Below are 115,343 nucleotides of genomic sequence, written 5' to 3' on the forward strand. Positions count from 1 at the left end.
CGGAGATGCCCACTAGTTCCGTGACCGCAGTGTGAGGACCGCCCCGGCCACCACGACGAGTCCCGCCGCGCCCAGCGCCAGCCACGTGCTGTAGCGCTCGAGCACCGAGCCGCCGACGATCGCCGTCTCCGGCGTGCCCGCCCCGCCGAGGCCGCCGGCCAGGTGTTCGGTCGCATGATCGGTCGAGTCCTGCGGCCCGGCCTCGAGCACGCCCACAGGGTCCGAGTCGCCCGCCGCGTACCCCGCGTCCAGCAACGCGGCCGCCTGCTGCCACGGCGGGCTGGGCACACGCGTGCCGTCGAGCAGCACCACCGCGAGCCGCCGACCGTCCCGCTCGGCCGCCCCGATGAACGTGTGCCGGGCATCGTCGGTGAAACCGGTCTTGCCGCCGATCGCGCCCGGGTAGTTGTGGAGCAGCAGGTTGTCGTTGCCCAGCACGAAGCCGGGGTTGATCAGGACCCCGTCCGCGCCCATCGTCGGGCCGGTGTGCTCCGGTACCGCCGCCGGATCCGGTGGTTCGGTGCCCGGACCAGCGGGGTATCCGGGGAAGCCCGTGGACGGGGTGGCGACGATCTCCGCGAACGCCGGGCGGGCCATCGCGTCCCGGAAGATCAGCGACATGTCGTAGGCCGTGGACATCATGCCCGGGCCGTCGAGGCCGTTCACGGTGGCGACATGCGTACTGCGGGCCCCGAGCGCGACGGCGTGCGCGTTCATCGCGGCGCACGTCTCCTCGATGCCCCCCAGCTGCCGCGCCAGGACCACCGCGGCGTCGTTGCCGGAGGCCATGAGCAGGCCGCGGAGGAGCCGTCCCACGGAGTACTCGCCGCCCGGCCCGATGCCCACGAGGCTGCCCTCGGCCCCCTCGAGGTCCGCGTCGGTGACCTCCACGACCCGGTCGACGTCGAGCGAGTCCAGCGCGACGGAGGCGAGCAGTGTCTTGATCACGCTCGCGGGGCGGTATCGGCCGTGCGGGTCCTTGGCCGCCACGATCTGGCCGGTGTCCAGGTCGGAGACCAGCCACGCGCTGGCGGTGACGTCGCGTGGCACCTCGAATCCGTCGGGCGCCACGACCTCGCAGCCGGCGAGCCCGTCACCGCCCGGAGGGGTGTCGGGCACCGGGGGAGGGGTCGGGGACGTCTGCCCGGGGAGCGGGACCTCGGACTCGTCGACGGGAGCGGGCGGTGTGGTGCGGTACGGGCACCCGGTGATGTCGCGCGGGGTGTCGAAGTACGACGGCGACGTGGTCGACGGCAGCACGGCGGCCGGCGGCGGCTCCGTCAGCGGAACGGCGGGGGCCGGCTCCACGGCTGTCACGGGTGCCGCTGCCGCGAGCGGTGCCAGTGCGACGAGGGCTGCGGTCACGAGGCCGGCGGCTCGCTGGACGGGCCGTCGTCGGGTGCTGGTCACGGAGGTCGAGTCTACGTCCGGTCGACGTCGCCTCGGGTCGGACCCGCTGGCCTGGGTCTGACCCGCGCTCGCCCCGCAGCCGCTCCCCGGGGTGGCGTCTCGCACCCGCTCCGGGGCATGCGAGACGCCATCTCGGCGTGCGGCTGTGGCCCGGGCGTGCGGCTGTGGCCCCGGGCGTGCGGCTGGGGTCGCAGCGGGCAGGCGCGTGTGCGGATGCCGGGGGCGGCGGGGAGGGTCGGGGCCACGAGGGAAGGAAACGGCGGAGGGGCCGCACTCTCCGTCTGTGGAGAATGCGGCCCCGGCCGGTGCTGCGAGGCGACGTCGGAACGACGCGCGCCGGCGTGGTGGCTACCCGGTGATCAGCGCGCGAACAGCAGCGCGCGCTTGACCTCCGTGATCGCCTTGGTCACCTGGATTCCACGCGGGCACGCGTCGGTGCAGTTGAAGGTGGTGCGGCAACGCCACACCCCCTCGGCGTCGTTGAGGATCTCCAGCCGATCGGCGGCGCCCTCGTCACGCGAGTCGAAGATGAACCGGTGCGCGTTGACGATCGCCGCCGGCCCGAAGTACGACCCGTCGGCCCAGAACACCGGGCAGGAACTCGTGCAGCAGGCGCAGAGGATGCACTTGGTGGTGTCGTCGAAGCGGGCCCGGTCCGTCTGCGACTGGATGCGCTCGGCGGTCGGCTGGTTGCCGGAGGTGATGAGGTAGGGCATCACGTCGCGGTACGACTTGAAGAACGGCTCCATGTCGACGTACAGGTCCTTCTCCACCGGCAGCCCGCGCAGTGGGGCGATGGTGATGGTGACGGGCTTGCCGTCCTTCGGGAGCATGTCCTTCATCAGAACCTTGCACGCCAGGCGGTTCACACCGTTGACCTGCATGGCGTCCGAGCCGCAGACGCCGTGCGCGCACGATCGACGGAACGCCAGCGATCCGTCGATGTAGTTCTTGACGTACGTCAGCAGGTTGAGCAGACGGTCGGACGGCAGCGCCGGGACCTCGTACTCCTTCCAGCCGGCCGAGTCCGGATCCTCCGGGTTGAACCGGGCGATCTTCAGCGTGACCATGGTCGAGCCGGGCGGCACGGGACGGTTGGCGCCGGGGTCCTTGCCGTCGTTGGCCTTGGTGGTGTCGACTGCGGTGCTCATCAGTACTTACGCTCCATCGGCTCGTAGCGGGTCTGCACAACCGGCTTCCAATCCAGCCGGATGTCGGAGAGCAGGTCGAGACCGCCCTCCTTGAACGCCATCGTGTGTTTCATGTACGTGGCGTCGTCGCGGTCCGGGAAGTCCTCGCGGGAGTGACCGCCGCGGGACTCCTTGCGGTTGAGGGCACAGACGACCGTGACCTCCGCCAGCTCCAGCAGGAAGCCCAGTTCGACGGCCTCCAGGAGCTCGGTGTTGAAGCGCTTGCCCTTGTCCGAGACGGTGACGTCGGCGTAGCGGGCCTTGAGGGCGCGGAGCTCGTCACGGGCCTCGGTGAGCGACTGCTCGGTGCGGAAGACCGACGCCTTGTCGTCCATCATGGCCTGCATCTCGCTGCGGATGTCCGCGGCGTTCTCGCTGCCGTGCGGGGCGAGCATGCGCTCCATCCAGTCACGGACCATCTGCTCGGGCTCGGCGGGCAGCTCGACGAAGTCATGGCCCGCGGCGTACTCGGCGGCGGCGATGCCGGCGCGGCGGCCGAACACGTTGATGTCCAGCAGCGAGTTGGTGCCCAGACGGTTGGAGCCGTGGACGGACACGCAGGCGCACTCGCCCGCGGCGTAGAGGCCGGGGACGACGTCCTCGGAGTTGCGCAGCACCTCGCCCTGCACGTTGGTCGGGATACCGCCCATGACGTAGTGGCAGGTGGGGAAGACCGGCACGAGCTCGGTCACCGGGTCCACACCGAGGTAGGTGCGCGAGAACTCGGTGATGTCGGGCAGCTTCTCCTCCAGCACGTCGGCGCCGAGGTGGGTCACGTCGATGTAGACGTAGTCCTTCTCGGGGCCGGCGCCGCGGCCCTCGCGGACCTCCAGGACCATCGAGCGGGCGACGATGTCACGCGGGGCGAGGTCCTTGATGGTGGGGGCGTAGCGCTCCATGAAGCGCTCACCGTCCGCGTTGCGCAGGATGCCGCCCTCACCGCGGACGGCCTCGGAGATGAGGATGCCCAGGCCGGCGAGGCCGGTCGGGTGGAACTGGTGGAACTCCATGTCCTCCAGCGGAAGGCCCTTGCGGAAGACCACGGCCATGCCGTCACCGGTGAGGGTGTGGGCGTTGGACGTGGTCTTGTACATGCGGCCCGAGCCGCCCGTGGCGAAGACCGTGGCCTTGGAGTGGAAGACGTGCAGGTCGCCGGAGGCGAGCTCGTAGGCGACGCAGCCGGTGGCGACGGGGCCCTCGGGGGTCTCGGTGAGGCACAGGTCCAGGACGTAGAACTCGTTGAAGAACTCGACGTTGTGCTTGACGCAGTTCTGGTAGAGCGTCTGCAGGATCATGTGACCGGTGCGGTCGGCCGCGTAGCAGGCGCGACGTACGGGAGCCTTGCCGTGGTCACGGGTGTGGCCGCCGAAGCGCCGCTGGTCGATCTTGCCCTCGGGCGTGCGGTTGAACGGCAGGCCCATGTTCTCCAGGTCGATGACGGCGGTGATGGCCTCCTTGGCCATGATCTCCGCGGCGTCCTGGTCGACGAGGTAGTCGCCACCCTTGACCGTGTCGAACGTGTGCCACTCCCAGTTGTCCTCCTCGACGTTCGCGAGGGCGGCGCACATGCCGCCCTGGGCGGCGCCGGTGTGGGAGCGGGTGGGGTAGAGCTTGGTGAGGACGGCGGTGCGGGTACGCGGGCCCGACTCGATGGCCGCGCGCATACCCGCGCCGCCGGCGCCGACGATCACGACGTCGTACTGATGCTGGTGGACCTGACGATCGGTCATGGGTTACTCAGTGCTCGCTTTCGGAGAAGTGAAGTCCGCAGACGAAGACGGCCGCGGTCAGAGGTCGTAGGCGAGGCCGAAGATGGCGTAGGTGCCCAGGACCAGGACGAGGCCGGTGGCGACGAACAGGATCGAGTTGAGCCAGAACCGGGTCGAGTCCTTGCGGGAGTAGTCCGCGATGACGGTGCGGACACCGTTGCCGCCGTGGAGCATGGCCAGCCAGAGCATGAGGAGGTCCCACACGGCCCAGAACGGGCTCTGCCAGCGGTCCGCCACGTACGCCCAGTCGATGCGTTGGACGCCCTCGTCGATCATCAGACCGACGGTGAGGTGACCGATCGTGAGGATGACCAGCGCGACGCCCGAGTAGCGCATGAAGATCCACGCCGAGCGTTCGAAGTTGCCGCGCGAGCGCAGGCGGGGCGAGCGCGGCTGCGCCAGGGAGGCCGGCCGGTCGTAGGACGTCTGGAGAACAGGTGCGTCTGCCATGGTGATCGTTCCCCTTTAGAGGTGCTGGAAGAGAAGGAAGAGGAGGCGGGCGGTGGCCGCGGCGAACACCACGACCCAGATCGCCAGGACGGCCCACAGCATCTGGCGCTGGTACTTGGCGCCCTTCGACCAGAAGTCGATGAGGACGATCCGGAGACCGTTGAGCGCGTGGAAGAGCACGAGCGCGACCAGACCGATCTCCATGAGGCCGACGATCGGGGTCTTGTACGTGTCGATGACCGCGTTGTAACTCTCCGGGCTCACCGTGACGAGCGCGGTGTCGAGCACGTGGACGAAGAGGAAGAAGAAGATCGCGACGCCCGAGATGCGGTGCGCGACCCAGGACCACATCCCCGGGTCACCCTTGTAGAGGTTGAGCTTCTTTGTGGGGGCCGGACGCGCCGGCGCCTGCGCAGTACTCATGGGCTTGTCGTGCCTCCGAATCGTCTGGGCCTGATGCCATCGGCGCGCGTTCCGGCCCGAGAGCACAGCGGGCGCCTACTAGGACTTTAGACCTGAGATCTGACTAGGCGAAAGCAGGGTGGGTACCGTGGACCGAGCGGGTTCTCCCAGTTAGGGAAGCCTAAAAGATGTTACCGAGGGGTAAGCCAGGTGTCCCAGGACGAAACCGCAGCACAACACAACGCGATCGTCGCCGGCCTCACCGACGCCGCCCTCGCCGCCGCACGGGGTGCCTACCGTCCGTACTCCGGGCTGGGGGTGGGGGCCGCCGCGCTGGCCGTTGGCCCGGACGTGGACCCGCCCGCCGGCGACCCCGACGGGCGGGTACGGATGGTCGTCGGGTGCAACGTCGAGAACGCCTCCTACGGCCTGACCCTGTGCGCCGAGTGCTCGCTCGTCTCCGACCTCTACCGCACCGGCGGCGGGAGGCTGCTCGAGCTCGTCGTCGTCTCCCACACCGGGGACCCCCTCGCGCCGTGCGGACGCTGCCGACAACTCCTGCACGAACACGGCGGCCCCGGGCTGGTGGTCCACACCGCGCGCGGCGCGGTGCGCCTCGCCGAGCTCCTCCCGGACGCCTTCGGACCGGGGGACCTGCGGTGAGTGGATCTGGTGTGAGCGCGCGACACGACGCCGTGCGGATCATCGAGGCGAAGAGGGACGGGCGGGAGCTCGACGACGACGAGATCGACTGGATCGTCGACGGGTTCACCCGCGGGGTCGTCGCGCCCGAGCAGATGTCCGCGCTCGCGATGGCGATCTACTTCCGTGGGATGACCGAGCGGGAGATCTCCCGGTGGACCACGGCGATGGTGGGCTCCGGAACCCGGATGGACCTGTCCGGCCTGACCCGCGGCGGCAGGGTGGTGCCCACCGTCGACAAGCACTCCACCGGCGGCGTGGGCGACGCGATCACCCTCGTCCTGACACCGCTGTTGGCGACGTGGGACGTGGCGGTGCCACAACTGTCGGGCCGGGGGCTCGGCCACACCGGCGGCACGCTCGACAAACTCGAGTCGATCCCCGGGTGGCGCGCGGACCTCGACGCCGACGAGATGCGGGCCGTCCTGACGCGGACCGGGGCCGTGATCTGCGCCGCCGGGGCGGACCTCGCCCCCGCCGACCGGGCCCTCTACGCGCTGCGGGACGTCACCGGCACCGTCCCGTCCATCCCGATGATCGCGGCGTCCATCATGAGCAAGAAGATCGCCGAGGGCACCGGTGCGCTGGTGCTGGACGTGAAGTTCGGTTCCGGCGCGTTCCTGGCCGACCCCGCCGACGCCGCCGAGTTGGCGCGGGTGATGGTCGGGATCGGCGCCGCCGCCGGTGTGCGGACCAGCGCCCTGGTGACCGCCAACCACACGCCCCTCGGTCGCGCCGTGGGCAACGCGCTCGAGGTGGCCGAGGCGCGCGAGATCCTCGCCGGCGGGGGGCCTGCCGACATGGTCGACCTGACCTGCGCGCTGGCGCTCGAGGCGCTCGCCGCGGTGGGGATCCCGGACGCCGACCCGCGTGCCCGGCTGGCGGACGGGCGGGCCATGGACTCCTACCGGGCGATGATCTCCGCGCAGGGCGGGGACCCGGACGCGGTCCTACCGCGGGCGGCGCACGTCGAGGAGGTGCGGGCCCCGGCGTCGGGTCCGATCAGGTGGGACGCGCTCGGGGTCGGTCGCGCGTCGTGGTTGTCCGGGGCGGGGCGTACCCGCCCAGGCGAGGCGGTCGACCCGGGCGCGGGCGTGATGCTGCACCGCGTCGAGGGCGAACACGTCCGCGTCGGCGAGGTGGTGGCCACCGTCCACGCGGGCGACACCGCACGGTTGCCGGTCGCACTCGACGAGGTGGCGGCCGCGTTCGGGACGGGCCCGGATCGCGGTCCTGCCGGCGTGGTGACCGAGCGACTGCGCGGCTGGTGACCGTCCGGGAACGGACGCCGGGGGCGACGCACCCCCGGATCAGGCGAGGTCGGGCGTGGTGACGAGCTTCTCGACGTCGTCGACCAGGTCACGCCACTCGGACGCCTCGTCGTCGTAGGGTGCGGTCGGCTCGAGCAGCTTGGCGTCGTCGGGGTTGAGGACGTAGTGCAGGTAGCGCCGTAGCGCCGACCCGCGCCCGGTCACCGACGCCTCGAGTTCGGCGTCGCCGACGTAGTTGGCCAGGTCGGTGACGAACTCGACCGCCAGGCCGAGCTGGTCGGAGTCCACCATCTCCGGCCCGACCTCGATGTCGCGGTCGAGCCCGGCCAGGACGTACACGTTGTCGTCTGTGACGTGCACGTCCAGGCTGCCGTCGGTCGCGGCGATCTTGACGCGCTCGTAGGTGGCCACCCGGCTCAGGGTGTCGTCGTCGTTGTCGGCGAGGTAGCGGGACAGGCCGCGCGCACTGGTGAAGACGTACGCCTGGTCACCGTCGCCGAGGAACACCGGCCGGTCACCCAGGTAGCAGCGCAGACTCAGGTACTCCTGGTCGGCGAACACGATCCTGACGGGGTCGATCCCCACGCTCTCCCAGAGCGAGCCCTCCGGGTACCCGGTCGGGGCGGGCTCGGGCTCCGGCTCCGGCTCGGGGAGCGCGGCCTCGGCGGTCTCCAGGTCGTGGCGCGCACGCTCGACCTCGGCGCGGTCGATCTCCGGGGTGGTCATGACGTCCTGGATGGCGTCGAGGACGTCGTCCCAGCCCTTGGCGACCGTCTTGCGGATGGATTTCCACAGCTTGAGCCCGTCGCGGCCGTAGAACTCGTCCATGCCGTGCGTGACGGACGCGAGCACCGGGTTGCCGTTGAAGAACTTGGTGACGGTGTCCAGTTCGCACACCTCGCCGATCGAGCGGGCGATCGCGAAGGACTGATCGATCTCGTCGACCGACGACTCGGTCGGATCGTCCCCGAGGAGCTCGAGGACGCCGACGAGGTCGTAGCAGTTCTCCTCGGCGGCGCGGAAGGCGAGCACGTCCGATCCGGCGAACTCCTCCCACGAGGGGTGGTCCTGCAGATCGTGCTCCGCGCCGCTGCGGACCAGGGCGAGGAGTTCGGCCGTCGAGTCGAAGGCGTAGAGGTCCTCGTCCAGCCCGAGGAACGCCTCCCAGTCGTCGTTGTCCTCCCGCCAGCTGGGTGCCCAGAGGGTCGTGACGTCTCCCTCCGGGAGACCGAGCTCGATCGGGACGATGTCCTTGGCCATGCCGGTCAGCATATCCACGGCTAGTCAGGCGGTGCCACGGCCCGCCGGGGCGGGGTCGGTGTGATGACGGGCGGCGTCCTCGGCTGCCCGCCTCCGACCGCTCACGGCGAGGGCCACCGAGCCCGAGACCAGCTCCGCGCGACGGGTGTTGGCCTGCTCCACGGCAGCCGACGTGGCCTCGAGGATCGACGCCGCGACCACCTCGGACCCGTGCCTGCGCAACCCGGGCGCCAGCACGAGGTCCACCACGCTCCCGCCGGAGTCCGCGGTCGCGGTGGCGAGTCGGTCCCGGCTGGTCGTCGAGATGCGCAGGGTCTCCAGCTGGTCGTGTGCCGACTCCCACTCGGTCGCGATCCCGCGCAGACGATCGAGGAACGCCTCGACGTCCAGTCCTCCGGCGCTCACCTGACAGACCCGCCCGGCTCGTCGTCCGGGTCCCTCTCGTCCCAGTCCCTCTCGTCCCAGTCGTCGGCGGCGAGGCGTTCCAGCAGATCGCGGGCGTCGCCCGCGGCCGCGGTGAGGCTGCGCAGGACCGCGCGCGCCACCTCCGCGGGCGGGCGGTCGAGGAGGGCCTCCGGAAGGGCCAGGCCCACCGGGACGCCGTCGGTGCCGACCTCGGCGACCACCCCGGTAATCGGGTCGGTGTGCCGACAGCTGTCGGGTGCCATCAGCCGGTCGGACGGTAGAAGCCGTGGAACGACATGCCGATATTGTCGGTGCGGAGCCCGGACACCGCTACAGGGTCCCCGGCCTCCACGATCTGACCGTTGCCGATGTACATGGCGACGTGGCCGTCCCACACGAGCAGATCACCGGGCAGGACGTCCTGCGGGGACACCTGGACACCCACGCCCTGTTCCTGGGCCAGGCGGGGGATCTCCACACCGGCGTCCCCGTACGCCCACTGCGTCAGGCCACTGCAGTCCAGCCCCTGGCCGGGAGAGGTGCCGCCCCACACGTACGGCACACCCTGCTGACTGAGCGCGTTGCGGACAGCGCCGGCGGCCTGCTCGTTGGGGGCGGTGACGACCGAGCCGTCGGGCAGGGTCACCTCGGTTCCGCCGCCGATCACCCCGGACCCGGCGTCACCGAACCCCGCCGTCCCGGGCACGAACCCGGACCCGGCGGCGGACTCCGCCGCGACACCCGACGAGCCACTGTCGAACGAACCGCCGTCAAACGAGCCGCCGCCCGCGCCGTCCGCGCCGCCGCCCGCAGCCAAGACCGCGCCGCCCGCGCCGCCGCCCGCAGCGAAGACCGCGTCCGGACCGGACTCGGTGTAGGCGACCATGGTGGCGTCGATCGCGCCGCCGGTGCCGGAACCGGCCCCGACCGTGCCCGGCATGCGGGGGGCCGGGGGGATACCGGCGGCGATGGCCCGCATCTCCGCGGTCGGCACCCTCAGCTCGGTCTGGACCCGCTCGGCCACCTGGATCCCACGCGCGAGATGCTCGGCGGCCAGCCCGAGGAGGCCGGCCTGTCCCGGCGGGGTGAGGAGGGCCGGCCCCATGGCGGCCGCACGGGCGAGGAACTGCTGCACGATCCCTATCACCTCGACAGTCCCCCGGACCACGATCTCAGCGGCCACGGCGGTGACCCGCGCGATCTCCGCGGCGGACTCGCCGAGCGCGCCCATCGTCCGGCCGACCTCGGCGATCGAGTGCGCGGCCCCCAGGGAGGCCAGGGAGTCCCACGACTCCGACAGCAGACGTTCCAGCGGCGGGCCGAGTTGCTGCGCGGCCTCGAGTCCGTCACTGACCGGCCGCATGATGTCCTGCGCCTCGGCGGGGACGAACTCCTCCGCGGACAGCAGATCGAGGATCTGTTTGATGGGGCCGGCGTAGGCCAGCGCGTCGGCGATCACCGGATCACACCCACTTCCCGGTGAGATCGGCGCCGGCGGCACCGGCGGCACCGGCGGCGCCGATCGCCGCAGCGCCGGCGGCGTCGGACTCGTCGAAGAGCCTGGCCGTCTCCAACACGAGCTCCCCGGCGGCGTCGGTGACCCGCGTGAGCCCGGCCAACACCTCGCGGTGCCGCGCGGTCGCCGCCATGAGCGCGGACATGAAGTCGGCGCCCACGGGCCCGACCACGGGCGTCACCGCCTCGATCGGCAGCCCGTCCACCGCCTCGAGCGCACCCCCCAGCGTGTCGGCCAGGGTGGTCAGCCCCGTTCCCAGTTCGCGTAAACCGTCGACATGGACGTCGATCGCCCCGTCCGTCATGTCCTGCGTCCCCTCGTCGTTCTCTCTCGTCCCGTCACAGGGTTCGACGCGTCGAGAAGTCGATCCGGTTCCAGCCGGTCCGGGATTTCCTCCGTATGGAATCCTGACGGGCATGGACATCACCGTCGTGGATCACCCGCTGGTCGGGGACCGGCTCCGTACGCTGCGCGACTCCGCCACCGACACGGCCGGGTTCCGCGCCGCGATGGACGCCCTCGGCACCATGCTCTGCTACGAGGCCTTCCGGTCGGTACCGACCACCGAGGTCACCGTGAGCACCCCGATCACGGACACGACCGCGGTCGCGGTGGACGGCGTGCCGCTCGTGGTGCCGGTGCTGCGGGCGGGCCTGGGCCTGTTGGATCCGGCCACTCGTCTGATGCCGGGCGCGCAGGTCGGGTTCATCGGCCTCGCGCGCGACGAGGAGAGCCACCAGCCGGTGTCGTACCTGTGCTCGCTGCCCGAGGACCTGGCCGGACGTCACGTCGTGGTCCTGGACCCGATGCTCGCGACGGGCGGATCGCTGGTGTCGACGCTGGAGACGCTCGCGGTGCGCGGCGCGACCGGGGTCACCGTGGTGTGCGTCCTGTGTGCGCCGGAGGGGATCGAGGCGGTGCGCGCCTCCGGGCTGGCCGCGACCCTGGTCACCGCGACGATCGACGAGCGCCTCGACGAGAACGCCTTCATCGTCCCCGGCCTCGGCGACGCGGGCGACCGCCTCTTCGGCCCCCGCTAACCGGCAACCGCCAACCGCCCACCGGCGAGCGCTGAGCGCTAGCCGCCCACCGCGCCTGCGACCGCATCACCGAGCCGCGCGAGCCGGCGTGCGGCGTCGCGGCGGTCCGACGCGGAGGGCCCGGGCGGGGTCCACGCCTCGACGTACGTCTTGAGCAGCGGCTCCGTGCCCGAGGGCCGCACCACCGCGCGCGCACCATCCGAGTCCACGCGGATGCCGGCGGTCCCCTCCAGCGGTCGGACCTCGCCGACGGTGGTGAGAAGCCCGGCCGCCCGCCTCAGCGCCGCCGCCGGGTCCGCGTCGTCCGCCAGGGGCAGCGACACGTTGCGCCGGAGGTGCGCCCCGAACTCCGTGGCCAATGCGTCGAGTCGCGCGCCGACCGTCGGTCCGCCTGATCCGACCATCGCGCACCACACCGCGGCCGCCGAGACCCCGTCCTTGTCGGCCACGACGTCCGGCAGGACACAGTGCCCGATGGCCTCCTCGTAGGCGTACCGCAGCGGCTCGCCGGCCCGCACGAGCCACTTGAACCCGGTCAGCGTCTCCACGTGCCGACCGCCGCGCGCCGGGACCAGCAGCGACGGCACCCGCGAGGAGACGATCGTCGACGCGACGACCGGCACACCGAGCTCGTCGCCCGCGGCCGACCCCGGAAGCGGCGCGCGCAGCAGATGGTCGGCGAGCACCGCGCCCGTCTCGTCGCCGTCGAGCATCCGCCACCGCCCGTCCGGGTCGGCGAACCCCACGGCGCACCGGTCGGCGTCCGGGTCGAGCGCGATCGCGACGTCGGCGTCGATCCGCGCCGCCAACTCCAGCAGCCGCGCGGTCGTCCCGGGCCGTTCGGGGTTCGGGGAGGCGACGGTGGGGAAGTCCGGGTCCGGGTCCGCCTGCTCGGCCACCAGCGTCACGTCGAGCACGCCGATCCCGGCCAGGACGCGGCGGCAGAGATCGCCTCCGACCCCGTGGACGGGGGTCAGTGCCACGCGGGGCGGCCGGGCGGGCCGTGGCAGGGCCGTGACGACGGAGGCCACGTAGTCGTCGACGAGCACGGGGTCCACCCGCACCGATCCGGGTACGGCCGTGGGGACGGCGACCCCCTCCCGCACCGCGGCGTGCAGGTGCCGCTCGATCCGGGAGTCGGTCGGCGGCACGATCTGCGCGCCGCCGCGTCCGTAGACCTTGATGCCGTTGTCGCTCACGGGGTTGTGGGAGGCGGTCACGACGAGCCCGGCCACCGCGCCGCGCGCGCGGACCGCCGCGGCCACCACCGGGGTGGGGACGGGCGCGCCGGGGACGACGACGACGAGGTCGTGCGCCGCCAACACCGCAGCCACCACGTCGACGAATCGGGCCGACCCGTGCCGGGCGTCCCCGCCCACGATGACCGTCGACCCGGCTGGTTCATGTTCCCGCAGGTACCGGGCGACGGCGGTGGCCACGAGGGTGACCGTCTCGTCGTTCATCCGGCCGGGCCCCGGCCCCAGGGGAGCGCGGACGCCCGCGGTGCCGAAGGTCAGCGGTGCGGGATCGGGAACGGGCGCGGTCACGGGTGTGCCCCTCAGCAGCGGGCGACGGCGGGGACGAGGGCGCGCAGGGCCCCGGTGAGGCGGGCGGATCCGGCGGCTCCGGCGGCGAGCACCTCCGAATGGTCCAGCGGCTGCCCGGTGACGCCGGCGGCGAGGTTGGTCACGAGCGACACCGCGACCACGTCGAGGCCCAGCCCGCGGGCGGTGATGGTCTCGGGCACCGTCGACATGCCCACGAGGTCGGCGCCGAGGGTGCGGAGCATGTTGATCTCGGCCGGGGTCTCGTACTGGGGGCCGGGCATGGCGGCGTAGACGCCCTCGGAGGGGCGGCCCACGTCCACCGCGGCCATCGCGTCGGCGGCCGCCGCGCGCAGGCGTGGGGAGTAGGCGTCGACCATGTCCACGAACAGCGGCCCGGTGAGCGGCGAGCGAGCGGTGAGGTTGAGGTGGTCGCGGATGAGGACGAGGTCACCGACGGCGAGGTCGTCCCGCAGCCCGCCGGCGGCGTTGGTGAGCACGAGCGCCCGCGCTCCGGCGGCGGCCGCGACGTGGGCGGGGTGCACGACGGGTCCGGTACCCCGGCCCTCGTAGAGGTGGGTGCGCCCGGCCACGGACAGCAGCGGCACCCCGTCGACCAGGCAACTGGTGACGGTCCCGCGGTGCCCGGCGACCGCGGGGGTGGCGAACCCGGGGAGGTCGGCGGGGGCGATGGTCACGGCGGAGCCCGGGTCGGCGAGTCCGGTCACGACCTCGGACCAGCCCGACCCCAGGACCAGGGCCACGTCGTGGTGCCCGCGGCCACTCAGGTCGGCGATCCGGGCGGCGGCCGCGCGGGCCTCGTCGGTGGGCGTCAGCAGGGGCGCCATCCGCGTCAGGCGCCGGGGCCGACGTTGCGCGACGGGCGGGTGCGCAATTCGTGCACGTACTTCTCGGGGGCCCCCGCGCACTCGGCGGCGTCCGCGAGCAGGCCGAGGTAGCGCGCGGACGGCAGACCTCCCTCGAAGGCGTCCATCACGTACAGCCATGCGAGCACGGTGTCGTCGGTGCCGGCCGGGGCGATGTCCACGGCGAACTCGGACTCCTGCGCGTCGACCGGGGGACCGTCGGGCACGGTGGGCCGGCGCGTGATGCGGACCCGGATCTTGCGGGCGGGCATCCGGTCCGTGCCCTCCCAGCGGTCGAGGGCGCGGACGTCCTCGTCGGGGACGTCGTAGAGCACCACGAACACCCTGGAGTCCGGGTCCTCGACGACGGTGGCGACGGCACCCTCCCACGTGGGGTCGTCCCCGGCGAAGGTCAGGCGCCAGCCCTCGAGCCAACCCGTCCCCGCGAAGGGCGAGTGCGGCGCGCGGGTGTTCATCTGATCGGGATACATGTTCGTCCCGTACGCGGCGTAGAGAGGCACGCCCACAACCCTAGCCCCTTCGGCGGTGGCGGCCAGATGTCCCGGCGTCCCCGATCGTGGCGTTCGACTACCGTGTACGGCGGACGTGACGCGATCCGCCACAGCGGGCTGCGGCGCCCGGCCCTTACCCCTGTGAGCCGTGGAGGACATGTGACGCAACGCATCATCATCATCGGCGGCGGCCCCGCCGGCTACGAGGCCGCGCTGGTCGCGGCCCAGTACGGTGCGGACGTCACGATCGTCGACTCCGACGGCATCGGCGGCAACTGTGTCCTGAGTGACTGCGTGCCGTCCAAGACGTTCATCGCCACCACCGGCGTGCGCACGGACATGCGCCGGGCCGAGGAGATGGGCGTCCAGGCGCACTTCGATCCCACCGCCTACAAGCTGGGTCAGGTCAACGGCCGGGTCAAGTCCCTGGCGCGCGCCCAGTCCGCGGACATCCGGTCGCAACTCCAGCGCGAGGGCGTGCGGCTGCTGTCCGGACGGGCCCGTCTGCACGACTCCCAGCCCGGCATGGCCTCCCACCGGGTGGCCGTGACGTTCGATGACGGCCAGGAGAAGATCTTCGACGCCGACGTGGTCCTGGTGGCCACCGGGTCCAGCCCCCGCGTGATCTCGGGCGCGGAGCCCGACGGCGAGCGGATCCTCAACTGGCGTCAACTCTACGACCTCACCGTGCTCCCGACGCACCTCGTGGTGGTGGGATCGGGTGTGACCGGTGCCGAGTTCGTCTCGGCGTTCACGGAGATGGGTGTCAAGGTCACCATGGTCTCCAGCCGCGACCGTGTGCTGCCGCACGAGGACGCCGACGCCGCCCTGGTGCTGGAGGAGGCGCTCAGTGAGCGGGGCGTCTCGCTGGTCAAGCACGCGCGCGCCGACGCGGTCGAGCACTTCCAGGACGGAATCATCGTCCGCCTCGGGGACGGTCGCACGGTCAAGGGGTCCCACGCCCTCATCTGCGTCGGTTCCGTGCCCAACACCGAGGGCCTCGGACTGGAGAGCGCCGGTGTCGAGTTGCAGCGCAGCGGCCACATCAAGGTCGACCGCGTCTCGCGTACCACCGCGCCGGGCATCTACGCCGGCGGCGACTGCACCGACTTGTTCCCGCTCGCCTCCGTGGCCGCCATGCAGGGGCGCATCGCGATGTACCACGCGCTGGGCGAGGGCGTCAGCCCCATCAAGCTCAAGACCGTGGCCTCGGCGGTGTTCACCCGGCCGGAGATCGCCACCGTCGGCATCTCGCACGCGCAGATCGAGAGCGGCGAGGTGCCGGCGCGCGTGGAGGTCATGCCGCTGGCAGGCAACCCCCGGGCCAAGATGCGCAGCCTGCGCCGCGGGTTCGTCAAGCTCTTCTGTCGCCCGGCGTCGGGCGTGGTGGTCGGCGGCGTGGTCGTCGCCCCCACCGCCTCCGAGCTCATCCTGCCGATCTCGGTGGCGGTGCGGAACCAGCTCACGGTGGGCGATCTCGCGGGCTCGTTCTCGGTCTACCCGTCGATGACGGGCACGATCACCGAGGCGGCGCGCCAGCTCATGCGCCACGACGACCTCGACTGACAGGCATCCGGCGCCCCGGCATCCGGTGCGATGGAGACGATGTCGCGTGCCCTGCGCACTGTCCGGAAGGGCCGTTCAGGTTAGGCTAAGCTCCGTCGACGTCGACGACACGGCGTCGGGAACCGCTAAGGAGCCACAATGAAGCTGCGTCGTGTTGCAGCCCTGGCCGCCGCCGGATCCCTCGTACTCGGGCTGGCGGCCTGCACCTCGGACTCCGACGAATCGGATGCACTGGTGCTCTACTCCGGTCGCAGCGAGAGCCTCGTGGCCCCGCTGATCGAGCAGATCTCGGACTCCACCGGGGTGGACATCGAGGTGCGGTACGCCTCCACCCCGGAGATGGCGGCGCAGATCGCGGAGGAGGGGGAGGCCAGCCCCGCGGACGTGTTCTTCTCACAGGACGCCGGGGCCCTCGGTGCCCTCGACAACGCGGGCCTGCTGCAGCAGTTCGACGAGTCCGTGACCGAGGCCGTCCCCGCGGAATACCGCGCGGCGGACGGCACCTGGGTCGCGACCAGCCTGCGGGCGCGCGTCCTGATCTACGACTCCCGGACACTGGACGAGGCCGAGGTGCCCGACACCATCGACGCGGTCCTGGCCCCCGAGTGGAAGGGGCGCGTGGGCTACGCGCCCACCAACGCGTCGTTCCAGTCCTTCGTCACGGCGCTGCGGGTGGACCGGGGCGACGAGGCCGCCGAGCAGTGGCTGCGGGACTTCCTCGCCAACGACCCGCAGACCTTCGAGAACAACAACGCGCTCCTGCAGGCCGTCGACGCGGGCACCGTCGAACTCGGTCTGACCAACCACTACTACTGGTACAACTCGGCCGCGGAGAAGGGTGCGGAGAACATGCGCGCCCGCGTGAAGTACATGGCGCAGGGCGATCCGGGTGCGCTGGTCAACGTGGCGGGCGTCGCGATCCTCGCCTCCACGGACCGCCCCGACGACGCCCGCCGCGTCGTCGAGGCGTTCCTGGCCGAGCCGGCCCAGACATATTTCGTCGAGGAGACAAGCGAGTACCCCGTGGTCCCGGGGATCGCCACGGACGCGGCCGGCCTCCCTCCGCTGGACACGCTCGGCGGCCCGGACATCGACCTCGGTCAGCTGGACGGTCTCGAGCAGACGCAGGCCATGCTCGCCCGCGTCGGCATGATCTGACGGACCGGACATCGACCTGCTGACGCGACTGCGCGGCGGCCGGCCCCTCCTCGGGGCGGCCGCCGTGCTGGCGTGTGCGGCGACGCTCATCCCGCTGGTCTACCTGGTCATCCGGGCTGGCGAACGGGGCCCGGCGTCCGCCGCCGAGGTGCTCGGCTCCGGTCGGACGCTGACCCTCCTCGGCAACACCGTCGTGCTGGTCGTGTTGGTCACCACCGCCAGCGTGATCGTCGGGGTGGGGATGGCGTGGCTCGTGGTCCGCACCGACCTACCGGGGGCCCCGGTCATCGGTGCGCTCCTGTGCGTTCCGCTGGCCACACCGTCGTATGTCCTCGGCTACCTCTGGGTGGCCGACTTCCCGGAGGTCCTCGGGTTGCCGGGGGCCGTCGCGGTGCTCACCATCTCCTGCTACCCGTACGTGTTCCTCCCCGCCTCCGCCGCCCTCCGGCGGGTGGACCCGGGGCTCGAGGAGGTCGCGCGCACCCTCGGGCACGGCACCACCCGCGCCGTGTTCGGGGTGACCTTCCGACAGATCCGACCGGCGGTCGCCGCGGGCGGACTCCTGGTGGCGCTGTACACGCTGTCCGACTTCGGGGCGGTCGCGATGCTCCGCTACGAGGCGTTCACACTGGGCATCTACCACTCCTACCGGGCGGCGTTCGACCGTGTCCCGGCGGCTGTCCTGGCGTGCGTCCTCATCGTGTTGGCCCTGGTCGTGATGGTCGGGGAGCGGCGGGCCCGACGCGGCGAGGTCGCGAGGGTCGGCGCCGGGGTGGACTCGGCGCCCACCCGGCTACCGCTGGGTCGCCTGAAGGGGCTCGCCCTCGTCGTCGTCGCCGTCATCCTCGCGGGCGGGGTGTTCGGCCCGCTCGCCGGCCTCGCCCGGTGGGTGCGCGCCGCGGCGAGCGTGGACGTCTCGTGGGCGCCGGTGTTCCAGGCCGCCGGCACCACCGCCGGGGTCTCGGCCGTGGCGGCGCTGGCCACCATCGTCCTGGCGCTGCCGATCGGGATCCTCGCGGCGCGCTCGGACGGGATCGTCGCGCGGTCCACCGAGACCATCGCCCAGGTCGGTTTCGCGCTCCCGGGCATCACGGTGGGCCTCGCGGTGGTGTTCGTGGGGATCCGGCTGGTGCCGGGGCTCTACCAGCAGACACCGATGCTGGTGTTCGCCTATGTGGTGCTGTTCCTGCCGCTCGCAGTGGGAGTGGTGCGCTCCTCGGTCAGCGCCATCCCGGTGAGCCTTGAGGACGTCTCGGCCGGCCTGGGCTCCGGGCGTCTGCGCACGTTCGCCCGGGTGGTCGCGCCACTGGCGATGCCGGGGATCCTCGCGGGCGCGAGCCTCGTGTTCCTCAGCGTGGCCAAGGAACTGCCCGCCACGTTGTTGTTGCGGCCCACGGGCACGGAGACCCTCGCCACCGCGATGTGGTCGCACACCGAGGTGGCGGCCTACTCGCAGGCGGCCCCCTACGCCGCCATGTTGGTCGTCGTGGCCGCCATCCCCGCGTTCGTGCTGAGTAGGTCGTTCGGCTGGGGCGCGGGCGGCCGACGCGACCCGGGCACGGCGACCGCGGCCTCGGGCCGGGCGAACGAGACCGAACGGAGCGCGACATGACCTGGAAGCCCAGCCCCGGCGGGGTACTCGAACTCGACTCCGTCTCGGGCGGCTACGACGGCTCCCCGGTCGTCCGTGGCGTCTCCCTCCGGGTGGAGGCGGGAGAATCGGTGGCGGTCCTGGGCGCCTCCGGATCGGGGAAGACCACGATGCTGCGCATGATCGCGGGCCTGCACCCGGTGTCGTCCGGCCGGATCCTGCTGGACGGCCGCCGCATCGACCGGCTCAGTGCCCAGCGGCGCGGGATCGGGCTGGTCCCCCAGCAGGGCGCGCTGTTCCCCCACCTGGACGTGGCGCACAACGTGGGGTTCGGCCTGGTGCCGCCTGGCCCCCTGGCGAGGTGGCGCGGCCGCGCCGAGCGTGCCGAGCGGGTCCGCGAGGTGCTCGACCTGGTCAGGCTGGCGGACCGGGCGGGTGACCGGCCGTCGCAGCTGTCGGGCGGTCAGCAGCAGCGGGTGGCGCTCGCGCGGGCACTCGCCCCCGGCGCCGGGCTGATCCTGCTCGACGAGCCCTTCAGCGCGCTCGACGCGGCCCTGCGCGGAGCGGTGAGAGCGGAGGTCGCGGCGTTGCTCGCCGAGGCCGGGGCCACCTCCATCCTCGTCACGCACGACCGTTCCGAGGCGATGGCGACGGCTGACCGCGTCGCGGTCCTCATCGACGGCGAGCTCGCCCAGGTCGACACCCCCGAGCGGCTCTATCACCATCCGGTCAGCCGCGGGGTCGCCGACCTCTCCGGCGAGACCGTCGCCCTGCCGGCCACGGCGACCGGCGCGACCGCGGAGACGGTTCTCGGCACCGTGCCGCTGGACTCGCCCGCCGAGGGACGGGGGACCGTCCTGTGGCGCCCCGAGAGCCTGGAGGTGCGCGGTGTCGGGGCCGCCGGGCACGAGGTCGGGTACGACGACGGGTACGACGACGGGTACGACGACGAGGAGATCCGGGGTCACGCCGTGTGCACCGCCGTCGAGTTCGGGGGTGCCCGGACCCTGGTGCGGATGCGATTCGACGGCACCGACCAGATCTGCGCCGTGCCGGTACCCACGGGTCAGCGCGTCGGGACGGGCTCCCGACTGGCCGTGCGTCCGCTGCGGCCGGCGGTCTTCCACGCCGTCTGACACCCCGTCGACCGCACCTGTCGACCGCGCCCGCCGATCGCACCCGCCGACCGAGCGCGCCCATCGCACCGGTCGCCGTCGGGTCAGCCCTCGACGTCCGCCCAGCCCAGCGTCCGCTCGACCGCGTCGTCCCACCGGCGGATCAACCGCTGACGTTCCTCCTCGGGCATCTGCGGCGTCCAGCGGCAGTCCTCCCTCCACAGCTCACGGAGCCGGTCGGGGGAGTCCCACTGACCCACCGCCAGCCCGGCGGCGAACGCGGCACCCAGTGCGGTGGTCTCGGTGACCTCCGGCCGGATCACGTCCACCCCGAGGATGTCGGCCTGGAACTGCATGAGGAAGTCGTTGACCACCATCCCACCGTCCACCCGCAGCGAATCGGCGGACTCCCCGGCGTCGGCGACCATCGCGGCGGCCATCTCGCGACTCTGGAAGGCCGTCGCCTCGAGCGCGGCCCGCGCCAGGTGCGCCCGGGTGTGGAAGCGGGTCAGGCCCACCATCACGCCGCGGGCGTCCGGCCGCCACCGTGGGGCGAGCAGCCCGGAGAACGCCGGCACCAGGTAGCAGTCGCCGTTGTCCTCCAATGACGTCGCGAGGTCCTCGGTCTCGTCGGCGGTGGAGATCACCCCGAGGTTGTCGCGCAGCCACTGCACCAGCGACCCGGCAACCGCCACCGAGCCCTCCAGGGCGTACACGGGATCCGCATCGCCCAGTTGGTAGCACACGGTGGTGAGCAGACCGTTCTCGCTGAACTGCGGCGTCGTGCCCGTGTTGAGCAGCAGGAACGCGCCCGTGCCGTAGGTGTTCTTGGCCTCGCCCGGCTCGAAGCAGGTCTGCCCGAACATCGCGGCCTGCTGATCGCCGAGGATCCCGGCGATGGGCGTGCCGCCGAACATCCGCCGTGTCGTCACGTGCCCCAGCACGCCGGAGGAGGGGACGATCCGCGGCAGCATCGCCCGGGGGACGCCGACCTCACGGCACAGCTCGTCACCCCACTCCAGGGACCGCAGATCCATGAGCAGGGTCCGCGACGCGTTGGTGACATCCGTGACGTGGAGTGCCGCCTCGCCGTCGTCGCCACCCCGGCGCCCACCTGTGAGGTTCCACACCAACCACGAGTCGATGGTCCCCGCCAGCAGTTCCCCGGCCTCGGCCCGCTCGGTCCCGCGTTCGCCCCGCTCGTCCAGGTGCTCGAGGATCCACCGGATCTTGGGGCCGGCGAAGTACGTCGACAGGGGCAGGCCGGTGGCGGCGCGGAACCGGTCGTCGCCGTCCGGGTGGGCCTCGGACAACCGTGCGCAGATGCCGGAGGTGCGGGTGTCCTGCCACACGATCGCGTTGTAGACCGGATCGCCGGTCTCCCGGTCCCACACCACCACCGTCTCGCGCTGGTTGGTGATGCCGATGGCGGTCACCGCCGCCGGTTCGAGGTCCACGCTGCTCGCGACCTGGGCCATGGCGGCGCGGACGTTCTGCCAGATCTCCAGCGGGTCGTGCTCGACCCAGCCCGCCCTCGGCAGGATCTGCCGGTGCTCGACCTGCGCCGTCGCCGCGGGCACCGGCATGCCCCGGTCGTCGAAGAGGATCGCCCGTGTCGAGGTGGTGCCCTGGTCGATCGCGAGGATGTAGGAGCTGCGAGTCACACGGCCAAGACTACGTCCGCGTTCGCGTGGACACGTCCGCCTCGCGCGTAGAGTCGTCGGCGACGGGCCGGAACCCGCGCACGGCCCCGGAGGGAGCGCCCATGCCCACGACCAGGTCCCGATCGGTCCTCGGCCCCGACCGCCGCGCCGAGGCCTGGCGCAGATTGTCGGAGGACACCTTCGACATCGTGATCGTGGGCGGGGGTGTGGTGGGCACCGGCAGCGCGCTCGACGCGGCCACCAGGGGGCTGAACGTGGCGCTCGTCGAGGCCCGCGACTTCGCCGCCGGCACGTCCTCCCGCAGCTCGAAGATGTTCCACGGTGGGTTGCGTTACCTCGAACAGCTCGACTTCGGCCTGGTCGCCGAGGCCCTCCATGAGCGCGAACTCAGCATGACGCGCCTGGCCCCGCACCTGGTCACGCCGCTGAAGTTCCTCTTCCCGCTCACCCGTCGGTTCTGGGAACGCCCCTACATGGCCGCAGGATTCGTGCTCTACGACCTGATGGGCGGCTCCAAGAGCGTCCCGCCGCAGAAGCACTACAGCCGCGCGGGAGCGCGCCGGGTGGCCCCGGGGCTGCGCGAGGACGCCGTCGTGGGCGGGATCCGTTACTGGGACACCCTCGTCGACGACGCCCGCCACACTCTCACCCTGGCGCGCACCGCCGCTCACCACGGGGCGGTCGTGGCCAACTCCACCCAGGTGATCGGCTACCTGCGGGACGGCGACCGGGTCACCGGCGTGCGGGTGCGTGACGCCGAGACCGGTCGCGAGACCGACGTCCGGGCCGGGGCCGTGCTCAACGCCGCCGGGGTGTGGACCGACCAGCTGCAGAAGATGCTCGGCGAGGAGGGCGGCTTCACCGTGCGGGCGTCCAAGGGCGTGCACATCGTGGTGGACCGCGACAAGGTGGACTCCGAGGCCGCGCTCATCCTGCGCACCGAGAAGTCCGTGCTGTTCGTCATCCCGTGGGGCGAGTACTGGATCATCGGCACCACCGACACCGACTGGCAGCTCGACCTCGCCCACCCGGCGGCCACCGGCGCGGACATCGACTACATCCTCGGCCACGTCAACTCGGTGCTCACCACCCCGATCCGGCGCGAGGACGTCCGCGGCGTGTACGCCGGCCTGCGCCCGCTGCTCTCCGGCGGCGCCGACTCCACCGCCAAGCTCTCCCGCGAACACGCCGTGATGACCGTGGCCCCCGGCGCGGTGGTCGTGGCGGGCGGCAAGTACACGACCTACCGCGTGATGGCCGCCGACGCGGTGGACGCCGCCGTGGCGGAACTGGGGGAGCGGGCCGCCGAGGTGCCGCCGTCGACGACCGACCGGATCCCGCTGCTGGGCGCCGACGGCTACCCCGGGATGGTCAACCGCGCCGACCGGATCGCCGACCAGTACGAGATCCGCGACGACCAGATGCAGCATCTCCTCGGGCGGTACGGGACGCTCGCCGAGTACGTCCTCGAGCTCGCCGCCGACAGGCCCGACCTCCTCGATCCCGTCCGGGGAGCCGAGCGCTACCTGCGCGTGGAGATCGTGCACGCCGCCCTCGCGGAGGCCGCCCTGCACCTCGAGGACGTCCTCGTGCGACGCACCCGGATCTCCATGGAGTACCAGCACGGTGGCGTCGACTGCGCCCGCGAGGTCGCCGAGTTGATGGCGGGCGTTCTCGGCTGGGACGACGACCGCATCGCCAGGGAGGTGGAGCTGTTCGAGCGGCGGGTCGCCGCCGAAGAAGCGAGCCAGGTGGCGGAGTCCGACGACGAGGCGGACGGATTCCTCCGGCGTGTGCCCGAGGTCCGGGAGTTCCTCGCGGACGCGACCTTCGATCCCGCCAGCGCCCAGCCCGTGGTCGACAGCTCGACCGGCTGACCCGGCCCCGTACGGGCGGGCCGGCCGGGTGGCCCGGCCGCGGTTGGAGTGGCCCGGCCGCGTCCGCGCAGGCCGGCCGGGTGGCCCGCCCGCGGGTGGAGTGGCCCGGCCGCGTCCGGACTCCCTGACGACGAATCCGCCCCTCGCATCTCGACTCGCTCCCGGGGGCCGGGGCGGAGATCGAGATCCGAGGGGCGGATTCGAGTTCGACGCAGATGCGCCAGGGATTCGGCACGTGGTGGGCGCGAGAACGCCCACTACGTCACGAGGTCACTTGATCTCGCAGAGGACCGTTCCCTGGGTGACGGCGGCACCGGCGTCGACGGCGAGGTCGGTGATGACGCCGTCCTTGTGCGCGGTGACCGGGTTCTCCATCTTCATGGCCTCGAGCACGGCCACCAGGTCGCCGGCGGAGACCTCCTGGCCCTCCTCCACGGCGACCTTCACGACGGTGCCCTGCATCGGGGCCGACACGGCGTCACCGGACGCGGCCGCACCTGCGGCGCCGCCACGGGTGCGGGACTTGGCCTTGCGGCGGACGGTCCCGCCGGCATGGGAGCCGCCGAAGGCCAGGTCACCGGGCAGGGAGACCTCGACGCGACGTCCGTCCACCTCGACGACGACCTTCTTGCGCTCGACGGGCTCGTCGTCGTCGGCCGGCGCACCGGTGGGCGACCACGGCTCGATCGGGTTGTCCCACTCCTCCTCGATCCACTTGGTGTAGATGTCGAAGCTCTTGCCGTCACCGACGTATGCCGGGTTGGTGACGATGTGCTGGTGGAACGGCAGGACCGTGGCCATGCCCTCGATCTTGTACTCGGCCAGGGCGCGGGCCGAGCGGGCGAGTGCCTGGTCGCGGTCCTCGCCCCACACGATCAGCTTGGCGAGCATGGAGTCGAACTGGCCGCCGATGGTGTCACCCTGCTCGACGCCCGAGTCCATGCGCACTCCGGGGCCGGTGGGCTCGTGGTAACCGGTGATGGTGCCGGGGGCGGGCAGGAAGCCGCGACCCGCGTCCTCGCCGTTGATGCGGAACTCGAAGGCGTGGCCACGCGGGGCGGGGTCCTCGGTGAACTCGAGCACCTCGCCCTCGGCGATCTTGAACTGCTGCAGGACGAGGTCGATGCCCGCGGTCTCCTCGGTGACCGGGTGCTCCACCTGGAGGCGGGTGTTGACCTCGAGGAAGGAGATCGTGTCGCCCTGGACCATGTACTCGACGGTGCCGGCGCCGTAGTAGCCGGCCTCCTTGCAGATGGCCTTGGCGGAGTCGTGGATCCGCTTGCGCTGGTCATCGGTGAGGAACGGCGCGGGGGCCTCCTCGACGAGCTTCTGGAAGCGGCGCTGCAGGGTGCAGTCGCGGGTGCCGGCGACGATGACGTTGCCGTGCTGGTCGGCGAGGACCTGGGCCTCGACGTGGCGGGCCTTGTCGAGGTACTGCTCGACGAAGCACTCGCCGCGGCCGAACGCGGCGACGGCCTCACGGGTGGCCGACTCGAAGAGCTCGGCGACCTCCTCCATCCTGTGGGCGACCTTCATGCCGCGACCGCCACCACCGAAGGCGGCCTTGATCGCGATGGGCAGGCCGTACTGCTCGGCGAACTTCACGACCTCGTCGGCTCCCGCGACGGGGTCCTTGGTACCGGCGGCCATCGGGGCGTTGGCCCGCTCGGCGATGTGGCGGGCGGTGACCTTGTCGCCGAGGTCCCGGATGGCCTGCGGCGGGGGGCCGATCCAGATCAGGCCGGCGTCGATGACGGCCTGCGCGAAGTCGGCGTTCTCGGAGAGGAAGCCGTAGCCGGGGTGGATGGCGTCGGCGCCGGACTTGGCGGCGGCGTCGAGGATCTTGTCGAAGACCAGGTACGACTCCGCGGAGGTGGTTCCTCCGAGAGCGAAGGCCTCGTCGGCCAGCTTGACGAACAGTGCGTCGGCGTCGGGCTCGGCGTATACGGCCACGCTGGCCAGGCCCGCGTCCTTCGCCGCACGGATCACACGGACGGCGATCTCGCCGCGGTTGGCGACGAGGACCTTGGTGATGTGAGAGCTGGCATGACTGGGCACTCAGGGCCTCCTGGAGGTAAACGTCTCTACTGTCGATCGGCCGTGGGGCCCACCGAGTTCTTCCGCAGTCTAATGAGAGGCCCCCCTCATGTGTGGTGTTGGGGGTCCAAGGGCTGGCCCGCGGGGGCGGGCCAGCCGGGAGTCGGACGGCCTGACCTGCGAAGTTGTTCTGGCCGTCACGTCCGCGGGTGGGGAAACCCGGGTGGATTCACGTCCGGAGCTCGGGTCGCCAGACGCGGTGGGCGTTCATTCCGGCGCCCTCGAGGAGTCGCCGCAGCAGTGGCAGGCTGAGCCCGATCACGCTCGACGGGTCGCCCTCGATCCGGTCGATGAACCAGCCGCCGAGTGACTCGATCGTGAACGCGCCCGCGCACTCGAGCGGCTCCCCCGTGCGCAGGTACACGTCGAGGTCGGCGTCGGAAGGTGCGCCGAAGTGCACCGTGGTGTCGGACGTGTCGGTCTCGGAGAAGGTGACGGCGAGGGGGTCGTCGCCGGTGAGATCGGCCACGATCAGCGCGTGGCCGGTGAGCAGGACCCCGTGACGCCCGCGCATCCTCCGCCAGCGCTCCATGGCGCGCTCGTAGGTGTGTGGTTTGCCCTCGAGGTGGCCGTCGACCAACAGCATCGAGTCGCACCCGACCACCACGAGTGTGTCGGCGCCGGCCGACCTCGCCTCGGCCGCGAGCGACTCGCCCTCGCGCTGCAAAACGTCCTCCGCCTTGGCGCGGGCCAGTTCTTCCACGACCCGCACGTGCGGGGTCCCCGGTGGCAGGGCGGCCTGCAGGGCGTCCTCGTCGACCTGAGGGTGGCGGATGAGCGGGTCCACCCCCGCCTGCTCGAGTATCCGCAGTCGGGACGGGGAGGCGGAGGCGAGGACGAGCGCGATCATGGGCCTCAGCGTAGCCACTGGGTCAGGACCGCGGCAGCAGCATCGTGATGGTCAGCGTGGTGAGTTCGAGTGCCCGGACCCGGTGACGGAGCTTGGCGGTGAGGTGGAGGATCTCGCCGGTGCGCAGTTCGAGTGTGCGGCCCGGCAGGACGAACTCCACGCGTCCCCGCAGCACCTGGACCAGGATGGGGTGGAACGCGGCGTGGTCGGGCATCTCCTGGCCCTCGTCGAACTCGAACGCGACGATCTTGGCGGTCTCGTCCCGGTGGACGACCGTGGCCCCGGGGCGGGTGGCGGACGGCGTCGCCCTCCCGATGACGTCGGTGTGGTGGGTGGCGGTTCCCTCGTCGGTGCCGGCGCGGCGACCGTGATCGCGATCCTCGTCCTCGGGGTCGCGGGTGTAGCCGCCGGCCGCCCCGGCCTCCCGCCCGTCGGAGGTGGCTTCCTCGGACATCGACGATCCTCCTCGAGAACTGCCCGCCGACCGGTCCGGCGGCGGTCCCACCACCCTACTTGTCCGGCACAACGGCCCTGATCCGACGCAGCGGCCCCCGTGCCCGTACTCCGGAGTGTGCATCGGCACACGCGGGGGACGGGGACGGGGGCGGCTCGTGGTGTGGTCGGTCCTCTGCGCTCAGTACTGGCGGCGGTTGAGGAACGAGCTAGGGCTGTATCCGAACGGCGGACGCAGGCGGTCCTCGTAGGATCCCCAGTCGTCCCTGACGCCGGTGTCGTGGTCGCTCGCGTGCGCGGCGTTCCCCTGCGCGGTCGCGAAGACCGCGGACAGGATGCCCACCTCCGTGGGAGTGGGGTTGCCGCCCACGATCTCGAGGAACGGCTTCTCCGGCTGGCTGGCGGGGTCCTGCTGCTGCTCGCCGGTCACAGCGGGATGTTCCCGTGCTTCTTGGCCGGCACCTCGACGACCTTGCGGTCGAGCAGTCGCAGTGCCTGGGCGACCTGCAGACGGGTGTGCGAGGGCGGGATGACCGCGTCGACGTAGCCACGCTCGGCGGCGACGTACGGGTTGACGAGGGTGTCCTCGTACTCGGCCTGGAGCTTGAGCCGGAGGGCGTCGACGTCCTCGCCGTTGGCCGCGGCCTGCTTGAGCTGGTCGCGGTAGACGAAGCCGACGGCTCCCGAGGCGCCCATGACGGCGATCTCGGCGGTCGGCCACGCGAGGTTGATGTCGGCACCCATGTGCTTGGACCCCATGACGTCGTATGCGCCACCGTAGGCCTTGCGGGTGATGACGGTGACCTTGCCGACGGTGGCCTCGCCGTAGGCGTAGAGCAGCTTGGCGCCGCGGCGGATGATCCCGTCGAACTCCTGGCCGGTCCCGGGCAGGAAGCCCGGGACGTCGACCAGCGTAAGGATGGGGATGTTGAACGCGTCGCAGGTGCGGACGAAGCGTGCGGCCTTCTCGGAGGCCTTGATGTCCAGGCAGCCGGCGAACTGGGTGGGCTGGTTGGCCACCACGCCCACGCTGCGGCCCTCGATGCGGCCGTAGCCGACGATGACGTTCATCGCGTACTGGCCCTGGATCTCCAGGAACTCGCCGTCGTCGACGATGTGCGAGATGACCTCGTGCATGTCGTACGGGCTGTTGGAGGAGTCGGGGATGATCGTGTCGAGATCGTGGTCCTCGAGCGTGAGGTTGTCCTCGATCGCACCCTCGGCGACGGGGAACGGGAACCGCGGGGCCTCGGCACGGTTGTTGCTCGGGAGGTAGGAGAGCAGGTCCTTGACGAAGTCCAGGGCGTCCTGCTCGTCACTGGCGGTGTAGTGGGACACGCCCGACTTGGTCATGTGCGTGGTGGCGCCGCCGAGTTCCTCCTGCGAGACCTCCTCGCCGGTGACGGTCTTGATGACGTCGGGGCCCGTCACGAACATCTGCGACGTCTTGTCGACCATCACGGTGAAGTCGGTGAGGGCGGGGGAGTAGACGTGGCCGCCGGCCGACGGGCCCATGATCAGGGAGACCTGCGGGATGACACCCGAGGAGAGCACGTTGCGGTGGAAGATCTCGCCGTACAGGCCGAGCGAGACGACGCCCTCCTGGATCCGGGCGCCGGCGCCGTGGTTGATGCCGATCATCGGACGGCCGGTCTTGAGGGCCAGATCCATGACCTTGACGATCTTCTCGCCGTAGACCTCGCCCAGCGACCCGCCGAAGACGGTGGCGTCCTGCGAGAAGACGCAGACGCTCCGGCCGTCGATAGTGCCGTAGCCGGTGATGACACCGTCGCCCAGCGGCCGGCGCTCGGCGAGACCGAACGTCGTGGCCCGGTGGCGGGCCAGCGCGTCGATCTCGACGAACGAGCCCGGGTCGAGAAGGTTCTCGATGCGCTCGCGAGCCGTCATCAGGCCCTTGTCGTGGGTTTTGTCCACCGCGGCCTGCCCCATCGGGGCCCGGGCCTCGTCGAGGCGCCTACGCAGCTCGGACAGCTTCCCGGCGGTCGTGTGGATGTCGGGGGTCGCGGATGCCGTCGGTACGTCGTTAGACAGAGCCGAGTTCACGTCCGGTTCTGAGGCAGTCGTCATGTTGCAAGACTCTAACCAGTGACCCGCCTCCGTGGCGACGTGACCCGGTGTACATCCCCCGGCGGCGACCCCGACCGATGTCCGAGCGGCGACATACGCTGGGGGTCGTGCACGCAGATCCAGGTATCGAGACCCCGCCCAGGTTGGACGCCGACGCGCTCCGTCGCGCTCTGGTGGAGGGCCCGGACGCGCCGTACTCGTCTCTCGACGTCGTCGACGACATCGGTTCGACGAACGCCGAGTTGATCTCCCGCGCGGCCGGGGGTGCGCCGGACCGCAGCGTGTTGCTGGCCGAGCACCAGGCGTCCGGTCGCGGTCGCCTCGGTCGCGTGTGGACCGCCCCGCCGCGCACGCAGGTGGTCGTCAGCGTGCTCATCCGACCCGGCGCCGTCTCTGCGGGGCTTTTTGGCTGGTTGCCGCTCGTGACCGGGCTGGCGGTGAGGGACGGGCTGCGCGAGGCCGGAGGCGTGGACGCGACTCTCAAGTGGCCCAACGACGTCCTGGTGGACGGGCGCAAGATCGCCGGGATTCTCACCGAGATGACCACTGTGCGTGCCGGTGGGGACTACTCGGTCCGCCTACCGGCCGTCGTGGTGGGGGTCGGGATCAACGTCTCGCTCACCGGCGAGCAGTTGCCGGTGCCCCACGCCACCTCCCTCGTGCTCTCTGGCGGGTCCGACGACCGGGACAGTGTGGCCCTCGCCGTTCTCGAGGCGTTGGCCCTGCGTCAACGCCAGTGGCGCGAGTGCGAGCGCGGGAGAGGATCGACCGTCTCCGACCAGCTCATGGCGACCTACACCGAGGCCTGCTCCACCGTCGGCACCGAGGTGAGGGTCGAACTGCCGGGGGGCGTCATCAGGACCGGGCGCGCGGACAGGGTCGACCGCGACGGCCGCCTCGTCGTCGTCGACCCCGACGGTGAGTTCGCCGTCGCCGCCGGCGACGTCACCCACGTCCGTGGCGCCGGCGGTCGGTGGGGCGGCTGAGCCGTGGGTTTCATCCGATCGGTCCTCGCGCCGGGGGAGACGCTCATCGTCCACACCCACCCACACTGGCGCGCCCTCGTCCGCCCGGCCCTGGTCACGGTGGTCGGGGCCGGTCTCGCGGGGATCGCCGGCGGCTTCATCGAGGTTCAGGTGGTCCACGCCGGGGACCGTACGGCGACCTGGGCCATGGTCGCGGTGCTGTACGCCCTGGTCGTCCTCCGGTTCGGCCTCTGGCCCCTGACCCGGTGGGCACGGACCGACCTCGTGGTCACCGACGAGAGGGTGCTCTACCGGCCGGCCGGGTCCGCGCGGCGGTGCGTGGACGTGCCGCTGCGCAGGATCAGCGCCGTCAGGTTCCGCCACACCCTCACCGACCGCGCCCTGGGCACGGGATGCCTGATCCTCGAGCTCGGTCACCTGCCGCCGGTGGAGATCGACCACGTCCCGGAGGTCGCCCGCGTCCACGCCGCCGTCTACGACGAGCTCATGCGGCTGCCACCCCCGCCCCCGCCCGCTCCGGTCGCCGCGGCGCCACGGTTCCGCTGGGGGCTCCCGGGGCGGCGGTGACGACCTCGCCCCGCGTGAGACCATGGGCGACGTGAACGACGACTCGCGCATCCGCCGCAATCCCCTCGGCACGCCCGTCGTGGCGATGATCGGCGGGGGACAACTCGCCCGCATGACCCACCAGGCGGCCGTCGCCCTCGGCCAGACGCTCCGCGTGCTCGCCGCCGACCCGCAGGACCCGGCCGCCCAGGTCACGCCGGATGTGGTGATCGGCGCGCACGATGATCCCGACGCCGTCCGCGCCGCCGCGGAGGGCGCCGACGTGATGACCTTCGACCACGAACACGTGCCCCCGCAGATCCTGCTCGAGCTGGAATCCGCCGGGGTCGCCGTGCGTCCCCGTGCATCCGCGCTCATCCACGCCCAGGACAAGTTGGTCATGCGGCGCGCGCTCGCGGAGATCGGCGCCCCTGTCCCGCCGTTCACCGGCGTGGACTCGCTCGCCGACGTCCGACGTTTCCACGACGAACAGGACGGGAACATCGTCCTCAAGGCCGCGCGGGGCGGGTACGACGGTCGGGGCGTCTGGATGCCGGGCTCGCTGGAGGAAGCCGAGCGGATCGCCGACGAGCAGCTCGCCGCCGGGGTGCCGATGATGGCCGAGGCCCGCGTCCCGTGGACCCGGGAGCTGTCCGCGATGGTGGCCCGGTCCCCGTTCGGGCAGGGGGCGGTGTGGCCGGTCGTCGAGACCGTCCAGCGTGACGGGATCTGCTCGGTGGCGATCGCGCCCGCCCCCGGGCTGCCCGACGACCTGCGCTCGGCCGTGCAGGCCACCGCGTTGCGATTGGCCGAGCACCTCGACGTGACCGGCGTGATGGCCGTGGAGCTGTTCGAGGTGATCGGCTCGGACGGTCGCCCGGGAGTACTGGTCAACGAGCTCGCGATGCGACCCCACAACTCCGGCCACTGGACGATGGACGGGGCCACCACCAGCCAGTTCGAGCAGCACCTGCGGGCGGTACTCGACTACCCGCTCGGCTCCACCGTCCCGACCGCGCCCCTCACCGTGATGGCCAACGTCCTCGGCGCTCCCGAGACGCCGGAGATGAGCATGGACGAGCGCGTCCACCACCTCGCCGCGCGGTTCCCGCACGCGAAGGTGCACCTCTACGGCAAGTCGGAGCGGCACGGCCGCAAGATCGGCCACGTCAACGTCCTGGCCGACCCGGGTGTCGACCCGGACGACGCGGAACAGGTGGCATCCGTCCGCGCGGTCGCGGAACTCGCGGCCCACTGGCTCTCCCACGGGGAGTGGGCCGACGGCTGGGACCCCCACTCGGGGGCGCCGGCCGGGGACTTCGAACGCTGAGCGCACCACCGGAACGCTGAGCGCACCACACCGAGGAAAGGCGACGGGATGACCGAGCGACACGACGGGCCGCAGGTCGGTCTGATCATGGGCAGCGACTCCGACTGGCCCACCATGGAGGCAGCGGCGGAGGCACTCGCCGAGTTCGGGATCACCTTCGAGGTCGGGGTGGTCTCGGCACACCGCACCCCGCAGAAGATGCTCGACTACGCCCACTCGGCGGCCGGCCGGGGCGTCCGCGTGGTGATCGCGGGTGCGGGCGGCGCCGCGCACCTCCCGGGGATGGTCGCCTCGGCCACGCCGCTGCCGGTCATCGGTGTCCCCGTGCCGCTCAAGCACCTGGACGGCATGGATTCCCTGCTGTCGATCGTGCAGATGCCCGCCGGTGTCCCGGTGGCCACCGTGTCGATCGGCGGGGCGCGAAACGCGGGTCTGCTCGCGGTGCGGATCCTCGCCGCCTCCGACCCCGCCCTGCGCGAGCGGATGGAGGCGTTCCAGGCCGAGCTGGAGGCGATGGTCGAGCGCAAGGACGAGGCCCTGCGCCGACAACTGCTCGGCTGATCGCCACCGCGGGGGCGGCGGGGCCGACGGCGCCGACGGGGGCCGACTTCCGGCTGGTAATTTGAAGGGCCGGACGCGGCCTCGCGTCTCCCGCGGCGATAGTGGCGGCCGACGAACGTCAGCGGCCCCTCCGCGAGAACCTGGCCGGCGCCCGCCGCGCGATCAGCACCGACGAATCCCTCATGGAGGCCCGCATATGTCCGGTAACCCCGACTTCGACCTGTACCGCCCGGCGGAGGAGCACGAAGAGCTCCGGGCCGCGATCCGAGCCCTGTCGGAGAAGGAGATCGAGCCCCACGCCGCGGCCGTCGACGAGGACGAGCGGTTCCCCCAGGAGGCCCTCGACGCGCTCAACGCCTCGGGTTTCAACGCGGTCCACGTGCCGGAGGAGTACGGCGGGCAGGGTGCGGACTCCGTGGCGGCGTGCATCGTGATCGAGGAGGTCGCCCGCGTCTGTGGGTCGTCCTCGCTGATCCCCGCCGTCAACAAGCTCGGCACCATGGGCCTGATCCTGGCCGGTGGGGAGGAGCTCAAGCAGAAGGTCCTTCCCGAGATCGCCGAGGGCAAGATGGCCTCCTACGCGCTGTCCGAGCGCGAGGCCGGCTCCGACGCGGCAGCCATGCGCACCCGCGCCCGCCAGGACGGTGACGACTGGATCCTCAACGGCAGCAAGGCGTGGATCACCAACGGCGGCAAGTCGACCTGGTACACCGTCATGGCCGTGACGGACCCCGAGAAGGGTGCCGGCGGGATCTCCGCGTTCATGGTCCACGCCGACGACGAGGGCTTTGGCGTCTCCAAGACCGAGAAGAAGCTCGGCATCAAGGGTTCGCCCACCGCGGAGCTGTACTTCGAGGACGTCCGCATCCCGGGCGACCGGATCATCGGCGCGCCGGGCACCGGCTTCAAGACCGCCCTGCAGACCCTCGACCACACCCGCCCGACCATCGGCGCGCAGGCCGTCGGTATCGCGCAGGGCGCCCTGGACGCGGCGATCGCCTACACCAAGGAGCGCAAGCAGTTCGGCCGCGCGATCTCGGACTTCCAGAACACTCAGTTCATGCTCGCCGACATGGCGATGAAGGTGCAGGCCTCGCGCCTGATGGTCTACACGGCCGCCGCCAACGCCGAGCGCGGCTCCGCGCCCGGTGGCGAGAAGCTGGGCTTCATGGCCGCCGCCTCCAAGACCTTCGCCTCGGATGTCGCGATGGAGGTCACCACCAACGTCGTGCAGCTGTTCGGCGGCGCCGGGTACACGCGTGACTTCCCTGTCGAGCGCATGATGCGCGACGCCAAGATCACCCAGATCTACGAGGGCACCAACCAGATCAACCGCATGGTCATGGCCCGCCAGCTCCTGGCCTGATGCCCGGGGCGCCGGCCCGCTGACCGGTACACCCTCCACGAATCCGCTACTCCGATTCCGGATCTGCTACCCGCATCAGGGGAGCGGATCCGGAATCGGAGTAGCGGATTTTCGCGTCGCTGGGGCGCTGGGGCGATGGGGCGCTGGGGCGCGGCGTCGCTGGGGCGCGTGTCGCGGGCGCCGGGCGATCAGAGGGTGAGCGTGGTGCGTTCGGTGGCCGCCACGTCGGCGACCGCGGGATCGTCCGCGTCTGCTCCCGTGACGAGCACCGCCGTGCCTCCGGAGGCGAACACCCGGGCCAGGACCTGAACCACGTCGTCGCGATCGGAGCCCGCCACGAGGGCGCGGCCCGCAAGGGCGGGGTCGGCCAGTTCGGACAGCGGAGCGCCGTCGAGAGCGAGCGGACCCCCGCCGGAGGGCACGAACGCGTCCGGGTGGATGCGGCAGGCCTCGGCGAGGTCGGTGACGCCCGCGGGGACCTCGACGCCGGCGGCCGCCAGCGGGCGGCCCATCGGGTCGGTGGTCATGAGGAGGGTCTCGATGTCGGTGGGGTGGCGGTCGAGGCGGTCGGGGACGGTGACGACGGCGACGGCGTCGTCCGCGGCCCCTGTGCTCACCTCGGCGCCCGCCCACCAGGCGCCGAGGAGGACGCCCGCGGTGAGCCAGTGCGCGGGCAGGTCGCACACGATCACGTCGCCCGGCACCACCCCGAGTTCGTCGCGCAGGAGTCCGGCGATCTTCGCGGCCCAGTTCGCGGTGGAGGTGACAGACAGTTCCACTCGTGACGGGGCGGCCTGGTTGTAGTGGGTGACCATGGGGGTTCCCGGGTCGAGTGCGAGGAGCGGCTGCAGGACGGTGTCGGCGGCGGTGGTCACTCTGGGCCTCCCGGGTGGTGGTCGGTCAGTGGGCGCAGTCGGTCGGTGGGCGCAGTCGGTCAGTTGACGCAGGGCACGTCCGAGCCGGCGTCGAAGGTCGGGCGATCCGCGATGGACGGCGGCAGCGGCGCATAGGAGGAGGTGGTGGGGGAGTAGGACTCGGTGCCGGCGGCGTCGCCGGTGGGGCCACTGTAGTCCTCGGCCAGCACGACGCGGACGGAGCCGTCGGGCAGCGCTGGGTCGACCTGCACGGGCAGGCCGCCGAGGGCCTCCGACACGGCGAAGGCGGCGTCGTCGTCGGCGGAGGCTGCGGCGACGTGCGAGGTGTAGGCGGCGGCCGGGTCGGTGAGCAGGTCGCCTGCGGTGTAGCCGAGTTCGGTGAGGGCTCCGGAGACCTGCGCGGCCAGACCGTCGATCGCGGTGGTGTTGACCACGGAGACCGTCACCTCGGCGGGGTCCGGCCCCGGCGCGTCGGTGGGGGTCTGCTCCGGATCGGTGGTGGCGTCGGCGTCCGCTTCCCGATCCTCGGTGCTGGCGAAACCGGCCACGAACTCCGACACCTCGGCGGGGTCGGCGGTGACGATGGACTCGCCCCACTCGGTGAACGAGTCGATGCTGGTGACCGGGATGGTCTCGAATCGGACGTTGCCGCCGCTGATGTCCTGGAGCTTCATGGCGAAGTCGACGAAGTCCCAGTTCTCGTCGATGACGAAAGACCGCTTGGCGGCGTCGACCAGCGCACCGAGTTTCGAGGGGTCGGCCAGGGTGCCGGCGGAGAGGATCTTCTTGACCAGCTGGGACATGAACACCTGCTGACGGACGATCCGGTCGAGGTCGCCCGCGGGCAGGTCATGGCGTTGGCGCACGAAGCTCAGGGCGTCCGATCCGGAGACCGTCTGGACGCCGGCACGGAAGTTCGCGCCCGACAGCGGCTCGTCGACCGGCTCGTTGAGGCAGACGGGGACGCCGCCGACCGCGTCGGTGAGCAGCACGAACCCCAGGAGGCCGATCTCGGCGTAGTGGTCGGCCTGGACGCCGGTGAGATCCTCGACGGCGCCGATGAGGCCGTTGCGCCCGGCCTTGACCGCGGCGCGCTGGTCCTCCTCGGTCAGTTCACCGTCCGGGTCGGACGCGACGGCACGCTCGAGATGGGCCTCCTTGTTCGCGGCGTAGACGCCGTTGATCTTGCTCCCGCCGACCGAGCTGGTCTCCACGTAGACGTCGCGGGGGATGGAGATCGCGGTGGCGGAACTGCCGTCCTCGGGGATCCTGATGAGCAGGATCGTGTCGGTGTTCTCGCCCTCCTCCTCGCCGGTCCGGATCGTGGCCAGTTCCTCTTGGCTGAGGGGGTTGCCCTGCGCGTCGGTCCGGTTGTCCGTGCCCACCAGAAGGATGTCGACGGCGCCGTCGAGGCCACCGTCACCCACGTCGAGACCGCCGGCGGAGGTCAGGTCCGAGCTGAGTCCGTTGAACAGGGTCCACCCGACGCCGGTGATCAGGAGACACAGGGCGGAGACGAGGGCGGCCACGACGCGACCGACCCGGTACGCGACCGGGCGGGCCGGGGTGGCGTGACGCCGTCTCCGTGCCCGGCCGGGGGCACGACGGGGCGTCGCTGGCAGCTCGGCGCTCATCCACCGTCCTTGTCGTCGAGTAGGGCCGCTCGAGGCCGCCGATGATGATCAACGGTACCGCGCCGCGCGCCGGGCGTCGGAATCCGTGGGGTGCGTCGTAGAGTGTTTCGCGTGACGACCCGACTACCCGTCGTGACGGTGACGTACTCGCCGGGCGACCACCTCCGCAGCTTCGTCGAGACCCTCCCCGCGGCCACGACCCGGCAGGTCGGCCTGGTGATGGCGGACAACGGGTCGACGGACGGGGTGCCGGAGGAGGTCGCGGCGGAGTACGGGTTCGCCGAGTTCTTCCCCACGGGCGACAACCTGGGGTACGGCACCGCCATCAACCGGGCGGTGACGCTGATCGCTGGCCGGCCGGAGGATTTCGACCAGGAGTTCGTCCTGGTGGTCAACCCGGACGTGACCTTCGAACCCGGGTCGGTGGACGAGCTCCTCGCCGCCGCCGCACGCTGGCCGCGGGCCGCCGCGTTCGGCCCGCGGATCTCCGAGACCGACGGGTCCGTGTACCCGTCCGCCCGGGCGGTCCCACGTCTGGGCGCGGGGATCGGCCACGCCCTGCTCGGCCAGGTGTGGCCGCGGAACCCGTGGACGGCGGGATACCTCGACGACGCGGACATGGAGACCGAGCGGGCCGCCGGGTGGCTGTCGGGTTCATGCCTGCTGCTGCGCCGGGCGGCGTTCGATGCCCTGGGCGGGTTCGACGAGCGGTATTTCATGTACCTCGAGGACATCGACCTGGGCGACCGTCTCGGCAGGGCCGGGTGGCAGAACGTCTACGTGCCCGCCGCCGTCATCCACCACGACCAGGGTCACGCTGCGAACGCGGTGCCGGAGTTCACCCTCCGGGCGCACCACCGCAGCGCGTACCTGTTCCAGGCGGACAGGCACCCACACGCCTGGCAGGCACCGATACGCTGGGCGCTCAAAGCGGGCCTGGAGTTGCGGTGTCGCCTGGCGATCCGGTCCGCCCGGCGCGCCGCGGGCTGAGCCCGACACCCCGGAACCGAGACCCATCCACCGGCCACCGGAGCGGGGCGAGCGCGCCCCCGCCCGCGGCCCTTTCGACAGCAGGAGCCTTCACCGTGACCTCGACGACCCCCGGGAGTGCCACCGCCGACGACGACCTGATCGCGGACACCGAGGCGGTGGTGCTGGTCGGCGGCAAGGGCACCCGGCTCAGGCCCCTGACGATCTCGGCGCCCAAGCCGATGCTGCCCACCGCGGGCCTGCCCTTCCTGACCCACCTGCTCTCCCGGATCCGGGCGGCCGGCATCCGGCGCGTCGTGCTGGGGACCTCCTTCAAGGCCGAGGTCTTCGAGGAGTACTTCGGCGACGGGTCGGCCCTGGACCTGGACATCTCCTACGTCGTGGAGACCGAACCCCTGGGCACCGGCGGCGGCATCCGCAACGTCCTGTCCGAGCTCACCGCCTCGACGGTCATGGTGTTCAACGGCGACGTCCTCGGCGGGACCGACCTGCGGGAAATCCTCGCCCTGCACCACGAGAAGAACGCCGACCTGACGATGCACCTGGTCCGCGTCTCCGATCCGCGCGCGTTCGGCTGCGTCACCACCGACGACGACGGGCGCGTCCAGGACTTCCTGGAGAAGACCCAGGATCCGCCGACCGACCAGATCAACGCCGGCTGCTACGTGTTCCGCCGTGAGCTCATCGAGCAGATCCCCGAGGGCCAGCCGGTGTCGGTCGAGCGTGAGACCTTCCCCCAGTTGCTCAGTGAGGGCCGGCGCGTCTACGGGTTCGTCGACTCCGCCTACTGGCGGGACATGGGCACGCCGGAGGACTTCGTGCGCGGCTCGGCGGACCTGGTCCGCGGCATCGCCCCGTCGCCGGCGCTCGACGGCCACGCGGCGGAGTCCCTGGTCCACGAGGGTGCCGGGATCGGGGCGGGCGCCGTCCTGGTCGGCGGGACCGTCGTGGGGCGCGGCGCGGAGATCGGGGCCGGGGCCAGACTGGACGGCGCGGTCGTCTTCGACGGTGCCCGCATCGAGGCCGGGGCGACGGTCGAGCGTTCGATCGTCGGATTCGGCGCGAGAATTGGCCACCGGGCGCTCATCCGGGACGGCGTGATCGGTGACGGCGCCGACATCGGTGCCCGCTGCGAGCTCCTGCGCGGTGCCCGCGTGTGGCCGGGGGTGCAGATCCCCGACGGCGGGATCCGCTACTCCACCGACATGTAGGCCCGGCCGGCCTTCGCCACCCATCCGATGTCTCGCCACCCATCGGATCCGGCAGGTGGCGCGACATCGGATAGGTGGCGCTCATGGCGGCTACCGACTCACTCGATCGTCAGGTACGCGTCGCCGGCCGGCCGCGGATCGCGTGGCGGGACCGTCTCGGCGGGCACGCCCACCGCGACCGCACCGAGCGGCCGCCACGAGCCCGGCAACCCCAGTTCGCGGCGGGTGGTGTCGGCGGCGAAGATCGTCGACCCCACCCAGCACGAGCCCAGGCCGCGCGCGGCGAGCGCCACCAGCAGCGACTGCACCGCGGCACCTCCGGCGACGGTGAACATGGTCTCCTCGCAGGCGGCGCGGCGGGCGTCCGGGTAGTCGTGTGCTCCGGCGTCGTCGTCGACGAACGGCAGGATCAGCTCGGGGCAGGTGCGCAGCAGGTCACCGCGCCCGAGTCGACGGGCCAGGATCTCGCCGGTGTGCCCGTCGGCGCGCAGGTCGCGTTCCCAGTCCGCGCGCAGGGCGTCCAGCAGCCGCATGCGCGCGTGGCCCGCGACGCGCACGAACCGGACGGGCGTGGAGTGGTGCGGTGCGGGGGCGGTCAGCGCATCCGCCACGGCGCCGGCCAACAGGTCCGCGTCGACGGACTCGTCGGAGAACCGTCGCACCGAGCGACGGGCGGGAACGGCCTCCCGCCGCCCCAGCGCCACCGCTTCGGCTGTGCCCAACCGGAACAGGTCCGAGTACCCGTCCCTGACCAGGTCACGGGCCCGCCGGGGGACGTCCACCTCGTGGTCGTCGCGGCCGTGGTCGTCGTTGCCGTTGTCGTCACCGTCTCTGTCGTCACCGTCGTCCAGCAGCAGGTGCCCGATCCCGCGCACCACGGCCACGGGCCGGGCCCCCAGCTTGCCCTTGACCAGGTCCGCCGCTGACGCGATCTCGTCGGCCACGGCGACGTCGGTCACCAACAGTTCGTTGCCCTGGCGGTCCACGGCGCCGTCGTACCCCACCGACACCCGCAGTCCGGCGGCGCCGATGGCCATGTCGATCTGGCCAGTGCGCCAGGCCCGCCCCATCGTGTCGGTGACGACGACGGCGACGAGCGCGCCGGTGAGGCGTCGGAGTTCGCGGGCGAGCGCGGCGGCGGAGGCGTCAGGATCCTCGGGGAGCAGCGCGAGCTCGCGGGCCTCGACGTTGGAGCCGTCGACCCCGGCGGCGGCCTGGACGATCCCCAGCCGGTTCTCCGTGATGAGCGTGCGGTTGACGCGCGCGACCACGCGGACCGACTCGGCGTCCACGAGCCGCCGGCGCAGGGCGTCGCGCTCGTCCGGGTCGGTGGGGGCGGGAACGATCCGCCCCTCGGTCTTGGACAGCACCTTGGAGGTCAGCACCACCACGTCGCCGTCGACGAGGCCGTGCCGGTCGGCGGTGAGCGCGTCGGCGAGGGCGCGCGCGAGGTCGTCACCGGGCCGGAACTCGGGCAGGCCGTCGGGTGCCCACATGACGACGTCCGCGGGCGCGGCGTGTCCGACGGTCCAGCGGCGGATCTCGGGGAGCGCGCCGTCGGTCATCGGTCGGTCCGGGCGGGGACCTCGAGGCCGGCCAGGTCGATCGCGGCGGCGACCATGTCCGCGGTGGCGTCGGGGTCGGTCATGAGCAGCGGGACCTCCCGGATCGCGACGCCGTCGACCGCGCCGGAGCCGTCGGCGGGCGCGTCGCCCGGGGCCACGAGCCAGCCGTCGAGTAGGCCGGTGCCGGAGCGGGCGCCGTAGTGGCGCGCCACGGCCGTCGCGGAGGTCTCGACTCCGATCGCCGTGAGGCACGTGTCGGCCATGCCGCGCAGCACCGCCCCGCCGATCACCGGGCTGATGCCCACCACGGGGGCGGGGGTGGACCGCAGCGCGGCGCGGATCCCGGGCACCGCGAGGATCGCGCCGACGGAGACCACGGGGTTGGAGGGGGCGACGACGACGAGGTCGGCCGTCTCGATCGCCTCGAGCGTCTCCGGGGTCGGCGTGGCGGCATCGGCGCCGACCTGCACGAAGCCGGAAGGCGTCAGTTGCGCCCGGTGCTTGACCCACCACTCCTGGAAGTGGATCGCCCGCGGGCCGGGGGCGTCCGCGTCGGGGCCGTCGCCGGGGGTCGCCGCGTCGCCCGCGCCGGTCCCGTCGTCGGCCGTGCCGCCGGTCACGACCACGTGCGTCTCGCAGCGGTCGTCGGTCACGGGCAGCAGGCGGACGCCGGGGGACCAGCGGGTCGACAGCGCCTCGGTGACGTGGGTGAGCCGGTAGCCGGCGTCGAGCATCTGCGTGCGCACCAGGTGGGTGGCCAGATCCTTATCGCCCAGCCCGAACCAGTCGGGCTGCACGCCGTATGCCGCGAGTTCGTCCCGGCAGTTCCACGTCTCCCCGGCGTGGCCCCAGCCGCGCTCGGGGTCGATGCCGCCGCCGAGGGTGTACATGCAGGTGTCGAGGTCGGGGCAGATGCGGACCCCGTGCATCCAGGCGTCGTCGCCGACGTTGACCACCGCGTCGATACGATGCGGCGAACCCGCTCGGGCGGACTCGGCGTCCAGTCCGAGTAGTCGGCGGGCGCCGAGCAGGAAACGGGCGCCACCGACGCCGCCGGCCAGAACACAGATCTTCACACGGACGAGAGTAGTGACGGTGCGTGCGACGCCGCGCCGGTGGGCTGGACAGGCCCGGTCCGGGAGGGTGGCGGGCGCGCCGGGGACGTGTCCCACGCCACAATCGCGGCGGCGTGTCACCGGCCGCGGCGGGTGGGGAAAATGGTAGGTATCCCCGATTTCACTTGACCTACGCGGCTTGCATGTGTGTAATCACAGGTGTGTCATTCCCTGGTGGGTGACGGTAAACATCGCACAGACATCAGACAATCCGCGATCCGGCAGGGCTCCCTCGGCCGTGTCGGCGACGGGCACTTAGACGCGGACCATCGCGCACGAACATGCAACACGAAGGGATGACCGTGGATCGACAGTCACGCACCGTCGCGGGACCCGAGCTGGCCCTGGTCGACCTCGGTGTCTCCGGCCTGTTCGTCGAGGACGAGCAGGAGAGCTGGCAGGAACGGGCTCTGTGCGCGCAGACCGATCCCGAGGCGTTCTTCCCGGAGAAGGGCGGGTCGACCCGCGAGGCCAAGAAGATCTGCACCGGCTGCGAGGTCAAGGCCGAGTGCCTCGAGTACGCGCTGGCCAATGACGAGCGGTTCGGCATCTGGGGCGGGCTGTCCGAGCGTGAGCGGCGGCGCATCAAGCGCGACGCCGTCATGTGAGCCGCGGGCGGGTCATCCCAGCCCGTCACCCGGCCCCGTCTTCCGGCGCCACCTCCCACCCCTGACCGCCCCGTACCGGGCGGTCAGTTCTCGTCGGGGCCGGCCTCGACCTCGTCGGGGGAGAGTTCCAGGTGCTGGGAGACCAGTTCGACCAGCACGGAGTAGATGAGGTCCCGCAGGTCATCGCTGTCCGGCGTGCGCCGGGACAGGGGCTTGCGGAACAACACCAGCCGCGCCCGGGTCGGCTGCCCCGAGCGGTCGACGCCCGCCGGCACCAGGCGGGCGAGCGGGACGTCGCCGTCGGCCACGACCTCCTCGGGCCACGTCTCGCCGGGACGCAGTCGCATGCGGGGCACCATGTCGACCGCGAGGTCCAGATGCACCAGTCGGGAGTGCCAGTGCTGGTCGATCTCCGCGAACGCCTCGAGCGCGGCAGCGTCGAACTCGGCCGACCGGCTGCGCCACCTCGGCACCTCCGGGGGCAGGATCGGGCCGCGGGGGCCGTGCCCGCGTCGGTCCGCCCGCCGGGAGGTGACCACACGCGGGCCGCGACGCCCCGGGTCCCCGGGGAAATCTCGGACCGAGATCCGGCTGCCGGCGCACACGTCGCTCTGGCCGGCACCGGGGATCGCGGTGCCGGTGGGCGGTCGTCCGGGTACCGGGGCGGTCGGGGTCATGGCGCGAGGATAACCCCGCTCGTGGCGGGTGCGTCGAACCGGCGTGGGCGGGTCGCGGCCCCTCCGCCCCGGGTGCGGGACTACCCTGGGGCCTCGTGAGTGAGAACCGTCGTTGCTGCCGTCCGGGATGTCCCAACCGCGCGGTCGCCACGCTCACCTACGTCTACGCCGACTCCACGGCCGTCATCGGCCCGCTGCCCGCGGTCCGCGAGCCGCACGCCTGGGATCTCTGCGCGGCCCACGCACTGCGCATCACCGCCCCCCGGGGCTGGGACCTGGTGCGCCACCCGGACATCGACACCTCGGCCGAGGACTCGGACCTCACGGCGTTGCTCGACGCGGTCACCGGCGGCCCGGTCGGCGGGCGCAGGACCGGCGCCGCACTGGTCGACGCCGATCGCCTGCGTCGTCTCGGTGTCTCCGATCCCGGGCCGGTCCTCGACGACGCACGGAGCCGCACGGAGGCCGGGTCCGGCCCCGCCACCGGCCCCTCCGGCGCGACCGGACGTCCCCACCTGCGGGTCGTGCCGGACATGGCCACCGCGCCCGACGCCGGGGCCGGCGGGTCCGGTGACGGCCGACCGGAGCCGGGCCCCGCCCCCCGCTGAGCCGCGGCCCGCGAGGTCGGTCCGCCGCCAGTACGGCGCGGGTAGGGTCAGGCAGAACACCGACCGACCCGTCTCACACCCCTGGAGCAACACGTGGCACGTAGCGCCGAGTCCGTCCGAGCAGTCATCAAGGCGTACGACGTCCGTGGTGTCGTCGGCGAACAGATCGATGAGGACTTCGTCCGCGAGGTCGGGGCGTCGTTCGCCCGCCTCATGCGTTCGGAGGGTGCCCGCACCGTGGTGATCGGCCACGACATGCGGGACTCGTCCCCGGGCCTGTCCGCCGCCTTCGCCGACGGGGTGACCGCCCAGGGACTGGACGTGGTGACCATCGGCCTGGCCTCGACCGACCAGCTCTACTTCGCCTCCGGTTCACTCGACTGCCCCGGTGCCATGTTCACCGCCAGCCACAACCCCGCCGCCTACAACGGCATCAAACTGTGCCGCCCCGGCGCCAAGCCGGTCGGGCAGGAGTCCGGCCTGCGGACCATCGCGGACGAGGTCATCGAGGGGGTCCCCGCCCACGACGGCGAGGCCGGCACCGTCACCGAACGGGACGTTCTGGACGGCTACGGCGAGTACCTGCGCGGACTAGTCGACCTGTCGGGCATCCGCCCGCTCACGGTGGCGGTGGACGCCGGCAACGGGATGGGTGGCCACACCGTGCCTGCCGTCCTGGGCGGGTTGCCGCTCGAGATCGTGCCGCTGTACTTCGAGCTGGACGGCAATTTCCCCAACCACGAGGCGAACCCGCTGGAACCGGCCAACATCGTCGACCTGCAGGCCCTCGTCAGGGAGAGCGGGGCCGACATCGGCCTGGCGTTCGACGGCGACGCCGACCGGTGCTTCGTGGTGGACGAGCGCGGCGAGCCGGTCGCGCCGTCGGCCATCACCGCCCTCGTCGCCGAGCGTGAGCTGGCCAAGGACCCGGGCGCCTCGATCATCTACAACCTCATCACCTCCCGGGCCGTCCCCGAGCTCGTCGAGGAGAAGGGCGGCGTCGCCGTCCGTACCCGGGTCGGGCACAGCTTCATCAAGGCGCAGATGGCCGACACCGGTGCCGTCTTCGGAGGGGAGCACTCGGCGCACTACTACTTCCGCGATTTCTGGGGCGCCGACTCGGGCATGCTCGCCGCGATGCACGTCCTGGCGGCGCTGGGCGGGCAGGACGGGACCCTGTCGGCGCTCATGGCCGAGTACACCCGGTACGCCGCCTCCGGCGAGATCAACTCCACTCTCGACTCCGCCGAGGCCCAGACCGAACGGATGGAGGAGGTCGTCTCCGCGTTCTCGAAGCGCGCCGAGTCCATCGACCGGCTCGACGGCGTGACGGTGGACCTCGGCGACGGATCGTGGTTCAACCTGCGCGCCTCCAACACCGAGCCGCTGCTGCGTCTCAACGCCGAGGCGCCTACCAGGGAGGACGTCGCCGCCGTGGTCGACGAGGTCCTCGCGATCGTCCGTGCCTGACCTGACCAGCGACACCGGGGCCGGTCGGGTCGACCTCGACGACCCCGGGGCGCTGCGCGCCGCCGACGCCACGGGTGCGCTGCTCCACGCGTCGATGGCGGGAGCCCAGTTGCGCACCGTGGCCACCGCCGCGGGCGGTGGCGCGCTCGACTCGCTCGAGCGATTCCGTCCGAGGGCGGTGGTCTGGGTGTCCGGGCGGTCGGACCGTGCGCGCCACGCGGCCGGCGTGGTGGCCGCACTGGCGGAGATCGGCGGCGGCCCCGCCGTCCCCCCGCTGGTGCTCGCGCGCACCCTGCCCGCGTGGGTCGGCGCTCTCGACGTGGTCCTCGTCTCCGGGGACGACGCCGGCGACCCTCGACTGGTGACCGCGATCGACTCCGCCGCCGGCCGCGGCGCGACCGTCATCGTGGACGTACCCCGGGAGGGCCCGGTCGCCGAGTCCGGCCGCGGCCGGGCCACGTGGCTCGAACCGCTCCCGTACGTGCCGCCCCACCGTGGTGTGCTGCGCCACCTGGCGGCCGGGATGGCCGTGCTCGCCGCGCTGGGCGCCCGGGGCCTGGACGTGGCCGCTGCGGCCGACGCCGTCGACATCGAACTCGAGGGGCTCGGCCCGGAACTGGCCACCCCGGTCAACCCGGCGAAGCTGCTCGCGACATCGGTGGCGGGCCGTGATCCTCTCGTGTGGATCCACTCGGACCCGGTGTCCGCGGCCTACTGTGACCGCGCGGTCGCCGCGTTCTGCGACGCCGGCAGGGTCACGGCCGCGTCCTCGGTCCCCGACGCGGTGCGTGCGCACGCCGAACGCGCCCAGGGTCGTCTGCCGACGGATCCGCTGGCGAGCCTGTTCCACGACGAGGAGTTGGACGGACCACGCGACGATCTGCCCGTCAGGTACGTCGGTATGGTGTTGGGCGCGGACGAGGAGATCGTCCGGCTGGCCGCGGGCCCGCTCGCGGATGTCGAGTGGATCACCGATCGCGGTCGGGACACGGCCGGCGACGCCCCGGCCCCGTTGAGCGGAAAGGTGGCAGCGCTCATGGCCCGCACGGAACTGGCCGCCGCCTACCTCCTCGTCGGAGGTCTGTAGGTCCGTGGTCGCACTCGAACCGGTGGTCCAGGCCTACGCCTGGGGCTCCCGGACCGCGCTTCCCGAGCTGTGCGGGATCACCTCGCCGGCGCCCCACCCCGTCGCCGAGCACTGGTTCGGCGCGCACGACTCCGGCTCCTCGCGGTGCTCGGACGGTCGCGGCCTCGACGCACGGATCGCCGCCGACCCCGAGCGCGAGCTGGGCCCGCGGGTGCTGGCCGAGCACGGCGGGGGACTGCCCTTCCTGGTCAAGCTGCTCTCCGCCGAACAGGCACTGTCGCTCCAGGCCCATCCGTCCCCGGAGAAGGCGCGTGAGGGTTTCGCGGCGGAGGACGCGCGCGGGATCGCCGTCGACGCGCCGGACCGCAACTACCGCGACGTCAACCACAAGCCCGAGATCCTCGTCGCGCTCACCGAGTTCCACGCCCTCGTGGGCTTCCGCCCGGTGGAGCGCACGGTGGCACTGCTCGACGCGCTGGGCGTCGCGTCCCTGAAGCCCTACCGGGACATGCTCGCCGGGCAGCCCGACGCCGAGGGTCTGCGCGCGGTCTTCACCACCTTCGTCACGATGCCGCACGTCGTACTGGCCGGCGTCGTGCCCGACCTGGTGACCTGTGCGGTGTCCTACCTCACCGACCACGGGGTCGAGGGGCCGTGGTCCCCGGTGGCCGCGACGATCACCGAACTCGCCGAGCGGTACCCGACCGATCCGGGGGTCCTGGGTGCGCTGCTGCTCAACCGGGTCGTCCTCCAGCCGGGCGAGGCCGTCTACCTGGGGCCCGGGCAACTCCACGCCTACCTACGGGGCGTCGGTGTGGAGGTCATGGCCAACTCGGACAACGTCCTGCGCGGCGGCCTGACCCCCAAGCACGTCGACGTCCCCGAACTGATGCGGGTGCTCGAGTTCAGCCCGCTCGCAGACCCCACCGTCCGGGCGGTCGAGGCCGACCGCGACATCCCCGGCGAGGTCGACTACCCCACGCCCGAACCCGATTTCGCGTTGTCGCGCATCGACGTGCCGGCCGACGGCGACCCGGCCGCCTGGCGACCGGAGGGCCCCGAGGTGCTGCTGTGCACCTCCGGCGAGGCGGTCGTGGACTCCGACGGGACGAGCGAGGCCCTCGCGCCCGGGCGGGCCGTGTGGGTACCGGCCTCGACCTCCCGGGTGTGTCTGCGCAGTACCGCCGGGGCCACCGTGTTCCGGACCCGCGTCGCCGGCGGGTGACGGGGCCGACACCCCGGCGGGCCGTCCCGCTAGTGTGGGGCGGAAGTCTTTCGCGAGTCAACGAGGAGCTGGTCGAGGAACATGTCCGCTGATCTGCAGGTTCAGTCCGTCAACGGTGTCGAGTTCAAGGTGGCGGATCTGTCGCTGGCGGAGGCGGGCCGCAAGCAGATCCGTCTGGCCGAGCACGAGATGCCGGGTCTGATGGCGCTGCGCGAGGAGTACGCGGCCGAGCAGCCGCTGGCCGGCGCCCGGATCGCGGGGTCGATCCACATGACGGTGCAGACCGCGGTGCTGATCGAGACGCTGACCGCGCTGGGTGCGGAGGTCCGGTGGGCCTCGTGCAACATCTTCTCCACGCAGGACGAGGCGGCCGCGGCGGTCGTGGTGGGCCCGGAGGGGACCCCGGAGGCTCCGCAGGGCGTGCCGGTGTTCGCGTGGAAGGGCGAGACCCTCACCGAGTACTGGTGGTGCACCGAGCAGATCATGACCTGGCCGGAGACCGAGCCGAACATGATCCTCGACGACGGTGGCGACGCCACGATGCTCGTGATCAAGGGCAAGGAGTTCGAGCAGGCCGGCGCCGTGCCCTCGGACGACTCGGCCTGGTCCGCGGAGGAGAAGGTCTTCCACGCGCTGCTGCGTGAGTCCGTTCCGGCCAACCCGGGCAAGTACACGGCGATCGCCGAGTCGGTCCAGGGCGTGACCGAGGAGACCACCACCGGCGTCCACCGCCTGTACCACTTCCACAACGAGGGCGTGCTGCCGTTCCCGGCGATGAACGTCAACGACGCGGTCACCAAGAGCAAGTTCGACAACAAGTACGGCACCCGCCACTCGCTGCTGGACGGCATCAACCGCGGCACCGATGCCCTCATCGGCGGCAAGAAGGCCCTGGTGTGCGGTTACGGCGACGTGGGCAAGGGCTGCGCCGAGGCGCTGGCCGGGCAGGGCGCGCGCGTGCAGGTCACCGAGATCGACCCGATCAACGCACTGCAGGCGCTGATGGACGGCTTCGACGTGGTCACCGTGGACGAGGCCATCGCCGATGCGGACATCATCATCACCGCCACGGGCAACAAGGACATCATCACTTTCGAGCACATGACGCGGATGAAGAACAAGGCCATCCTGGGCAACATCGGCCACTTCGACAACGAGATCGACATGGCTGGGCTCGAGTCCGCCGAGGGCGTCACCCGCATCAACATCAAGCCGCAGGTCGACGAGTTCGTCTTCGACGACGACGGCCGCTCGATCATCGTGCTGTCCGAGGGGCGTCTGCTCAACCTGGGCAACGCCACCGGGCACCCGTCGTTCGTGATGTCCAACAGCTTCTCCGACCAGGTCATCGCCCAGATCGAGCTGTTCACCAAGGCCGACCAGTACCCGATCGGGGTGCACCTGCTGCCCAAGATCCTCGACGAGAAGGTCGCCCGCCTGCACGTCGAGGCGCTCGGAGGCTCCCTGACCACGCTGGCCAAGGACCAGGCCGAGTACATCGGCGTGGACGTCGAGGGCCCCTTCAAGCCCGACCACTACCGCTACTGAGCGACGCCGGGGATGGTCGCACGGCTGGTGGTCGTCGAGGGTCTCGACGGCGCGGGGAAGAACACGCTGACGACGGCGCTCGTCGCCGAGCTCGCCTCCCGCGGTCTCTCGGTCGGCCGCCTGGCCTTCCCCCGGTACGGCACCCTGCACGCCGACCTGGCCGCCGACGCACTGCACGGTGGCCAGGCCGGCACCGCGGACTCGCCCCACGCGATGGCACTGCTGTTCGCGATGGACAGGCACGCCGCGCTGGGCGAGCTCGCGCAGCTGGGGTCCACCCACGACGTGGTGCTGCTCGACCGGTACGTGGCCTCCAACGCCGCGTACACCGCCGCCCGGCTCGGTCCGGACCGCGAGTCCGAGGTGGTCGAGTGGATCGGCACCCTCGAGTTCGACCGGCTCGGGCTGCCCGTCCCCGACCTGCAGATCCTGCTCGACACCCCGGTGGAGCTGGCGGCACGGCGCGCGGGCTCCCGGGAGGCCGCCGATCCGGCGCGCGTCCGCGACCGCTACGAACGCGACGCGGAGCTGCAGGCGGCGACCGGGCGGGTCTACCGTCGGCTCGCCGCCACAGGGTGGCGTTCGCCCTGGCGCGTGATCGGGGCGGACCCCCACGTGCGGGAGTTGGCAGACCTCGTCGTCGTCCCCCCTCCGGCCGCCGCGCCGCACCCCGGTCCGCCGGGTCGGCCGGGTAAGGTCTGAGAGGGCAGGAACACGACCCGCGGTGCGTGCCCACGGGTGGTGAGCCTGACGACGCCTACACGATACGCCGACACAAGTGGTGACCATGACCCCGAAGATCCTCGTCGTCGACGACGACGCCGCACTGGCAGAGATGCTCACCATCGTCCTGCGGGGCGAGGGGTTCGAGACCGAGATCGTCGGCGACGGAGTCCAGGCCATCGAGACGTTCCGCGCGGTGCAGCCCGACCTGGTTCTGCTGGACCTCATGTTGCCGGGCAAGAGCGGGATCGACGTGTGCCGCGAGATCCGCGCCGAGTCCCGGGTGCCGATCGTCATGCTCACGGCCAAGACCGACACCGTCGACGTGGTGCTCGGCCTGGAGTCCGGCGCGGACGACTACATCATGAAGCCCTTCAAGCCGAAGGAACTGGTGGCCCGCATCCGGGCCCGCCTGCGTCGCGGCGAGGACGAGCCCAGCGAGGTCCTGCACATCGGCGACGTGACGATCGACGTCCCCGCGCACACGGTCACCCGCGAGGGCACGCCGATCCCGCTCACCCCGCTCGAGTTCGACCTCCTGGTGGAACTGGCCCGCAAGCCCCGCCAGGTGTTCACGCGTGAGGTCCTGCTCGAACACGTGTGGGGCTACCGCCACTCGGCCGACACCCGGCTGGTCAACGTCCACGTCCAGCGCCTGCGGGCGAAGATCGAGAAGGACCCCGAGAACCCGGAGGTCGTCCTCACCGTGCGCGGTGTCGGCTACAAGGCCGGTCCGGTCTCGTGACCACCGCTCGTCCCGACGACGCGGTGGCGTCCACCGGGGACGAGCCCGACACCCGGGACGTGACCGACTCGTCACCGACCCTCCGGGAGCGACTGTCCGAACTCGACCCGGCCGCCATCGGCGGTCGGATCGCGCGGCTGTGGCGGCGGTCGCTGCAGCTGCGGGTCGTCACCTCCACGCTGGCGCTGTCGATGGGCGTGATCCTCACGATCGCGTTCATGTTGCAGAGCCAGATGGCAGCCCAGCTGCTGTCGACCAAACTCGACGCGGCCATAGAGCAGGCCAGCAGGCTCCGCCTCACGGTGCAGGCGCAGATCGCCGCCACCGACGAGGGCACGAGCGAGCAGTCCCGGATCGACCAGGCGCGGAGCGCCATCAGCGACCGCGGGCTCGCCTCCGACGGGGACTCCGTCCACGCCGGCACCTTCGACCCGATCCTCGTGGTGCCGGACCAGACCGGCCGCGGCCAGGTGGTCAGCCCCTCCGGGGCGCAGGTGCCACCGGAGCTGCAGTCCCTGGTCCAGCGGGGCAGGATCGCCTCCCAGTACGTCACCGTCGACTTCCGTGGCGAGCAGGTCAAGGCGCTCATGCTCGGCACGCCGACGGACTCCTCCATCCCCGGACTCGAGCTGTACCTCGTCTACCCGCTCACCGCGGAGGAACAGACCCTCGGGATCATGCGGGGGATCGTCGCCACGGCGGGCCTGGCGATCATCGTCCTGTCCGCGGCGATCGCGTGGATAGTGGCCCGGCAGGTCGTCCTGCCCGTGCGGCAGGCGGCCTCCATCGCCCAGCGCTTCGCCAACGGCCACCTCAAGGAACGGATGGTCATCCGCGGCGAGGACGACGTCGCGCGCCTGGCCATGGCGTTCAACGACATGGCGCAGAGCCTGTCGGACCAGATCACCCAGCTCGAGGAGTTCGGTGACCTGCAGAAGCGGTTCACCTCAGATGTCTCCCACGAGCTACGCACACCGCTGACCACCGTCCGGATGGCGGCGGACATCATCTCCGACTCCGCCGCCGACCTGGACGCCCCCGCCAAACGCGCGGTGGAGCTGCTCGAATCCGAACTCGACCGGTTCGAGAGCCTGCTCACCGACCTGCTCGAGGTCTCCCGTCACGACGCCGGCATGGCCGAGCTCGCGACGGCCGAGATGGACGTGCGCACCTCCGTCGCGGACTCGGTCGGCACCGTGGCTCACATCGCCGAGGCCGCCGGGGTGGAGGTCGAGGTCGACATGCCCGACGAGCCGGTCATGGCCGAGGTCGACTCGCGGCGCGTCGAGCGGATCCTGCGCAACCTCGTGGCGAACGCGCTCGACCACAGTGAGTCCAAGCCGGTGAAGGTCACCCTGCGGTGTTCGGACGCCGCCCTCGCCGTCTCGGTCCGCGACCACGGGGTGGGGCTCAAACCCGGGGAGGAGACCCGGGTGTTCAACCGCTTCTGGCGCGCCGACCCCTCACGGGTGCGACGTTCCGGCGGCACCGGGCTCGGCCTGGCGATCGCCCTCGAGGACGCCAAGCTCCACGGGGGCCGGCTGGACTGCTGGGGCAGCCCGGGGGAGGGGTCCTGCTTCCGTTTGACCATCCCGCGGCGCCGCGGCGGCACCCTCACCTCCAGCCCGCTGCCCCTCACCCCCGAGGACGAGGCCAGGCTCGTGCGTACCGGCTCGCCGACCCCCCTCGAGCGGGTCACCGGGGCAGGGGAGAGCCGGCCATGACCCGGCCCCGGCCCCGGTCCCTGCTCGTGTCGGTGGCGCTGGCCTGCGCGACCGGGCTGGCGGCGACCGGGTGCGCCACGCTGCCCTCGTCGTCGTCCCCCCAGGTCATCGACACCTTCTCGCCGGAGGGCAGCGAACTGTCGGTCCCCACGCCGGTACCGGACCAGGAACCGGACCTCCTGGTCCGCGACTTCCTCAAGGCCGCGGCGATCGCCGATCAGCGGCACGCCGCCGCCCGTCAGTTCCTCACCCCGGACGCCGCCGAGAACTGGGACGACCTCGCGGAGACCATCATCGTGCTGCGCGCCGACCTCAGCGCCGAGGGCGGCCGGTCGGCCGACCGCGCCGAGTACACGCTGCGTGCGGAGAAGGTCGGCACCCTCGACCCCGGCGGCATCTTCCGCGAGGACGTCGGCCAACTCGAGGTCACCATCGGCCTGACCCGCACCGACGGCCAGTGGCGCATCGACGAACTGCCGCCCGGGGTGGTGATCGAGAAGGCCGAGTTCTTGTCGACCTACGCGCAACGGGACCTGTTCTTCCTCTCCGGATCCGGTGACGCGCTCGTCCCGGACCCGCGCTGGACGGCCGCCGACCGCACCGATCTCGAGTACTCGCTCGTCAATCTGCTCGCCACCGGCCCCCGGCCCGGACTCACCGACGCGGTCCTGTCCCGCGTACCCGCCTCCGTCTCCGTCCGCCCCGACGAGGACGAGGACGGCGCCGACGCCGCGGGCACCACCATCGACTTCGCCCGATTGCCGGTCCTCAGCAGCCAGGCCACCACCCAGTTCGCCGCGCAGGTCGTGTGGACCCTCGCCCGCGCCGACGTCCCCGGCCCCTACCGCCTCGAGCGGGACGGCGCCCCCCTCGACGAGCGATACGCGACCGGGTGGACCACCGAGGACGTCCGTGACTTCGACCCCTACCCGCCGGCGGAGCCCATGCGATACGCCCTCACCGCCGCGGACGGGTTGGTGCGGCTCGAGGCCGGCGGCGCACGACCGGCCTCGGGGCCCTGGTCGGAGGTGCGCGGCGGCACCAACGCGGTGATCTCCCACGACGGACGCAACCTCGCCGTGGTGACCGGGGAGGGGGAGATCGGACCGCGCCGTGTCCTGGTGGGGCCGATCGACGGCGCGCCCGCCGAGGCCCTCACCGCCGGGACGGTGGCCGGCCCGACGTTCCACCCGGTGACCGGGCGGGCCTGGGTGCTGGTCGACGACGCGCGACTGCTCCGTATCGGGATGGGCGAGAACGCCCCCGCCGTCCAGGAGATGGACGCCGGGCCGCTGCTCGCCCTCGGGGCGAGGGTGACCGGCCTGCGTATCGACCAGTCCGGAACCCAACTGGCCGTGGTCGTCGACGGCAAGGTGTTCATCGGCGCGTTGTCCGCCGAGACCGGACAACCGCTGCCGGGCACGTTCCGCCAGGTCGGCCGCGCACTCGGGGAGACCGTCACCGCCGTGGCGTGGCGGGACCGGTCCACGATCGTCGTGGGTCGCGACACCACCGAGGCCCCCGTCGCGACCGTCTCCGTGGACGGGGCGATCGCCGAGCCGTTGTCCCAGCGAAACATCTCGGGACCGGTGACCGCGGTCGCGGCGGCCGGGCGCGAGATCTACGTGGTGGACCGGCGGTCCCTGCTGCGACTCGACACCGGTGCCGACACCGGTGACAGGTACTGGCGGGAGATCGCCGGACTGGCCGCCATCCGCGCGGACCCGGTGGTGGCGGGCTGAGCCGGTGACCGCCGGGGACGAGGGTGCGCCGGCCCGGTGGCGCGGCGGGGAGACCTGGACCGCGGCTCTCGCCGACCTGGTCGTACCCGTGGAATGCGCCGGATGCGGCCGCCCCCGTCACCGGTGGTGCCCGGACTGCGCCGCCACACTCGCGGGCGCCCCGCTGGGAGTGCGGACCCGCGCCGACCTGCGGGTGCCGGTCTGGGCGCTGTCCCGGCACGCCGGCCCGGCCGCCCGGGCGGTGTCGGCCTACAAGGACCGCGGGCGGGCCGACCTGGCACGGCCACTCGGAGCGGCCCTGGCCGCGGCCGTCGACGTGCTCCGGGCAGACGGGGAGATCGCGGAGGCGGGCGACCGCCCCACCGTGCTGGTGCCCGCGCCCGCGTCGGCGCGGGCCCGGCGGCGGCGGGGGTTCGACCACGTCCGCGGCGTGGTGGACGTCCTCGCCGCCGAGCTCGCCGGCTCGGTGCCGGGCGGGCCGGTGGTGGTGGCCCCGCTCCTCGAGGTCCGGGGACGGGTGCGGGACGCGGCCGGGCTCGGCGCGCAGGCCCGCGCGGACAATCTCTCGGGGCGGATCCGCCGCCGCCCGGTGGGCACCGGGTTGCGGGCGACCCCGGGGGCGCCGGCGACCGTGCCCGCCCTGTTGGGGACACCGTCGACCGTGCTCCTCGTCGACGACGTGGTCACCACGGGCGCCACTGCCGCGCAGTGCGTCGCGGTCCTGGACGCGGGCGGGCTGCGCGTCACGGGTGTGCTCGCCGTGACCGCCGCCTGACGGCGGACGACTCCCCGCGGGGGAGGGGTCGACGCGACCTTCGCGGTCCGCGGGTCCGCGCCCACGCGAGGGGGTAGGGTGGGTTTTGGACACGTTCACCAGCACGTTCGCCGCCTGGCGGCTCCGGTGGACAGCGTCTGCAGAGTATCCACTCAGCCATGTGGGTGGCCCCTTCGGCCGGGATTCCGGGCGGTTACCGGATCGGCCGCAGCGGTCCGCCGCAGGCCCGATGAGGAGGAGCTTCGATGGCGAAGACCCCCGCAGTCCTGCTTGATCCCGCCACCTTCGACGGTCCGTCGACAGACGACCCCGGTACGCCGGAGGCCCCGGTCACCATCCGTGGCCGCAATGTCGAGGTCCCCGAACACTTCGCGAGCCGCATCAACGCCAAGCTCGCGAAGATCGAGAAGATCTCGCCGGCCATCCAACGGTTCGACGTGATCCTGCTGCACGAGAACAACCCGCGGCTGTCCAAGGTGAGCCAGCGCATCGAGATCACCCTCAAGGGCAAGCCCGGCGTCGCTCGCGCGGAGGCGGCCGAGGACACCTTCTACGCGGCCCTCGAGTCGGCGGTCGCCAAGCTCGAGCGTCAGATGCGCAAGGCCCGCACGCGGCGCAAGATCAGCCACTCCGGCCACCGGCGCCCCCAGTCCGTCGCCGAGGCGACCGCCGAGCTGACGGCCGACGCCGCCCCGGCCGAGATGCTGGACGGGGTCGACGGCGCCGAGTACAACGACGGGGTCGACGAGCAGATGCCGGGACAGATCGTGCGGAAGAAGGAGCACGACGGCGCCCCGATGTCGGTCGACGAGGCACTCGAGAAGATGGAGCTGGTGGGCCACGACTTCTATCTCTTCCGGGATACCGAGACCGGACGCGCCACCGTCGTCTACCGCCGGCACGCGTTCGACTACGGGCTCATCACCCTGAGCGACGAGGGCTGACGGCCCCGTCCCGTAACCCCCGAGGGCGGTCCGGTCCCCCCTGACCGGACCGCCCTCGGGGTGTCACGACGGCCCACAGCGCCTAGGATGAGGACGGGCCCGCGTGTCGCCACGCAGGTCGCCGTATCCACGACCACTTCCCCGACCACGAGGACGTTCGAGACTGTGTCGATTCTTTCCAAGCTGCTCCGTGCCGGCGAGGGGCGAAAGCTCAAGAAGTACACCGCTCTCGCCGACTACGTGGACACACTCGCCGACGAGACGGAGAAGCTGAGCGACGACGAACTGCGGGCAAAGACCGACGAGTTCAGGCGTCGCGTCGCCGACGGGGAGACCTTGGACGAGCTCCTCCCGGAGGCCTTCGCGGTGGCCCGCGAGGCGGCCCACCGGGTCCTCGGTCAGAAGCCCTACAAGGTGCAGATCATCGGCGCCATCGTGCTGCACACCGGGTCGGTCGCCGAGATGAAGACCGGCGAGGGCAAGACCCTGACCTGTGTGTTGCCGGCCTACCTCAACGCGCTGGCCGGTAACGGCGTGCACGTGGTCACCGTCAACGACTACCTGGCCAAGCGTGACGCGGAATGGATGGGTCGTGTCCACCGCTTCCTCGGCCTGTCGGTGGGAGCGATCCTCGGCGGGATGACCCCGGCGCAGCGCCGCGAGGCCTACCACGCCGACATCACCTACGGCACCAACAACGAGTTCGGCTTCGACTACCTGCGCGACAACATGGCGCACGACACCGCCGACCTGGTCCAGCGCGGCCACAACTACGCGATCGTGGACGAGGTCGACTCGATCCTCATCGACGAGGCGCGGACCCCGCTCATCATCTCGGGACCCGCCGACGGTTCCAGCAAGTGGTACGGCGAGTTCGCACGCATCGCGCCGTTGCTGGAGGAGGGGACCCACTACGAGGTCGACCGCAAGAAGCGGACCATCGGCGTGACCGAGCAGGGCGTGGAGTTCGTCGAGGACCAGCTGGGGATCGACAACCTCTACGAGGCCGCGAACTCGCCCCTGGTGAGCTACCTGAACAACTCCATCAAAGCCAAGGAGCTGTTCACCAAGGACAAGGACTACATCGTCCGCGACGGCGACGTGATCATCGTCGACGAGTTCACCGGCCGAGTCCTCGACGGGCGTCGCTACAACGAGGGCATGCACCAGGCGATCGAGGCCAAGGAGCGGGTCGAGATCAAGGCCGAGAACCAGACGCTGGCCACCATCACCCTGCAGAACTACTTCCGGCTGTACGACAAGCTGGCGGGCATGACGGGCACGGCCGAGACCGAGGCCGCCGAGCTCTACTCGATCTACAAGCTCGAGGTCATGCCCATCCCGACCAACCGGCCGATGGCCCGCGAGGACCAGGCGGACCTCATCTACAAGACGGAGGAGGCGAAGTTCGCCGCCGTCGTGGAGGACATCGCCGAGCGGGTCGAGAAGAAGCAGCCGGTGCTCGTGGGCACCGCCTCGGTCGAGCGCAGTGAGCACCTGTCCAAGCTGCTCACGCGCAAGGGCATCAAGCACCACGTCCTCAACGCCAAGTTCCACGCCTCGGAGGCGCAGATCATCGCGCAGGCCGGACGGCCCGGTGCGGTCACGGTCGCCACGAACATGGCCGGCCGCGGCACCGACATCGTCCTCGGCGGCAACGCCGACATCATCGCCGACCTCAACCTGCGCGAGCGCGGACTCGACCCGGTCACCACCCCGGAGGAGTACGAGCAGGCCTGGGACACCGAGATCGAGCGGATGCGCACGCTCACCAAGGAGGAGGCGGAGCGGGTCCGCCAAGCCGGTGGCCTGTACGTGCTCGGCACCGAGCGGCACGACTCGCGGCGCATCGACAACCAGCTGCGCGGGCGCTCGGGACGTCAGGGCGACCCGGGCGAGTCACGCTTCTACCTCTCGCTGGGTGACGAGCTCATGAGGCGCTTCAACGGTGCTGCCGTCGAGGCGATCATGAATCGTCTGAGCCTGCCCGACGACGTGCCGATCGAGGCCGGCATGGTCTCGCGGGCCGTGAAGAACGCCCAGACGCAGGTCGAGTCGCAGAACTTCGAGATCCGCAAGGACGTCCTCAAGTACGACGAGGTGATGAACCAGCAACGCACGGTGATCTACCGTGAGCGCAAGCGGATCCTCGAGGGCGAGGACATCACCGACCAGGTCGAGTCGATGATCTACCAGGTCGTCAGCGCCTACGTCGACGGTGCCACCGCCGAGGGGTACGTCGAGGACTGGGACCTGGACAAGCTGTGGGACGCGCTCCACCAGCTCTACCCGGTGACGATCGCGGCGCAGGACATCATCGACGGCGACGAGTACGGGTCGTCCGGCGACCTGTCCGCCAAGAACCTCAAGGACGCCGTCCTCGACGACGTCTTCGCCCGCTACGACGAGCGTGAGGCAGAGATCGAGGGCATCGGCGGGGAGGGTGCCATGCGTCAGCTCGAGCGGTCGGTCATGCTACAGGTCCTCGACCGGAAGTGGCGCGAGCACCTCTACGAGATGGACTACCTCAAGGAGGGCATCGGCCTCCGGGCGATGGCCCAGCGTGACCCGCTCGTCGAGTACCAGCGCGAGGGCTACGACATGTTCTCGGTGATGATGGACGGCGTCCGTGAAGAGACGGTGGCGTTCCTCTTCAACGTCAAGGTCGAGGCCAACCAGCAGCAGAAGGCGATGGCCGGTCCCTCCGCGTCGCAGGCGGCGGCACTCGCCGGCGCCAACCCGATCCTCCGGGCCGCCGGTACCGGCCGGGATGTGAGTGCGGACCAGATGCAGTTCTCCGGCCCGTCGGAGAGTGGCGACCCGGAGCTGGTCGACGAGGGTGCCTCCGCGAACCGGGCGGAGCGGCGGTCTCAGGAGCGGCAGCAGCGCGCAGAGCGCCGCGAGAGGGCGGCCAAGGCCGCCACGAGGGGCCGCCGGGACTGACCCGGCACCCCCGCGCGGCCCGCGGGATGGTTCAGACCAACCTGAGGGCCACGCAGCCGGCACCGGTGGGGGTGACCCGAATGCGGGCCGCGACGGCGAACAGTCGCGGCCCGCGGGCGTACGTGGCGCAGACCTCATAGTCCACCGCCTCCGCGTCCGGCGCTCGTCCGGGGTCGGCCGTGCGGCCTTCCGACCTGCCGGGCTCCGACCTGCCGGGCTCCGCCCGACCGGGGTCGGCGGCGTGGATGTGCAGCCGGTGAACCCTGGCTGGTCCCAGGTGCTGTCCGGGCACACCGTCACGCGCGAGCGTGCGCAGCATCTCTGCGAGATGGGGCGGGAACGCGCCCCTGGTGTGGTGCGGGGCCCGCCTGCGATCCACGACTTCCAGAGCCATGACGACCAGGGCGTGTGCGGCCCGCCGCGCGGGGACCGGGACGCCGCGTTCCGGAGCCGGCACCGGCCTGGCGGGCGGGGTGACGACGCACTCCCGATCCGTCGTCCCCGCGGCCCCCGGCACTCCCGGCGCGGGTTCGGTGGAGGGTAGGGGCCGGACGCGGCCGGCCTCCCGATCGGTTTCGGCCGACCGGTGAGGCCGCACCGTCGTGGGTGGCGAAACGGGCGTCGGTGCCATCTGGGGTCTGCTCCCTCCCGCGCCGGACCCGGGGTGGTCTGGCGTGCTCTACCCCTCATGACGCGCCGGAACGGGCGCCCGGTTCCACCTCGCCTACTGCACCGTGCCCGGGTGTTGCCTAGGCTGTCCCCATGCGTGGACTGATAGTCGACTACTTCGGGGTGCTGGACGGCACGGAGGAGGACCGTGAGAACTGGCGGTCGATCCTGACCGGTGCGAGGGCGAATGACGTCCGTCTCGCCGTGCTGAGCAATGAACCCGAGGGGCCGGGAGCGGACCGTGTCCGGGAGGACGCCCGCGATCTCGGGATCGAGCACGTGGTGCTCAGCGGTGTGACCGGGGTGGAGAAGCCCGAGCCCGAGGCGTTCCTGGAGGCGGCGCGCCGGCTCGAACTCGAGCCGCGGGAGTGCGTGATGGTCGACGACGCCATCGAGAACGTCCTCGGCGCCGTGCGGACCGGCATGATCGGCGTGTTCTACCAGGTGTTCGACCGTGCGGCCGTGGAGATCCGGGGACTCCTCGGGTTGGACGAGGTGGTCTGACACCGTGGCGACCAGGTTGGCCACCGCGGACGCGGATCTGCTCCTCGGTGACGCCGCGCGTTCCCGGAGCAGGCACTCGTGCTCGTTGGCGCTGGTCGCCAGGGACGAACCGTGGGACATCGACCGCGTCATGGAGTTCGTCGACGCCCGCCTGGCCGACGCGCCCCGGTACCGTCAACGGATCCGGCATATCCCCTTCTCCCTGGCCAGGGCCGTGTGGGTGGACGACCCGGACTTCGACCTCAGTTTCCACGTCCGGCGGTCGGCGCTCCCCGCTCCCGGCGGGATGCGGCAGCTGGCCGACCTCGTGGCGCGGCTCGTCGACAGGCCACTGGAGGCGGATCGCCCGCTGTGGGAGCTGTACCTCATCGAGGGGCTTCCGGATGGACGGTTGGCGATCCTCACCAAGACGCACCATGCGCTGCTGGGCGGTCCCCACGCCGTGGATCTCGCCCAGGTGCTCGTGACGGACGAGCGGGCCTCCGCGGATGTCGACGAGGTCGCCACGTGGACCCCGGTGCCGGCGCCCGGGGACGGGGTCCTCGTCCTGGACGCGCTCATGACCATCGCGACCGACCCCCTGGAGCTGGTGCGCCGCTCGGCCCGCCTGGCTCACGCGCTGGAGCGGGCCACCCGCGGACTGGTCGGCGCGGCGAATCTGTCGATGCTCCGTCCCGCAGGCGGTCTGGCGGAGATGTTCCGCACCACCCGTCCCCGCGGGAGCCGGGTGGGGTTGGCGTCCTTCCCTCTCGCGCAGGCGCGGGAGATCGCGCGCGAGCACTCCTGCAAGGTGAATGACGTCGTGCTCGCCGTGCTCTGCGGGGCACTGCGGTCCTGGATTCTGTCGTGCGGCCACCCCCTGTCCACCTCGGACACGCTCAGGGCGATCGTGCCGATGGCGGTGACCTCGGAGGCCGACGGGTCGGAGAACCAGAGCGAGGCCACCTCGGCGGAGATCGCCTCGGCGCTCATCGGCATGCCGGTCGGGGAGCCCAATCCCCGTATGCGTCTGGCGCAGATCGCCCGCGAGACGGCCACCCAGCGTCATCCGCGTGAGGCCGTGGGGGCCAAGTCCCTGGCGCGGCTGTCCGGGTTCGCTCCGCCCACCCTGCACGCGCTGGCCTCCCGGGCGGCGATCATGTTGCCGTCGGAGAGCTACGACCTGGTCGTCACGAACGCGCCCGGTCCCCAGCGCAAGGTGTTCTGGGGCGATGGCGAACTCGTCGAGGTCTACCCCGTCCCGGCCCTGCTCGAGGGGCAGGCGTTGGCCGTGTCGATGAGCAGCTATGCCGGGACCGTGTACTGCGGGTTCACCTCGGATCGCCAGGCCGTCCCGGACGTGGAGGAGATCGGAGAGCTCATCTCGTCCGCGTTGGACGAGCTCACCGGCACCGCCGGTTGAGCGGCACCGCCCGCTGACCATCACCCGCCCGAGGAGAGTCCATCATGCGTTTGTTCGTCCCCGCCACCATGGCGATGCTCGAGACCCTGCTCGAGGCAGGGGAGATGCCCGTGCGGAGCGGCACCGCGTTCGCGGCGACCCCCGCGCTCATCGAGTCCTACGCCGAGGGCGACATGGAGGAGATCGAACACGTGGCGTTCCTCGAGGCCGCGCGGGCGTCGCTCCGGCTGCTCGGCGGTGAACTCGACTCCGGCGCCGCGCACGAGGCCCACCCGTACCGGCGGGTCGTGGTGAGCGCGGACGTCCCCGACGGGCGGGTGCAGCCGCGGCCGGACCTGGACACCGCCGTGGTGCGGCTGGACGGTGCCACGGTGGGGACCGCGGAGATCGCCGCCGTCCACGTTGATCTGGCCGGGGCCGTGGACCTGGTGAAGGACGCGGTCGAGGTGGTGGACCGTGCGGATCTGGGGGACGAGGACGCCGAGCTCACCGTCGGTGACGCCCTCGACGTGGACCTGGCGTGGTACGACGCGGTGGAACTGCCGTTCCTGCTCACGCTGCTCTAGGGGTGCGGGCGCACCCGGGCCGGACACCGCCCGGATGCCGGGACTGCCCCGATCGCCTGCGGACCCGGGTCGACGGCGTGGAGAATCGGCCCGGGGGATCCCGCCGGACGGGAACCTACGCTACCGTAGGTTCGTAGTCCGGAAGCGGCGGTCCGACCCCCGGGCCGCGGGGATCCGTTTTCAAGGAGGCACCAGTGTCCGAGTCGAGAAGTGGGCTCAATCGCGTCCTGCGTGCGGCGGCCGCGCGGGTTCCGGAGCCGCGGGGGGCGCGTACGTTCCTCAACCGCCTCACCCACCCGCTGCGGATGGACGACTACTCCTCGCTCATCTACCCGCTGTGGTCGTCCCGCGAGCTGCGCGGCGAGATCGTCTCCGTGCGCCGTGAGGCCGACGACGCGGTGACCCTCGTGATCAAGCCGGGCTGGGGCGCCACGCCCGAGTACCGCCCCGGTCAGTACCTGGGGATCGGCGTCCTGCTCAACGGCCGGTGGACCTGGCGCTCGTACTCGTTGACGTCGGCGCCCACGACGGGGCGTGGCGAGTACTCGGTGACGGTCAAGGCCCTGCCGGAGGGGCTGCTGAGCAACCATATCGTCGGAACGGTCGAGCCGGGGATGATCGTCCGGCTCCAGGCGCCGGCCGGTGATTTCCACCTGCCCTCGCCCACGCCCGAGAAGCTGATGTTCGTCACCGCCGGCTCGGGCATCACCCCGGTGATGGGCATGCTGCGGTCGCTGGACCGCCGCTCGGCCGACGAGGGGTTCCCCGACGTGGTGCACGTCCACTCGATCCGCGACCGTGATGACGCACTGTTCCACGACGAGCTCCTCGCGCTGGAGCGCACCCAGCCGGGTTACACGCTGCACCTGCGGGTGACCAGCGAGGACGGCCGCATCGACTCCGAGCAGATGTCGGCGCTCGTGCCGGACTGGTCGGAGCGTCCCACCTGGGCGTGCGGGCCCTCGGCGATGCTCGACGAGCTGACCGAGCACTTCGAGGCAACGGGACGGGACGACCTCCACATGGAGCGTTTCACCGTGGACCGCAACGCGGGCGCGTCGGGCGGGACCGTCAAGTACGGCTCGACCGACAAGACGGTGGAGCTCGACGGGGCCACCACGATCCTCGAGGGCGGGGAGAGCGTGGGCGTGCAGATGCCGTTCGGCTGCCGGATGGGTATCTGCCAGACGTGCGTCGTGGGCTTGGAGGAGGGCCACGTCCGCGACCTGCGCAACGGCACCGACCACGGTCCGGGGGAGCGGATCCAGACCTGCGTCTCGGTGGCGCTGGGGGACGTCGAGATCAAGATCTGATCGGCCGCCCGGCCGGCGCCCCCGTGAGGCCCGGGTGCTGGCCGGGCCACACCCGGCCGCCGCGCCACACCCGGCCGCCGGGCCACGCCCCGCCGCAGTCCACCGAATCAGTCCTGGTCGAACCCCAGCGCCCAGGGGTCGTTGGACTGCAACGCCCCGAGGAGTTCCCGCACCGCGAGCGCCCGCCGGTGCACGGCGGGGTCGGTGACGGCGTCGAAGGCGCACTCGGGGTCCGCGGGCGGACCCTGGTGGGTGCATCCGCGCGGGCACGCGCCGGCGATCTCGTCGAGGTCGGAGAACGCGGCCACCACGTCGTCGGGGGAGACGTGCGCCAGCCCGAAACTGCGGATGCCGGGGGTGTCCACCACCCAGCCGCCCGTCGCCAGTTCGAGTGCGACGGACTGCGTGGAGGTGTGTCGGCCCTTGCCGACGCCGGAGACCACGCCCGTCGCCCTGTAGGCATCGGGGACCAGGCGGTTGACCAACGTCGATTTGCCGACGCCCGAGTGCCCGATCATCGCGGAGATCCGGCCGTCGATCAGGTCATGGAGATCGTCCAGCTCGTCGTCGACCCCCACCCGCAGGACCGGCACGTCGAGTTCGGCGAATTCGGCGGCGAACACCGACGGGTCGTCCAGGTCGCCCTTGGTCAGGCACAGGACCGGGTCCAGCCCCCCGGTGTAGGCGGCGACGAGGGCGCGGGCGACGAACCCGGCGCGCGGCGGGGGGTCGGCGACGGCCACGACGATGAGCAGGAGCTCGGCGTTGGCCACCACGACCCGCTCGTAGGGGTCGGAGTCGTCGGCGGTCCGGCGCAGCACCGTCGAGCGTTCCTCGACGCGAACGATCCGGGCGAGGGTGTCGCGCGCGCCGGTGAGGTCGCCGACGACGCCCACGCGGTCACCCACCACCACGGGGGTCCGGCCGAGCTCGCGGGCCCGCATGGCGACGACGCGGGTCCCGGCGGTGTGGTCGGGGCCGTCGTCGAGCAGCACGCAGCCCCAGCGCCCGCGGTCCACGGCGACGATCATCGCGGCGGCGGCGTCGTCATGGCTGGGCCGACGTTTGGTCCTGGGGCGTGAGCCCTTCCCGGGCCGGATCCGGACGTCGGACTCGTCCCACCCCCGTGCGCTGCCCGCACCCCGTCCGCTCGGCATGGCCGCCCGTCAGCCCTGTCCGGCGAGCATGTCGGCCCACATCGCGGTGAAGCCGGGCATGGTCTTGGAGGTGGACTCGACGTCGTCGACCCCGACGCCCGGGGCCACGAGGCCGATGATGGCGCCGGCGGTGGCCATGCGGTGGTCGGCGTAGGCGCGCCAGGGCGCGCCGTGCAGCGGGGCCGGGGTGATCTCGAGGCCGTCGTCGAGCTCGGTGACGCCGCAGCCCACGGCGCCGAGTTCCGCGGCGAGCGCGGCGAGGCGGTCGGTCTCGTGTCCGCGCAGGTGCGCGATGCCGGTGAGCCGGGAGGGGCCGTCGGCGAGCGCGCACAGGGCGGCGACGGTGGGCGTGAGCTCGCCGATGGCGGACAGGTCCAGGTCCACGGGGGACAGGCGTGAGGGGCCGACGACGACGAGGGTGCCATGGCCCGCACCGTCGGCGTCCTCGAGGGTGACGGTGGCGCCCATGGCCTGCAGGATGACGCGGATGGCGTCCCCGGGCTGGGTGGTGGCGGCGGGCCAGTGCGGGACGCGGACGGTCCCGCCGGTGACCGCGGCGGCGGCGAGGAACGGGGTGGCGTTGGACAGGTCCGGTTCGACGACCCTGTCGACGGCGTCGATCGGACCCGGCGCGACCCGCCACGAGGACGGGGTCGGTTGGTCGACGGTGACGCCGGACTCGCGGAGCATCTCCAGCGTCATCTCGATGTGCGGCCCGGAGGGGACAGGCGAGGCGCCGACGTGGACCAACTCGGCGCCCTCGTCGAACCGCGCGGCGGAGAGCAGCAGGCCGGAGACGAACTGCGAGGAGGCGGAGGCGTCCATCTCGACGCGGCCGCCCCGCAGCGAGCCGGCGCCGTCGACGGTGAACGGCAGGCTGTCCCCGGCGATCCGGGCACCCAGTGCGCGCAGGGCGTCGAGCACGGTGGCCTGCGGTCGGACACGGGCCGCGGGGTCACCGTCGAAGGTGGAACGGCCGGTCGCCAGGGCGGCGACCGACGGGACGAATCGCATCACCGTGCCGGCCAGTCCACACTCGACGTCGGCGCCCCGCAGCTCACCGGGGGTGATGACGAGGTCGGTGTCACCCGGGCCGAGCGGTCCGGACGGTCCCTCGATGCGTGTCCCCAGCGCCTGCAGCGCGCCGATCATGAGATCGGTGTCCCGACTGCGCAGCGTGCCGACCAGGCGGGAGGGGCCGTCGGCCAGCGCCGCGAGCACCAGAGCACGGTTGGTCAGTGACTTGGACCCGGGGATGGTGACGTCGGCGTCGACGGGGCCGGCGGCGACGGGCGCGTTCCAATGACTCACCTGGTCATTGTCGCCCATCGAGGCGGCATCCGCCGGACCCGGGTGCGAGGATGTCGGCATGTGTGGACGGTTCTCCCTCTCCTCGGACCCGGCGCTGCTCGCGGTGGAGCTGGACGCGGTCGACGAGGCGAGCTCCCCGCCTCCCGGTCTGTTCCCCGCCTCCGCGCCCCGGGCGCCGCGGTTCAACATCGCGCCCACCACCACGATCCCGGTTCTGGCACTGGACGTCCCGCGGTCCGAGAGGCTCGTCGAGCCGGCCGGATCGGCGGCGACGGCGGGTCAGGGCGTGACCCCTGGCCCGGGCGCGGCGGCGGGCACGGCGACGCCCCGGCGGGTGCTCCGGGCGATGCGGTGGGGGCTCGTTCCCTCGTGGGCGGGGGACTCACAGCGGCTGCCGAACCTGTTCAACGCCCGGGTGGAGACCGCGTACTCCAAGCCGTCGTTCCGATCCGCGGTCGCCCGCCGGCACTGCGTGATCCCGATGGACGGCTGGTACGAGTGGGTGCCGGGCGAGCCCGCTACCCCCGGCGGGAAGGCCGGTCCCAAGCAGCCGTACTTCATGAGCCTGCCGGGGGACCGCGGCCTGCTCATGGCCGGGTTGTGGGAGGCCCGACGTGACCCGGTGGACGAGACGGTCACCCAACTGTCGTGCACGATCCTCACCACGGAGGCGCTCGGGTCGCTGCGCCGGGTGCACGACCGGATGCCTCTGGTGGTCCGCCCCGAGGTGCTCGGGGACTGGCTCGATCCCGCCGTCATGCGTGACCCGCGCGACCTGGTGGACGGCGCGGGCGGTGACCTGGGCGAGTGGGCCGAATCGGTGGAGATCAGGCCGGTGTCTCGGGCGGTGTCCACTGTCCGAAACGACGGCCCGGAGCTGGTGCGGCCGGTCGACCCCGCCGAGGGGATGCTCTTCTAGGCGGTCGTGACCGGGCGGCCGTGTCCGGGCGGTCGTGTCCACTCGGTCGTGTCCAGGCGGCCGTGACCGATCGGTCAGCCGGCCGCGATCGGGGTGGTCACCGCCCGGGTGATCGCCACCAATTCCGCGGGGGCGAGCTCGATCTCCCATCCGCGTCTGCCGGCGCTGCACAGGATCGTGGGGTGGTCCAGGGCTGAGGCGTCCACCACCGTCGCCAGGGGGCGACGCTGGCAGACGGGCGACACGCCCCCGACGACGTACCCGGTGCTCTTCTCCGCCACGTCGATCGGCGCCAGGGCGGCCTTGCCGCACCCCAGGGCGGCGGCCGCGGCCTTGAGGTCCAGCGAGGAGGTCACGGGCAGGACCGCCACCGCGAGCGGGACCCGTGACCCCTCGGGAGGTCTGCCGGTGGCCAGGACCAGTGTCTTGAACACCCTGTTCGCGGCCACCCCCAGTCGGTCGCCCATCACGCGGGCCGCCTCGTCGCCGTAGGTCGCGTCACCGGTCACCTCGTAGGTGTGCACGGTGTGGTCGATGTCGGCGTCGCGCAGCGCGACGATCGCCGGGGTCGCCGCGGCGCCGCCTCGTCCCTTCCTGCTGCCCACGGGACGGGAGCCTAGCGGGTGACGGGGTCCGGAATACCGCGACGGCCCACCGCGTTGATTCCCAGCAGGTACCCGGGGTAGGTCCCGGGTCGGAAGGGAGGGTGCGATGCGGACCGCGGTCCTCGACGCCCCGGGCGTGCGGTTAGACTCCGGGACACCGACAGGTGAGGAGTTCCGGTTGCCGACCGAGTTGCAGCCCGACGAGGCCGACCAGCGCGCAGAGAAGTTCGAGGAGCTGGCGATGCCTCTCCTCGACCAGCTCTACGGCGCGGCCTTGCGGATGACCCGGAATCCCGCCGATGCGGAGGACCTGGTGCAGGAGGCCTACGCCAAGGCCTTCGCGGGATTCCACTCGTTCAAGCCGGGGACCAACTTCCGCGCGTGGATGCACCGCATCCTCACCAACGCCTACATCAACCACTACCGCAAGCGTCAGCGCCAGCCCGCGCAGTACCCGACCGATGAGATCACGGACTGGCAGTTGGCCGCCGCGGCCGAGCACACCTCGACGGGCCTCCGCTCGGCGGAGGTCGAGGCGATGGAACTGCTGCCGGACGACGAGATCCGGGCGGCCCTCGCCGAGCTGCCGGAGGAGTTCCGGATGGCGGTGTACTACGCCGACGTCCAGGACCTGCCGTACAAGGAGATCGCGGAGATCATGGACACCCCGCTGGGGACCGTGATGTCGCGTCTACACCGCGGTCGCAAGCAGCTGCGCGAGCTGCTGCGCGACGTGGCCACCGAGCGGGGTTTCGGCCGCGACCGCGAGGAGGGGGCGAAGTGATGAGGGAGCACGACCCACGACTCGACGAGATCGACTGTCGGTCGGCGAAGCGCGACCTGTCCCTGCTGGTGGACCTCGAGTGCGACGACGCCTGCCGCTCTCGACTCGAACATCATCTCGCGGGGTGTCCGGACTGCCGGGAGTTGTTCCTCTCGGAGCGCCGCCTCAAGGCGAAGCTCTCCAGTTCGTGCTGCGAGAAGGCTCCGACCGGGCTGCGGGAACGCCTGATGGTGGAGATCCGACGCACGACGGTGACCACGACGGATGCGGACGGCACCACCGTGGTTCACAGACACACGACCGTCGAGAGACGCGACTTCGGCTGATCCGCGGACGCGGTGACGGACGACGAGGGGGCGGGCACCGGTCAGGTGCCCGCCCCCTCGTCGTCCACGGCGTCCGTACTCAGCTGTTCGGACGCTTACCGTGGTTGGCGTTCTTCTTACGGCGATCCCGCCTCTTGCGGCCACGCTTGCTCATGGTCGCCTCCTTTCGTCGGTGTACAAGTCTTCCATGCGCGGGCCCGTGTGGTTGCATTGGAGGTGTCCGGGGGCCGTTGTCGAGGAAGCAGAGGAATAATCCATATGACTGAACAGGTCCGTGCCGAGATGGTCGCGAACGTCTTGGAGGTCGTCGCGGCGGTCGGCACCGAGGTCGCCGAGGGCGACACGATCGTTCTCCTGGAGTCGATGAAGATGGAGATCCCGGTGCTGTGTGAGGGCTCGGGAACCGTGACGGAGGTCGCGGTGAAGCCCGGCGACGTCATCCAGGCGGGCGATCTCATCGCCGTCATCGACTGACCGATCGGCCGCCACAACGGCGGGAGGCCGGTTCCCACCCTCATCGGGTTGGGAACCGGCCTCTCGTACGCTGGCCGTCCTGGGGTCGGGCGACGTACGCGTCAGACGGTCGGGGTCAGACCGTGGTCCGGGTGCGGGCGCGGCGACGCTTGAGGGCGCGACGCTCGTCCTCGCTCATGCCGCCCCACACGCCGGCGTCCTGGCCGGACTCGAGGGCCCAGGTCAGGCACTCGGCGGTGACGGGGCAGCGGTTGCAGACGATCTTCGCCTCGGCGATCTGCGCGAGGGCGGGGCCGGAATTGCCGACGGGGAAGAACAGCTCGGGATCCTCGTCGCGGCAGATGGCCTTGTGGCGCCAGTCCATGGGAACTCCTTCGTCGTGAGACCGAGGTCGGGTGCGCCGGGCAGCACGAACACGCGCCGTTCAGGCGTGGACCTGTACGATCGACGTGAGAACGTGCGTGTTCGGTGACACCCGACGGGGTGGTGGGGGTTGTACCCGCTCCGCGGGCTCACTCCTGCTGGAGTGGCTCCCGGTTAAGGCAAGGCAAACACGGTGTGTCTGCGCTGTTACAACTGATCGTCCCACGATTCCCTGACAAGTCAACCCTCTTGAACCTCGATGTGGTAAACGTCACGCGCTTTGTCAAATCGGCGCGAAAGCGCACACCAGAGGCTGTTATCGCCTAGGCGGAGCGCGCCCCACCAGGGGTGTGGGGCCCGGTGGATCCGGTGCCACATAGTCTTGAGAGGTGAACGTGAGACGACAGGACGAGCCCCGTGTTCCGGCAGACCCGCGGATCGCGATCCCCGGCCCGGTCCGCCTCGCCGGCTGGATCGCCTCTGCTCAGGGGCTCATCGGCGTGGGCATCGCGGTGATCCTGTTGGTCCGTGCGATCGGCGGCCACCGCGAGGAGACCGTGGTCATCAGCGGGTACGGGACCGCCGTGTGGTTCGCGATCCTCGGGGGCGGGTTGTTGGCCGCCGGGCTGGGACTGCTGCGCGGTCGGCGGTGGGGCCGCGGTCTGGTGGTGATCGCCGAGCTGCTGCTGCTCTTCGTCGCGTGGTACGTGGGGGTGGGGTCGCACCAGTACCTGGCCGGGATCGCCCTGGCGGTGGTGTGTGCCTCCGCCCTGGTGGCGTTGTTCCGGCGCGACGCCGTCGAGTGGTACGCCGCCTGACCGACTGGTACGCCGCCCGGCCAGCCGTCCGCGGCCCGGTCAGGCCAGCAGCTTGTAGGCGTGGATCGAGCCGCCGCGGCGTTCGTAGAGGATGTCGCCGATCTGCGCCAGCCCGGTGACGCCGTCGCCCTCCGCGGAGGTGGCACCCAGCCGGAGTGTCTCGACGCCCGAGTCGTGATCCAGGAGACCGAAACCGCCGGCGACGGGGAGCAGTACCCAATCCCGCGCGGTGGTGACGTCGGGGTCGGGTGACCACCCGCCGGTCAGGCCCGGGCCGGTGGCCCCGCCGGCCGTCCAGGTGTGCTGGCCGGTATCGGTCCGGAAGGCGTGGGTGGCGCCGCCGTCGAACCACCGTGCCTGGGTGTCATCGCCGGAGAGTGTGGTGGCGCCCGGTTTCGCCGCGGGCTCAGAGTCCAGTCGCAGGACGGGGGAGTACTGGCGCGGGGAGGTGAACCATTCGACGGCCCAGGCGCCGTCGCGGTCGGTCAGTGCGAGGACGCCCTCGTCGGTGACGTCGATGATCCACAGGCCCCGGGCGCCGGTGGTCTCCGAGGCGATCTCCTCGGGCTTGCGGCTGTCCTCGGGGACGGTCTCGGCGAGCGTGAGCCGTGTGGAGTCGTCGCCGGGGCAGCGTTCGGCGACGGCGAACCGGTCGTCGGTGAGGTCGGCCGTTCCGAGGGTGCAGCCGGTACGTGGTTGCATGTCGGCTTCCTGGGGCGCCTCGACGGCGCCGTACTCGACGGTGCGGACGAGGTCGTCGCGCCAGATCTCGAGCCGCTCGGGGCTCGAGGCCAGCGCGTGCCGCCAGGTCGAGGTCAGTTCCATCGCGTCGGGGAAGGCGCTCTGTCGGGTGCTCGTGTACTGCTGCGTCGTCGGATCGAGGGCGGTGACGTCACTGCACCCGGCGGCCCCGTCGAACGCCGCGGCGAGGATGTCGGCGTAAAACGTGGCCGCGCAGGGACGTCCGGCGTGTGAATACGTCCACCGCTGCTCGCCCGAGCCCGCGTCGCGGCCCACGAGGGTCCCGTCGTCGTCGAGGGTGACGAGGTTGCCCTTGGTGGTCAGTGGGGCGCCCGCGCCCCCCGACGCGTGGGACCACAGGGGCTGGAGTGAGGTGGGGCGTTCGACTGCGGGCCCGTAGACGGGCTGCTCGTCGTCGGCGGCGCGGAAGTGCGAGCGGTTCGCGCTTCCCGACAGCAGGACGGCGGCGGCCACCACCGCCATGACGACGACGATGACGGCCGCGGTCACCAGATCGCGCCGTGTCCCCCGTTCGGAGGGCACACCGGGGAACCGTCGGCCCGGGCCGCCGGTGGCGTGACTGTCTGCGCGCACGTGCCGTATGTGGGGAGGTGGTGGCCCGGTCAGTCCTGACCGGCCTGGTCGGGCGACGACGACGAGGGGCGCCGACGGCGACGGCGGCGCCGCGGGGGTGCGTCGCCGGGGGTCGCCGAACCGTCTGCGCTGTCGGTCCCGGGAGCGGGGTCACCGGACGTGGCGGGCGTCGAGGCCTCGTCAGCGCCGGAGGCCCCGGTCCGGGTACGCCGCCGACGGGGTCCCGATCCGGTCCCGGACTCCCGGGCGGGCCCGCGGGAGTCGCGGTCGACCGGGCGGCGGCCGGAGCCGGTCCCGGTGGGGGCGCCGACGCGTCCGCCGGCGCTCTCCGGGATCCCGAGATCGGACCGCAGGTGCGGGGACGTCGAGTAGGTCTCGGCGGGCTCACCGGACCCGAGTCCGAGGGCCTTGTCGATCAGGCCCCACCGGGGCAGGTCGTCCCAGTCCACGAGGGTGACGGCGACACCCGTGCGTCCGGCGCGGCCCGTGCGGCCGATCCGGTGCACGTAGGTCTTCTCGTCCTCCGGGCACTGGTAGTTGATGACGTGGGTGACATCGTCGACGTCGATCCCGCGGGCCGCGACATCGGTGGCGACGAGGACGTCGACGTCACCGGAGCGGAACGCCTTGAGGGACTTCTCACGCGCTCCCTGGCCGAGGTCGCCGTGGATGGCGCCCACCCGGAAGCCACGCTCCGCGAGATCGTCGGCCAACTTCTGGGCGGTGCGCTTGGTGCGGCAGAAGATCATGGTGGCGCCACGGCCCTCGGCCTGGAGGATCCGGGAGACCACCTCGGGCTTGTCGAGCGAATGGGCCCGGTAGACGTACTGGGTGGTGTTCTCGTGCGTGGCGCCGGAGTCGGCGGCCTCGGCGCGGATGTGGGTGGGTTTGGTGAGGAAGGTGCGGGCCAGGGTGATGATCGGGCCGGGCATGGTGGCCGAGAACAGCATGGTCTGGCGCTTCTCCGGGACCATGCGCAGCAGCTTCTCGATGTCGGGCAGGAAGCCCAGGTCGAGCATCTCGTCGGCCTCGTCGAGGACGAGGGCCTCGACCTTGCCCAGCACGAGCTTCGACTGGTTCGCGAGGTCGAGCAGGCGGCCGGGGGTGCCGACGACCACGTCGACGCCCTTCTCCAGGGCCTCGGTCTGCTGCTCGTACGGCGTTCCGCCGTAGATCGCGAGGACCTTGAGCGGGCGGGTGCCGGACCCGGAGGCCGCCGGCGCGGTGAGGCCGGTCGCGGCGATCTTGAGGTCCTGGGTGACCTGGACGCACAGCTCGCGGGTGGGGACGATGATGAGCGCCCGCGGGGTGCCGTCGAGCGTCCTGGTCGCCTCGCCGGTGGCGATGCGGTGGAGGAGCGGGACGCCGAACCCGTAGGTCTTGCCCATGCCGGTCCGGGCCTGACCGATGAGGTCGGATCCGGTCAGTGCCAGCGGGAGGGTGAGTTCCTGGATGGCGAACGTGTGGGTGATCCCGCGCTCGGCGAGCGCGGTGACGATCTCCGGGCGGACGCCAAGCTCGGCGAAGCTGGGGGAGGAGTCGGAGGACGGGGCGTCGACGACGGCGGTCGTCGTGGCCATGCCGTCGACTTCTTCGGTGGTGACATCTGTGGTGGACAGGGCGGTGCCTTTCTCGTCTCGCGCGCGGATGGTTCGGGCCGCACAAGGTCCGGCCTCGCGAGCGGGGCGCGCGCACATTTCCACGGGACCTGTCACGCCCGGCGCCGGAGCGATCCGGACCCGGGGAGTGATCCACGTGCACACATCCTATCCCGTGCCGCCGCCTTTCGAGCGCGTCGGGCTAGCCTGGACCGCACGCACCGCCGATGACGGCGTGACATGCGCCTACGACGAGAAGGGCAGGCACCGTGGAGGTCAAGATCGGCATCGCCGACAGCAACCGTGAGCTCGTGTTCAAGACCGGGATGACGCCGGAGGACGTGTACAAGCGCGTCGAGGCGGCCCTGACCGCGGAGGCCAAGGCGGTACTCGAGCTCGAGGACGAGAAGGGGCGCCGTTACCTCGTGTCCACCGATCGGGTGGCGTACGTCGAGATCGGCGAGACCGCGCGCCGCGCGGTCGGGTTCCTCTCCTGAGGGAGTGAACCCCGGGCCGGGGCCGCCCTCGCGGCCCCGACCCCCGGGGGTCAGGCCTGGTTGTCCGGCTCGGTCCGGTCCCTTCCGTGACAAGGGATCTTCGACAGGCCGCCCCAGCACAGCGTGACCGTCGTCGAGACGGCGTCCGCGCGGGGGATCGGCCGGCCGGCGTCGAGCCAGTGCCCGGCGCTGACACGACTGGCCCCGACCAGTCCGACGGCCAGCAGTCGCGAGCGGTGGGCGTCGAGCCCCGAGTCCCCGCGGACGAGGTCGTGGACCGCGTCGATGCAGCCGTCGGTGGCCCGGTCGAGTTCCCGCCGGACGTCCTCGTCACCGGACTCGGAGTAGAAGACCAGCCGGAACCCGCGGGTGTCGGCGTCGGCGTACGCGAAGAACGTGTCGACGGCCGCCTCGACCCTGCGCCGGTTGTCGGAGGTCGAGTCCAGCGCGGCACGGATGCGTCCGAGCAGTTCGTCGACGTGGTGGCGCAGCACCTCGATGTACAGGTCACGTTTGGAATCGAAGTGCTGGTAGAGCACCGGCTTGGAGACGCCGGCCAGGACGGCGATGTCATCCATCCCGGAGGCGTGGAAGCCCTGGTCGACGAACACGGTCCCGGCGGCGTCGATCAGCTGGCTGCGCCGGGCCCCGCGGGGGAGCCGGGCCGCTCGGGTGCGGCCCGGTGCGGCCGGGAAGGATCCGTCCGGGCTCGTCATCTGCTGGCTCCTTCTCCGCCCGGGCGGGAGTCGACAGGCGTCCGGGCCAGACGGACAATACCCGCAGCCGCGGAGTGCGGGAGGAGGCGCCTCACCCCTCATGTGGGATCGTGTAGGCCTTGACTTCAGGAGTGGACGTGGAGGTGTACGGATGAGCGACGGCCGTCGCCGGACGCCGGGCGGTGCGGACGCCGAGGGTCGTCAGCGACCCCCGTACTACCCTCCGCACGGCGAGCCGCTGCGCGCGCCGTGGGACCCGCAGGAGTCGACCCCGGGGCGCCGCCGGTCGGTGCCCGGATCCCGGGACCACCTGCGTCGGCAGACCCCGGTCGGCAGGTTCTTGGCCACCTGGGGCTGGCGCGCGTACGCGATCCCGGTGCTCGTGGTGCTCACCGCCCTGGTGATCGGGGACGCCATCGTCTCGCCGGGCGCGTCGGACGAGGACCGGGTGGTCCGGGCGGAAGAGACCCCGGCCGTGGTCGGGGTACCCGCGGCGGGTGAGGTCCCGCCCAGTGGTGAGTTGCCGGAGGGCGGCTCCTTCATCGGGGCCGCGAGCGGGGAGTTCAGGATCGTGCCCGGCGGCACCGATCCGGTGGGACGCCCGACGGCCGAGCAGTTCAGCTACACGGTCGAGGTCGAGGACGGGATCGACACCGTCGACTTCGGCGGGGACGACTCGGTCGCCAGGATGGTCGACGCGACCCTGGCCAACCCCAAGAGCTGGACGGCCGACGGCGCAGTCGCGTTCCGGCGGATCGCCGGTGACGAGCCCGCGTTCCGGGTCTCGCTGGCGAGCCCCATGACGGTCCGCGAGAACTGCGGGTACGACATCGAACTCGAGGCGAGTTGCTACAACTCGGCCACGGGTCGCGTCTACCTCAACCTCGCGCGCTGGGTGCGGGGAGCGAGGTCGTTCCAGGGCGACATCGGGTCCTACCGGCAATACCTGGTCAACCACGAGGTCGGCCACGCGATCGGCTACCCGGCCCACGAGCCGTGCCCCGCGGACGGCGCCCTGGCGCCGATCATGATGCAGCAGACGTTCGGCGTGAACAACGGCGACATCCACCAGTTGGATCCCGAGGGCGTGGTCCCGGACAACGACGACACGTGTCGATACAACGCGTGGCCGTTCCCCGACGGACCCCCGGTGGCGGGATGACCGCCGCGGGCGGACCGGGGGACCGCGGCCTTCCCCCGCTGGTGGACCCGGTACCGGAGCTGACGAGGGACGAGCGGGAACGGTACTCGCGGCACCTGTTGCTCGGCGCGATCGGCGACGAGGGGCAGCGTCGCCTGCGCGCCGCGTCGGTGTTCGTCGTGGGTGCCGGCGGCCTGGGTGCCCCGGTGCTCATGTACCTTGCCGCGGCGGGTGTCGGGCGGATCACGGTCGTCGACGACGACGAGGTGGACCTCGGCAACCTGCACCGGCAGGTGATCCACTCCGTCGGGGCCGTGGGCCGACCCAAGGTGGACTCGGCGAGGGACCGTCTGGCCGAGTTGGCGCCCGGGGTCCGGGTCGACGCGATCCACGCCCGACTCGACGCCCTGAACATCGAGTCGCTTCTCGAGGGCCATGATCTGGTGATCGACGGCAGCGACAACTTCGCGACCAGGTACCTGGTCTCCGACGCCTGTGAGATCGCCGGGATCCCGCTCATCTGGGGGACCATCGACCGCTTCCGGGCGCAACTCGCCGTGTTCTGGTCGCGCCCACCGGCGCCCGCCGACCCGGTGACCCTGCGGGACCTCTACCCGTCCCCACCGCCTCCCGGGTCGGTGCCCAGCTGTGCCGAGGCCGGGGTCGTGGGCGCGCTGTGCGGCACGGTCGGGTCGATGATGGCCATGGAGGCGGTCAAGCTCGTCACGGGAGCGGGCCGGCCCCTACTCGGACGCCTGGTCCTGATGGATCTGCTCGAGTCGACCCACCGGGCGGTGACGATCCGACCGGACCCGTCGAGGGAGCCGGTCACCCGACTGCCCGACGGGGCCGACGACGTCTCCTGCGAGATGCCGGCGGCCGGGCCGGCAGCCGTGCCGGTCGTCACCGCCGCCGAGCTCGCGGAGGAGTTGACGCAGGCGGGGTCCCCCGGCGCTGCCGCCCCGGTCCTCGTGGACGTCCGCGGGGCGGGTGAGCGGTCCATCGCCCGGATCGAGCCGTCGGTGTGGGTGCCCCTGGACTCGGTCGCCGAGGACGCCGCGGACCCCACCGGTGTCCTCGGTCGCGCCGCCGCCCGGGGGCGCCTGGTCCTCTACTGCAAGTCCGGTGTGCGCTCCGCGCGCGCCGCCACGACCCTGTCCGGGGCCGGATTCACCGGCGTCCGGTCGTTGGCGGGCGGAATCGACGCGTGGACACGCGACGTCGACCCGTCCCTGCCCGGGTATTGACCGAGGAGGTGGGTAGCGTGGGCGGCGTGAACGATGCGAGGGTCCCCGAGCACGTCCGTGGCGCGTTCGGCGTGACGGACGGCCCGGCCGTCCCCGTGGTCGCCGGCTCCGGGACCGGCTGGCTGGTGTCCACCTCCGGTGCCGCCGTCGTGCTCCGCCCCGTCGCGGACACGGCGCTGGCGAACTGGTCCGCCCGGGTCCGGGAGGAACTGGACGTGACGGGGCTACGGGTGGCCCTCCCCGTCCGCTCGACCGATGGACGCCACGTCGTGTCCGGCTGGCGCGCCGACCGGGTGGTGTCCGGTCGCCCCGAGGCGCGCGCCGACGAGACCATCGCGTGGTCCGCGCGGATCAACGCGGCGCTCGCCGACGTGGAGCCCCCGCGGCCCGCCACCCGCCCGGCGAGGCGGCCGTGGGCCGAGACCGACCTGTTCGCGTTCGCCGAGGCGGCCGCCTGGGACGGTGACCCCGAGCACGACCTGGCGCCCGGGATGGAGGACCGCGGTACGCCCTTCGCGACCCACCGTGCGGCCGCTCTGCTCGGTGCGACGGGCCTCATCCGGCACCGCAGGCCGGTCGGGATCCCCGTGACCGGCGTCGTCCACGGGGATCTCGCCCGGGGTCTGCTCTTCGACTCGTCCGCCGAACCCGCACTGACCGACGTCGTGCCCTATGCCCGGCCGACCTCGTGGTCGGCCGCGGTCGTCGCCATCGACCACCTGTCGTGGGGGACGGCCGACATCGGGGTCCTCGGCAGATGGCGCCATCTCGAGCAGTGGCCCCAGATGGTGTTGCGCGCTGCCGTGTTCCGGTTGGCGGTACACGCGCTGCACCCCGGTTCGCGGCCGCACGCGATGGACGGGTTGCAGTCCATGGCCCGCGAGGTCGGCGAGTTCGTGGGGGACACGTCGGCATGACCCCCCGTTCCCCGCGGGCATCGTCCCGCCAGGGTGCCCTCGCGTTTCCGCTCGTGGCCCTCGTCGGCGTCGTCCTCGTCTCGCTGAACCTCCGGACCGCCGTCACCTCCCTCAGCCCGCTGCTCGGGGTGATCGACGCCGAGATCGGCCTCGGCGCCGCCGGGATGGGGCTGCTCGGGATGGTCCCGACCGCCATGTTCGCCGTCTGGGGTGTGCTCACCCCGATCGTCCTACGCCGGGTGGGTCTGGAGATGCTCACGGTCCTGGCGATGGTCGCGGCGGCCGTCGGGCAGCTCATCCGGGCCGCCGCCCACGACCCCTGGGTGATGGGCGCGGGATCACTCATCGCGCTGGCGGGGATGGGGATCGGCAACGTCGTCGCCCCGCCCCTGGTCAAGAAGTACTTCCCCCGGCACGTGGCCGCGGTCAGCATGGCCTACATCACCGGTCTGCAGCTGGGCACCGTCGTCCCGGCGCTGGTGGCGGTGCCGGTCGAGGAGGCCGCCGGGTGGCGGGTCTCCATCGGGTGGTGGGCGGTCCTCGCCGTCGTCGCCGCGATCCCCTGGATCGTCGAGGTCGTGCGGCCGGGCGTCCCCACCGACTCCCCTCGTGCCACCGGGTCCCCCCGCCCCGCCGACGGCTCCACCGGCAGCGCCCCCACCAGCGCCCCCACCAGCGCCCCCGGCGGCTCCGCCGCGACCCCCACCCGGCGCATCCGCCCGTGGTGTTCGCCCGTCGGCGTGGCGCTGGCCCTGTTCTTCGGAACCAACTCCTTGTGCACGTACGCGTTCTTCACCTGGCTCCCGGCCGTGGCCGAATCGATCGGGATGACGCGCGCGGAGGGCGGGTTGGCGTTGGCGGTGTACTCGGCGATCGGCCTCGTCGCGGCGTTGGTGGTGCCGTGGGCGGCGGGCCGCTTCGAGGACCCGTACGCCGTCGTCGTCGTCTCCGTCGTGTCCTACCTGGCCGGGTTCGCCGGCCTGCTCTGGGCTCCCGGCGCGGCGTGGGTGTGGATCTGCCTGCTCGGCGTGGGACCCAGCACGTTCCCGCTCTGCCTCACGCTGATCAACCTCCGCACGCGCACCCAGGCCGGCTCCGCCGCGCTCTCCGGGTTCTCCCAGGGCGTGGGGTACACGGCCGCGTCCCTCGGGCCGCTCGTGTTCGGCATGCTGTTCGACGGCCCCGGGCTCGGGGCGGGCCTGGCGTTCCTCACGGTGGTGTTGGCCATCATGACGGTCGTCTCGCGGACCGCGTGCCGCCCGAACATGCTCGAGGACACCCTGCGCTGAGGCGTACCGTCCCCCGCGCCGGTCGCGGGCCCGGTCTGCGCGGTGCGGGGTCGACATGCCCTCCGGCGAGCGGCTCGTCCGGGCGGGCAGGGGGGATGTCGTGGTCGTGTGGTCTCATCGAGCCGTGACACAGCCCGCCACCGCCTTGACCGCCACTGCCTTGACCGCCCCTGCCCCGACCGCCCCCCGCGACGCACGCACGGTCGACGAGCACGGAACGTCCTGGTCGGCGGAACTCGACGACCTCCTCGGGCGTGATTGGCCGGGTGCCCGGACGGGCAGGCAGGACCGGTGGGTCGTGCGCGGGGGCCCGGGCAGCGGGAAGACGTCGCTGATCGTCGATGTGGTGCGCTCCGCGGTGGCCGGCGGGGTGGGGATGGACGGGGTCCTGGTGCTCACCGGCTCGGCGGCGGCCGCGGCCACCCTGTTCGAACGGGCCACCCACGGGATGCCCCCGCACCTCGTGGTCGGCACCGACGCGCCCGTCCGCACCGTGCACTCCCTCGCCCACGCGGTCGTCCGGTTGGCGGCCGCGCGGGCAGACGCACCGCCCCCGCGCCTGCGCACCGGGGCCGAGCACGACGCGGTGGTGCGGGAGACCCTGATGGGCGAACTGGCGGACGGGGCCCCGCACTGGCCCGAACAGATGCGGCCGGCTCTCTCCACCGTCGGATTCGCCCGCGAACTGCGCGACCTGCTCCTGCGTTCGCTGGAGAGGGGCATCGGACCCCGTGAACTCGCCCGTCTGGGCCGCACCGCGGGGCGTCCGGCCTGGGTCGCCGCCGCCGGGTTCTTCCGCCGCCACGAGGAGCAGATGGCGCTGCGGTCCGGGGTGCGTTCCGGACAGTCGGACATACCGGAGGCGCTCAACGCCGCAGAACTGGTCGGGGCCGCACTGGACGCCCTCACCGCCGATCCCGATCTGCGCGAGATCTTCCGGTCCCGCCGTCTCGTCGCGGTGGATGACGCGCAGCACCTCGATCCGCTGGCCGCCGAGTTCGTCGCGGCGGTCGGAGGCGGGGCGGACGTCCTGCTCGTGGCCGAGGACGGCGACCAGTCGGTGTTCCGGTTCCGTGGCGCCGACGGGGGTCTCGCCCGGGCCGTGGTGGACCAGGGTGGCCGCGCGATCGACCTGAACACCGGGCACCGCATGTCGCCGGCGATCACGGCCGTCGCCGCGCGCGTCGCGTCGAGACTCCCCGGGGCCGCCCGCCACCGGCCCCGCGAGACGCCGGGCCCGGCCGAGGGGTCGGTGGGGGTGACCGTCGCGGGCTCGTCCGCCGCGGAGGCCGCGGTCATCGCGGACTTCCTCCGCCGTCGACACGTCCTGGACGGCGTCGACTACGCGGAGATGGCGGTGGTGACCCGCTCGCTGCCCCGGATGGCGGACGCGCTCTTCGCCGCCCTCGACGCCGCGGGGGTCCCTGTCGTGGACGCGGGTGCGGAGATCCCGCCCGCCCACGACCCCGTGGCGTCGGCGCTCCTGCTGCTGGTGCGCTCCGCGGTGGAGGGCGAGGCCGGAACCGATGCGGAACGGACACTGGCGATGCTCTCGGGACCGATCGGACGCGCCGACGCGGTGGCCATGCGACGCCTCCGACGCGGCCTGCGTCGCTCCGGGATCGGCGGGAACGAACCGAGCGCGGACACACTGCGCCGGCTCGTGCTCGCGGAGGAGGACCGGATGCCGCCGGGCCTGACGGTGGTGGAACTCGCGCCGGTGACGAGGATCCGGCGGGCCCGCGCGGCGGTCCTGGAGGAACTCGAGACGGGCGGCACCGCGGAGGAGGCCCTCTGGGCCGCGTGGTCGGCGTCGAGACTGGAGAAGCGCCTCGTCCGTCAGGCGGTCGCCGCCGACCCGTGGTCCCGGTCCGCCGACCGCTCGCTCGACGCGGTCGTGTCGCTGTTCGACCACGCCGCCGACTTCGTCGACAGGGTGCCCGGCGGGTCCGTCGCCCTCTTCTGCGACGTCGTCTCCGGCGAGGACCTGCCCGCCCCCGGACGCGCGGACATCAGAGCCCGTGGAGGGGCGGTCAGCGTCCTGTCCGCGCATGCGGCGGTGGGCAGGCAGTGGCGGGCCGTGGCCGTGTGCGGCGTGCAGGACGGAGTGTGGCCGGCACCCCGCCGGCGGTCCGGTCTCCTGGGAGTCGACGAGCTGGTCGACCTGACCGAGGTCGCCGGTGACGGCCCGGTGCCGTCCGAAGCCGAGCGGGCCGTGTCCTCCGCCGCCGCCCGGTCGGCCGAGGAACGTCGACTGTTCTACGTGGCGTGCTCCCGCGCGAGGGATCACCTGCTGGTGACCGCGGTCGAGTCGCCGGAGGAGGGCGACATCGCACCCTCCCGGTTCGTCGACGAGATCTCGGACCTGGCCACCACCACTCCCACCGCGGCGCCCGCCGGGGCGGTGGCAGGCCCGCCCCGGCACGCGCCGAGCGTCTTCACGCTGCCGCACCTGGCCGTGGACCTGCGGGCGGCACTCCATGACCAGGCCACCGACCCCGCGGACGCCCGGCACGCGGCCGGACTCCTCGCCGGGCTCCGCAACGCCGGGGTGGAGGTCGCCGACCCGCGGACCTGGTTCGGCGCGGCCGAGCCGTCCTCGACGACCCCGGTGGTCACCTCGACGCCGGGCGAACCCCTCGCGGTCCTCTCACCCTCCGGTTTCGGTGCCCTGGAGGAGTGCCCCCTCCGGTGGTTCCTCCAGAAGGTGCGAGGCGACTCCTCGGATGCCGGATCGGCGGCCCCTCTCGTCCGGGGCTCGGCGGTCCACGCGCTGACACAGGCGGTGGAGGGAGGGATCTCGGAGGACGCACTGCGGGGGGCCGTGCGGCGACGGGCGGAAGCCCTCACGATGGCCCGTGGGTGGTTCGCCGAGCGGGGCGCGGAGTCGATGGTCGAGATGGCCGAGACCTTCCGACTGTGGCGTGCCTCAACGCGCGACCGGTACACCACCGCCGGGGTCGAGGAGGCGTTCGAGTTCGACGTCGACGGACCGGTGCGGGTCCGCGGACGGATCGACCGGCTCGAGGCGACCACGGCGGGACAGGTGATCCCGGTCGACGTGAAGACCTCCCGGGCCGCGGCGAGCCACGCCGAGGCCGCCGTGCACCCGCAGCTCGCCCTCTACCAACTCGCCGTCGCCGCCGGGGCCGTCGACTCCGCGGCGGGGCGGGCCCCCGGCGGAGGGCTCCTGCTCTACCTGGCGGGAAGGGAGGGACGCATGCCGGCCGAACGGATGCAGGACCCGCTCGGGACGGGGGCCGGGGAGGAACTCACCCGGCGGGTGACGGAAGCGGGCCGCGCGACCATCGGACCGTCCTACACCGCGAGGGTAGGTCGCTGGTGTGAGCACTGCGACGTGAGATCCAGCTGCCCGGCGCAGCCCGAGGGAGAGCAGGTGATCGGGTGACCACGATGATCGAGCCCGACGTCATCGCCGACGCGCTCGGGATCCACCGGCCGACCGCAGAGCAGGCCGAGGTGATCTCTGGTCCGGCGGAACCGACGCTGGTCCTGGCGGGAGCCGGTGCCGGCAAGACCGAGACGATGGCCGCCCGCGTGGTGTGGCTGGTGGCGAACGGCTACGCCCGCCCGGGGGAGATCCTCGGGCTGACCTTCACCCGCAAGGCGGCGCAGCAGCTGTCCCGTCGCATCCGCCGGCGGCTCGACGCGCTGGCGCGCAGTCCCCTGTGCACGGGCCCGGGAGCCGCTCCCGGGATCGCGGAGGCCATCCGCACCGAGGATCCACAGATCTCGACCTACCACGCGTTCGCCGGGACCCTGCTCGGGACGTACGGGCTGCTCGTCCCCGTCGAACCGGACGCGCGGCTGCTCACCCCCACCGCCGCCTTCCAACTCGCCCACGACGTGGTGTCGAGGTGGGAGAGTCCCCTGACGACCGGATCGACCCCCGGCCGGGTGACGCGCGACGTGCTCACGCTGGCAGGACAGCTGTCCGACCACCTCGTCACCACCGACGACCTGCGCACCGACCCCGACCTGATGACCACCCTCGTCGCGACCCTGCCCCCCGGGCCGCGGCAACGCCAGGCCCCCACCCGGTGGCTCCAGGAGACGGCGGACGTGCAGGGGCATCGCGACGAACTGGCGGACCTGGTGGACGCGGTCGCGGCCCGCATGCGCACGGAATCGGCGCTCGATCACGGTTCGCAGATGGCGCTGTCCGCCACCGTCGCGCGCGACCACCCCCAGGTCGGCCAGGCCGAGCGCCGGGCGTTCCGGGTCGTGCTGTTGGACGAGTACCAGGACACCGGACACTCGCAGCGAGTCCTGCTCTCCTCCCTGTTCGGGGGCGGGGCGGGACCCGTCCCTGCCGTCACCGCCGTCGGCGATCCCATGCAGTCCATCTACGGCTGGCGCGGGGCCTCGGCCTCGAACCTCGACCGGTTCCGCGAGGACTTCCCCCTGGCCGACGGTCGGCGGTCGCACCTGCGCGAGCTCACCACCTCGTGGCGGAACCCACCCGAGGTCCTGACGCTGGCCAACCGGATCACCGCGCCCCTGCGCGACCGGCCGGGGTCGATCCCCGTCGCCGAACTGCGAGCCCGACCCGGCGCCGAGGCCGCCGACCTCCGGGTGGCCGTCCTGGACACCGCGTCGGACGAACGGGAATGGCTCGCGGACGCGATCGCCGCGAGATACAGCGCGGCCGCCCGGGACGGTCGCACGCCGACCGCTGCGGTGCTGGTCAGACGCAACGGGGATTCCGCGGCGATCGCCGCCGCCCTCGAGTCGCGCGGCCTGGCCGTCGAGGTGGTGGGGGTGGGCGGACTGCTCGACGTCCCCGAGGTCGCCGACGTCGTCGCGTTGCTCACCGTGGTCTCCCGCCCGGGTGCGGGACCCGCACTGCTGCGCCTGCTCAGCGGCTCCCGGTTCTCTCTCGGAGCCGCGGACCTCGCCGCGCTCGCCCGGCGTGCCTCCCACCTATCGCTGCGCCGGCCCGCGGCCCCCGGCGGGGCGGTGACCGCTCTCGACCAGCTGGAGGACATTCTCGACGGCATCGCCAGGGGGGAGGAGACCGACTCGGCCGGGCTCGCCGACGCCCTCGCCGACCCCGGCCCCGCAGGCGGCTACAGCCCGGACGGCGCCGCCCGCATCAGCGAACTCGCCGGGATCATCTCGGGCCTGCGCGCCCGCTCGTCGGCACCCCCCGCCCGTCTGGTCGCCGCCGCCGAGCAGGCGCTCGGACTCGACGCGGAGGTCCGCCTACGTCAACGCGCGGGAGTCGGCGAGGCCCGCGAGCAGCTCGACGCGCTGCAGGAGGTGGCGGCGGGGTTCCGGCCGGACCGGGGAACAGGACTGGAGGCCTTCCTGTCCTACCTCGACCTCGCGCGCACGGTCGACGGGGGGCTCGCGCGCGGCGAGGTCGCCGCCACACCGGGGCGGGTCCAGATCCTCACCGTCCACTCGGCCAAGGGGCTCGAGTGGGAGATCGTGGCCGTCCCGCACCTGGCGCAGGGGGTCTTCCCGTCCGACCAGGCGCCACAGACCTCGGTGCGCACGGCGACCCAGTTGCCCGAGCACCTGCGGGGGGACCGTGAATCGGAGGACAACCCCGGCGGCGTACCTGTGCCCCGGCTCGACGACGTGACCGACCGGAAACTCCTGCAGGACGCGCTCGAGAGTCATGTCAAGCGGGTCCGGCGACGCTCACTGGACGAGGATCGGCGGCTGTTCTACGTGGCGGTGACACGAGCCGAGCAGACGCTGCTGTTGTCCGGGTCGCACTGGATCGGAGGGGCCGCCACACCCAAGGGCCCCTCGGAATTCCTCGACGAGGTCCTGGAGGCGTGCGGGGGAGACGAGCCACTGGGGGAGATCGATCACCTCGTCGTCACACCCTCCCCGACCAACCCCGCCACGACGACCGTCGTGGAGGCCACGTGGCCTCGACCGGCCGCCCCCGGCCGCGTCGCCGTCGCACGGGCGGTCGACGCGGCCGTGCCGGTGGACCCGGAGAACGAGGACCCGCCGGAATCGGGACCGGCACGCCGCTGGCACCTCGCCGCGGCACCGCTGCTGGCCGACGCGCGGCGGGCGGCCGAACAGCGGGACGAGGTGATCCTGCCCCGCCGGCTCACCGCGGGGCAGATGGTCGCACTGGCGTCCGACCCCCGGGAGTTCGCGGACCGTCTCCGCAGGCCGGTCCCGTTCCGTCCCGACCGCTTCGCCCGGCGCGGGACCCGCTTCCACCTCTGGCTGGAGCACCGCTTCGGCGCCACCCACCTCCTGGACATCGACGACCTGCCCGGCGCCGGCGACCAGGGCGCGGCCGACGGATTGTCCGAGGCGGACCTGACCGCACTGCAGGAGGCGTTCGAGGCATCCCGGTGGGCACGGATGACACCCGAAGCGGTCGAGGTGCCCTTCGAGGTGGGGCTCGGCGAGCACCTGTTGCGCGGACGGATGGACGCGGTGTTCGCCGTCGCCGACCGCGACCGCGACGGCGACCGCGACGGCGACGGCGACGGCGGGTGGATCGTCGTGGACTGGAAGACCGGACGGGTGCCCGCCGAGCGGGACATGCCCGCCGTCGCCCTCCAGCTGGCCGTCTACCGGTACGCGTGGGCCCAGATCGCCACCGCACGCCTGGGACGACCCGTGGGGCTCGACCGCGTGCGCGCCGCGTTCCACTACGTGCGTTCCGGGCGCATGATCGAACCGGCCCCTCTGCCGGACGCCGACGAACTGTCGCGGCTCCTCACCGACGGGCCGGGGCGGGGCCGGTTGTTGTCCCGTGGCGGGCGATAGGCGACGATTCATGTCGATGACGGCACGGTCCCCGCGGGGGACGCGTCGCGGAAACGGAGTCCCATGGTGAAGAAGCGCGCACTGGCATCGCGGTTCCGTGGCCACGACCCGCTGGACGAGAGTCCCGACCATGCGCTCGTGGGCGTGGTGAGCATCCCGGAGAACAGTGAGACGCCGTGGCGGCTGATCGGCAAGCGCGTGGTGATGGCCGTCGTCGCCCTGTGCATCGCTGTGCTGGTGGTGTGGTTCGACCGCGGGGGCTATACCGGTGGCGGCGGAGCGAATGGTGAGCTGACGCTCATCGATTGCTTCTACTACGCCACGGTCTCCCTCTCGACCACCGGTTACGGAGACATCACCCCGATCACCCAGCAGGCGCGGCTGATCAACACCATCGTCGTCACCCCGCTTCGCCTCGTATTCCTGATCCTGCTCGTCGGCACCACTCTGGCCGTGCTGACCGAGCAGTCCCGTCAAGCCTTCAAGATCCAGCGATGGAGAACCCACGTGCGCAATCACACCGTCGTCGTCGGCTACGGCACCAAGGGCAAATCCGCCATCGCCGCGATGCTCGCCGACGACACCGCCCCGGACGACATCGTCGTCGTCGACACCGACCCCCAGGCACTCAAGGCCGCGGCCGCCCACGGTCTGGTCACCGTCCACGGCTCGGCCACCCGGTCCGACGTCCTCAAACTGGCCGGCCTCACCCGCGCCTCCGCTGTCGTGGTGGCCACCAACTCGGACGACACGGCCGTGCTGGTCACCCTCACCGCGCGGGAACTGGCGCCCAACGCGAAGATCGTCGCGACGGTCCGCGAGAGCGACAACAAGCACCTGCTCAAGCAGTCCGGCGCAGACTCCGTGGTGGTCTCCGCCGAGACCACCGGACGTCTCCTCGGTCTGGCCACCAATTCGCCGACCGTCGTGGGGATGATGGAGGATCTGCTCACCCCGGACGAGGGCTTCTCCATCGCCGAACGACGGGTCGAGGAGTCCGAGGTGGGCGGCTCACCCCGGCACCTGGCCGAACTCGTCCTGGGGGTGGTGCGCAAGGGACAGCTCATCAAGGTCAACGAGCCCGAGGCAGACGCGCTGGAGAGCGGTGACCGGTTGCTCTACATCCGGATGATCGCCGACTGAGCGACGGGCAGGGCGGGAACGCCGAGGTGGCCGGGCTACGCTGATCGACGCCCCTCACGACCGCGAAAAGGACCCCACACGATGCCGATGGACTTCACCCTCGACTCCGATCCGGTGCTCTCGGTGGCGGCGCCCGACAGGGCGGCACCCCTCCGGCAGGACTCCGATGAGTTGAACAGAGGATGGGCCACGGCGCGCGTGATGAAGGTGGACCGTCGCAACAGGTTCGCGATCGAGCCGGCACGCGGTGATCGGCAGCGGATCCGCCTGGAGCCCGCCCTGGACCTCGCGGACTCCCTCCCCGAGGAGGCGGTGTTCCTCGGGAGGACCGAGGACGCCCGGCACATCTGGGCGGTCCCGGTCGACGAGCTCCCCGCCGAGCCCGCGGTGACGTCGCTCCGCTCGTGCGGGGCCGACCTCGTCGAGGGTGACGGGTCGCTGGCCTCCCAGGCCATGGCCCTACTCGGGTGGCATCGCGACAACGTCCGCGGCCGCGAACGCACCCACCATCCGCGCCGGGTCGACGCGGGATGGGCGATCGAGGACCCGTTCCACGGTGGCCTCGAGTACCCACGGACCGACCCCGCCGTGATCTGTCTGGTCCACGACGGGGGACGACGAGTGCTCCTCGCCCGCCAGCCGATCTGGCCCGAGGGCATGTACTCGCACGTCGCCGGTTTCGTCGAGGCGGGGGAGTCCCTGGAGGGCTGCGTTCGACGTGAGGTCGCCGAGGAGGTGGGCGTGGTCGTCGACCGCGTGCGCTACCTGGGCAGTCAGCCCTGGCCGTTTCCCCGGTCCCTCATGGTCGGCTTCCACGCCATCGGCGACCCCGAGGCCCCGATCGTGCTCGAGGACGAGGAGATCAGTGAGGCCGCGTGGTTCGACGTCGACCGGGTCCGTGACGCGCTGGCCGGCCGTGGCGACCTCATGGTGGCGCCGGCCGTCTCCATCGCGCACGTGATGCTGCAGTCCTGGGTCGCAGCGGTCGACGGGGACGTCGACGCCTGAGGGCGCCGGTCCCCGGCGTCGCCGTCAGGCCAGGCCGAGCGCGTCAGACCCCGGCGAGTTCGGCGAGCTTGGCGCGCACCTGGGAGGCCGGGGGGTTGGTGGCGGTGGTGCCGTCCGAGTACAGCGCCGTCGGGACGACCCTGTTGCCGCCGTTCACGCTCTCGACGAAAGCGGCAGCATCGGCGTCCGCCTCCACGTCGACCTCGGTGTAGCCGATCTCCTTCTCGTCCAGCAGCTTCTTGAGTCGCGTGCAGAAGGGGCACCACGTGGTGGTGTACAGGGTCAGGGCGCCGGCATCGTCGTTCGTCGTCAGATCGCTCATGATGGGGTGTAACGCGCACGACCGCGGGAATCATCCCCGGGGGGAGGCCTCGGACGCGATGTCGGAGGCGGATGCCACGATGGGGGCGTGAGTGACATGCGGCGCGGACCGGGAGATGGTCGCGGACGGGAAGATGGTGCGGAGTCGGCCCTCGAGGGTCTCGACCCGCAGCAACGTCGTGCCGTGCTGGCGCCGCGGGGCCCCGTGTGCATCCTCGCCGGCGCCGGGACCGGCAAGACCCGCACGATCACCAGGCGTATCGCCCACCTGGTCACGACCGGGCACGTCCGCGGTGACCAGGTGCTGGCGGTGACGTTCACCGCCCGCGCCGCCGGGGAGCTGCGCATGCGGTTGGCGGGGCTGGGAGTCGCGGACGCCGGGACGGGACCCGTACAGGCCCGGACCTTCCACTCGGCCGCCCTGCGGAACCTGTCGTACTTCTGGCCACGGGTGTACGGGGAGGAACCCTGGCAGCTGTTGGACGGGCAGTTCCGCGCGGTAGCCCAGGCGGTGCGCCGGGTCGGCCTGGACCCCGCCACGGAGACCATCCGCGACGTGCTGACCGAGATCGGCTGGGCCAAGTCCAGCCTGCTCACGCCGGACACGTACGCGGAGCAGGCCGTCGCGCTGGGTCGCGACCTGCCGGTGCCGGCCCCCGAGGTCGCGCGCGCGTTCCGGGCGTACGAGGACCTCAAGGTCTCCGGACCGGTCCGGATGCTCGATTTCGACGATCTCCTGAGCCACATGGCCGAACTCGTGGAAGAGGTCCCGGCGATCGCCGAGGAGTTCCGGGACCGCTACCGCTGCTTCGTCGTCGACGAGTTCCAGGACGTCACGCCGGCCCAACAACGGCTGCTCACCGCGTGGCTGGGCAGGAGGGACGACCTGACGGTGGTCGGTGACGTCAACCAGACCATCTATTCGTTCGCCGGCGCAGAACCGGACTTCCTGCTCGGCTTCGCGGACCGCTACCCGGGTGCCACCGTCGTGCGCCTGGAGTCCGATTACCGCTCCACGCCTCAGGTCGTGGACCTGGCCAATGCGGTGATCGGCGCCGGCAGCGGCCGTTTCCGCAGCGCCGGGCTCACCCTGCGGGGCATGCGGCCGCCGGGCCCGGAGCCGGTCCTCGCCGAGTACCCCGACGAGGACGCCGAGGCGGAGGCGGTGGCGGGGGCCGTCGCCGATCTCGTCCACGGCGGGATGGACCCTTCGGAGATCGCGGTGCTGTACCGCATCAACGCCCAGTCCGAGCGGGTCGAGGCGGCCCTGGACGAGGCCGGGATCGGATACCGGCTCAAGGGGGGAGAGGGCTTCTTCGAGAGGCCGGTGGTCCGTCGGGCCATGTCGGCGATCGACCGACTGATCGACGGCTCGGACGAGGCGCGGGCGCAGGCGTACTCCCAACTGGCGGACCCCACGGAGATCGTCGCAGTCATCAGGCAGGCGCTCGAGCCCCTCGGTCTCACCGCCGCCGAGCCGTCCGGTGCCCAGGCCAGGGAGACCTGGAACGCACTGAACTCGCTGGTGGGTCTCGCGGAGGAGATCGCCACGGCCGAGGCTCGCGAGGGCCTGCTACCGGTGGTCGCGGGGCTTCGAGAACGGGCGGCGGCACGTCACGCCCCGGACGAGCGGGGTGTGACGCTGGCGTCGTTCCACGCCGCCAAGGGGCTCGAATGGGACGCGGTGTTCCTCATCGGAGTCCACGAGGGGAGTCTGCCGATCAGCCACGCGATCAACGCCGGACCGGACGCGATCGAGGAGGAGCGGCGCCTGCTCTACGTGGGCGTCACCCGCGCCCGCGAGCACCTGACGGTGTCGTGGAGTCGGAGTCGACGCGCCGGTGGCCGGGCCGGCCGACGCCCCAGCCGCTTCCTCGACCCCGTTCGCCCGGCCCAGTCCCCGGTCGGACCGCGCGGGTCCACCGACACCTCGGACAAGGGACGGTGCCGCGGGTGCGGGGAGAAGCTCACCGGGCCCATGCACCGCGCGCTCGGGCTGTGCCCGGAATGCTCGGTGGAGGTGGATACCGGCCTGTTCGAACGACTGAGGGACTGGCGCAAGGAGACCTCGGAACGGATCGGCAAACCCGCCTACACGGTGTTCACCAACGACACGCTCGCCCAGATCGCCCGGGAGCGGCCCGCCGACACCCGCGCACTGGGCCGGATCGGCGGGATCGGGGCGCACAAGCTGAGCGAGTACGGCGATGACGTGCTGAAACTGATCCGCGCCACCTGAACCCGCGCCGCGCGGGAGGATCCCCGAGCCGGGGGCTGGTCAGCCCTTGTCGGGGAAGATCTCCGGCATCCAGCGCTGCACGATCTCCCGGTACGGGGCGGACGCCTCGAGTTGGCACAGCATGCCCACCGACGCGGACAGCACCCGGTGGATCAGGACGTACTCGCGCGGCAGGGTGAACGAGCGGGAGGTCCGGAACTCCCGTCCCGACACGTCACCGTAGACGGACATGATGCTCTGCATCCACGCGCGGCTGAAGTGGAAAACAGGCTCGCGCATCGGCTCGATGAACGGGTTCAGGAACGCCATCGCGTCGGCGGGGTCGAGGCCGTTCCGGCCGACGTATCCGGCCCGGGTCATCAACCGCACCAGTTCATCGGAATCACCGGCCAGGGCGAGCCGCATCATGGAGGTGAGAACCTCCGGCACGCCCTCGGGCAGGGGGATCGACGCGCCGAAGTCCAGGACCACCAGTCGACCGTCATCGGCTAGCAGGAAATTTCCGGGGTGGGGATCGCCGTGCATCATCCGGGCACGGGTGGGGGAACTGAACTGGAACTCGGTGAGGAGCTCGCCGGCCCGGTTGCGCTCTGCGGGGGTGCCGTCGCTGGAGATCCGGCTCAGGGCCCGCCCGTCCACCCACTCGGTGACCAGCACCTTGGGCGACGAGGCCAGCACGGAGGGCACCCGGACGAGGCGATCGTCGCGGTAGGCGGCCGAGAACACCCGCTGGGTGTCGGCCTCCGCGCGGTAGTCGAGTTCGCTCACGGTGCTGTCGTAGAGCTCGTCGATGATGCCCCTGATGTCGGTGCCGGGGTTGAGCGGCCGGAACAGGGGAGCCAGTCGCCGGAGTTGCCGCAGGTCCGAGCGGAGGGCCTCATCGGCGCCGGGATACTGGATCTTGACGGCCACCTCCCGACCGTCGGACCAGACGGCGCGGTGGACCTGCCCGATGGAGGCGGCCGCGGCGGCGTCACCGTCGAACTCGGCGAAGCGCTCACGCCAGCGCAGCCCGAGTTGGGTGTCGAGGACTCTCTCCACCTCGGCGGCGGGCATGGGGGGTGCCTCGGCCTGGAGCTTGGTGAGGGCCTCCCGGAACGGCTCGGCGTACTTGTCGGGCATCCCGGCCTCGAACACGCTGAGGGCCTGGCCGACCTTCATGGCGCCGCCCTTGAGTTCCCCGAGAACGGCGAAGACCTGCTCGGCGGCCTGATCGGCCAGTTCCTCGCTCAGATCCCCGTCCCCCCGCCCGAGGGCGCGTCGACCGAGTGAACCGGCGGCGCGACCGGCGATGCCCAGTGGGAGTCCCGCGAGGCGTGCTGCGCGGCGGGACGAGGTGCGGGGTAGGTCGGACACGCCTTCAATCATGACAGAGGACGGACATGCGGGGCGGCCCCACAGTCGCAGGCTGCGTCGGCCTGCCATTCGAGCCGGCGCCACAGTCCCTCGGACGGGTTGATCTCGACGGTGGCCCCGATGGTCTGGAGCCGGGTGCGGGGTTCACGGCTGGCGGCGACCTCCGCCAACACCAGGGCTGCGGCGGCGGTGAGGGCGGGAACGGCGGCCTCGGGGCTGTGCCCGATGAGTTGGGCGGCGACGAACGGCCACCGCGGGTCCCGGCGGGCGCGGTACAGGTCGGTGCAGCGCAGACACGGGGTGACCCCCGGCACCACGGTCGGGCCCACGACCACGCGGCCGTCCCGGCAGTACACGTGCATGTGCGTCTGTCCGGACCGGGCGAGGGCGGTGGTGACCACCGGATCCACGGAGACGGTGCCGGTGAGGATGACGAGGTCGGGGGCCACGCCCCGTCGGAACCAGGGCGGCCGCTCGGCGTCGAGTGTCAAGCCCGGGGTGGGGCCGGTGGTCACACGACAACCGTTGACGGACAGCGGCCCCCGGAGCACCTCCGAGATCTGGCCGACCCCCAGGATGTGGACGCGTCGCACCGGCGCGGGCCTCGGAGTGGAGCCCGTCGCGTGCGCGTCTGCGTCCGTGGCCGTTCCCGGCTCCGGCGGGTCGAGTCGTAGATGACCGAGGTCGGCCAGGTGGACGAGGATCCGGGCCACGGTCGCCATCCCCGCCGCGTCGATTCCAGCGCGCGCGGCGACGTCGTCGAGAGGGGCCCCGCCCTCGAGGCCACGGAGTAGTGCCGAGAGGCTGCGGGCACCCACGGTGGCGGGGGCGTCGACCACCACCGCGCGGTCAGGCGCCAGTCCCACCTGGACGGTGTGGTCATCCCGTGCGACCACCACGGTGCCGGGACGCAGGGTGGCCCGGACCCGGGAGGCAGAGGCCTCGGCCTGCGCGGCGATGACGGGGGCGGTGGTGCGCGGGGAGACGGTCGCCACCGCCGCGGTGCCGGCACCGGTGCCGGTGGAGTCGACGGTGGCGGCGCGTGGCGGGTCGTCGGCAGGAGCGGTCACTGGGGTCACGGGGCACATCGTGGCACGCGGCGGTCCTGCCCGGGCCCTGCTCGGGCGTCGTTGTCCACAGGCGCCGGTCTCGTCGGTGCCTGTGGATAACCGCGCCGTGTGGGGTGGTCTACCGTGGTCCGCGTGTCGCCAGCCCCACGCCCCGCCGCCGTGTCCGCGAGCCCACCGTCACCCGGCCCGGGCCCGGCACCGGCGCTGCCCACCGAGCCTGATGATCCTCGGATCGAGGTCCGCCGCTCCACACGCCGCAAGAGGACGGTGTCAGCGCGGGTGGAGGGCGAGTCAGTGGTGGTCCTCATGCCGGCGGGGCTGCCACGCGCGGAGGAACGACGCCTCATCACCGACTTGCTCGGCCGGCTCGCCCGGTCCGGTCGCCGCAAGGGTCACCGGGCGCCCGATGCGAACCTGATGAGGCGCGCCACGGAACTGTCGACGACGTGGCTGGAGGGTCGGGCGCGGCCGGCATCGGTGCGCTGGGTGCCGGCGATGACCACCCGCTGGGCGTCCTGCTCACCGGATTCCGGGGAGATCCGGATCAGCGAGACGTTGCGGGACGTGCCTGCCTACGTGCTGGACTACGTCGTGGTGCACGAGCTGGCCCACCTCGTCGTCCCCGGGGGTCACCCGCCCGAGTTCTGGGAGGCGGTGCGCGGGTATCCGCGCACCGAGCGGGCGATGGGGTATCTGGAGGCCTACTCGCGGGTGCTCCGGTCGGGGGCCGGGTCGGACGCCCCCGGTGGCGCGGGAGAACCGGGGGTCGGGGGCGAGGGCGTGGGCGACCTGGTCGAGGGCGACGACGACGAGCCCGGCCTGTACTAGGCCGGCCCGCCCGTCACGACGCCCGCCGATCAGGCCCCGTCGCGCGGCCCCTCGGAGTCGGAACCCTCGGTGCCGGAACCCTCAGTGCCGGAACCCTCGGTGCCGGAACCGGAGCCGTCGGTCCCCGAACCATCCGGGCCGGACGCCTCGGGTCCGCCGTCGCCGGCCTCTCCGGTCCCGCCACCCGATTCGCGGAGGAAGCGCTCGATCTCGTCGACGCCGCTGGAGTCCCCGGTCGACTCGTCGAGGAGCCGGTCGATGACGGCGGCGGGGTTCTCGAGGTCCTCGCCGACGGGCAGCAGGTCGGGGTGGCTCCACAGTCCGTCGCGACGTTCGGTGCCGACGGCCTCGCCGACCCGGCGCCACAACACGGAGGCCTCACGCGCCTTGCGCGGACGCAGTTCGAGTCCGACGAGCGAGGCGAAGGCCTGTTCGGCTGCGCCGCCGGTCGCCCGGCGGCGCAGCCACATCTCGCGGAGCTTGTCGGCGCTGGGCAGCCGGTCGCCGACCGCCGTGGCGACGACGGCGTCGACCCAGCCCTCGACCAGAGCGAGCAGCGTCTCGAGCCGGCCGAGCGCGGCCTCGTTGACGTTGGTCACCTTGGGGCCGATCGCCCCGGCCCCGCCGGAGAGCAACTCCTGGAGCTTGGTGGGGTCCTGCAGGATGGACGGGTCGAGCCCGGAGGCGAGGTCGTCGAGCCCGGAGGTGTCCACGCGGATGCCGCGCGCGTACTCCTCCACGGTCGCCAGGAACCGGGCGCGCAGCCAGGGGGCGCCGGCGAACAGTCGCAGGTGTGCGGCCTCGCGTGCCGCGAGGAAGACCACGACCTCCTGCCGGGGCAGTTCCAGCTCGTCGGCGAACTCGTCGATCGCGGCCGGGCTGAGCGCGGCCACCCCGTCGTCGCCGAACGGGATCCCGACCTCGGAGGAGAAGAGCACGGCCGGCGCGAGCTTGCCCAGCCCCTGCCCGAGCTGCATGCCGAAGCCCATGCCGCCCATCTGGTCGAGCATGCCGAGCAGCGGGCCGGCGAGCTGGCGGGCCTCCTCGGGCATGGCGCCCTTGGTGGCCGAGTTCATCTGTTCGGCGACGGGCGTGCAGATCTTCTCCCAGGTGGGCAGGGAGTGCTCGACCCACTGCTGGGGCGTCCACACCTCGGTGCGGTGCACTCCGGAGGGGAACTGGGTGGTCTCGTCGAGCCACAGTTCCGCCAGGCGGACCGATTCCTGCGCGGCGGTGCGCGAGGCGTCGGTGATCACGGGCGTGCGACCGAGGGACTGGAGGGCGACCGTCCGCGCCAGTTGGTAGTTGACGGGCCCCGAGCTCCCCGGGCCGGACATGGCCGACCCCATGGAGCCGAGCATCTGTCCGAACTGGGAGAGCATCTGGCCGAAGTTGCCGAACTGCGAGGGGTCGAAGCCGCCGGGACCGCCGGGACCGCCCTGGCCGCGGTCGCGGTCGTCGTCGCGCCCGTCGTCGTCGGAAGCGGAGAAACCGAAGGGCTGGTTCATGCCACAACGGTACAGCGTGCAGGGGTGGGGGGTCCGGCCGCGACGCGGCCGGCAGCGGGTGCGGTCTACCCTTGCCCCGTGAGTCGTCGCCTGTTCACCGTTCTCGCCGCGCTGGTACCGGCGGTGCTGCTGCTCGTCCTGGCGACGTCGGCCACCGTCCCCCTGGTGTCGATGGGGCCCGGACCCACCTACGACACCTTCGGCACGGCCGAGGTGGAGACGGAGGACGGTGACACGGAGCGGGTTCCGGTGGTCGACGTAGCGGGCAGGGAGGCGGACGAGACCGCCGGCTCCCTGTTCATGACGACGGTGGCGGTCCGCGACCGGCTGACGCTGCTCGACGCGATGCGGTTCTGGGTGGATCCGGCGCAGGTGGTGGTACCGCGCGACCAGGTGTTCCCTCCGGACCGTTCACGCGACGAGGTGCGCGAGTCCAACGCCGCGGAGATGGTCGGTTCGGAGAACTCCGCCGAGGCCGCCGCCTACCGGTTCCTGGGGATCCCCATGCAGCCGCGCGTCGAGGGGGTGGAGCCGGACGGTGCCGCCGCCGGGCGCCTGCGCCCGGGCGACGTGTTGACCTCCATCGACGGGGAATCCGTCGACGACGCCACGGCCGTGGTGGAGCGGGTCGGTGAGCGCCGCGCGGGTGACGAGGTCCGCATCGGGTTCACCCGTGACGGGCGTGAGGAGACGACGACGGCGACGTTGCAGTCCGCCGGACCGGACGGCGATCCCGAACAGGGCCGACTGGGCATCCTGGTCGGCGACACCCCGGCGGACGGCACCGACGTCGACATCACGGTGGACCCCGCGGTGGGCGGCCCCTCGGCGGGCCTGGTGCTGGCCGTCGCGATCGTCGACAAGCTGTCGCCGGGTGAGGCGACCGGGGGGACGCGGGTGGCGGGGTCGGGCACCATCCGTCCCGACGGGACGGTGGGGCCCATCGGCGGTATCCGGCACAAGATCCGGGCGGCCCACGACGCGGGGGTGAGCGAGTTCCTGGTCCCCGCGGCCAACTGTGCGGAGGCTGTGCAGGGCCCGCCGGAGGGCGTCCGGCTGATCGAGGTGGAGACGCTGGAGGGCGCGCTGGAGGCGCTGGAGACGGCGGCCTCCGGGGGCCAGCCACCGACCTGCGGCTGAGGCACGGCTTTTCCGTAAGGTGGGGGTCACGAGCATGTCCGCCCCAGCAGTGCAGGAGCTTTCCAGGTGTCCGTCCGCCCACCCGGCAATTCCCCCGGTCGGCCGATCGCGATCTCTCGTCGCGGTCGGGCCGTCGCCGTCGCCGTCGTCGTCCTCATCCTCCTCATCCAGGTCCTGCCCAGACTGAACACCGCGTACACGGACTGGCTGTGGTTCGGCAGTGTCGATGCCACCAGCGTGTTCCGGACCGAGTTGCTGGCGCGGCTCGGTCTTTTCGTGGCGGTCGCCCTCCTGGTCGGCCTGGCGGTGGGCGCCGGCATTCTGCTGGCCTACCGGTATCGCCCGGTGTTCCTGGCGCAGGCGGGCATGCCGGACGCGCTGTCCCGCTACCGGGCGGCCATGGGGGCCTCGCCCGGCAGGACCGTGCTCTGGATCCCGGTCGTCCTGGCGATCCTGGCCGGGTCGGTCGCGCAGACCGGGTGGCAGACCGTGCTGGCGTTCTTCAACTCGACGCCGTTCGGTGAGACCGACCCCCAGTTCGGTCTGGACATCTCCTTCTACGCCTTCGAGCTCCCGATGTGGCGCGCGATCGTCACCTGGCTCATGGTGGCCGTCGTGCTGGCCCTCCTGGCCAACCTGTTCACCCACTACCTCTTCGGCGGACTGCGACCCGGCGCCCGCGAGGGCGCCCTCACCCGCGCCGCCCGGATCCAGCTGGTGACCCTCGCCGGGCTGTTCGTGCTGGCCAAGGCCGCCGCGTACTGGCTGGATCGCTACGAGCTGTTGTTCAGCGAGAACAGCACGTTCACCGGCGCCAGCTACACCGACGTCAACGCCCTGATGCCGGCGAAGATCTTCATGTTCTCGGTGGCGCTGGTGTGCGCGGCCGCGTTCTTCTCCGCCATCGTGATCAGGGATCTGCGGATCCCCGCGCTGGCCACCGTCCTGTTGCTGTTCTCCGCGCTCGTGGTGGGGTCGGCGTGGCCGCTGGCCGTCGAGCAGTTCTCGGTGAAGCCCAACCGTGCCGAGAAGGAACGGGAGTACATCGCGCGGAACATCGACGCGACACGCGCCGCGTACGACATCGGTGAGGAGCGGGTCACCTACATCGACAACTGGGGGGCGGCCGATCCGAACCCCCGCGAGGCGGCCTCGGATCTCACGACACTGTCCAACGTCCGCGTGCTCGACCCGAGCGTCCTGGCGCCGACGTTCACCCAGCTACACCAGTTGCGCAACTTCTACGGTTTCCCCGAGACGCTGGGCATCGACCGCTACACGATCGACGGCGAGATGCGGGACTTCCTCGTGGCCGCGCGTGAGCTCAACCCCGAGTCCCTGCAGGCCAACCAGCGGGACTGGATCAACCGCCACACGGTGTACACGCACGGCAACGGGTTCGTGGCCGCACCGGCCAACCGGGTCAACGAGATCGCCGACGACGCCGGCTCGGACCGCGGCGGCCTGCCGAATTTCCAGGTCTCCGACCTCGAGGCGATCTCCAGTGGTCAGGAGATGATGATCCCGGTGACCCAGCCGCGGACCTACTTCGGTCCGCTCATCGCGCAGGCGGACCCCGACTACGCCATCGTGGGGGACAACGGCGACGGGCCCCGTGAGTACGACACCGACACCGAGCAGTACACCTACACCGGCGAGGGCGGTGTCCCCGTCGGTGGCTGGGTCAACCGGATCGCCTACTCGCTCAAGTTCGCCGAGCGCAACATCCTGTTGTCCAGCATTCTCGGGGACGACTCGAAGATCATCTACGACCGCGACCCGCGGGACCGGGTGCAGAAGGTGGCCCCGTGGCTGACCACGGACACCAACACCTATCCGGCGGTGATCGACGGCCGTATCAAGTGGATCGTCGACGGGTACACGACGCTCAAGACCTACCCGTACGCCGAGCTCAGCTCGCTGGAGGCCATGACCTCGGACTCCCTCAACGACGCGAGCGGTCGGGTCCTGCCGGACGAGGAGGTCTCCTACATCCGCAACTCGGTCAAGGCGACCGTCGACGCGTACGACGGCACCGTCGACCTGTACGCGTTCGACGAGTCGGACCCGGTGCTGCAGACGTGGATGAAGGCGCTGCCGGACATCGTGCAGCCACGTGAGGCGATCTCCGAGGAGTTGGAGGAGCACCTGCGCTACCCGGAGGACCTGTTCAAGGTGCAGCGTGAGCTGCTGGCCAAGTACCAGGTCGACGACCCGGGCCAGTTCTTCACCAACGACGCCTTCTGGTCGGTGCCGTCCGATCCCACGGTGACCTCGTCGATCCAGAACCCGCAGGGTCCGCCCGTGGGCGGGCCCGCCGGTGGTCCGGCCGGCAGCCCCGCCGGTGGTCCCGCCGGTGCCCAGACCGTCGACCGTGACGGGCCGGCCCAGCCGCCGTACTACGTGGTGGCCTCCGATCCGACCGACCCGGAGTCCGACGAGCCGTCGTTCCAGCTCATCTCGGCGTTCCGCGGCTATGAGCGTGAGTTCCTCGCCGCGCACATGACGGCGAGCTCGGACCCCGAGACCTATGGGCAGATCACGGTGCGGGTCCAGCGGCCGACCGAGCCGCTGTCGCAGGGTCCCAACCAGGCGCAGGACATCATGATCGCCTCGCCGGCGATCGCCGAGGACCGGCGACTGTGGGGTGAGACCGCCGAGATCACGGAGGGCAACCTCCTGGCGCTGCCGTTGGCGGACGACTCGGTGCTCTACGTGGAGCCGATCTACACCCAGCGCAAGGACCAGGACTCCGCCTTCCCGAGGCTGCTGCGCGTGATGGTCTCGTACGACCGCGCGGTGGGCTACGCGCCCACGCTGTACGAGGCGCTGCGACAGGTCGGGATAGAGGCCGACCCGGACGTCGTGCGGATCGACGAGAGCGGGGAGGCGGAGGCCGAGGCAGAGGAAGGCGCCGCCCGGCCCGCCGAGGGCGCCGCCCCGCGACCGTCGTCGCCGGCCACCGGGGGAGGCGCTGACGACTCCGAGCGGGCAGCCGCCGTGCGCGAGCTCAACTCGGCGCTGAACGCGGTCCGCTCGGCCCAGAGCGGGGGAGACCTCTCCGATCTGGGGCAGGCGCTCGAGGACCTACAGGCCGCCGTCGACGCTTATCAAGGCCTGGGGAACTGACGTGACCTGTGGCTATGGGTGCGGGGGTGTGAGTTACGTCATCTTCTAGTCGTCGAGCGTCCACCGATTTGCAATGTCCGGTGAATGGCACGTAGTGTCATAGACGCAAACGACGCGGGGTGGAGCAGCTCGGTAGCTCGCTGGGCTCATAACCCAGAGGTCGCAGGTTCAAATCCTGTCCCCGCTACCACGCATCAGGCCCGGCTCCCGAGAGGGAGCCGGGCCTGAGGTCATTTCTGGAGTTGTCTCGAGTTCTGTAGGCCTCGCCGAGGCGCGACAGTTCCCCGCCCCGCCACGGCGTCGTGGCGACCTGACCGACGCCGTGGTCGAGAGTGCGGACGTAGTAGTTGCCTTCGGAGTGCTCGTCGCGCCTGTCCTCGTGTTCCGGCCCACGCAGCGGTTCGGTCCTCGTATGGTGGACAGGTGTCTGTTCGCATGTCCGATGCGGCCACGACGACGCCCGTGACGGCAGGAGAGCCCCATGACCACTTCACTCGACCGCGATGCCCTACTGATCGGCACCCAGTGGCGTTCCCCCGCCACCGATGACGTGATCGAGGTAATCAGCCCGCACACCGAGGAGGTCGTCGCCCGCGTGCCCGAGGGCTCGGTGGCGGACATGGACGCCGCGGTGGCCGCCGCGCGCGAGGCCTTCGACCACGGCCCGTGGCCCCGCATGAGCCCCGACGAGCGGATCGAGGTCGTCGCCAGGCTGTCCGCCCTGTACGCGGCGCGGCTCGACGACATGGCGACCGTCATCTCCACGGAGATGGGTTCCCCGATCTCGTTCAGCAAGCTCGCCCAGGCGCCCGCCCCGTGGATGCAGATCGAGGCCTTCCTCACCATCGCGCGTGAATTCCAGTGGGAGGAGACCCGCCCCGGCGTCCTCGGCGGGGAGGTGCTGGTGCGACACGAGCCCGTGGGCGTGGTCGCGGCGATCCCGCCGTGGAACGTCCCCCAGTTCACGGTCCTGTCGAAGCTGATCCCGGCGCTGCTGACGGGGTGCACGATCGTGATCAAGCCGGCGCCGGAGACGCCGCTGGACACCTACCTGCTGGGCGAACTGCTCATCGAGGCGGGCGTGCCCGAGGGCGTCGTGAGCATCGTCGCCGGCGGCCGCGAGGTGGGCGAGCACCTGGTGCGGCACCCCGCGATCGACAAGGTGGCGTTCACCGGATCCACCGCGGCGGGCCGGAAAATCGGCGCGATCTGCGGCGAGCAGCTCAAGCGCTGCTCCCTCGAGCTGGGCGGCAAGTCCGCGGCGATCGTGCTCGACGACGCGGACCTGACGACCGCGGTCGAGGGGCTCAAGTTCGTCGGCGTGATGAACTCCGGCCAGGCGTGCGTGGCACAGACCAGAGTGCTGGTGAGTCGCGACCGCCACGACGAGGTGGCACAGGCGCTGGCCGACGGCATCGGGTCGATGGTGGTGGGGGACCCGCTCGACCCGGCCACGGAGATCGGGCCGATGGTCGCCCGTCGCCAGCAGGAGCGGGTGAACTCCTACATCGAGATCGGGCAGCAGGAGGGTGCGACGCTGCTCGCCGGGGGCTCCGACCGCCCCGACGGCCTGGACACCGGCTGGTACGTACGACCCACGGTCTTCGGTGGCGTCGACAACTCGATGCGCATCGCGCAGGAGGAGATCTTCGGCCCCGTCATCTCCGTGATCGCCTACGACGACGTCGACGACGCCGTCCGGATCGCCAACGACTCCGAGTACGGACTGGCGGGCACCGTGTGGACCGCCGACCGGGAGGCAGGGCTGGGCGTCGCGCGACGGGTCCGGACCGGCACCTACGGCGTGAACACCTACACGATGGATTTCTCCGCCCCGTTCGGCGGCTTCAAGGCATCCGGGGTGGGGCGCGAGTTCGGCCCCGAGGGGCTGGCCCAGTACACCGAGCTCAAGTCCGTCTACCTTGAGCAGAGCTGACCGTGGCGGGGGACGAGAGGACGACGGGCCTGTCGGTACGGGACACAGATCGGGTCCGCACCCTGACCCTGGCGCGCCCCGATGCCCTCAACGCCTTCAACGAGGCGCTGTACGACGCGGTCACCGAGGCATTGCACGACGCCGCCGCCGACCCCACGGTCGCGGTGGTCCTGCTCACCGGTGAGGGCCGGGCGTTCAGCGCGGGCACCGACCTGCTGGAGATGGGTGAGCGGATCACCAACCCCGACTTCGTCCCCGGCGAGCACGGATTCCTGGGTCTCGTCGACGCGCTCGCCGGGTTCGACAAGCCGCTCGTCCTCGCGATCAACGGGCTCGGACTGGGTATCGGCATGACGATCATCGGCTTCGCCGACTTGGTGTTCATGGCCGATGACGCCCGTCTCAAGTGCCCGTTCACGAGCCTGGGAGTGGCACCCGAGGCGGCGTCCAGCTATCTACTGCCGAGATTGGTGGGTCGGCAGAACGCCGCGTGGGCCCTGCTGTCCTCGGAGTGGATCACCGCCCGCGAGGCCCACGAGATGGGCCTGGTCTGGCGACTGTGCACCCCGATGGAACTCCAGCAGGTCGCGGGCGAGCACGCCGCACGGTTGGCGAGACTCCCGATCTCGAGCCTGCGGGCGGTGAAGCGGACGATGACCGAACCACTGGCGCGCCAGATCGCAGACGCCCGCGAACGGGAGAACAGAGCCTTCGCCGACCTCATGGGTGGACCGGCGAACTCGGAGGCGCTGGCGGCATTCGCCGAAGGTCGCACGCCGGACTTCGCCTCGTTGCCCGACGGGTCCTGACCCCGGCGCCCGCGCCGATCCCGCGCCCGCCCGTCCTCGCCGGAGCCGTATGGCGGACGATGGTGGCGTGACGTCCGATCAGGAGAGCCTCACCCGTCCGGTCGACGTGGTGGTGATCGGCGCCGGCCAGGCCGGACTGTCGGCCGGCTACCACCTCAGGCGGCGGGGGTTCGCGCCGGTCGGCCGTGCCGAGGCGGGGGAGCGGACCTTCGTCATGCTCGACGCCGGGGACGCCCCCGGCGGGGCCTGGCGGCACCGCTGGGAATCCCTCACCATGAGCACGGTCAACGGCATCTTCGAGCTGCCGGGCCGACCCGTCCCCGATGTCGACCGCACCGCCCCGAGCCGGGACGTCCTGCCGCCCTACTTCGCCGACTACGAGAACCGATTCGGACTCGACGTCCGGCGGCCGGTCCGCGTGCGCTCGGTCCGCAGACCCACGCCCGGGCGGGACGGACCGGAGTCCGACCACCTCGTCGTCGTCACCGATCCAGGCGGTGACACCCGCCCTGAGGCCTGGGCGGCGCGCTACGTCATCAACGCCACCGGCACCTGGACCCGACCGTTCTGGCCGTACTACCCCGGCCAGGAGACGTTCCGCGGCCGACAGCTCCACGTCCACGACTACGTCGACGCCGAGGAGTTCGCCGGACAGCGCGTCGTGATCGTCGGCGCCGGCATCTCCGCCACCCAGCTGCTCGAGGAGATCTCGCGCGTCGCCGACACCCTCTGGGTGACCAGGCGGGAGATCGAGTGGGAGACGGACCCCGCCCCGGAGAACTTCTCCGCCGCGATCGACCGGGTCGCCGATCGCACCGCGCAGGGACTTCCCCCGCAGAGCATCATCCGCGTCACCGGCATGTACCGCGCCCCGTGGATCGAGCGCGCCGACGAGCGCGGTGTCCTGGTCCGACACCCCATGTTCACCCGCATCGAACCCGACGGGGTCCGGATGCCCGACGGGCGACACGAACCGGCGGACGTCATCCTCTGGGCGACCGGATTCCGACCCGCGGTCGCCCACCTCGCGCCCCTGGGCCTGCGCACCCCCGAGGGGGGCATCCGGGTGGCGGAGGGCCGGGCCCTCGACGAGCCGAGGCTGTTCCTCATCGGCTACGGCCCGTCCCAGTCGACCGTGGGGGCCAACCGAGCGGGCCGTGACGCCGTCCGGGCGATCGTCGCCGAGCTCTAGTTGTCGCCGACGACCTCTAGAGGGTCCGCGAGATGAGCTCCTTCATGATCTCGTTGGTGCCACCGTAGATCTTCTGCACGCGGGCCGAGGCGTACATGCGGGCGATCGGATACTCCGTCATGAAGCCGTAACCACCGAAAACCTGCAGGCAGCGGTCGATGATCTCGCACTGCTTGTCGGTGCAGTAGTACTTGGCCATCGACGCCGTCGACGGGTCCAGTTCACCCTTGAGATGCAGGCCGATGCAGTGATCCAGCAGGGTGCGCGAGGCGAGCGCCTCGGTCTTGCACTCGGCCAGTTCGAAACGCAGGTTCTGGAACTTGAGGATGGGCTTGCCGAACGCCTCGCGCTCCTTGGCGTAATCCGTCGCCAGCCTCACGGCGGTCTCGGCCGCCGCGACCGCGGTCACCGCGATGATGAGGCGCTCCTGCGGGAGCTGCTGCATGAGCTGGATGAACCCCTGGCCCACGCCCTCCTCGCCACCCAGGGCGTTCCCGGCGGGCACGCGCATGTCGTCGAAGAACAGCTCCATCGTGTCCTGGTACTTCAGGCCGATCTTGTCGAGCTTGCGGCCGCGGTCGAAGCCGGGCAGGTCGGTGGTCTCCGCGACCAGCAGGGACAGGCCCTGCGCGCCCTCGCCGCCCGTGCGGGCGACGATGACGAGCAGGTCGCAGTGCATGCCGTTGGAGATGAAGGTCTTGGCGCCGTTGACCACGAAGTCGTCACCGTCGCGCACCGCCGAGGTGCGCAGCGCCTGCAGATCCGATCCGGCGCCCGGCTCGGTCATCGCGATGGCGCCGACCATCTCTCCGGTCGCCAGCTTCGGCAGCCAGCGCTGCTTCTGCTCCTCCGTGCCGTACTGGAGGATGTAGTGCGCCACGATCGTGCTGTGCACCGAATTGCCCCAGCCGTCGTCGAGGGCTCGGGTCTGCTCCTCGGCGATCACGGCCTCGTGGGCGAACGTGCCGCCGCCACCGCCGTACTCCTCCGGGATGGAGATGCACAGCAGGCCAGCGTCGCCGGCCTTGTTCCAGAACTCGCGGTCGACGGCGCCCTGCTCGGCCCAGCGCTCGAGGTGCGGGGCGGTCTCCTTCTCCAGGAACGCACGCGTATGGGCGCGCAGCGCATCCAGATCGTCGGTCATCCACGGGGATCGGAAGGGGGCGGTCTCTAGCACGGGGGACTCCAGCGATGGGGTGGGGGCCGGTTGACGGCCATGACGATCCCCACCATACAACTGCATTGCCGGACATGCATGTGTATGGTCGACCTTCCGGCGGCGCCCTCGGGCGTCGCACGTCGCGGCGAGACGAGGTGGGGCAAGTGAGCGCAACTGAACCCGGGTCGGGGGACGGTGTCCCGCGCTCTGCCGACGGTGACCTCACCGCTCGCGCGCGAATCCGCTATGCGGCGCTGGAGCTCTACTCCGATCACGGCGAGGACCGCGTCTCGATGCGGCGGGTCGCCGCCCGGGTGGGGGTCACCATCGGGTTGATCCAGCACCACTTCGGCACCAAGGAGGGGTTGCGCCGCGCCGTCGACGAGCTCGTGGTGGAGCAGGTGGTCGCCGCACTGGCGACGGTCGAGCACACCGGATCGGCAGCCGAGGTCGTGGCGGCCCGCGATGCCGCGGTGAGGGAGATGCTCGAGCGCAACCCGATGCTGGTGAAGTACATCAACCGGGCCCTCCTCGAACCCGACGGCCGGGGTGCCCCGCTGCTCGAGTCAATCGTCGAACTCACCACCAGGGAGGTCGACAGCCTGCGGCGCGGAGGCCACGCCTCGACGCGGGCGTCGGACAAGGTCCAGGTGGTCCGCACGCTCATGGGCCAGGTGGGTGAGTTGTTCCTCGAACCCGTCGTCGCGGCGGTCTGGGCGCAGATCGGCGGAGACCCCGACGAGCGGCCCTCCACCCGCATCATCGTCGAAGGCCGCTGACCGGGGGATCGGCCCGGATCCGACGTGACGGGACCAGCGCCGCACGGGTGGTGGGGCTCCGGCCGGCCCGCGCGTGGTGCACCGGCGGCTGATCGCCGCTACGCTGTCGAGGGCGTATACCCGGGCAGTCCGCCCGGGGTGGGAAGGACACATTCATGAGGCTCACCCGTGTGGCGAAGCTCGCCGCGACGGCCGTGATGGCCGGTGCCGCCACGTTGATGGCGCCCGCAGCTGCCCAGGCCGCCGTGCCCGTCGGGGGCGCGACCCCTGTTCTGGTCGGGGGAGTGGCCGGATGCACCATCACCGCCGCCGGGTACGACGACTCCGGAGCGCCGGTCGCGTTCACCGCCGCCCATTGCAGTGAGCGGATCGACGCCCCGGTGATCCTCCGGGACGACCCGGGTGCCGGCGTGATCGGCACCATCGCCACCCGCAACGAGATCCTCGACTACTCCGTGATCCGTCTGGACCCGGGCGTCGCCGTCCCCGTCCGACAGGCGGGCATCGTGGGCCGCGGACCCGCGCCGCAGTTCGGTGACGTCGTCTGCAAGGACGGACTGACCACCGGACACACCTGTGGCATCACCTGGCAGCGCGAGGGCGACCGGTTCTGGACCCACACCTGTGCCGGTTACGGCGACTCCGGTGGCCCCGTGACCCGCGAGGGGCGTCTCGTCGGGCTCCTCTCCGGCGGGCACATGCCGCCGGACGCGGGATCGGCCGGCAGCATCGGCCCCATCCTGCCCTCGTGCATCCACCCGGCGCAGACCCCGTTCTTCCTGCCGGCGGTGGCGTACTCGTTCGACGCGATCGTCGCCGACGCCACCGCGCGCGACTGGCCGGGGAGCGGCTTCCGGATGGCCTGACCGCCCGGCACCCCGCCCGTGGGCGAGGGGCGGACGAGGGCCCGGTACCGACGCGGTCGGTACCGGGCCCTCGTCTGTGTCCGACCCCGTCGCTACCGTCCGCTCCATGCTCTGGACCGAGGACGCGCCCACCCACTGCCCGTACGGCCACGAGCTGGGGCCCGACCGGGTCCTCGTCGGCTGGGATGCCGGTCGCAGCGGCAGTCTCGACCACGGTCACCGTGTCCACATCTGCCGACAGTGCGGAACCATCATGTCGTGGACGCCGCGCAGTCGGCTGGAGTGAACCGGCCGAAACGGGCGGCGCCCCCGCGGACCGGATGTCCGCGGGGGCGCCGCTCAGTGCGGTGATCGCGCCGGGGTCAGCTCACTTGAGCTCGGCGCTTGACAGATCCAGGATCCGTCGCGCGATCACCAGCTGCTGGATCTGCTGCGTGCCCTCGAAGATGTCGAGGATCTTGGAGTCGCGCGACCACTTCTCCAGGAAGCTGCGCTCGGAGTAGCCGTAGCTGCCGGCCAGCTCGACCGCGCCCAGGGTCACGGCGGAACCCATGCGCCCGGCCTTGGCCTTGCACATCGACGCCTCCTTGGTGTTGGGCATCTTGTTGTCGGCCATCCACGCCGCGCGCAGCGTGAGCAGGTAGGCGGCCTCCCAGTCGGCCTCGAGCTCGAGGTACTTGGCCACGGCGGCGGGCTGGCTGGTGGCCGGACGGTCGTAGTCGATCTCCATACCGGCCTCCTCGAGGAGGGTCCGGATCTCCTCGAGCGCGGCCCGGGCGACGCCCACGGCCATCCCGGCCACCAGGGGACGGGTGTTGTCGAAGGTCTGCATGGCGCCGGCGAAGCCCTTGTCCACGCGGACTTCCGGGTCGCCCAGGAGGTTCTCCTTCGGCACGCGGCAGTCGTCGAACGTGATCTGCGCGGTGTCCGAGGCCCGGATGCCGAGCTTGTGCTCCAACCGATCCACGGAGACGCCGGGGTGGTCGCGGGGCACGACGAAGGACTTGATCGCGGCGCGGCCCTTGCTCTTGTCGAGGGTCGCCCACACCACGATGTGGTCCGCGCGGGCGCCCGACGTCACGAAGATTTTGGTGCCGTTAATGACGTACTCGTCACCGTCCAGTCGCGCGGTGGCCGAGACGGCGGCCGAGTCGGAGCCGAATTCGGGCTCGGTGATGGCCATCGAGGCCCACACCCGGCCGAACTTCTGCATCTGCTCGTCGCTCGCCACGGCGGCGATGGCGGAGTTACCCAACCCCTGGCCGGGGACGGACAAGGTCAATCCCGCGTCGCCCCAGCAGGTCTCGATGGCATTGAGCAGCGACTTCATATTGCCGCCGTTGGACACGCCCTCGCGCCGGGGTGCGCGACCTGATCCCATGGTGGCGCCGGAGGCCGCCTGACCGGCGTCCTCCATGGCCTCCATCATGGCCTTGAGGGTGTCCAGCTCGACGGGGTACTCATGCTCGGCGAGGTCGTACTTGCGGGAGACGGGTCGGAAGATCTGCATGGCCACCTGGCGGGCCTGGTTTGCACCCGCCTGCAGCTTCTTGGGGATTTCGAGATTGATCATCGCTTCAGGTCCTTGGTCCGGTTCGGGAGTGTGGCGGAGCGGGCGGACGTCACAGGACCACCACGCCCTCGGCCACTCCCACGGCGCGCAGGTCGCGATACCACCGCTCGACCGGGTGTTCCTTGGTGAACCCGTGGCCACCGAGCAGCTGGACACCGTCGAGGCCGATCTTCATACCTTTGTCCGCGGCGATCTTGCGGGCCAGCGCGGCCTCGCGGGCGAAGGACAGTCCCTGTTCGGCGCGGGCGGCGCCGCGCCAGGTGACCAGGCGCATGCCGTCGAGTTCGGTGGCCATGTCGGCCACGGCGAACGCGACCGCCTGCCGGTGGGCGATGGGCTCGCCGAAGGCGTGACGCTCCTTGACGTACGGGGTCACGTAGTCCAGGACGGCGTGGGAGGTGCCCACGGCGAGGGAGGCCCAGCCCAGACGCGACAGGCGGATGACGTCGGCGTAGGCCGAGGACCGGTCCTCCGGCGAGACGTCAGCGCCACCGAGGATGGCGTCGGCGGGAAGGGAGACGTCGGTGAGGACGAGTCGGCCGAGGCCGGCGGCGCGCAGGCCCATGGACGGGTCGGCCTCCACCACGAGTCCGTCGGTGTCGGATTCCACGACGAAGAAGGTCGGCGCGCCGTCGAGGGAGGCGGCGACGACGAAGAGTTCCGCGCTGCCGGCCGTGGGCACCATCGACTTGACGCCGCTGAGCGTGAACCCGCCGACGGTGCGGGTGGCGGTGGTCTTGAGATTGAACGGGTCGAAGAGTGGCTGCGGCTCGGCCACCACGACGGCGGCGGCGGGGACCTGCTCGGAGGCGAACGCCGGGAGGTATGACTTCTGCTGGGTGTCCGAGCCGAACTGCGTCAGGGTGGTGGCCACGCCGGAGGGGGCCAGGATCGGCAGGGCCAGGCCCATGTCGCCGTAGGCCAGGGCCTCGGCGACCAGCGAGTTGGTCACCACACCGCGCTCGGACGCGATGCCCTCGAACTCCTCGGGCACGTTGAGCATGGTGGCGCCGATCTCGGCCGAGCGCTCGAGCAGCGACGCGGGTGCCTCGGCGGCGGCGTCGGCGTCGTGCGCGGCCGGCCGGATGACCTCGGCGGCGAACTCTCGCACGGTCTGCGAGATCATCTGCTGGTCCTCGTCCAGCGTGAGGTCGAACAGGTCGGGCCGGGCCTCGGAGTCGGCGTCGGGAAGGCGCTTGGGTGCGCCGCCGCCGGTGACCTTCTTGAACGACTTGGTCGCGGCACCGAGGGTCTTGAAACCGGTCTTGGTGGCCTCGTAGGTGACCCGGTCGACCTTCTGCCGCAGTCCGAAGCGCTCGGCGAACTCCGACCCGGTAATGGTGGTCAGCGCGCGCATGGCGGCGCCGATCGCGTCGATGCGCGCGGGGTTCTTGCCCGGTGTCGAGGTCTCCGCGCGTCCGGTCGTGGACGGGGCTGTGGGGTTCTTGCTCATCATCACCAGCTGTTCTCGTGACGGACGGTGGACTGTGCTGTCCCCGACACCTTACTTCGGAGTAAGTTCCGAGCGCCACACTTTCCTCGAACACGTCCCTGCCGCCGGCGGGAGGGGTGGTGTCAGCCGCGCAGGAGGTCGACCGCCTGCTCGACCGCACCCGGGCGACCGGCCACGAACCAGTCGTAGCCGCCCACCTCGACGGTCGCGCACACCCCGCCCGCCCCCTCGACGAGTGCGCGGCCGGGTAGCCAGTCCCACTCGGGGCAGGAGTGCTGGCACCACACCGTGTGGATCCCACACGCAACGGAGGCCAGGTCCACGGACCCGGACCCGAGCATCCGGATGGTCGCCGCGCCGCGGCTCACGCGGTGGAAGGGCTCGGCGAGATGGGGATCGTCGAAGAACGGCGGGTGCAGGTAGGTGGCGAGGCTGCCGGCGGCCAGGTCCCCGGGGGCCAGGCGCGCGACGGGCACCCCGTTGCGGCGCGTCGGCACGTCCGAGCCGCCGACGAACGTCTCCCCGGTGACGGGTCGGTGGACCGCCCCGAGCAGGTAGTCGTCACCGCCGGTGACCGCGACGGCCGAGCACCAGTAGTCGGAGCCGGAGACGAAGTTGTAGGTGCCGTCCACCGGGTCCACGACCCACCGCCGTTCGCCGTCGCCGGTGACGAGGGAGCCCTCCTCGCCGAGGACGCCGTCGGACGGGCGGTGTTCGGCGAGGAGTGCGGTGATGTGTCGCTCGGCCGCGTCGTCGGCCTCGGTGACCACGTCGGAGACGGAGGTCTTGCGGCGGACGTCGAGCCCGTCCTCGCGCAGTCGCCGCGCGAGGTTTCCGGCGTCGACGACGAGGCGGGCGGCCAGATCGGCGTCGGTCATCCCCCCGGTGGACTCGTCGTGCAGGGGGCCCGGGTGGCGGGTGTCCATGGACGTTCACTTCCTCCGCTTGGTCGTCGCGGCTCGCTGACCACGAGCGGTAGCGGGTCCGAGGCATCCGACGCTACCGCCGGGGGGTGACGATCGGAGGCGCGGCAGGCCACGGGGAGGGGGCGGGTGGGCAAACGCTGGAAGGCGCCCGGGCCGCGTAGAGTTGGTAGACGTGCACCCTGAAGTTTCTGCCGACATCGCTGCCCTCGACTCGACCCTGACCACGGTCGAGAAGGTCCTCGACATCGAGGAGCTCGCCCGCCGCGTCGACGAGCTCGAGCAGATGGCCGCCGACCCGGACCTGTGGAACGACCAGGACCGGGCGCAGAAGGTCACCAGCGAGCTGTCGTACATCCAGGCCGATCTGCGCCGCTGCCGTGATCTGCGGCAGCGGATCGAGGACCTGCCACTGATGTACGAGCTGGCGGAGGAGGAGGGCGGCGGTGCCGTCGAGGAGGCGGACGCCGAGCGCTCCAGCCTGCGTGAGGACGTCGAGGCCATGGAGGTCAAGACGATGCTCAGCGGCGAGTACGACCAGCGTGACGCCGTGGTCAACATCCGTGCCGGCGCCGGCGGCGTGGACGCCGCGGACTTCGCCGAGATGCTCATGCGTATGTACATCCGGTGGGCGGAGAAGGCCGGCCACAAGGTCGAGGTGTACGACACCTCGTACGCGGAGGAGGCGGGGATCAAGTCCGCCACCTTCGTGGTCAAGGACCCGTACATGTACGGGACCCTGTCCGTCGAGCAGGGAGCGCACCGGCTGGTGCGGATCTCCCCGTTCGACAACCAGGGCCGCCGCCAGACCTCCTTCGCCGAGGTCGAGGTGCTGCCGGTCGTGGAGACAGTCGACTCCATCGAGGTCCCGGAGAACGAGGTCCGGGTGGACGTCTACCGCTCCTCCGGCCCGGGTGGTCAGTCCGTCAACACCACCGACTCCGCCGTCCGCCTCACCCACGTCCCGACCGGGATCGTGGTGACGTGTCAGAACGAGAAGTCCCAGCTGCAGAACAAGGTCGCGGCCATGAAGGTGCTGCAGGCCAAGCTGCTCGAGCGCAAGCGGCAGGAGGAGCGGGCCGCCATGGACGCGCTCGGTGCGGGTGGCAACGCCTCCTGGGGTAACCAGATGCGGTCCTACGTCCTGCACCCGTACCAGATGGTCAAGGACCTGCGCACCGAGTACGAGGTCAACAACCCGTCCGCGGTCCTCGACGGTGACATCGACGGGTTCATCGAGGCCGGCATCCGATGGCGCATGCGGGAGGGGGCGGACGCCTAGTGGCCTTCCGGACAGATTTCAGCGGAGTCCTGGCCTGGCTGAGCAACGACGGACTGGAGGTCGTCCTCCTCGTCCTGGGGGCCGCCCTGATGACCCGGGTGATCGGGAAGATCGCCCGGATGTGGACAGGCCGGATCGACGCGAGGAACGCCGACAAGGAATTGTGGTCGGAGGAGTCGAAGCATCTCCACTCCCTCGTCCAGGTCGTCTCCTACGTCGCCGTGGGGATCCTGTACATCCTGTTCGGAATCCAGATCCTGCTGCGGTTCGGCGTCAACCTCGTCACCCTCGTGGCGCCGGCCACCGTTCTGGGCGCCGCGCTGGGCTTCGGCGCGCAGAAGATCGTCCAGGACTTCCTCGCCGGCTTCTTCGTGCTGGCCGAGCGGCAGTACGGCTACGGCGACATCGTCGAGCTCACCACGGCGACCGGCGTCGCCGCCGGGACGATCGAGGACGTCACGCTCCGGGTCACCCGGCTACGCACCCTGGACGGCGAGGCGGTCATCGTCCCCAACGGTCAGATCGTCACCGCCATCAACCAGTCCCAGGACTGGGCTCGCGCGATCATCGACGTCCCCGTCCCCAACAACGCCGACATGGACAAGGCACACGAGGTGCTCGCCGAGGTCTGTCGCGACATCGTCCACGACGACCGTGTGGGTGAGTACGTGCTCGACGAACCGTCGGTCATGGGTGTGCAGTCGATCAAACTCGAGCAGACCGTCATCCGCCTGCTCGCCCGGACCAAGCCGGGAATGCAGTGGGAGGTGGGCCGTCGGATGCGCGCCGTCATCCTCCGCCGCTTCCGCCAGGAGGGGATCGTCCTGGAGCCGGAGGCGCTGGCCGCCATCCGCGCCGGGATGCTGCGACCGCAGGCCGGAGAGGGGAGCGTCTGATGGCCCGGCACAGGGACGATGACATGACCCGGCCCGACGGGACAGCCCCGCAGGGCGCCGCGATCGACGACGACCCGATCCTCGACCGGCCCGACCCGCTCGGGTTGGGCGGGACGCCACCACCGGACGCTCCCTCGCGGAGTCCGAAGCCACGGATCGTCGCACTGCTCGGCGAGTTCTTCAGGATGTCCCGGACGACCGCGATCCTCCTCGGCGCGTTCGTCCTGGCAGGCGTGCTGTATCTGCTCGTCCGCGACGAGCCGGTGGTCGCTTTCGGGCCGCAACCCGCGCAGGACCCCACCGGGACCTCGGAACCGGCCGAACCGGCCGAACCGGTCGACCCGTCGTCCACGCCGACGGATCAGACCACCGAGACCACGGCCCCGACCCCGAGTTCGTCTCCGACTCCGACGGGAACGGGCTCCCGCACGACCAGCACCACGGTGACGGGAGGGACCGCGACGACGGGTCCCGATGCCGAGGGGTTCCCCGGTGGCGCCGATCCGCAGGCCCCGCAGCAACAACAGCCACAGCAGTCGCCGCAGCAGCAGCCTGACCAGCAGTCGCAACCGCAGCTGCAGCAGGAGGCCCCGGGCGCCGGGGAGACCTCGGTGCCCGGCGGCGCCCTCGAGGGGTAGCGCCACCGGGTGGCCGCGCCGCGGCCGCCGCCGCGTTGTTCGACCGCTCCCGTGCCTGTGGCCTGCGTGGCGTTAGGCTATCGGAGTGATCACTGCTTCCCGTGTGACGAAGTCGTACCCGTCCTCGACGCGTCCGGCGCTGTCCGACGTGAGCGTGGAGATCGGTGACGGCGAGTTCGCGTTCCTCATCGGTGCGTCGGGATCGGGCAAGTCCACGTTCCTGCGGCTCGTTCTCCGCGAGGACCGCCCGGATTCGGGCACCCTCACCGTCGCCGGCCACGACCTCACGCGCATGAAGGGCTCCGACGTGCCCGTGCTGCGACGCTCTCTCGGCTGCGTGTTCCAGGACTTCCGTCTGCTGGAGAACAAGACGGTCGCGGAGAACGTCGCGTTCGCGCTGCAGGTGATCGGCAAGTCCCGCCGGACCATCGACAAGGTGGTGCCGGAGACCCTGGACATGGTCGGGCTGGGCGGGAAGGCCGATCGCCGACCTCACGAACTCTCCGGTGGGGAACAGCAGCGGGTCGCGATCGCGCGGGCGTTCGTCAACCGCCCGGTGCTGCTGCTGGCGGACGAACCGACGGGCAACCTCGACCCCGAAACCAGCGAGGACATCATGCTCCTGCTCGACCGGATCAACAGGACGGGGACCACCGTGCTCATGGCGACCCACGACAGGCACATCGTGGACCGCTCGCGGCGCCGCGTGGTGGAACTGGTCGACGGCTCGGTCGTCCGCGACGACGCCCGCGGAACCTACGGGGTGGACCGCTGATGGCCGCTACGTTCGTCGCCTCCGAGGTCGGGCAGGGACTGCGCCGCAACCTGTCCATGACGTTGGCCATGATCATCACCACGGCGGTGGCCCTGGGCATGCTGGGGGCGGGCCTGCTCGTGGCCATGACCGCGTCCGCGAGTCAGGACAAGTACGACTATCTCAACGAGTTCCGCGTCTACGTGGACCGGTCGATCTCGCTGGAGGATCCGGACTGCGCGGCGGAATGCGGCCGGATCCTCCAGCGGCTCGAGACGACGCCGGGCGTGGCGTCGGTGGAGTACAAGAATCCCGAGCAGACCTACGCCGAGTTCGTCGACCTGTTCTCCTCGACAGACCCGGTGCTGGTGGAGTCGACCTCGCCGGACGCCCTCGGCTCGCGGTTCACCCTGACACTGACCGACCCCACGCGGGCCGAGGCGGTGGCGCGTGACCTGGCGGAGGTGGACGGCATCGAGATCGTCCAGGGGCAGGGCGAGCTCGTCGAACGGGTCTTCTCCGTCCTCGACGGCGTCCGCAACGCGGCCTTCGCGATCGCGGTCGTCCAGCTGCTGGCGACCGTCCTGCTCATCGCCAACATGACGCAGATCGCCGCGTTCACCCGGCGGACCGCCCTGGGGATCATGCGACTGGTGGGCGCGAGCCGCTGGTACACGGAGTTGCCGTTCGTCCTCGAGGCGGTGATCGCGGCGGTGGCCGGCGCCCTCCTCGCGGTGGGGGGCCTGCTGGTGGCCAAGAACGTCTTCCTCGACAGGGTGCTGGCGGAGGCCTACCGCGCGAACCTGGTCGAGCGGATCACCACCCCCGACATCCTCCTCCTCGCACCGGGGCTGGTCGTGGCGGGCGCGGTGGTCTCCGCGCTCACCGCCTGGATCGCCCTGAGGCTCACGGTTCGGCACTGAACGCGCCCTCCATCTAGACTCTGGGGGCTGCGGAACGGCGGCGAGGGCACGGCAATCAGGAGGTGACGCGACGTGGCCAAGAAGAACAAGAAGAAGGGCGCGTCGTCCCTCGGCTCCGACGGGAGCATCGTCGCGAGCAACCGCAAGGCCCGGCACGACTTCCAGATCCTGGAGACGCACGAGGCCGGCATCGCGCTGGTCGGGACCGAGATCAAGAGCATGCGTGAGGGCAAGACCTCGCTGGTCGACGCGTTCGCGACGGTCGACGACGGCGAGGTGTGGCTCCGCGGGCTACACATCCCCGAGTACTCGCACGGGAGCTGGACCAACCACGCCCCGAAGCGTGCCCGGAAGCTCCTGCTGCACCGCCGCGAGATCGACTCGCTCGTGGGCAAGGTGCGCGACGGCAATGCCACCCTCGTCCCGTTGTCGCTCTACTTCGTGGGCGGCCGGGTGAAGGTCGAGCTGGCCGTCGCACGGGGCAAGCAGGCGCACGACAAGCGCCACGACATCGCCCGCCGGACCGCCGAGCGTGAGGCCGTGCGTGAACTCGGCAGGAAGATCAAGGGCATGCGGGCATGATGCCGGTCGCGTTGGCGTCGACTTCGGCGGTGGCGTACGGCATCAGCGACTACCTCGGCGGTGTGGCCTCCCGCCGCGCCCGCGTGCTGCGCGTGGTCAGCGTCTCCTATCCGCTGTCGATCGTGCTGGTGGGCGTCGCTGCCCTGGTCGCCGGTGGGTCGCCGACCGGGGTCGGTCTGGGGTGGGGCCTGGCCTCCGGGATGGCCTCGGGTGTCGCGGTGTGGTCGTTCTACCTGGCGCTCTCCCGCGGGCCGATGAGTGTGATCTCGCCGATCACGGCGGTCCTGGCGGCGGCGGTTCCGCTGGCGTTCGGTCTGGCGGCGGGGGAGCGGCCCGCGCCCGCGGCGGGGGCGGGCATGGCGCTCGCGCTGGTGGCGACCGTGTTGGTCTCCATGGAGAGCCGGGACGGCTCGTCCGCCCTGCACGGGCGCCTCACCCGTCGTCTCCTGGTGCTCACGCTCTTCTCCGGGCTGGCGTTCGCCGCGTTCTTCGTGTTGTTGGCGCAGGTGCCGCCGGGCCAGGGCCTGTGGCCGGTCGCGGCCTCGCGGATCGGGGCGACGGTGATGCTGCTGGTCGCCGCGGTCGCAGCCCGTGAGTCGTTCCGTTTCTCCCGGCGTCTCATCGCGATCGGCGTGGTGATCGCCGTGTTCGACGCCGTCGCCAACGGTGCCTTCTACTTCGCCTCGCAGGCGGGGATGCTCTCCCTGGTCAGTGTGATCGCTGCGCTGTACCCCGCTTTCACCGTAGCGCTGGCGATCGCCCACGGCGGGGAGCGGATGCGTGCGGTCCAGATGGTCGGACTCGTCCTGGCGGGGGTGGCGATCTCCCTGCTCGCACTCGGCTGAACCGGGTGCTCGGCTGAACCGGGTGCTCGGCTGAACCGGGTGCTCGGCTGAGAGGGGAGAGCGGGATCACTCTGGCGGGCGGCGCGTCACCGGGGTAGGGTGGGGAGTCCGTCGGCGGAAGTCGGCGGTCCTGACGGGGCTGACTTGGTTTCGACTACGTGAGTTGACGCAGGGGAAGCGTGCCGGTGCAGGCCAGAGACCACCGTAAGCGTCGTGGCAACCAATTACGCGCCGATACCAATCAGCGCGACTACGCCCTCGCTGCCTGATAGCGAGCCCGTAGTCTGTCGGCCCGGGGTCGCTCTCGCCCCGGTCACCGGCATCATCTAGAGAGATCACCGGCTCACCCGGTCACGGGGTGGGTCGGGACATCACACAGTGACTGGGATCGTCATCACCGACATGTCCGCATGAGGGTGAGATCCGAGTAGAGGCCAACGCGGACTGCGCACGGAGAAGCCCTGCCGATGCTGCG

The 115,343-nt window shown here is 71.8% G+C and carries 104 protein-coding genes, 1 tRNA gene and 1 other RNA gene (1 of these 106 running past the window's edge); 65 read left to right on the forward strand and 41 right to left on the reverse strand.

The genetic code is table 11. From position 1 onward, the window contains the following. Positions 1–12: 12 nt before the first annotated feature. From AYO52_RS01380 to sdhC, 5 genes are all read right to left on the reverse strand, one after another. The gene (locus AYO52_RS01380; RefSeq protein ID WP_067712163.1) at positions 13–1,410 is read right to left on the reverse strand and encodes a D-alanyl-D-alanine carboxypeptidase family protein; all 1,398 of its coding nucleotides are present in this window, start codon (positions 1,408–1,410) and stop codon (positions 13–15) included. A 359-nt stretch (positions 1,411–1,769) separates the two neighbouring features. Then, positions 1,770–2,561 carry a succinate dehydrogenase iron-sulfur subunit gene (locus AYO52_RS01385; protein WP_067712166.1) on the reverse strand — a complete coding sequence of 264 codons (792 nt, stop codon included), beginning with the start codon at positions 2,559–2,561 and terminating at the stop codon, positions 1,770–1,772. Then, on the reverse strand, positions 2,561–4,330 hold the full coding sequence (gene sdhA / locus AYO52_RS01390) for a succinate dehydrogenase flavoprotein subunit (RefSeq protein WP_067712170.1): 1,770 nt from the start codon (positions 4,328–4,330) through the stop codon (positions 2,561–2,563). The genes AYO52_RS01385 and sdhA overlap by 1 nt, the downstream gene beginning before the upstream one ends. A 57-nt stretch (positions 4,331–4,387) precedes the next feature. After that, positions 4,388–4,819, reverse strand: coding sequence for a succinate dehydrogenase hydrophobic membrane anchor subunit (locus AYO52_RS01395; RefSeq protein ID WP_067712174.1), 432 nt, complete (start codon positions 4,817–4,819; stop codon positions 4,388–4,390). Between the two features lie 15 nt (positions 4,820–4,834). After that, positions 4,835–5,242, reverse strand: coding sequence for a succinate dehydrogenase, cytochrome b556 subunit (sdhC, locus tag AYO52_RS01400; RefSeq protein ID WP_082923680.1), 408 nt, complete (start codon positions 5,240–5,242; stop codon positions 4,835–4,837). Positions 5,243–5,431: 189 nt separating this feature from the next. Between sdhC and AYO52_RS01405 the strand changes: the two genes are divergently transcribed. Then, entirely contained in the window at positions 5,432–5,884 is a 453-nt protein-coding gene (locus AYO52_RS01405) for a cytidine deaminase (protein ID WP_067712178.1), read from the forward strand. Between the two features lie 11 nt (positions 5,885–5,895). Beyond that, positions 5,896–7,194: a thymidine phosphorylase gene (locus tag AYO52_RS01410; RefSeq protein WP_082923681.1), complete on the forward strand. Its 1,299-nt coding sequence runs from the start codon at positions 5,896–5,898 to the stop codon at positions 7,192–7,194. Positions 7,195–7,233: 39 nt separating this feature from the next. Here AYO52_RS01410 and AYO52_RS01415 read toward each other — a convergent pair whose 3' ends face one another. Genes AYO52_RS01415 through AYO52_RS01435 form a run of 5 tightly spaced genes read right to left on the reverse strand, consistent with a single transcriptional unit; the run spans position 7,234 to position 10,679 of the window. Next, positions 7,234–8,454: a primosomal protein gene (locus AYO52_RS01415; protein ID WP_182640371.1), complete on the reverse strand. Its 1,221-nt coding sequence runs from the start codon at positions 8,452–8,454 to the stop codon at positions 7,234–7,236. Between the two features lie 24 nt (positions 8,455–8,478). After that, positions 8,479–8,859: a YbaB/EbfC family nucleoid-associated protein gene (locus AYO52_RS01420; protein ID WP_067712187.1), complete on the reverse strand. Its 381-nt coding sequence runs from the start codon at positions 8,857–8,859 to the stop codon at positions 8,479–8,481. After that, positions 8,856–9,122, reverse strand: a complete 267-nt coding sequence (locus AYO52_RS01425) for a hypothetical protein (protein ID WP_067712190.1) — start codon at positions 9,120–9,122, stop codon at positions 8,856–8,858. Before AYO52_RS01425 ends, AYO52_RS01420 begins: the two co-directional genes overlap by 4 nt. Then, entirely contained in the window at positions 9,122–10,318 is a 1,197-nt protein-coding gene (locus AYO52_RS01430) for a C40 family peptidase (protein WP_067712193.1), read from the reverse strand. The genes AYO52_RS01425 and AYO52_RS01430 overlap by 1 nt, the downstream gene beginning before the upstream one ends. Positions 10,319–10,322: 4 nt before the next feature. Next, positions 10,323–10,679, reverse strand: coding sequence for a type VII secretion target (locus AYO52_RS01435; RefSeq protein ID WP_067712196.1), 357 nt, complete (start codon positions 10,677–10,679; stop codon positions 10,323–10,325). A 112-nt stretch (positions 10,680–10,791) separates the two neighbouring features. On the opposite strand from AYO52_RS01435, the gene upp reads away from it, so the two are divergent. Beyond that, a complete protein-coding gene (gene upp / locus AYO52_RS01440) occupies positions 10,792–11,415 on the forward strand; it encodes a uracil phosphoribosyltransferase (protein WP_067712199.1) in 624 nt (207 codons plus the stop codon). Between the two features lie 38 nt (positions 11,416–11,453). On the opposite strand, the gene AYO52_RS01445 is transcribed toward upp, so the two are convergent. The 3 genes from AYO52_RS01445 to AYO52_RS01455 are packed head-to-tail and all read right to left on the reverse strand — an operon-like array spanning position 11,454 to position 14,346. After that, on the reverse strand, positions 11,454–12,962 hold the full coding sequence (locus AYO52_RS01445; RefSeq protein WP_067712201.1) for a phosphomannomutase: 1,509 nt from the start codon (positions 12,960–12,962) through the stop codon (positions 11,454–11,456). A gap of 11 nt (positions 12,963–12,973) precedes the next feature. Beyond that, entirely contained in the window at positions 12,974–13,807 is an 834-nt protein-coding gene (locus AYO52_RS01450; protein ID WP_067712204.1) for a purine-nucleoside phosphorylase, read from the reverse strand. A 5-nt stretch (positions 13,808–13,812) separates the two neighbouring features. Next, complete coding sequence (locus AYO52_RS01455) at positions 13,813–14,346, reverse strand: gamma-glutamylcyclotransferase family protein (protein WP_067712430.1); 534 nt, start codon at positions 14,344–14,346, stop codon at positions 13,813–13,815. 150 nt (positions 14,347–14,496) lie between these two features. On the opposite strand from AYO52_RS01455, the gene AYO52_RS01460 reads away from it, so the two are divergent. The 4 genes from AYO52_RS01460 to AYO52_RS01475 all read left to right on the forward strand — a co-directional run bounded on the left by AYO52_RS01460 (position 14,497) and on the right by AYO52_RS01475 (position 19,788). Further along, complete coding sequence (locus tag AYO52_RS01460; protein WP_067712206.1) at positions 14,497–15,903, forward strand: NAD(P)H-quinone dehydrogenase; 1,407 nt, start codon at positions 14,497–14,499, stop codon at positions 15,901–15,903. 138 nt (positions 15,904–16,041) lie between these two features. Continuing rightward, the gene (locus AYO52_RS01465; RefSeq protein WP_067712209.1) at positions 16,042–17,061 is read left to right on the forward strand and encodes an iron ABC transporter substrate-binding protein; all 1,020 of its coding nucleotides are present in this window, start codon (positions 16,042–16,044) and stop codon (positions 17,059–17,061) included. Between the two features lie 64 nt (positions 17,062–17,125). Further along, entirely contained in the window at positions 17,126–18,673 is a 1,548-nt protein-coding gene (locus AYO52_RS01470; protein ID WP_371517096.1) for an ABC transporter permease, read from the forward strand. Further along, entirely contained in the window at positions 18,670–19,788 is a 1,119-nt protein-coding gene (locus tag AYO52_RS01475; RefSeq protein ID WP_067712212.1) for an ABC transporter ATP-binding protein, read from the forward strand. Before AYO52_RS01470 ends, AYO52_RS01475 begins: the two co-directional genes overlap by 4 nt. An 83-nt stretch (positions 19,789–19,871) precedes the next feature. Here AYO52_RS01475 and glpK read toward each other — a convergent pair whose 3' ends face one another. Beyond that, the gene (gene glpK, locus AYO52_RS01480) at positions 19,872–21,431 is read right to left on the reverse strand and encodes a glycerol kinase GlpK (RefSeq protein WP_067712215.1); all 1,560 of its coding nucleotides are present in this window, start codon (positions 21,429–21,431) and stop codon (positions 19,872–19,874) included. Positions 21,432–21,532: 101 nt separating this feature from the next. On the opposite strand from glpK, the gene AYO52_RS01485 reads away from it, so the two are divergent. Continuing rightward, complete coding sequence (locus tag AYO52_RS01485; RefSeq protein ID WP_067712218.1) at positions 21,533–23,308, forward strand: glycerol-3-phosphate dehydrogenase/oxidase; 1,776 nt, start codon at positions 21,533–21,535, stop codon at positions 23,306–23,308. Positions 23,309–23,578: 270 nt separating this feature from the next. On the opposite strand, the gene AYO52_RS01490 is transcribed toward AYO52_RS01485, so the two are convergent. The 5 genes from AYO52_RS01490 to AYO52_RS01510 all read right to left on the reverse strand — a co-directional run bounded on the left by AYO52_RS01490 (position 23,579) and on the right by AYO52_RS01510 (position 28,796). Further along, positions 23,579–25,366, reverse strand: coding sequence for an acetyl/propionyl/methylcrotonyl-CoA carboxylase subunit alpha (locus AYO52_RS01490; protein ID WP_067712221.1), 1,788 nt, complete (start codon positions 25,364–25,366; stop codon positions 23,579–23,581). 208 nt (positions 25,367–25,574) lie between these two features. Further along, a complete protein-coding gene (locus AYO52_RS01495) occupies positions 25,575–26,255 on the reverse strand; it encodes a nucleoside triphosphate pyrophosphatase (protein WP_067712224.1) in 681 nt (226 codons plus the stop codon). Between the two features lie 22 nt (positions 26,256–26,277). After that, positions 26,278–26,709: a cupin domain-containing protein gene (locus AYO52_RS01500; RefSeq protein ID WP_067712228.1), complete on the reverse strand. Its 432-nt coding sequence runs from the start codon at positions 26,707–26,709 to the stop codon at positions 26,278–26,280. A gap of 180 nt (positions 26,710–26,889) precedes the next feature. Beyond that, positions 26,890–27,138 (reverse strand): acyl-CoA carboxylase subunit epsilon, encoded by a 249-nt coding sequence (locus tag AYO52_RS01505; RefSeq protein ID WP_067712231.1) that lies wholly within the window; start codon positions 27,136–27,138, stop codon positions 26,890–26,892. Next, positions 27,135–28,796 carry an acyl-CoA carboxylase subunit beta gene (locus AYO52_RS01510; protein WP_067712234.1) on the reverse strand — a complete coding sequence of 554 codons (1,662 nt, stop codon included), beginning with the start codon at positions 28,794–28,796 and terminating at the stop codon, positions 27,135–27,137. Before AYO52_RS01510 ends, AYO52_RS01505 begins: the two co-directional genes overlap by 4 nt. 77 nt (positions 28,797–28,873) lie before the next feature. Between AYO52_RS01510 and AYO52_RS01515 the strand changes: the two genes are divergently transcribed. The 5 genes from AYO52_RS01515 (at position 28,874) to AYO52_RS01535 (ending at position 33,585) form a co-directional block, all read left to right on the forward strand. After that, positions 28,874–29,782, forward strand: coding sequence for a biotin--[acetyl-CoA-carboxylase] ligase (locus tag AYO52_RS01515; protein ID WP_067712236.1), 909 nt, complete (start codon positions 28,874–28,876; stop codon positions 29,780–29,782). Between the two features lie 3 nt (positions 29,783–29,785). Beyond that, entirely contained in the window at positions 29,786–30,349 is a 564-nt protein-coding gene (locus tag AYO52_RS01520; protein WP_067712239.1) for a PH domain-containing protein, read from the forward strand. Positions 30,350–30,371: 22 nt separating this feature from the next. Then, the gene (locus tag AYO52_RS01525; RefSeq protein ID WP_067712242.1) at positions 30,372–31,658 is read left to right on the forward strand and encodes a 5-(carboxyamino)imidazole ribonucleotide synthase; all 1,287 of its coding nucleotides are present in this window, start codon (positions 30,372–30,374) and stop codon (positions 31,656–31,658) included. A gap of 48 nt (positions 31,659–31,706) precedes the next feature. Then, complete coding sequence (gene purE / locus AYO52_RS01530) at positions 31,707–32,219, forward strand: 5-(carboxyamino)imidazole ribonucleotide mutase (RefSeq protein WP_067712244.1); 513 nt, start codon at positions 31,707–31,709, stop codon at positions 32,217–32,219. Positions 32,220–32,415: 196 nt separating this feature from the next. Beyond that, positions 32,416–33,585 (forward strand): acyl-CoA dehydrogenase family protein, encoded by a 1,170-nt coding sequence (locus AYO52_RS01535; RefSeq protein ID WP_067712247.1) that lies wholly within the window; start codon positions 32,416–32,418, stop codon positions 33,583–33,585. Between the two features lie 188 nt (positions 33,586–33,773). Here AYO52_RS01535 and AYO52_RS01540 read toward each other — a convergent pair whose 3' ends face one another. Both AYO52_RS01540 and AYO52_RS01545 read right to left on the reverse strand, forming a co-directional pair. Further along, on the reverse strand, positions 33,774–34,460 hold the full coding sequence (locus tag AYO52_RS01540) for a TIGR03089 family protein (protein ID WP_067712250.1): 687 nt from the start codon (positions 34,458–34,460) through the stop codon (positions 33,774–33,776). 59 nt (positions 34,461–34,519) lie between these two features. Further along, positions 34,520–36,094: an LCP family protein gene (locus tag AYO52_RS01545; RefSeq protein ID WP_067712253.1), complete on the reverse strand. Its 1,575-nt coding sequence runs from the start codon at positions 36,092–36,094 to the stop codon at positions 34,520–34,522. A gap of 111 nt (positions 36,095–36,205) precedes the next feature. Here AYO52_RS01545 and AYO52_RS01550 point away from each other — a divergent pair, with 111 nt between their 5' ends. Both AYO52_RS01550 and AYO52_RS01555 read left to right on the forward strand, forming a co-directional pair. Then, complete coding sequence (locus tag AYO52_RS01550) at positions 36,206–37,084, forward strand: glycosyltransferase family 2 protein (RefSeq protein WP_067712256.1); 879 nt, start codon at positions 36,206–36,208, stop codon at positions 37,082–37,084. Positions 37,085–37,179: 95 nt separating this feature from the next. Continuing rightward, complete coding sequence (locus AYO52_RS01555; protein WP_253701730.1) at positions 37,180–38,295, forward strand: sugar phosphate nucleotidyltransferase; 1,116 nt, start codon at positions 37,180–37,182, stop codon at positions 38,293–38,295. Between the two features lie 98 nt (positions 38,296–38,393). On the opposite strand, the gene AYO52_RS01560 is transcribed toward AYO52_RS01555, so the two are convergent. Together AYO52_RS01560 and AYO52_RS01565 are read right to left on the reverse strand one after the other, a co-directional pair. Then, positions 38,394–39,860: a coenzyme F420-0:L-glutamate ligase gene (locus tag AYO52_RS01560; protein ID WP_067712259.1), complete on the reverse strand. Its 1,467-nt coding sequence runs from the start codon at positions 39,858–39,860 to the stop codon at positions 38,394–38,396. Continuing rightward, complete coding sequence (locus tag AYO52_RS01565; RefSeq protein WP_067712261.1) at positions 39,857–40,936, reverse strand: 2-phospho-L-lactate transferase CofD family protein; 1,080 nt, start codon at positions 40,934–40,936, stop codon at positions 39,857–39,859. The genes AYO52_RS01560 and AYO52_RS01565 overlap by 4 nt, the downstream gene beginning before the upstream one ends. 335 nt (positions 40,937–41,271) lie before the next feature. On the opposite strand from AYO52_RS01565, the gene AYO52_RS01570 reads away from it, so the two are divergent. Further along, positions 41,272–41,583: a WhiB family transcriptional regulator gene (locus AYO52_RS01570; RefSeq protein ID WP_067712264.1), complete on the forward strand. Its 312-nt coding sequence runs from the start codon at positions 41,272–41,274 to the stop codon at positions 41,581–41,583. An 83-nt stretch (positions 41,584–41,666) separates the two neighbouring features. On the opposite strand, the gene AYO52_RS01575 is transcribed toward AYO52_RS01570, so the two are convergent. After that, on the reverse strand, positions 41,667–42,188 hold the full coding sequence (locus tag AYO52_RS01575) for a metallopeptidase family protein (protein WP_333934346.1): 522 nt from the start codon (positions 42,186–42,188) through the stop codon (positions 41,667–41,669). Positions 42,189–42,355: 167 nt separating this feature from the next. Between AYO52_RS01575 and AYO52_RS01580 the strand changes: the two genes are divergently transcribed. The 12 genes from AYO52_RS01580 (at position 42,356) to secA (ending at position 57,794) form a co-directional block, all read left to right on the forward strand. Beyond that, positions 42,356–42,868, forward strand: coding sequence for a DUF3499 domain-containing protein (locus AYO52_RS01580; RefSeq protein ID WP_067712267.1), 513 nt, complete (start codon positions 42,356–42,358; stop codon positions 42,866–42,868). Positions 42,869–42,961: 93 nt separating this feature from the next. Beyond that, the gene (locus AYO52_RS01585; RefSeq protein ID WP_067712269.1) at positions 42,962–44,338 is read left to right on the forward strand and encodes a phosphomannomutase/phosphoglucomutase; all 1,377 of its coding nucleotides are present in this window, start codon (positions 42,962–42,964) and stop codon (positions 44,336–44,338) included. Next, positions 44,331–45,425: a hypothetical protein gene (locus tag AYO52_RS01590; protein WP_067712272.1), complete on the forward strand. Its 1,095-nt coding sequence runs from the start codon at positions 44,331–44,333 to the stop codon at positions 45,423–45,425. The genes AYO52_RS01585 and AYO52_RS01590 overlap by 8 nt, the downstream gene beginning before the upstream one ends. A 4-nt stretch (positions 45,426–45,429) precedes the next feature. Continuing rightward, complete coding sequence (manA, locus tag AYO52_RS01595) at positions 45,430–46,650, forward strand: mannose-6-phosphate isomerase, class I (protein ID WP_067712274.1); 1,221 nt, start codon at positions 45,430–45,432, stop codon at positions 46,648–46,650. Between the two features lie 81 nt (positions 46,651–46,731). Then, positions 46,732–48,198, forward strand: coding sequence for an adenosylhomocysteinase (gene ahcY, locus AYO52_RS01600; protein ID WP_067712277.1), 1,467 nt, complete (start codon positions 46,732–46,734; stop codon positions 48,196–48,198). A gap of 12 nt (positions 48,199–48,210) precedes the next feature. After that, the gene (locus tag AYO52_RS01605; protein WP_067712280.1) at positions 48,211–48,900 is read left to right on the forward strand and encodes a dTMP kinase; all 690 of its coding nucleotides are present in this window, start codon (positions 48,211–48,213) and stop codon (positions 48,898–48,900) included. An 85-nt stretch (positions 48,901–48,985) separates the two neighbouring features. Beyond that, a complete protein-coding gene (mtrA, locus tag AYO52_RS01610; protein WP_067712438.1) occupies positions 48,986–49,666 on the forward strand; it encodes an MtrAB system response regulator MtrA in 681 nt (226 codons plus the stop codon). Next, positions 49,663–51,390 carry an MtrAB system histidine kinase MtrB gene (gene mtrB, locus AYO52_RS01615; protein WP_067712282.1) on the forward strand — a complete coding sequence of 576 codons (1,728 nt, stop codon included), beginning with the start codon at positions 49,663–49,665 and terminating at the stop codon, positions 51,388–51,390. Before mtrA ends, mtrB begins: the two co-directional genes overlap by 4 nt. Further along, positions 51,387–53,132, forward strand: coding sequence for an LpqB family beta-propeller domain-containing protein (locus tag AYO52_RS01620; RefSeq protein WP_067712285.1), 1,746 nt, complete (start codon positions 51,387–51,389; stop codon positions 53,130–53,132). Before mtrB ends, AYO52_RS01620 begins: the two co-directional genes overlap by 4 nt. 4 nt (positions 53,133–53,136) lie before the next feature. Next, the gene (locus tag AYO52_RS01625) at positions 53,137–53,907 is read left to right on the forward strand and encodes a ComF family protein (protein WP_067712287.1); all 771 of its coding nucleotides are present in this window, start codon (positions 53,137–53,139) and stop codon (positions 53,905–53,907) included. Positions 53,908–54,152: 245 nt separating this feature from the next. After that, positions 54,153–54,851 (forward strand): ribosome hibernation-promoting factor, HPF/YfiA family, encoded by a 699-nt coding sequence (gene hpf / locus AYO52_RS01630; protein ID WP_067712290.1) that lies wholly within the window; start codon positions 54,153–54,155, stop codon positions 54,849–54,851. Between the two features lie 165 nt (positions 54,852–55,016). Further along, complete coding sequence (secA, locus tag AYO52_RS01635; protein ID WP_067712293.1) at positions 55,017–57,794, forward strand: preprotein translocase subunit SecA; 2,778 nt, start codon at positions 55,017–55,019, stop codon at positions 57,792–57,794. A 31-nt stretch (positions 57,795–57,825) separates the two neighbouring features. Here the strand turns inward: secA and AYO52_RS01640 are convergent, their stop codons facing one another. Next, positions 57,826–58,188: a hypothetical protein gene (locus AYO52_RS01640; protein WP_244200891.1), complete on the reverse strand. Its 363-nt coding sequence runs from the start codon at positions 58,186–58,188 to the stop codon at positions 57,826–57,828. Between the two features lie 368 nt (positions 58,189–58,556). On the opposite strand from AYO52_RS01640, the gene AYO52_RS01645 reads away from it, so the two are divergent. The 4 genes from AYO52_RS01645 to AYO52_RS01660 all read left to right on the forward strand — a co-directional run bounded on the left by AYO52_RS01645 (position 58,557) and on the right by AYO52_RS01660 (position 62,248). Then, complete coding sequence (locus AYO52_RS01645) at positions 58,557–58,967, forward strand: HAD family hydrolase (protein WP_067712297.1); 411 nt, start codon at positions 58,557–58,559, stop codon at positions 58,965–58,967. A 4-nt stretch (positions 58,968–58,971) separates the two neighbouring features. Next, positions 58,972–60,369 (forward strand): wax ester/triacylglycerol synthase family O-acyltransferase, encoded by a 1,398-nt coding sequence (locus AYO52_RS01650; protein WP_067712299.1) that lies wholly within the window; start codon positions 58,972–58,974, stop codon positions 60,367–60,369. Positions 60,370–60,413: 44 nt separating this feature from the next. Further along, complete coding sequence (locus AYO52_RS01655; protein WP_067712302.1) at positions 60,414–60,935, forward strand: hypothetical protein; 522 nt, start codon at positions 60,414–60,416, stop codon at positions 60,933–60,935. A gap of 194 nt (positions 60,936–61,129) precedes the next feature. Then, entirely contained in the window at positions 61,130–62,248 is a 1,119-nt protein-coding gene (locus AYO52_RS01660; protein ID WP_067712304.1) for a ferredoxin reductase, read from the forward strand. Positions 62,249–62,355: 107 nt separating this feature from the next. Here the strand turns inward: AYO52_RS01660 and rsgA are convergent, their stop codons facing one another. Next, the gene (rsgA, locus tag AYO52_RS01665; protein ID WP_067712307.1) at positions 62,356–63,405 is read right to left on the reverse strand and encodes a ribosome small subunit-dependent GTPase A; all 1,050 of its coding nucleotides are present in this window, start codon (positions 63,403–63,405) and stop codon (positions 62,356–62,358) included. A gap of 9 nt (positions 63,406–63,414) precedes the next feature. Then, the gene (gene aroA / locus AYO52_RS01670) at positions 63,415–64,734 is read right to left on the reverse strand and encodes a 3-phosphoshikimate 1-carboxyvinyltransferase (protein WP_067712310.1); all 1,320 of its coding nucleotides are present in this window, start codon (positions 64,732–64,734) and stop codon (positions 63,415–63,417) included. Between the two features lie 40 nt (positions 64,735–64,774). Here aroA and AYO52_RS01675 point away from each other — a divergent pair, with 40 nt between their 5' ends. Then, positions 64,775–65,635 carry an SOS response-associated peptidase gene (locus tag AYO52_RS01675; protein ID WP_067712313.1) on the forward strand — a complete coding sequence of 287 codons (861 nt, stop codon included), beginning with the start codon at positions 64,775–64,777 and terminating at the stop codon, positions 65,633–65,635. 74 nt (positions 65,636–65,709) lie between these two features. On the opposite strand, the gene AYO52_RS01680 is transcribed toward AYO52_RS01675, so the two are convergent. Then, positions 65,710–66,240 carry an aminoacyl-tRNA deacylase gene (locus tag AYO52_RS01680; RefSeq protein WP_067712316.1) on the reverse strand — a complete coding sequence of 177 codons (531 nt, stop codon included), beginning with the start codon at positions 66,238–66,240 and terminating at the stop codon, positions 65,710–65,712. Positions 66,241–66,346: 106 nt separating this feature from the next. Here AYO52_RS01680 and AYO52_RS01685 point away from each other — a divergent pair, with 106 nt between their 5' ends. Next, positions 66,347–67,024, forward strand: coding sequence for a sigma-70 family RNA polymerase sigma factor (locus tag AYO52_RS01685; protein WP_067712319.1), 678 nt, complete (start codon positions 66,347–66,349; stop codon positions 67,022–67,024). Further along, positions 67,024–67,350 carry a zf-HC2 domain-containing protein gene (locus tag AYO52_RS01690; RefSeq protein WP_067712322.1) on the forward strand — a complete coding sequence of 109 codons (327 nt, stop codon included), beginning with the start codon at positions 67,024–67,026 and terminating at the stop codon, positions 67,348–67,350. Before AYO52_RS01685 ends, AYO52_RS01690 begins: the two co-directional genes overlap by 1 nt. Positions 67,351–67,429: 79 nt before the next feature. On the opposite strand, the gene AYO52_RS19230 is transcribed toward AYO52_RS01690, so the two are convergent. Beyond that, the gene (locus AYO52_RS19230) at positions 67,430–67,504 is read right to left on the reverse strand and encodes a 50S ribosomal protein bL37 (protein ID WP_370452405.1); all 75 of its coding nucleotides are present in this window, start codon (positions 67,502–67,504) and stop codon (positions 67,430–67,432) included. A gap of 104 nt (positions 67,505–67,608) precedes the next feature. On the opposite strand from AYO52_RS19230, the gene AYO52_RS01695 reads away from it, so the two are divergent. Beyond that, on the forward strand, positions 67,609–67,824 hold the full coding sequence (locus AYO52_RS01695; RefSeq protein WP_067712324.1) for a biotin/lipoyl-binding carrier protein: 216 nt from the start codon (positions 67,609–67,611) through the stop codon (positions 67,822–67,824). A 115-nt stretch (positions 67,825–67,939) separates the two neighbouring features. Here AYO52_RS01695 and AYO52_RS01700 read toward each other — a convergent pair whose 3' ends face one another. After that, complete coding sequence (locus AYO52_RS01700) at positions 67,940–68,188, reverse strand: WhiB family transcriptional regulator (protein ID WP_067712327.1); 249 nt, start codon at positions 68,186–68,188, stop codon at positions 67,940–67,942. Between the two features lie 388 nt (positions 68,189–68,576). On the opposite strand from AYO52_RS01700, the gene AYO52_RS01705 reads away from it, so the two are divergent. Then, positions 68,577–69,005, forward strand: a complete 429-nt coding sequence (locus AYO52_RS01705) for a hypothetical protein (RefSeq protein ID WP_156523489.1) — start codon at positions 68,577–68,579, stop codon at positions 69,003–69,005. A gap of 39 nt (positions 69,006–69,044) precedes the next feature. Here the strand turns inward: AYO52_RS01705 and AYO52_RS01710 are convergent, their stop codons facing one another. Together AYO52_RS01710 and AYO52_RS01715 are read right to left on the reverse strand one after the other, a co-directional pair. Further along, positions 69,045–70,340 (reverse strand): hypothetical protein, encoded by a 1,296-nt coding sequence (locus tag AYO52_RS01710; protein ID WP_067712330.1) that lies wholly within the window; start codon positions 70,338–70,340, stop codon positions 69,045–69,047. Positions 70,341–70,369: 29 nt separating this feature from the next. After that, on the reverse strand, positions 70,370–71,989 hold the full coding sequence (locus tag AYO52_RS01715) for a DEAD/DEAH box helicase (protein WP_067712442.1): 1,620 nt from the start codon (positions 71,987–71,989) through the stop codon (positions 70,370–70,372). A gap of 218 nt (positions 71,990–72,207) precedes the next feature. Here AYO52_RS01715 and AYO52_RS01720 point away from each other — a divergent pair, with 218 nt between their 5' ends. After that, positions 72,208–72,435 carry a DUF3107 domain-containing protein gene (locus tag AYO52_RS01720; RefSeq protein ID WP_067712332.1) on the forward strand — a complete coding sequence of 76 codons (228 nt, stop codon included), beginning with the start codon at positions 72,208–72,210 and terminating at the stop codon, positions 72,433–72,435. A 50-nt stretch (positions 72,436–72,485) separates the two neighbouring features. Here AYO52_RS01720 and AYO52_RS01725 read toward each other — a convergent pair whose 3' ends face one another. Continuing rightward, positions 72,486–73,151 (reverse strand): TetR/AcrR family transcriptional regulator, encoded by a 666-nt coding sequence (locus AYO52_RS01725; RefSeq protein WP_067712337.1) that lies wholly within the window; start codon positions 73,149–73,151, stop codon positions 72,486–72,488. Positions 73,152–73,302: 151 nt separating this feature from the next. Here AYO52_RS01725 and AYO52_RS01730 point away from each other — a divergent pair, with 151 nt between their 5' ends. The 8 genes from AYO52_RS01730 (at position 73,303) to nudC (ending at position 86,667) form a co-directional block, all read left to right on the forward strand. Next, the gene (locus tag AYO52_RS01730; RefSeq protein WP_067712339.1) at positions 73,303–74,313 is read left to right on the forward strand and encodes a DUF3152 domain-containing protein; all 1,011 of its coding nucleotides are present in this window, start codon (positions 73,303–73,305) and stop codon (positions 74,311–74,313) included. Further along, complete coding sequence (locus AYO52_RS01735; protein ID WP_067712450.1) at positions 74,310–75,539, forward strand: ThiF family adenylyltransferase; 1,230 nt, start codon at positions 74,310–74,312, stop codon at positions 75,537–75,539. Before AYO52_RS01730 ends, AYO52_RS01735 begins: the two co-directional genes overlap by 4 nt. Before the next feature lie 26 nt (positions 75,540–75,565). Next, a complete protein-coding gene (locus tag AYO52_RS01740) occupies positions 75,566–76,456 on the forward strand; it encodes a TIGR02569 family protein (RefSeq protein ID WP_253701734.1) in 891 nt (296 codons plus the stop codon). Further along, the gene (locus AYO52_RS01745; RefSeq protein WP_067712341.1) at positions 76,453–77,745 is read left to right on the forward strand and encodes an MFS transporter; all 1,293 of its coding nucleotides are present in this window, start codon (positions 76,453–76,455) and stop codon (positions 77,743–77,745) included. The genes AYO52_RS01740 and AYO52_RS01745 overlap by 4 nt, the downstream gene beginning before the upstream one ends. Before the next feature lie 124 nt (positions 77,746–77,869). Continuing rightward, entirely contained in the window at positions 77,870–81,154 is a 3,285-nt protein-coding gene (locus AYO52_RS01750) for a UrvD/REP family ATP-dependent DNA helicase (RefSeq protein WP_253701737.1), read from the forward strand. 5 nt (positions 81,155–81,159) lie between these two features. Continuing rightward, complete coding sequence (locus tag AYO52_RS01755) at positions 81,160–84,516, forward strand: ATP-dependent DNA helicase (protein ID WP_067712456.1); 3,357 nt, start codon at positions 81,160–81,162, stop codon at positions 84,514–84,516. 63 nt (positions 84,517–84,579) lie between these two features. Next, positions 84,580–85,659, forward strand: coding sequence for a TrkA family potassium uptake protein (locus tag AYO52_RS01760; protein ID WP_067712343.1), 1,080 nt, complete (start codon positions 84,580–84,582; stop codon positions 85,657–85,659). 81 nt (positions 85,660–85,740) lie between these two features. Then, positions 85,741–86,667 carry an NAD(+) diphosphatase gene (nudC, locus tag AYO52_RS01765; protein ID WP_082923686.1) on the forward strand — a complete coding sequence of 309 codons (927 nt, stop codon included), beginning with the start codon at positions 85,741–85,743 and terminating at the stop codon, positions 86,665–86,667. 43 nt (positions 86,668–86,710) lie between these two features. Here nudC and AYO52_RS01770 read toward each other — a convergent pair whose 3' ends face one another. After that, a complete protein-coding gene (locus tag AYO52_RS01770; protein WP_067712346.1) occupies positions 86,711–86,989 on the reverse strand; it encodes a mycoredoxin in 279 nt (92 codons plus the stop codon). A gap of 96 nt (positions 86,990–87,085) precedes the next feature. On the opposite strand from AYO52_RS01770, the gene AYO52_RS01775 reads away from it, so the two are divergent. Next, positions 87,086–89,227: an ATP-dependent DNA helicase UvrD2 gene (locus tag AYO52_RS01775; RefSeq protein WP_067712467.1), complete on the forward strand. Its 2,142-nt coding sequence runs from the start codon at positions 87,086–87,088 to the stop codon at positions 89,225–89,227. Between the two features lie 39 nt (positions 89,228–89,266). On the opposite strand, the gene AYO52_RS01780 is transcribed toward AYO52_RS01775, so the two are convergent. Beyond that, positions 89,267–90,583 carry an AarF/ABC1/UbiB kinase family protein gene (locus tag AYO52_RS01780; RefSeq protein ID WP_067712348.1) on the reverse strand — a complete coding sequence of 439 codons (1,317 nt, stop codon included), beginning with the start codon at positions 90,581–90,583 and terminating at the stop codon, positions 89,267–89,269. Between the two features lie 8 nt (positions 90,584–90,591). Continuing rightward, positions 90,592–91,662: a hypothetical protein gene (locus AYO52_RS01785; protein WP_253701740.1), complete on the reverse strand. Its 1,071-nt coding sequence runs from the start codon at positions 91,660–91,662 to the stop codon at positions 90,592–90,594. Between the two features lie 123 nt (positions 91,663–91,785). Here AYO52_RS01785 and AYO52_RS01790 point away from each other — a divergent pair, with 123 nt between their 5' ends. Then, complete coding sequence (locus AYO52_RS01790; protein ID WP_253701742.1) at positions 91,786–92,481, forward strand: M48 family metallopeptidase; 696 nt, start codon at positions 91,786–91,788, stop codon at positions 92,479–92,481. 29 nt (positions 92,482–92,510) lie between these two features. Here the strand turns inward: AYO52_RS01790 and AYO52_RS01795 are convergent, their stop codons facing one another. Beyond that, positions 92,511–93,989 (reverse strand): zinc-dependent metalloprotease, encoded by a 1,479-nt coding sequence (locus AYO52_RS01795; protein ID WP_082923687.1) that lies wholly within the window; start codon positions 93,987–93,989, stop codon positions 92,511–92,513. Between the two features lie 78 nt (positions 93,990–94,067). Here AYO52_RS01795 and AYO52_RS01800 point away from each other — a divergent pair, with 78 nt between their 5' ends. The 6 genes from AYO52_RS01800 to AYO52_RS01825 all read left to right on the forward strand — a co-directional run bounded on the left by AYO52_RS01800 (position 94,068) and on the right by AYO52_RS01825 (position 102,195). Then, positions 94,068–95,129: a PDZ domain-containing protein gene (locus tag AYO52_RS01800; RefSeq protein ID WP_082923688.1), complete on the forward strand. Its 1,062-nt coding sequence runs from the start codon at positions 94,068–94,070 to the stop codon at positions 95,127–95,129. Positions 95,130–95,195: 66 nt separating this feature from the next. After that, the gene (locus AYO52_RS01805; RefSeq protein ID WP_172812087.1) at positions 95,196–98,258 is read left to right on the forward strand and encodes a UPF0182 family protein; all 3,063 of its coding nucleotides are present in this window, start codon (positions 95,196–95,198) and stop codon (positions 98,256–98,258) included. A 113-nt stretch (positions 98,259–98,371) separates the two neighbouring features. Next, positions 98,372–98,448 (forward strand) — tRNA-Met (locus AYO52_RS01810). 291 nt (positions 98,449–98,739) lie between these two features. Beyond that, the gene (locus tag AYO52_RS01815; RefSeq protein ID WP_067712353.1) at positions 98,740–100,194 is read left to right on the forward strand and encodes an aldehyde dehydrogenase; all 1,455 of its coding nucleotides are present in this window, start codon (positions 98,740–98,742) and stop codon (positions 100,192–100,194) included. A gap of 2 nt (positions 100,195–100,196) precedes the next feature. Continuing rightward, complete coding sequence (locus tag AYO52_RS01820) at positions 100,197–101,003, forward strand: enoyl-CoA hydratase/isomerase family protein (RefSeq protein ID WP_253701745.1); 807 nt, start codon at positions 100,197–100,199, stop codon at positions 101,001–101,003. A 49-nt stretch (positions 101,004–101,052) separates the two neighbouring features. Further along, on the forward strand, positions 101,053–102,195 hold the full coding sequence (locus AYO52_RS01825) for an FAD-dependent oxidoreductase (protein ID WP_067712359.1): 1,143 nt from the start codon (positions 101,053–101,055) through the stop codon (positions 102,193–102,195). Between the two features lie 16 nt (positions 102,196–102,211). On the opposite strand, the gene AYO52_RS01830 is transcribed toward AYO52_RS01825, so the two are convergent. Beyond that, on the reverse strand, positions 102,212–103,339 hold the full coding sequence (locus tag AYO52_RS01830) for an acyl-CoA dehydrogenase family protein (protein WP_067712361.1): 1,128 nt from the start codon (positions 103,337–103,339) through the stop codon (positions 102,212–102,214). A 179-nt stretch (positions 103,340–103,518) separates the two neighbouring features. Between AYO52_RS01830 and AYO52_RS01835 the strand changes: the two genes are divergently transcribed. The 3 genes from AYO52_RS01835 to AYO52_RS01845 all read left to right on the forward strand — a co-directional run bounded on the left by AYO52_RS01835 (position 103,519) and on the right by AYO52_RS01845 (position 105,285). Further along, positions 103,519–104,133, forward strand: coding sequence for a TetR/AcrR family transcriptional regulator (locus AYO52_RS01835; RefSeq protein ID WP_067712363.1), 615 nt, complete (start codon positions 103,519–103,521; stop codon positions 104,131–104,133). A 155-nt stretch (positions 104,134–104,288) separates the two neighbouring features. Then, complete coding sequence (locus AYO52_RS01840) at positions 104,289–104,999, forward strand: peptidase S1 (RefSeq protein WP_067712365.1); 711 nt, start codon at positions 104,289–104,291, stop codon at positions 104,997–104,999. A 106-nt stretch (positions 105,000–105,105) separates the two neighbouring features. Further along, positions 105,106–105,285, forward strand: coding sequence for a hypothetical protein (locus AYO52_RS01845; protein ID WP_156523491.1), 180 nt, complete (start codon positions 105,106–105,108; stop codon positions 105,283–105,285). An 81-nt stretch (positions 105,286–105,366) separates the two neighbouring features. Here the strand turns inward: AYO52_RS01845 and AYO52_RS01850 are convergent, their stop codons facing one another. The 3 genes from AYO52_RS01850 to AYO52_RS01860 all read right to left on the reverse strand — a co-directional run bounded on the left by AYO52_RS01850 (position 105,367) and on the right by AYO52_RS01860 (position 108,951). Beyond that, positions 105,367–106,572 (reverse strand): acyl-CoA dehydrogenase family protein, encoded by a 1,206-nt coding sequence (locus AYO52_RS01850; protein WP_067712373.1) that lies wholly within the window; start codon positions 106,570–106,572, stop codon positions 105,367–105,369. Positions 106,573–106,621: 49 nt separating this feature from the next. Beyond that, complete coding sequence (locus tag AYO52_RS01855; protein WP_067712376.1) at positions 106,622–108,028, reverse strand: acyl-CoA dehydrogenase family protein; 1,407 nt, start codon at positions 108,026–108,028, stop codon at positions 106,622–106,624. A gap of 119 nt (positions 108,029–108,147) precedes the next feature. Further along, on the reverse strand, positions 108,148–108,951 hold the full coding sequence (locus AYO52_RS01860; protein ID WP_067712379.1) for an inositol monophosphatase: 804 nt from the start codon (positions 108,949–108,951) through the stop codon (positions 108,148–108,150). A gap of 172 nt (positions 108,952–109,123) precedes the next feature. Between AYO52_RS01860 and prfB the strand changes: the two genes are divergently transcribed. From prfB to ssrA, 8 genes are all read left to right on the forward strand, one after another. Then, the gene (gene prfB / locus AYO52_RS01865) at positions 109,124–110,230 is read left to right on the forward strand and encodes a peptide chain release factor 2 (RefSeq protein ID WP_067712381.1); all 1,107 of its coding nucleotides are present in this window, start codon (positions 109,124–109,126) and stop codon (positions 110,228–110,230) included. Then, the gene (locus tag AYO52_RS01870) at positions 110,230–111,126 is read left to right on the forward strand and encodes a mechanosensitive ion channel family protein (protein ID WP_067712384.1); all 897 of its coding nucleotides are present in this window, start codon (positions 110,230–110,232) and stop codon (positions 111,124–111,126) included. Before prfB ends, AYO52_RS01870 begins: the two co-directional genes overlap by 1 nt. Positions 111,127–111,149: 23 nt before the next feature. After that, entirely contained in the window at positions 111,150–111,764 is a 615-nt protein-coding gene (locus AYO52_RS01875; RefSeq protein ID WP_156523492.1) for a hypothetical protein, read from the forward strand. A gap of 85 nt (positions 111,765–111,849) precedes the next feature. Beyond that, entirely contained in the window at positions 111,850–112,539 is a 690-nt protein-coding gene (gene ftsE, locus AYO52_RS01880) for a cell division ATP-binding protein FtsE (protein ID WP_067712387.1), read from the forward strand. After that, a complete protein-coding gene (gene ftsX / locus AYO52_RS01885) occupies positions 112,539–113,441 on the forward strand; it encodes a permease-like cell division protein FtsX (protein WP_067712390.1) in 903 nt (300 codons plus the stop codon). The genes ftsE and ftsX overlap by 1 nt, the downstream gene beginning before the upstream one ends. A 72-nt stretch (positions 113,442–113,513) precedes the next feature. After that, the gene (gene smpB / locus AYO52_RS01890; RefSeq protein WP_067712405.1) at positions 113,514–114,023 is read left to right on the forward strand and encodes an SsrA-binding protein SmpB; all 510 of its coding nucleotides are present in this window, start codon (positions 113,514–113,516) and stop codon (positions 114,021–114,023) included. Then, positions 114,020–114,868, forward strand: a complete 849-nt coding sequence (locus tag AYO52_RS01895; protein ID WP_067712408.1) for an EamA family transporter — start codon at positions 114,020–114,022, stop codon at positions 114,866–114,868. The genes smpB and AYO52_RS01895 overlap by 4 nt, the downstream gene beginning before the upstream one ends. 135 nt (positions 114,869–115,003) lie before the next feature. After that, positions 115,004–115,343, forward strand: a transfer-messenger RNA (tmRNA) gene (gene ssrA, locus AYO52_RS01900) (it continues 34 nt past the right edge of the window).

It is taken from the genome of Dietzia sp. 111N12-1 (genome assembly GCF_001658045.1).
GTDB classification, from domain to species: Bacteria; Actinomycetota; Actinomycetes; order Mycobacteriales; family Mycobacteriaceae; genus Dietzia; species Dietzia kunjamensis.

What these genes read in the sequence shown, in the direction of transcription:
- AYO52_RS01640 (WP_244200891.1), bottom strand. Translation starts at nt 58,188, where the DNA reads ATGGCTCTGGAAGTCGTGGATCGCAGGCGGGCCCCGCACCACACCAGG.
- purE (WP_067712244.1), top strand. Translation starts at nt 31,707, where the DNA reads ATGACCGAGCGACACGACGGGCCGCAGGTCGGTCTGATCATGGGCAGC.
- AYO52_RS01485 (WP_067712218.1), top strand. Translation starts at nt 21,533, where the DNA reads ATGCCCACGACCAGGTCCCGATCGGTCCTCGGCCCCGACCGCCGCGCC.
- AYO52_RS01850 (WP_067712373.1), bottom strand. Translation starts at nt 106,572, where the DNA reads ATGATCAATCTCGAAATCCCCAAGAAGCTGCAGGCGGGTGCAAACCAG.
- AYO52_RS01695 (WP_067712324.1), top strand. Translation starts at nt 67,609, where the DNA reads ATGACTGAACAGGTCCGTGCCGAGATGGTCGCGAACGTCTTGGAGGTC.
- sdhA (WP_067712170.1), bottom strand. Translation starts at nt 4,330, where the DNA reads ATGACCGATCGTCAGGTCCACCAGCATCAGTACGACGTCGTGATCGTC.
- rsgA (WP_067712307.1), bottom strand. Translation starts at nt 63,405, where the DNA reads ATGCCGAGCGGACGGGGTGCGGGCAGCGCACGGGGGTGGGACGAGTCC.
- AYO52_RS01570 (WP_067712264.1), top strand. Translation starts at nt 41,272, where the DNA reads ATGACCGTGGATCGACAGTCACGCACCGTCGCGGGACCCGAGCTGGCC.
- nudC (WP_082923686.1), top strand. Translation starts at nt 85,741, where the DNA reads ATGCCGATGGACTTCACCCTCGACTCCGATCCGGTGCTCTCGGTGGCG.
- AYO52_RS01875 (WP_156523492.1), top strand. Translation starts at nt 111,150, where the DNA reads ATGACCCGGCCCGACGGGACAGCCCCGCAGGGCGCCGCGATCGACGAC.
- AYO52_RS01450 (WP_067712204.1), bottom strand. Translation starts at nt 13,807, where the DNA reads ATGGCGCCCCTGCTGACGCCCACCGACGAGGCCCGCGCGGCCGCCGCC.
- AYO52_RS01855 (WP_067712376.1), bottom strand. Translation starts at nt 108,028, where the DNA reads ATGATGAGCAAGAACCCCACAGCCCCGTCCACGACCGGACGCGCGGAG.
- AYO52_RS01535 (WP_067712247.1), top strand. Translation starts at nt 32,416, where the DNA reads ATGTCCGGTAACCCCGACTTCGACCTGTACCGCCCGGCGGAGGAGCAC.
- ahcY (WP_067712277.1), top strand. Translation starts at nt 46,732, where the DNA reads ATGTCCGCTGATCTGCAGGTTCAGTCCGTCAACGGTGTCGAGTTCAAG.
- AYO52_RS01395 (WP_067712174.1), bottom strand. Translation starts at nt 4,819, where the DNA reads ATGGCAGACGCACCTGTTCTCCAGACGTCCTACGACCGGCCGGCCTCC.
- AYO52_RS01655 (WP_067712302.1), top strand. Translation starts at nt 60,414, where the DNA reads ATGCGTTTGTTCGTCCCCGCCACCATGGCGATGCTCGAGACCCTGCTC.
- AYO52_RS01730 (WP_067712339.1), top strand. Translation starts at nt 73,303, where the DNA reads ATGAGCGACGGCCGTCGCCGGACGCCGGGCGGTGCGGACGCCGAGGGT.
- AYO52_RS01415 (WP_182640371.1), bottom strand. Translation starts at nt 8,454, where the DNA reads ATGGCCAAGGACATCGTCCCGATCGAGCTCGGTCTCCCGGAGGGAGAC.
- AYO52_RS01475 (WP_067712212.1), top strand. Translation starts at nt 18,670, where the DNA reads ATGACCTGGAAGCCCAGCCCCGGCGGGGTACTCGAACTCGACTCCGTC.
- AYO52_RS01510 (WP_067712234.1), bottom strand. Translation starts at nt 28,796, where the DNA reads ATGACGACTGCCTCAGAACCGGACGTGAACTCGGCTCTGTCTAACGAC.
- AYO52_RS01675 (WP_067712313.1), top strand. Translation starts at nt 64,775, where the DNA reads ATGTGTGGACGGTTCTCCCTCTCCTCGGACCCGGCGCTGCTCGCGGTG.
- AYO52_RS01760 (WP_067712343.1), top strand. Translation starts at nt 84,580, where the DNA reads ATGGTGAAGAAGCGCGCACTGGCATCGCGGTTCCGTGGCCACGACCCG.
- AYO52_RS01495 (WP_067712224.1), bottom strand. Translation starts at nt 26,255, where the DNA reads ATGATCGCGCTCGTCCTCGCCTCCGCCTCCCCGTCCCGACTGCGGATA.
- AYO52_RS01775 (WP_067712467.1), top strand. Translation starts at nt 87,086, where the DNA reads ATGCGGCGCGGACCGGGAGATGGTCGCGGACGGGAAGATGGTGCGGAG.
- mtrA (WP_067712438.1), top strand. Translation starts at nt 48,986, where the DNA reads ATGACCCCGAAGATCCTCGTCGTCGACGACGACGCCGCACTGGCAGAG.
- hpf (WP_067712290.1), top strand. Translation starts at nt 54,153, where the DNA reads ATGGCGAAGACCCCCGCAGTCCTGCTTGATCCCGCCACCTTCGACGGT.
- AYO52_RS01685 (WP_067712319.1), top strand. Translation starts at nt 66,347, where the DNA reads ATGCGGACCGCGGTCCTCGACGCCCCGGGCGTGCGGTTAGACTCCGGG.
- AYO52_RS01690 (WP_067712322.1), top strand. Translation starts at nt 67,024, where the DNA reads ATGAGGGAGCACGACCCACGACTCGACGAGATCGACTGTCGGTCGGCG.
- aroA (WP_067712310.1), bottom strand. Translation starts at nt 64,734, where the DNA reads ATGGGCGACAATGACCAGGTGAGTCATTGGAACGCGCCCGTCGCCGCC.
- AYO52_RS01700 (WP_067712327.1), bottom strand. Translation starts at nt 68,188, where the DNA reads ATGGACTGGCGCCACAAGGCCATCTGCCGCGACGAGGATCCCGAGCTG.
- AYO52_RS01435 (WP_067712196.1), bottom strand. Translation starts at nt 10,679, where the DNA reads ATGACGGACGGGGCGATCGACGTCCATGTCGACGGTTTACGCGAACTG.
- AYO52_RS01645 (WP_067712297.1), top strand. Translation starts at nt 58,557, where the DNA reads ATGCGTGGACTGATAGTCGACTACTTCGGGGTGCTGGACGGCACGGAG.
- sdhC (WP_082923680.1), bottom strand. Translation starts at nt 5,242, where the DNA reads ATGAGTACTGCGCAGGCGCCGGCGCGTCCGGCCCCCACAAAGAAGCTC.
- AYO52_RS01745 (WP_067712341.1), top strand. Translation starts at nt 76,453, where the DNA reads ATGACCCCCCGTTCCCCGCGGGCATCGTCCCGCCAGGGTGCCCTCGCG.
- upp (WP_067712199.1), top strand. Translation starts at nt 10,792, where the DNA reads ATGGACATCACCGTCGTGGATCACCCGCTGGTCGGGGACCGGCTCCGT.
- AYO52_RS01795 (WP_082923687.1), bottom strand. Translation starts at nt 93,989, where the DNA reads ATGAACCAGCCCTTCGGTTTCTCCGCTTCCGACGACGACGGGCGCGAC.
- AYO52_RS01755 (WP_067712456.1), top strand. Translation starts at nt 81,160, where the DNA reads ATGATCGAGCCCGACGTCATCGCCGACGCGCTCGGGATCCACCGGCCG.
- AYO52_RS01770 (WP_067712346.1), bottom strand. Translation starts at nt 86,989, where the DNA reads ATGAGCGATCTGACGACGAACGACGATGCCGGCGCCCTGACCCTGTAC.
- AYO52_RS01500 (WP_067712228.1), bottom strand. Translation starts at nt 26,709, where the DNA reads ATGTCCGAGGAAGCCACCTCCGACGGGCGGGAGGCCGGGGCGGCCGGC.
- ftsX (WP_067712390.1), top strand. Translation starts at nt 112,539, where the DNA reads ATGGCCGCTACGTTCGTCGCCTCCGAGGTCGGGCAGGGACTGCGCCGC.
- AYO52_RS01860 (WP_067712379.1), bottom strand. Translation starts at nt 108,951, where the DNA reads ATGGACACCCGCCACCCGGGCCCCCTGCACGACGAGTCCACCGGGGGG.
- AYO52_RS01620 (WP_067712285.1), top strand. Translation starts at nt 51,387, where the DNA reads ATGACCCGGCCCCGGCCCCGGTCCCTGCTCGTGTCGGTGGCGCTGGCC.
- AYO52_RS01385 (WP_067712166.1), bottom strand. Translation starts at nt 2,561, where the DNA reads ATGAGCACCGCAGTCGACACCACCAAGGCCAACGACGGCAAGGACCCC.
- AYO52_RS01545 (WP_067712253.1), bottom strand. Translation starts at nt 36,094, where the DNA reads ATGAGCGCCGAGCTGCCAGCGACGCCCCGTCGTGCCCCCGGCCGGGCA.
- AYO52_RS01515 (WP_067712236.1), top strand. Translation starts at nt 28,874, where the DNA reads ATGTCCGAGCGGCGACATACGCTGGGGGTCGTGCACGCAGATCCAGGT.
- AYO52_RS01830 (WP_067712361.1), bottom strand. Translation starts at nt 103,339, where the DNA reads ATGACCGACGATCTGGATGCGCTGCGCGCCCATACGCGTGCGTTCCTG.
- AYO52_RS01895 (WP_067712408.1), top strand. Translation starts at nt 114,020, where the DNA reads ATGATGCCGGTCGCGTTGGCGTCGACTTCGGCGGTGGCGTACGGCATC.
- AYO52_RS01560 (WP_067712259.1), bottom strand. Translation starts at nt 39,860, where the DNA reads ATGACCGACGGCGCGCTCCCCGAGATCCGCCGCTGGACCGTCGGACAC.
- AYO52_RS01605 (WP_067712280.1), top strand. Translation starts at nt 48,211, where the DNA reads ATGGTCGCACGGCTGGTGGTCGTCGAGGGTCTCGACGGCGCGGGGAAG.
- AYO52_RS01525 (WP_067712242.1), top strand. Translation starts at nt 30,372, where the DNA reads ATGGGCGACGTGAACGACGACTCGCGCATCCGCCGCAATCCCCTCGGC.
- AYO52_RS01825 (WP_067712359.1), top strand. Translation starts at nt 101,053, where the DNA reads ATGGCGGACGATGGTGGCGTGACGTCCGATCAGGAGAGCCTCACCCGT.
- AYO52_RS01465 (WP_067712209.1), top strand. Translation starts at nt 16,042, where the DNA reads ATGAAGCTGCGTCGTGTTGCAGCCCTGGCCGCCGCCGGATCCCTCGTA.
- AYO52_RS01840 (WP_067712365.1), top strand. Translation starts at nt 104,289, where the DNA reads ATGAGGCTCACCCGTGTGGCGAAGCTCGCCGCGACGGCCGTGATGGCC.
- AYO52_RS01725 (WP_067712337.1), bottom strand. Translation starts at nt 73,151, where the DNA reads ATGACGAGCCCGGACGGATCCTTCCCGGCCGCACCGGGCCGCACCCGA.
- AYO52_RS01735 (WP_067712450.1), top strand. Translation starts at nt 74,310, where the DNA reads ATGACCGCCGCGGGCGGACCGGGGGACCGCGGCCTTCCCCCGCTGGTG.
- AYO52_RS01845 (WP_156523491.1), top strand. Translation starts at nt 105,106, where the DNA reads ATGCTCTGGACCGAGGACGCGCCCACCCACTGCCCGTACGGCCACGAG.
- AYO52_RS01425 (WP_067712190.1), bottom strand. Translation starts at nt 9,122, where the DNA reads ATGGCACCCGACAGCTGTCGGCACACCGACCCGATTACCGGGGTGGTC.
- AYO52_RS01815 (WP_067712353.1), top strand. Translation starts at nt 98,740, where the DNA reads ATGACCACTTCACTCGACCGCGATGCCCTACTGATCGGCACCCAGTGG.